Annotated in this window: 82 protein-coding genes and 9 pseudogenes; 48 read left to right on the forward strand and 43 right to left on the reverse strand. The window is 70.0% G+C overall.

Annotation, left to right across the window (positions count from 1 at the left end):
• Window positions 1-364: 364 nt before the first annotated feature.
• Window positions 365-2,050, reverse strand: coding sequence for a ribonuclease J (locus D1369_RS40365; RefSeq protein ID WP_118083051.1), 1,686 nt, complete (start codon window positions 2,048-2,050; stop codon window positions 365-367).
• A gap of 147 nt (window positions 2,051-2,197) precedes the next feature.
• Between D1369_RS40365 and D1369_RS40370 the strand changes: the two genes are divergently transcribed.
• The 4 genes from D1369_RS40370 to D1369_RS43260 all read left to right on the forward strand — a co-directional run bounded on the left by D1369_RS40370 (window position 2,198) and on the right by D1369_RS43260 (window position 4,654).
• The gene (locus D1369_RS40370) at window positions 2,198-2,695 is read left to right on the forward strand and encodes a GNAT family N-acetyltransferase (protein ID WP_007379469.1); all 498 of its coding nucleotides are present in this window, start codon (window positions 2,198-2,200) and stop codon (window positions 2,693-2,695) included.
• 371 nt (window positions 2,696-3,066) lie between these two features.
• Window positions 3,067-3,690, forward strand: coding sequence for a sigma-70 family RNA polymerase sigma factor (locus D1369_RS40375; RefSeq protein WP_007379468.1), 624 nt, complete (start codon window positions 3,067-3,069; stop codon window positions 3,688-3,690).
• Complete coding sequence (locus D1369_RS40380) at window positions 3,687-4,358, forward strand: hypothetical protein (protein WP_118083052.1); 672 nt, start codon at window positions 3,687-3,689, stop codon at window positions 4,356-4,358. The genes D1369_RS40375 and D1369_RS40380 overlap by 4 nt, the downstream gene beginning before the upstream one ends.
• A gap of 122 nt (window positions 4,359-4,480) precedes the next feature.
• Entirely contained in the window at window positions 4,481-4,654 is a 174-nt protein-coding gene (locus tag D1369_RS43260) for a hypothetical protein (RefSeq protein WP_007379466.1), read from the forward strand.
• Window positions 4,655-4,803: 149 nt separating this feature from the next.
• On the opposite strand, the gene D1369_RS40385 is transcribed toward D1369_RS43260, so the two are convergent.
• From D1369_RS40385 to D1369_RS40395, 3 genes are all read right to left on the reverse strand, one after another.
• Window positions 4,804-6,270, reverse strand: a complete 1,467-nt coding sequence (locus D1369_RS40385) for an APC family permease (protein WP_037898647.1) — start codon at window positions 6,268-6,270, stop codon at window positions 4,804-4,806.
• 79 nt (window positions 6,271-6,349) lie between these two features.
• Window positions 6,350-7,084, reverse strand: coding sequence for an FCD domain-containing protein (locus D1369_RS40390; protein WP_007379464.1), 735 nt, complete (start codon window positions 7,082-7,084; stop codon window positions 6,350-6,352).
• Window positions 7,085-7,088: 4 nt separating this feature from the next.
• Window positions 7,089-7,289 (reverse strand): hypothetical protein, encoded by a 201-nt coding sequence (locus D1369_RS40395; protein ID WP_037898644.1) that lies wholly within the window; start codon window positions 7,287-7,289, stop codon window positions 7,089-7,091.
• 502 nt (window positions 7,290-7,791) lie between these two features.
• Between D1369_RS40395 and D1369_RS40400 the strand changes: the two genes are divergently transcribed.
• On the forward strand, window positions 7,792-9,246 hold the full coding sequence (locus D1369_RS40400) for an amino acid permease (RefSeq protein ID WP_037902884.1): 1,455 nt from the start codon (window positions 7,792-7,794) through the stop codon (window positions 9,244-9,246).
• Window positions 9,247-9,313: 67 nt separating this feature from the next.
• Here the strand turns inward: D1369_RS40400 and D1369_RS40405 are convergent, their stop codons facing one another.
• The 5 genes from D1369_RS40405 to D1369_RS40425 all read right to left on the reverse strand — a co-directional run bounded on the left by D1369_RS40405 (window position 9,314) and on the right by D1369_RS40425 (window position 14,502).
• Entirely contained in the window at window positions 9,314-10,051 is a 738-nt protein-coding gene (locus D1369_RS40405) for an aminoglycoside phosphotransferase family protein (protein ID WP_007379461.1), read from the reverse strand.
• 140 nt (window positions 10,052-10,191) lie between these two features.
• The gene (locus D1369_RS40410) at window positions 10,192-11,091 is read right to left on the reverse strand and encodes an NAD-dependent protein deacetylase (RefSeq protein WP_007379460.1); all 900 of its coding nucleotides are present in this window, start codon (window positions 11,089-11,091) and stop codon (window positions 10,192-10,194) included.
• 116 nt (window positions 11,092-11,207) lie between these two features.
• Window positions 11,208-11,855 carry an HAD family hydrolase gene (locus D1369_RS40415; protein WP_007379459.1) on the reverse strand — a complete coding sequence of 216 codons (648 nt, stop codon included), beginning with the start codon at window positions 11,853-11,855 and terminating at the stop codon, window positions 11,208-11,210.
• A gap of 260 nt (window positions 11,856-12,115) precedes the next feature.
• Window positions 12,116-13,366, reverse strand: coding sequence for an MFS transporter (locus tag D1369_RS40420; RefSeq protein ID WP_007379458.1), 1,251 nt, complete (start codon window positions 13,364-13,366; stop codon window positions 12,116-12,118).
• A 161-nt stretch (window positions 13,367-13,527) separates the two neighbouring features.
• Window positions 13,528-14,502 carry a GlxA family transcriptional regulator gene (locus D1369_RS40425; RefSeq protein ID WP_007379457.1) on the reverse strand — a complete coding sequence of 325 codons (975 nt, stop codon included), beginning with the start codon at window positions 14,500-14,502 and terminating at the stop codon, window positions 13,528-13,530.
• Window positions 14,503-14,646: 144 nt separating this feature from the next.
• On the opposite strand from D1369_RS40425, the gene D1369_RS40430 reads away from it, so the two are divergent.
• Both D1369_RS40430 and D1369_RS40435 read left to right on the forward strand, forming a co-directional pair.
• Window positions 14,647-15,285, forward strand: a complete 639-nt coding sequence (locus D1369_RS40430; RefSeq protein ID WP_007379456.1) for an HD domain-containing protein — start codon at window positions 14,647-14,649, stop codon at window positions 15,283-15,285.
• A 48-nt stretch (window positions 15,286-15,333) separates the two neighbouring features.
• Window positions 15,334-16,254 (forward strand): NADP-dependent oxidoreductase, encoded by a 921-nt coding sequence (locus D1369_RS40435; protein ID WP_007379455.1) that lies wholly within the window; start codon window positions 15,334-15,336, stop codon window positions 16,252-16,254.
• A gap of 114 nt (window positions 16,255-16,368) precedes the next feature.
• On the opposite strand, the gene D1369_RS40440 is transcribed toward D1369_RS40435, so the two are convergent.
• Both D1369_RS40440 and D1369_RS40445 read right to left on the reverse strand, forming a co-directional pair.
• The gene (locus tag D1369_RS40440) at window positions 16,369-17,586 is read right to left on the reverse strand and encodes a metallophosphoesterase (RefSeq protein ID WP_007379454.1); all 1,218 of its coding nucleotides are present in this window, start codon (window positions 17,584-17,586) and stop codon (window positions 16,369-16,371) included.
• Between the two features lie 687 nt (window positions 17,587-18,273).
• Window positions 18,274-19,095 carry a MerR family transcriptional regulator gene (locus tag D1369_RS40445; protein WP_037898639.1) on the reverse strand — a complete coding sequence of 274 codons (822 nt, stop codon included), beginning with the start codon at window positions 19,093-19,095 and terminating at the stop codon, window positions 18,274-18,276.
• 1,324 nt (window positions 19,096-20,419) lie between these two features.
• Between D1369_RS40445 and D1369_RS40450 the strand changes: the two genes are divergently transcribed.
• From D1369_RS40450 to D1369_RS40510, 13 genes and pseudogenes are all read left to right on the forward strand, one after another.
• Window positions 20,420-21,835: an arabinofuranosidase catalytic domain-containing protein gene (locus D1369_RS40450; RefSeq protein WP_037898637.1), complete on the forward strand. Its 1,416-nt coding sequence runs from the start codon at window positions 20,420-20,422 to the stop codon at window positions 21,833-21,835.
• A 326-nt stretch (window positions 21,836-22,161) separates the two neighbouring features.
• Window positions 22,162-24,531: an RICIN domain-containing protein gene (locus D1369_RS40455; RefSeq protein WP_007379451.1), complete on the forward strand. Its 2,370-nt coding sequence runs from the start codon at window positions 22,162-22,164 to the stop codon at window positions 24,529-24,531.
• Between the two features lie 85 nt (window positions 24,532-24,616).
• A complete protein-coding gene (locus tag D1369_RS40460; RefSeq protein WP_007379450.1) occupies window positions 24,617-25,750 on the forward strand; it encodes an SGNH/GDSL hydrolase family protein in 1,134 nt (377 codons plus the stop codon).
• Window positions 25,751-25,796: 46 nt separating this feature from the next.
• Window positions 25,797-27,269 (forward strand): annotated as a pseudogene (locus D1369_RS40465) (endo-1,4-beta-xylanase); the annotation flags it as partial.
• Between the two features lie 360 nt (window positions 27,270-27,629).
• Entirely contained in the window at window positions 27,630-29,060 is a 1,431-nt protein-coding gene (locus tag D1369_RS40470) for an arabinofuranosidase catalytic domain-containing protein (RefSeq protein ID WP_007379448.1), read from the forward strand.
• 52 nt (window positions 29,061-29,112) lie between these two features.
• A complete protein-coding gene (locus D1369_RS40475; RefSeq protein WP_007379447.1) occupies window positions 29,113-30,714 on the forward strand; it encodes a ricin-type beta-trefoil lectin domain protein in 1,602 nt (533 codons plus the stop codon).
• Window positions 30,715-30,789: 75 nt separating this feature from the next.
• On the forward strand, window positions 30,790-32,274 hold the full coding sequence (locus D1369_RS40480) for an arabinofuranosidase catalytic domain-containing protein (protein ID WP_240436132.1): 1,485 nt from the start codon (window positions 30,790-30,792) through the stop codon (window positions 32,272-32,274).
• 29 nt (window positions 32,275-32,303) lie between these two features.
• Entirely contained in the window at window positions 32,304-34,136 is a 1,833-nt protein-coding gene (locus tag D1369_RS40485; protein WP_037898634.1) for an RICIN domain-containing protein, read from the forward strand.
• Between the two features lie 57 nt (window positions 34,137-34,193).
• Window positions 34,194-36,602: a ricin-type beta-trefoil lectin domain protein gene (locus tag D1369_RS40490; protein ID WP_037898631.1), complete on the forward strand. Its 2,409-nt coding sequence runs from the start codon at window positions 34,194-34,196 to the stop codon at window positions 36,600-36,602.
• Window positions 36,603-36,672: 70 nt separating this feature from the next.
• Window positions 36,673-38,655 (forward strand): alpha-L-fucosidase, encoded by a 1,983-nt coding sequence (locus D1369_RS40495; protein WP_007379443.1) that lies wholly within the window; start codon window positions 36,673-36,675, stop codon window positions 38,653-38,655.
• A gap of 45 nt (window positions 38,656-38,700) precedes the next feature.
• Window positions 38,701-39,996, forward strand: coding sequence for a ricin-type beta-trefoil lectin domain protein (locus tag D1369_RS40500; protein WP_007379442.1), 1,296 nt, complete (start codon window positions 38,701-38,703; stop codon window positions 39,994-39,996).
• A gap of 75 nt (window positions 39,997-40,071) precedes the next feature.
• Window positions 40,072-40,476, forward strand: coding sequence for a PaaI family thioesterase (locus D1369_RS40505; RefSeq protein ID WP_007379441.1), 405 nt, complete (start codon window positions 40,072-40,074; stop codon window positions 40,474-40,476).
• Window positions 40,477-40,500: 24 nt separating this feature from the next.
• Window positions 40,501-41,130: a TetR/AcrR family transcriptional regulator gene (locus tag D1369_RS40510; RefSeq protein WP_106433573.1), complete on the forward strand. Its 630-nt coding sequence runs from the start codon at window positions 40,501-40,503 to the stop codon at window positions 41,128-41,130.
• 39 nt (window positions 41,131-41,169) lie between these two features.
• Here the strand turns inward: D1369_RS40510 and D1369_RS40515 are convergent, their stop codons facing one another.
• The 4 genes from D1369_RS40515 to D1369_RS40530 all read right to left on the reverse strand — a co-directional run bounded on the left by D1369_RS40515 (window position 41,170) and on the right by D1369_RS40530 (window position 47,738).
• On the reverse strand, window positions 41,170-42,927 hold the full coding sequence (locus tag D1369_RS40515; RefSeq protein WP_037898628.1) for a cellulase family glycosylhydrolase: 1,758 nt from the start codon (window positions 42,925-42,927) through the stop codon (window positions 41,170-41,172).
• Window positions 42,928-43,026: 99 nt separating this feature from the next.
• Window positions 43,027-44,535, reverse strand: coding sequence for a glycoside hydrolase family 43 protein (locus D1369_RS40520; protein ID WP_007379438.1), 1,509 nt, complete (start codon window positions 44,533-44,535; stop codon window positions 43,027-43,029).
• An 18-nt stretch (window positions 44,536-44,553) separates the two neighbouring features.
• Window positions 44,554-46,689 carry an alpha-galactosidase gene (locus D1369_RS40525; protein WP_007379437.1) on the reverse strand — a complete coding sequence of 712 codons (2,136 nt, stop codon included), beginning with the start codon at window positions 46,687-46,689 and terminating at the stop codon, window positions 44,554-44,556.
• A 512-nt stretch (window positions 46,690-47,201) separates the two neighbouring features.
• Complete coding sequence (locus D1369_RS40530; RefSeq protein WP_007379436.1) at window positions 47,202-47,738, reverse strand: isochorismatase family cysteine hydrolase; 537 nt, start codon at window positions 47,736-47,738, stop codon at window positions 47,202-47,204.
• Window positions 47,739-48,159: 421 nt separating this feature from the next.
• Between D1369_RS40530 and D1369_RS40535 the strand changes: the two genes are divergently transcribed.
• From D1369_RS40535 to D1369_RS40550, 5 genes are all read left to right on the forward strand, one after another.
• Window positions 48,160-50,427, forward strand: a complete 2,268-nt coding sequence (locus D1369_RS40535; protein WP_007379435.1) for a M4 family metallopeptidase — start codon at window positions 48,160-48,162, stop codon at window positions 50,425-50,427.
• A 397-nt stretch (window positions 50,428-50,824) separates the two neighbouring features.
• Window positions 50,825-52,249 carry a non-reducing end alpha-L-arabinofuranosidase family hydrolase gene (locus D1369_RS40540; RefSeq protein WP_007379434.1) on the forward strand — a complete coding sequence of 475 codons (1,425 nt, stop codon included), beginning with the start codon at window positions 50,825-50,827 and terminating at the stop codon, window positions 52,247-52,249.
• Window positions 52,250-52,673: 424 nt separating this feature from the next.
• On the forward strand, window positions 52,674-53,549 hold the full coding sequence (locus D1369_RS44640; protein ID WP_272920807.1) for a DUF4232 domain-containing protein: 876 nt from the start codon (window positions 52,674-52,676) through the stop codon (window positions 53,547-53,549).
• Window positions 53,480-53,710 carry a DUF4232 domain-containing protein gene (locus D1369_RS44815; protein WP_346426753.1) on the forward strand — a complete coding sequence of 77 codons (231 nt, stop codon included), beginning with the start codon at window positions 53,480-53,482 and terminating at the stop codon, window positions 53,708-53,710. Before D1369_RS44640 ends, D1369_RS44815 begins: the two co-directional genes overlap by 70 nt.
• Window positions 53,707-54,282 carry a hypothetical protein gene (locus D1369_RS40550; protein ID WP_050789656.1) on the forward strand — a complete coding sequence of 192 codons (576 nt, stop codon included), beginning with the start codon at window positions 53,707-53,709 and terminating at the stop codon, window positions 54,280-54,282. Before D1369_RS44815 ends, D1369_RS40550 begins: the two co-directional genes overlap by 4 nt.
• 235 nt (window positions 54,283-54,517) lie before the next feature.
• Here D1369_RS40550 and D1369_RS40560 read toward each other — a convergent pair whose 3' ends face one another.
• Together D1369_RS40560 and D1369_RS44270 are read right to left on the reverse strand one after the other, a co-directional pair.
• Entirely contained in the window at window positions 54,518-55,033 is a 516-nt protein-coding gene (locus D1369_RS40560) for a DinB family protein (protein WP_007379431.1), read from the reverse strand.
• A gap of 149 nt (window positions 55,034-55,182) precedes the next feature.
• Window positions 55,183-55,317 (reverse strand): annotated as a pseudogene (locus D1369_RS44270) (MarR family transcriptional regulator); the annotation flags it as partial.
• 10 nt (window positions 55,318-55,327) lie between these two features.
• Between D1369_RS44270 and D1369_RS40570 the strand changes: the two are divergent.
• The 3 genes from D1369_RS40570 (at window position 55,328) to D1369_RS40580 (ending at window position 57,477) form a co-directional block, all read left to right on the forward strand.
• Complete coding sequence (locus D1369_RS40570) at window positions 55,328-55,660, forward strand: VOC family protein (RefSeq protein WP_007379430.1); 333 nt, start codon at window positions 55,328-55,330, stop codon at window positions 55,658-55,660.
• A gap of 154 nt (window positions 55,661-55,814) precedes the next feature.
• Window positions 55,815-56,561, forward strand: coding sequence for a phosphotransferase (locus tag D1369_RS40575; protein ID WP_007379429.1), 747 nt, complete (start codon window positions 55,815-55,817; stop codon window positions 56,559-56,561).
• Window positions 56,562-56,685: 124 nt separating this feature from the next.
• Window positions 56,686-57,477, forward strand: coding sequence for an alpha/beta hydrolase-fold protein (locus D1369_RS40580; protein ID WP_240436133.1), 792 nt, complete (start codon window positions 56,686-56,688; stop codon window positions 57,475-57,477).
• On the opposite strand, the gene D1369_RS44645 is transcribed toward D1369_RS40580, so the two are convergent.
• The gene (locus D1369_RS44645; protein ID WP_272920806.1) at window positions 57,458-57,586 is read right to left on the reverse strand and encodes a hypothetical protein; all 129 of its coding nucleotides are present in this window, start codon (window positions 57,584-57,586) and stop codon (window positions 57,458-57,460) included. The two genes, D1369_RS40580 and D1369_RS44645, sit on opposite strands and share 20 nt — an antisense overlap.
• Before the next feature lie 372 nt (window positions 57,587-57,958).
• Between D1369_RS44645 and D1369_RS40595 the strand changes: the two genes are divergently transcribed.
• The 4 genes and pseudogenes from D1369_RS40595 to D1369_RS40610 all read left to right on the forward strand — a co-directional run.
• Window positions 57,959-58,456 (forward strand): helix-turn-helix domain-containing protein, encoded by a 498-nt coding sequence (locus D1369_RS40595; protein WP_007379427.1) that lies wholly within the window; start codon window positions 57,959-57,961, stop codon window positions 58,454-58,456.
• 109 nt (window positions 58,457-58,565) lie between these two features.
• A complete protein-coding gene (locus D1369_RS40600) occupies window positions 58,566-59,090 on the forward strand; it encodes an SRPBCC family protein (protein WP_007379426.1) in 525 nt (174 codons plus the stop codon).
• Window positions 59,090-60,160, forward strand: coding sequence for an LLM class flavin-dependent oxidoreductase (locus D1369_RS40605; RefSeq protein WP_007379425.1), 1,071 nt, complete (start codon window positions 59,090-59,092; stop codon window positions 60,158-60,160). Before D1369_RS40600 ends, D1369_RS40605 begins: the two co-directional genes overlap by 1 nt.
• 41 nt (window positions 60,161-60,201) lie before the next feature.
• Window positions 60,202-60,513: pseudogene (locus tag D1369_RS40610) on the forward strand (pyruvate decarboxylase); the annotation flags it as partial.
• Window positions 60,514-60,679: 166 nt separating this feature from the next.
• Here D1369_RS40610 and D1369_RS40615 read toward each other — a convergent pair.
• From D1369_RS40615 to D1369_RS40640, 6 genes are all read right to left on the reverse strand, one after another.
• Complete coding sequence (locus tag D1369_RS40615) at window positions 60,680-61,123, reverse strand: SRPBCC domain-containing protein (protein ID WP_007379423.1); 444 nt, start codon at window positions 61,121-61,123, stop codon at window positions 60,680-60,682.
• A 14-nt stretch (window positions 61,124-61,137) separates the two neighbouring features.
• Complete coding sequence (locus D1369_RS40620; protein WP_007379422.1) at window positions 61,138-61,494, reverse strand: winged helix-turn-helix domain-containing protein; 357 nt, start codon at window positions 61,492-61,494, stop codon at window positions 61,138-61,140.
• Window positions 61,491-61,958: an SRPBCC family protein gene (locus D1369_RS40625; protein ID WP_007379421.1), complete on the reverse strand. Its 468-nt coding sequence runs from the start codon at window positions 61,956-61,958 to the stop codon at window positions 61,491-61,493. The genes D1369_RS40620 and D1369_RS40625 overlap by 4 nt, the downstream gene beginning before the upstream one ends.
• A 129-nt stretch (window positions 61,959-62,087) precedes the next feature.
• Entirely contained in the window at window positions 62,088-63,335 is a 1,248-nt protein-coding gene (locus D1369_RS40630) for an MFS transporter (RefSeq protein ID WP_007379420.1), read from the reverse strand.
• Window positions 63,336-63,557: 222 nt separating this feature from the next.
• Window positions 63,558-64,580, reverse strand: coding sequence for a LacI family DNA-binding transcriptional regulator (locus D1369_RS40635; protein WP_007379419.1), 1,023 nt, complete (start codon window positions 64,578-64,580; stop codon window positions 63,558-63,560).
• A gap of 257 nt (window positions 64,581-64,837) precedes the next feature.
• Complete coding sequence (locus D1369_RS40640) at window positions 64,838-65,146, reverse strand: hypothetical protein (RefSeq protein ID WP_007379418.1); 309 nt, start codon at window positions 65,144-65,146, stop codon at window positions 64,838-64,840.
• 312 nt (window positions 65,147-65,458) lie between these two features.
• On the opposite strand from D1369_RS40640, the gene D1369_RS40645 reads away from it, so the two are divergent.
• On the forward strand, window positions 65,459-65,836 hold the full coding sequence (locus tag D1369_RS40645; RefSeq protein WP_037898623.1) for an ACT domain-containing protein: 378 nt from the start codon (window positions 65,459-65,461) through the stop codon (window positions 65,834-65,836).
• A gap of 83 nt (window positions 65,837-65,919) precedes the next feature.
• Here the strand turns inward: D1369_RS40645 and D1369_RS40650 are convergent, their stop codons facing one another.
• From D1369_RS40650 to D1369_RS40685, 8 genes are all read right to left on the reverse strand, one after another.
• A complete protein-coding gene (locus D1369_RS40650; RefSeq protein ID WP_007379416.1) occupies window positions 65,920-68,535 on the reverse strand; it encodes an amino acid adenylation domain-containing protein in 2,616 nt (871 codons plus the stop codon).
• Between the two features lie 37 nt (window positions 68,536-68,572).
• Window positions 68,573-69,397 (reverse strand): SDR family oxidoreductase, encoded by an 825-nt coding sequence (locus tag D1369_RS40655; RefSeq protein ID WP_007379415.1) that lies wholly within the window; start codon window positions 69,395-69,397, stop codon window positions 68,573-68,575.
• 18 nt (window positions 69,398-69,415) lie between these two features.
• A complete protein-coding gene (locus tag D1369_RS40660; protein ID WP_007379414.1) occupies window positions 69,416-70,126 on the reverse strand; it encodes an alpha/beta fold hydrolase in 711 nt (236 codons plus the stop codon).
• 38 nt (window positions 70,127-70,164) lie between these two features.
• Window positions 70,165-70,377, reverse strand: coding sequence for an MbtH family protein (locus D1369_RS40665; protein WP_118083053.1), 213 nt, complete (start codon window positions 70,375-70,377; stop codon window positions 70,165-70,167).
• Between the two features lie 43 nt (window positions 70,378-70,420).
• The gene (locus D1369_RS40670) at window positions 70,421-74,452 is read right to left on the reverse strand and encodes a non-ribosomal peptide synthetase (RefSeq protein ID WP_118083054.1); all 4,032 of its coding nucleotides are present in this window, start codon (window positions 74,450-74,452) and stop codon (window positions 70,421-70,423) included.
• A gap of 58 nt (window positions 74,453-74,510) precedes the next feature.
• Window positions 74,511-80,774: a non-ribosomal peptide synthetase gene (locus D1369_RS40675; RefSeq protein ID WP_118083055.1), complete on the reverse strand. Its 6,264-nt coding sequence runs from the start codon at window positions 80,772-80,774 to the stop codon at window positions 74,511-74,513.
• Window positions 80,775-80,780: 6 nt separating this feature from the next.
• The gene (locus D1369_RS40680; RefSeq protein ID WP_118083056.1) at window positions 80,781-88,466 is read right to left on the reverse strand and encodes a non-ribosomal peptide synthetase; all 7,686 of its coding nucleotides are present in this window, start codon (window positions 88,464-88,466) and stop codon (window positions 80,781-80,783) included.
• A gap of 65 nt (window positions 88,467-88,531) precedes the next feature.
• A complete protein-coding gene (locus tag D1369_RS40685; RefSeq protein ID WP_007379405.1) occupies window positions 88,532-89,851 on the reverse strand; it encodes a cysteate synthase in 1,320 nt (439 codons plus the stop codon).
• A gap of 440 nt (window positions 89,852-90,291) precedes the next feature.
• On the opposite strand from D1369_RS40685, the gene D1369_RS40690 reads away from it, so the two are divergent.
• From D1369_RS40690 to D1369_RS44280, 3 genes and pseudogenes are all read left to right on the forward strand, one after another.
• Window positions 90,292-91,242 carry a thiamine pyrophosphate-dependent enzyme gene (locus D1369_RS40690; RefSeq protein WP_237557581.1) on the forward strand — a complete coding sequence of 317 codons (951 nt, stop codon included), beginning with the start codon at window positions 90,292-90,294 and terminating at the stop codon, window positions 91,240-91,242.
• Window positions 91,243-91,372: 130 nt separating this feature from the next.
• Window positions 91,373-92,320, forward strand: a pseudogene (locus D1369_RS44275) (alpha-ketoacid dehydrogenase subunit beta); the annotation flags it as partial.
• A 102-nt stretch (window positions 92,321-92,422) separates the two neighbouring features.
• Window positions 92,423-93,406: pseudogene (locus tag D1369_RS44280) on the forward strand (dihydrolipoamide acetyltransferase family protein); the annotation flags it as partial.
• 288 nt (window positions 93,407-93,694) lie between these two features.
• Here D1369_RS44280 and D1369_RS44650 read toward each other — a convergent pair.
• A complete protein-coding gene (locus D1369_RS44650) occupies window positions 93,695-93,817 on the reverse strand; it encodes a hypothetical protein (RefSeq protein WP_276147328.1) in 123 nt (40 codons plus the stop codon).
• An 82-nt stretch (window positions 93,818-93,899) separates the two neighbouring features.
• Here D1369_RS44650 and D1369_RS40700 point away from each other — a divergent pair, with 82 nt between their 5' ends.
• Entirely contained in the window at window positions 93,900-94,505 is a 606-nt protein-coding gene (locus D1369_RS40700; protein WP_007379402.1) for a DinB family protein, read from the forward strand.
• A gap of 83 nt (window positions 94,506-94,588) precedes the next feature.
• Here the strand turns inward: D1369_RS40700 and D1369_RS40705 are convergent, their stop codons facing one another.
• Window positions 94,589-95,521, reverse strand: a complete 933-nt coding sequence (locus D1369_RS40705) for a L,D-transpeptidase (RefSeq protein WP_240436134.1) — start codon at window positions 95,519-95,521, stop codon at window positions 94,589-94,591.
• A gap of 299 nt (window positions 95,522-95,820) precedes the next feature.
• Between D1369_RS40705 and D1369_RS40710 the strand changes: the two genes are divergently transcribed.
• The 4 genes and pseudogenes from D1369_RS40710 to D1369_RS44290 form a co-directional block, all read left to right on the forward strand.
• Window positions 95,821-96,426, forward strand: a complete 606-nt coding sequence (locus tag D1369_RS40710; protein ID WP_037898614.1) for a TIGR03086 family metal-binding protein — start codon at window positions 95,821-95,823, stop codon at window positions 96,424-96,426.
• Between the two features lie 110 nt (window positions 96,427-96,536).
• Window positions 96,537-96,678, forward strand: a pseudogene (locus tag D1369_RS44285) (transposase); the annotation flags it as partial.
• Window positions 96,679-97,067: 389 nt separating this feature from the next.
• Entirely contained in the window at window positions 97,068-97,196 is a 129-nt protein-coding gene (locus tag D1369_RS44655) for a hypothetical protein (protein WP_272920805.1), read from the forward strand.
• A gap of 68 nt (window positions 97,197-97,264) precedes the next feature.
• Window positions 97,265-97,447 (forward strand): annotated as a pseudogene (locus tag D1369_RS44290) (hypothetical protein); the annotation flags it as partial.
• An 81-nt stretch (window positions 97,448-97,528) separates the two neighbouring features.
• Here the strand turns inward: D1369_RS44290 and D1369_RS40725 are convergent.
• Window positions 97,529-98,122 (reverse strand): TetR/AcrR family transcriptional regulator, encoded by a 594-nt coding sequence (locus tag D1369_RS40725; RefSeq protein ID WP_037902865.1) that lies wholly within the window; start codon window positions 98,120-98,122, stop codon window positions 97,529-97,531.
• Between the two features lie 137 nt (window positions 98,123-98,259).
• Here D1369_RS40725 and D1369_RS40730 point away from each other — a divergent pair, with 137 nt between their 5' ends.
• Window positions 98,260-99,831 carry a carboxylesterase family protein gene (locus D1369_RS40730; protein WP_007379398.1) on the forward strand — a complete coding sequence of 524 codons (1,572 nt, stop codon included), beginning with the start codon at window positions 98,260-98,262 and terminating at the stop codon, window positions 99,829-99,831.
• A gap of 57 nt (window positions 99,832-99,888) precedes the next feature.
• Window positions 99,889-100,299: a hypothetical protein gene (locus D1369_RS40735; RefSeq protein ID WP_007379397.1), complete on the forward strand. Its 411-nt coding sequence runs from the start codon at window positions 99,889-99,891 to the stop codon at window positions 100,297-100,299.
• 411 nt (window positions 100,300-100,710) lie between these two features.
• Here the strand turns inward: D1369_RS40735 and D1369_RS40740 are convergent, their stop codons facing one another.
• Window positions 100,711-101,004 carry a hypothetical protein gene (locus D1369_RS40740; RefSeq protein ID WP_342364911.1) on the reverse strand — a complete coding sequence of 98 codons (294 nt, stop codon included), beginning with the start codon at window positions 101,002-101,004 and terminating at the stop codon, window positions 100,711-100,713.
• 566 nt (window positions 101,005-101,570) lie between these two features.
• Here D1369_RS40740 and D1369_RS40745 point away from each other — a divergent pair.
• The 3 genes from D1369_RS40745 to D1369_RS40755 all read left to right on the forward strand — a co-directional run bounded on the left by D1369_RS40745 (window position 101,571) and on the right by D1369_RS40755 (window position 104,141).
• The gene (locus tag D1369_RS40745) at window positions 101,571-101,849 is read left to right on the forward strand and encodes a hypothetical protein (RefSeq protein ID WP_007379395.1); all 279 of its coding nucleotides are present in this window, start codon (window positions 101,571-101,573) and stop codon (window positions 101,847-101,849) included.
• Window positions 101,842-102,894: a polyprenyl synthetase family protein gene (locus D1369_RS40750; protein WP_037902855.1), complete on the forward strand. Its 1,053-nt coding sequence runs from the start codon at window positions 101,842-101,844 to the stop codon at window positions 102,892-102,894. Before D1369_RS40745 ends, D1369_RS40750 begins: the two co-directional genes overlap by 8 nt.
• An 86-nt stretch (window positions 102,895-102,980) precedes the next feature.
• Window positions 102,981-104,141, forward strand: a complete 1,161-nt coding sequence (locus D1369_RS40755; RefSeq protein WP_007379393.1) for an oxygenase MpaB family protein — start codon at window positions 102,981-102,983, stop codon at window positions 104,139-104,141.
• A gap of 486 nt (window positions 104,142-104,627) precedes the next feature.
• Here D1369_RS40755 and D1369_RS40760 read toward each other — a convergent pair whose 3' ends face one another.
• The gene (locus D1369_RS40760) at window positions 104,628-107,990 is read right to left on the reverse strand and encodes a discoidin domain-containing protein (RefSeq protein WP_162951051.1); all 3,363 of its coding nucleotides are present in this window, start codon (window positions 107,988-107,990) and stop codon (window positions 104,628-104,630) included.
• Window positions 107,991-108,161: 171 nt separating this feature from the next.
• On the reverse strand, window positions 108,162-108,647 hold the full coding sequence (locus D1369_RS44820) for a class II aldolase/adducin family protein (protein WP_342364910.1): 486 nt from the start codon (window positions 108,645-108,647) through the stop codon (window positions 108,162-108,164).
• A gap of 185 nt (window positions 108,648-108,832) precedes the next feature.
• Here D1369_RS44820 and D1369_RS40770 point away from each other — a divergent pair.
• Window positions 108,833-109,473 (forward strand): annotated as a pseudogene (locus tag D1369_RS40770) (VanZ family protein).
• 162 nt (window positions 109,474-109,635) lie between these two features.
• On the opposite strand, the gene D1369_RS40775 reads toward D1369_RS40770, so the two are convergent.
• The 4 genes and pseudogenes from D1369_RS40775 to D1369_RS40790 form a co-directional block, all read right to left on the reverse strand.
• Window positions 109,636-110,094 (reverse strand): DUF4279 domain-containing protein, encoded by a 459-nt coding sequence (locus tag D1369_RS40775; RefSeq protein WP_007379390.1) that lies wholly within the window; start codon window positions 110,092-110,094, stop codon window positions 109,636-109,638.
• A gap of 56 nt (window positions 110,095-110,150) precedes the next feature.
• A pseudogene (locus D1369_RS40780) lies at window positions 110,151-110,443 on the reverse strand (transposase); the annotation flags it as partial.
• Window positions 110,444-110,856: 413 nt separating this feature from the next.
• Window positions 110,857-112,467: a sigma-70 family RNA polymerase sigma factor gene (locus tag D1369_RS40785; protein WP_118083059.1), complete on the reverse strand. Its 1,611-nt coding sequence runs from the start codon at window positions 112,465-112,467 to the stop codon at window positions 110,857-110,859.
• Window positions 112,468-112,749: 282 nt separating this feature from the next.
• The gene (locus tag D1369_RS40790; RefSeq protein ID WP_050789652.1) at window positions 112,750-113,160 is read right to left on the reverse strand and encodes a hypothetical protein; all 411 of its coding nucleotides are present in this window, start codon (window positions 113,158-113,160) and stop codon (window positions 112,750-112,752) included.
• A 235-nt stretch (window positions 113,161-113,395) separates the two neighbouring features.
• Here D1369_RS40790 and D1369_RS40795 point away from each other — a divergent pair, with 235 nt between their 5' ends.
• Window positions 113,396-113,722 carry a hypothetical protein gene (locus D1369_RS40795; protein WP_007379385.1) on the forward strand — a complete coding sequence of 109 codons (327 nt, stop codon included), beginning with the start codon at window positions 113,396-113,398 and terminating at the stop codon, window positions 113,720-113,722.
• Window positions 113,723-113,729: 7 nt separating this feature from the next.
• On the opposite strand, the gene D1369_RS40800 is transcribed toward D1369_RS40795, so the two are convergent.
• Window positions 113,730-115,031 (reverse strand): FAD-dependent monooxygenase, encoded by a 1,302-nt coding sequence (locus D1369_RS40800; RefSeq protein WP_237557580.1) that lies wholly within the window; start codon window positions 115,029-115,031, stop codon window positions 113,730-113,732.
• Between the last annotated feature and the right edge of the window lie 312 nt (window positions 115,032-115,343).

The raw sequence follows: 115,343 nt of genomic DNA on the forward strand, positions 1-115,343 counted from the left end.
CGCAGGGTCCTGCGGGGCGATGAGGTGACCTGGGGTGTCGACCTGGCCGACGGTGGAGCCGCGTTCGCTCACGCTCCTCCTCGACCATCGGTCAGCCCCGCGGCGAGGGCAGGACCGACGCCGAGGACGCCGCGGTCACGGCCGGCCAGGTCCAGGTCCAGGTCACACGGGACCGGCACCCCGTACGCGCCGGTGCCGGAAGACGTCGCCACTCGTCGTACGGGCCAGGACACCGACGGCGCGCGGGCCAGGACACCGACCGCATGCCGCGCGAGGTGGTGTCCTGGCCGCGCCGTTCCCTGACGCCTTCCGCCTACGTCGACGCGACCACGGACCGGTCCGGCTCGTGCTGCCGGGGTGTGACTCAGGCGTCGATGATGACGGGGATGATGAGAGGCCTGCGGCGGTGGGTGCGGAACGCCCAGTTCGCCACGGCCCGGGCGAGGAGTTGTTCGAGCTGGCGCGCGTCCCCGACGCCTTCCTCGGCCGCGGTGGCCAGGGTCTTCTCGATGACGGGGACGACCGGCTCGAAGGTGGCGTCGTCGTGGACGAAGCCGCGGGCCAGGAAGTCGGGCGCCTCGGCGAGCGCGCCGGTGTCCGCGTCGACGATCGCCACCACCGTGACCACGCCTTCCTCCGCGAGGGTGAGGCGGTCCTTGAGGGACGCCTCGGTCGCGCCGCCGACTTCCATGCCGTCCACGTAGACGTTGCCGGCGGGGACCTTGCCGGTGATGGACGCGCGGCCGTCGACGAGGTCGACGACGACTCCGTCCTCGGCGATGACGACGTGGTCGGGATCGACACCGGTACGGATGGCGAGGTCGGCGTTGGCGCGCAGGTGGCGCCATTCGCCGTGCACGGGCATGACGTTGCGCGGTTTGACGATGTTGTAGCAGTAGACGAGTTCGCCTGCGCTGGCGTGCCCGGAGACGTGCACCTTGGCATTGCCCTTGTGGACCACGTGGGCGCCCCACCGGGTGAGTCCGTTGATCACCCGGTAGATGGCGTTCTCGTTGCCGGGGATGAGGGAGCTGGCGAGCAGGACGGTGTCGCCCTTGCCGATGCGGATCTGGTGGTCGCGGTTGGCCATGCGGGACAGCGCGGCCATGGGTTCGCCCTGGGAGCCGGTGCACACGAGAGTGATCTTGTGGTCCGGGAGCTTCTCCAGCTCCTTCGTGTTCACGACCAGACCGGACGGGACCTTCAGATAGCCCAGGTCACGGGCGATGCCCATGTTGCGGACCATCGACCGGCCGACGAAGGCGACCTTGCGGCCGTGCTGGTGGGCGGCGTCCAGGACCTGCTGGATGCGGTGCACATGGCTGGCGAAGCTGGAGACGATGACCCGGCGTGGCGCCGTGCGCATCACCTGCTCGATCGCCGGGTTCAGCTCACGCTCCGAGGTGGTGAAGCCGGGAACCTCGGCGTTGGTGGAGTCGGTGAGGAACAGGTCCACGCCCTCTTCGCCGAGGCGGGCGAAGGCGCGCAGGTCGGTGATGCGGTCGTCGAGAGGGAACTGGTCCATCTTGAAGTCGCCGGTGTGCAGCACCATGCCGGCGCCGGTGCGGATCGCGACCGCGAGGCTGTCCGGGATGGAGTGGTTGACCGCAACGAACTCGAGGTCGAAGGGCCCGAAGCCGCGCCGGTCGCCCTCCCGCACCCGCACCGTGCGCGGCCGGATGCCGTGTTCCTTGAGCTTGGCCTCCAGGAACGCCAGCGTCAGCTTGGAGCCGACGACGGGAATGTCGGACCGTTCACGCAGCAGGTACGGCACTCCGCCGATGTGATCCTCGTGGCCGTGGGTCAGCACGACGGCCACGATGTCGTCCAGCCGGTCGCGGATCGAGGTGAAGTCCGGCAGGATCACGTCGACGCCCGGCTGGGTCTCCTCGGGGAACAACACGCCGCAGTCGACGACGAGCAGCTTGCCCGCGTGCTCGAAGACGGTCATGTTGCGGCCGATCTCACCCAGGCCGCCCAGGGCGATGACCCGCAGCCCCCCTTCGGGAAGAGGCGGAGCGGCTTTCAGTTCGGGGTGCGGATGACTCATAGCTTGACGGTACCCGGAGAGCGCAACGAGATGATCCATTGTCGCTGTGATCTGATCGCTGGTGACGGTCGGTAGTGCCAGGCGCCGAAGCGGTACCGCCCCGCCGAGGAACATCCTGACGGGACCTCGGTGCGACATACTCTCCGGATGAGTTCACGCGTTTCCCCGATCAGCCGGCCGGTCACGATACGCAGGGCCGTCGCGCGGGATGCCAAGCGGCTCACGCGGCTCGTGCGTGGCTCAGGCGCCTACCAGGGGAAATACGCGGCCGCGGTGGCGGGCTATCGGGTCGGTCCCGATTACATCGAAGCCCACAGCACCTTCGTAGCCGTCGGTGCCGTCGGTGCCGACGAGCATGCAGGCCGGGTCCTCGGGTTCTACTCGCTCGTCCTCGTTCCACCGGAGCTCGATCTGCTGTTCGTCGCCGACGAAGCACAAGGACATGGGATCGGACGGCTGCTCGTCGAGCACATGCAGTCCGAGGCCCGTGCCGCCGGGCTCGACCGTGTCAAGGTCGTGTCGCACCGGCCCGCCGAGGACTTCTACCACCGCGTCGGTGCTGTGCGGACCGGGACCGCGCTCGCGAACCCGCCCGCCGTGCCGTGGGACCGTCCCGAATTCGAGTTTCGCCTTCCTCCGGCGTGAACGGGTGTTCCGGTTCACGTGCTGAGCCGGTGCGGGCGCCGGGTTGATGCCGGCGTGCGAGGGGTGGCGGGTGGGGTGTGATGCAGAACACGGTGAGTGTGCGCATGTGTGTTCGGTGCGTACTTCGGGTGGGTTGGACCTGGTCAGAGCGCTACGGAGGGTGACTAGCGGCGCTTGTTGAAGGGTGTACAGGGCCTGCACGGGGGCGCGTGGGGAGGCTTTTTCAAACGGGCGTGAGTGTTCCGCCGGGCAAATCACTTAGCTAGGTCTCAGGCCCAACGGCCTTTCGGCGCGAGCGAGTTGGCGCCGGGTCCCTGCTTGCCTCGATGGAGAGGATCTTTGCTCATGTCCCCTGCCGACAGGAGCCGGTCGTGAGGTACGACGACGCCCAGGAGGGCGCCTCGCCGGCGGAGCACCGCGCCGGGCTCTCGCAGTCCATGTTCGTCGCCCTGGACCTGGAAGTGGACTTCGAGGCCTTCTACCTCGGTCACCACGAGGTCTTCCACGCGTATGCGGAAGTGCACTTCGGCAACCGCGAGACCGCGGAAGAGGTCATCCACGAGGTCTTCCTGGAGATTCACGCGGGCTGGTCGCAGCTGCTGAGCGCGGGCAACCTCGAACAGGGTGCGTGGGCGATCGTGCGGCGCATCGTCCACAACCGCCTCGATGCGGAGGGCCGGGGCCCGGCATTCGTCATCAACGGCCCCATCGCCCAGGCCCTCGACACGGCGCTCGTCACGGCCCGCGACAAGCTCCAGAAGATGGAGTCCGCGAGCGGTCTGTACGAGGCGATAGCGGACCTGCCCGACCGGCAGTTCGAGGTGATCGTGCTGCGCTACGTGCTCGGCTACCCGACCGCCAAGGTCGCCTGGTACATCGGCATAGACGACCGGACCGTCGGCCACCACCTGCGCCGTGCCAAGGAACGCCTGCGCCTCAAGCTCGGCCTGCCCGAGACCCCGAAGAAGTCCAAGCACAAGGGAGTGGGAGCGTGAGCACCACCATCAACGACCTCCTGGAGAGCGCCCGACTGCCGGTCGCCCCGCGCAGCGGCGCCGACGTCGCCGCGGGGCTGCGCCGGCTGGCCGCCGACGCCTCCCGCCGCACTCCCGCCACCGAGGTCACCCGCGCCGCCCAGGCCGGACAGCGCCTCGCCGTGGTGTGCCGGTGGGTCCTCAACGAGCCGGACGCAGCCGCTCACGTCGCGAAGATCGCCGAGGGCCCGGACCGCGGGCCGCTGACGGAAGAGGAGCTCGACGTCGACGGCGCCCTCGTCTACGCCTGCCTGCTGTCCCTGACCGGCCATCCCGAATCCGCACAGTTCTGGTGGCAGCTCGCCGCCGGGGCCGGCAGCCGCGCCGCCGCCTACTGCCTGCACCTGCACCACCTGTGCGTGGGCGAATCCAGGCGGGCGCGGCACTGGTTCCACCAGCTCACCCACTCCATGGCCGACACCGCTCCGCCGGACGCCGCCTTCCTCGACGGCCTGGAGATCTTCGCCCGGTACGTACGCGCCAACGGCTCCGGCGCCCACGCGCCCACCGGCCGCCTGGAGAGCGAGGTCGACCGGCTGGCCGCCCGCACTCCCCACTCCTCCGTCATCGTCGCCCGGCCCGACGGCCAACTCGTGGCCCGGCTCCAGGAGTTCAACCAAGGCCGCTGATCTTCTCCCGGTACGACGACCGGTACGACAACGAACAGGGGAGACCGTCACCAGCCACCGGTTCCACGGCCACGGCCGGGCGGGCTCCCCGTCAGGACGCCATCCAGAAAGGGACGTAAGCCATGGACCCCAGCCTCCCTCCACCTCGCACGGGCCGGGAACGGTTCCTCGCCGTCCGGGAGTGGATCGTGCGACGGCGGCGCATCGCCCTCGCTCAACTGCTGCGCGGCGCCTGTTACGGCGCCGGCACCGGAGCCGTGGGCCTGATCTTCGTGTGGGTCGAGCACCGCATGTGATCACACAGCAGCATGATCCGCACCAGGGCGGCCCGCGCCGGGTCGGTTGTCCGACTGACCCGGGTGCACCTGGCATCGGCCTGGCTGCATGGATCAGGGGCGTTCGTGGACCAGTACAGCCGGGTGCTCGCGCCGGATCCGGCCGGGATTCAGTCCGCGTCGGCGACGATGGAGCCGACGCGCTCGGCCAGGACCGGATCGCGGCGGACCAGGACGGTGGCGTAGCCGACGGCGACGAGCAAGGTGGCGATCGCCGCGTAGGGGAACCAGTTGTACGGCGCGGGCTGCCCGGGCTTGGCGAGGTAGTACAGCGGAACCAGGATGGCCACCGTGCCGAGCGCGGGCAGGAGGAGGTGCCGGACGACCCGGAACTCCTGGGGGCGGTACCTGCGGTAGTACAGCGGGAGCGCGATGTTGGAGGCGAGGTAGACCAGCAGGATCAGGATGGCGCCGAGCGTCGAGGACTCGGTGAAGAAGACCACCGGGTTCATCGGGCCGCCGTCCGAGCCCAGCAGGTGGCCCAGGCCCCAGCCGCCGATGATCAGCAGGGCGATGGCCGTGAAGGTGACGATCGCGTTGTTCGGGGTGCGGCGGACAGGGTGGACATAGCCGAAGAAGGCGGGCAGCAGACCCTCGCGTCCGGCGTTGAACACCAGGCGCGCCTGGGAGTTGATACCCGCGATCAGCACGCCGAGGGTGGAGGTCAGACCACCGAGGTAGGCGAGGAACGCCAGCACGCCGAGGGTGTCCTGGGCCACCTCGATGAAGGGGATCCGGGTGGCTCCGAGCTTGGCCACGTCGTAGCCGAAGCCGGTCACCGTGGCGTAGGCGAAGAGAATGTAACTCACCGTCATGATCGCGATGGAGGAGAACACGGCGCGGCCGACGTTGCGCCGCGGATTCTCCGTCTCCTCGGCGAGTGCCGCCGAGTTCTCCCATCCGATGAACAGGTACACCGCCAGCGGGAAGCCGGCTGCCAGACCGTTGAAACCGCCGCTGATGTGGCTGGGCAGGAAGGGGTCGACGGACAGCCCGCCGTGGTGTTCCACCAGCGCGGCGACCGAGACCACGAGCAGCACCAGCATCTCCGCGCCGAAGAAGTAGCCGGCCCACTTGGTGGAGACGACCACCCCGCGCAGCATCAGCACCACGGCCAACCCGGTGAGCAGTAGGGTCCAGATGATCCACGGCAGGTCGATGCCCGTGTAGTGCTGCAGGGTGATCTGCACGAACCCGCCGGAGATCGAGATGACACCGGCCATCGCGATGATGTAGCCCAGCGCCGCCAACAGCGCCGTCGTCACCGCGCTGACGGGTCCGAACGTCTTGCCGACGAAGGTGATGAAGCTGCCCGCCGAGGGGTGCGCGCGGGAGAACTCGGCGAGCGTGTTGCCGAGGAGCGCTACCGCGACACCCGCGGCCGCGATGGTCAGGGGCGAGGCGACGCCCGCGGTGGTGGCCAGGAAGGCGAACCCGAAGAAGAAGCTCATGGCCGGGCCGACGTTGGCCATCGTCGCGGCGGCGATGTCCGCCATGCCGAGGACGCCGCCGCGCAGCCGCTGCGGCGCGCCGACGGGGCCCGGGGGCGTCAGCGGATCTGCTCCGGGGTGGGGCATGGCGGCAACTCCTCGTGCAATGTGGCGGCGTGGTGGGTGCGCGGGCTGTCGAGGGCCGGGCGGGCACGGTCGGGGCGGGTCAGCGGTGCCGGGAACGCTGGTGTGCCTTCACCGCCTGTACGGCCGGTTCGGTCGCACCCCGCCCGAGCTCGGTGAGCAGTTCGGCGTGGCAGCGGTTCTGTTCCCGTACCGCCTCGGGCAGCGGTGCGGGGAGGAGCAGGCACAGCCGGCCGAGCAGATCGGCGGCGAACTCGCGGATTCCGGCGCCGCCGAGCGCCTCCGCGAGGGCCAGGTGGAAGCGGGTCTCCAGCTCCGCCATGTCTGCCGGGTCGTCGGTTCGGTCCAGGTCGTCGACGAGTGCGCGAAGTGGGTCCAGCCTCTCGGCCGGCACCTCTCCCGAACCGTGCGCCACGAGGCCGCATTCGAGCAGCAGGTGGAAGGCGTCCAGTGACGCTGCCTCCTCCGCGTCGTGCATCAGGGCGACGACGGTGTCCCAGCCCTGCGCGACGAAGGTTCCGCCCGCCCGGCCGCGTCGGCGGTCGAGCAGGCCGTCCTGGCACATGCCCTCCAGCGCGCGGCGCACGGTGATCTCCCCGATCCCCAGTTCCTCGGCGAGGACACCGGCGTCCGGGAGTCGGTCCCCCGGCCGCACGGACTGCAGGCGTACCCGCAGGGCGATCCGTGACCGGACGAGATCGGATCCGTTCTGGCCGCCCAGAGGCAGCGCGCGGGCGTGCCCCACGCCGATGACCGGGGTCGTGGGAGCTGAGCCCGGCTGGTTGTACGGCCCGAACTTGCCCGCTGCATTCACCACGACGTCACCCTAACGGCCTGCTGATCGCGGACGTGGCCCCGAACGTGACGTCGTACGGCGGGACCGTGGCCGGGAACGCGGGCTCGACATCACGCGGCTCGGCGTCCCGCGCCTGGCTTCCGCCGTGCGCCGCGTCCAGGGCGGGCTCGTACGCGGCGAGAAGGGCGGCAGGCGGTTCCCGCGACGACGTCTCGGGGTGGTGCATGGGAGCTCCGAGGGGAGGGGCACGTCGGGAGGAGGCTTTCGCGAGGGGAGGAGCGGATCGCGATGGAGGAAAAATTAGAGCAAGGTGAACAGTTAAACAAGACCTCGCCTCGCACGGCCCGTGGGTGGCGTGCGAGGGCGGGGTGGGCAGCCGTCCGGCACGGCTCTGAGCTGGGGATTCGCGCCTCCGCGGGCCGGTTGGTGAAGTCCCGTTGGCGCGGCGTGACGGAGGGCGTGCGAGGCGGGGGTTGGGAGGGGAAGCGCGGTGGACGGGCCACCGGACCCCTTGTTTTTTTAGATCGCCCTGAACTATTTTCCTGAGCGCCACCGGCGTGACCGGTCCCACAGGACCCGGCTCGCAGGCCGCGGTCCACCATGCCCGCTCCACGACCGTGATCGCCACCCGCTCGCTGCTCCAGAACCCCCGCTGCTCCGTCCTGCGCAATCCACGCGGCCACCCCGCAGGCATCGTCCCTCGTCCCCACCTGTCCTTGGATGTCGAGATGACCACACGTCCCCCTGTTTCCGCCCCCGATCCGGTCACCACCGTCAAGAACGACCCAGAAGGATCCGGCCTGCAGGCCGGCCTGAAGAACCGCCACCTGTCGATGATCGCGATCGGCGGTGTCATCGGCGCCGGGCTGTTCGTCGGCTCCGGATCCGGCATCGCCGCCGCCGGCCCCGGCATTCTGGTCTCCTACGCCCTCGTCGGCGTCCTCGTCGTCCTCGTCATGCGGATGCTCGGCGAGATGGCCGCGGCCAATCCGACGTCCGGCTCGTTCTCCGCCTACGCCGACCGCGCGCTGGGCCGCTGGGCCGGCTTCACCATCGGCTGGCTGTACTGGTTCTTCTGGGTCGTGGTGCTCGCCGTGGAAGCGACCGCCGGAGCCAAGATCCTGGCCGGATGGATCCCGGCCGTACCGCAGTGGGGCTGGGCCCTGATCGTCATGATCGTCCTGACCGCCACCAACCTGGTCTCGGTCAGCTCCTACGGCGAGTTCGAGTTCTGGTTCGCGGGTATCAAGGTCGTTGCCATCGCCGCGTTCATCGTGGTCGGCGCACTCGCCATCTTCGGTCTGCTGCCGGGCTCGGACCATCCTGCGTCCGGCTTCTCCAACCTGACCGCGCACGGTGGGTTCCTGCCGAACGGCCCCGGAGCGATTCTCACGGGCGTGCTGATGGTGGTCTTCTCCTTCATGGGCAGCGAGATCGTCACCCTGGCGGCCGGTGAGACCGCGAACCCGCGGGCCGCGGTCACCAAGGCCACCAACAGCGTGATCTGGCGGATCGCGGTGTTCTACCTGGGCTCGATCCTGATCGTGGTGTCGCTGCTGAGGTGGGACGACCCGGCAATCCTCAAGGACGGCTCGTACGTCGCCGCGCTGAGCTCCGTCGGTATCCCGCACGCCGCCCAGATCATGAACGCCATCGTGCTGACCTCCGTGCTGTCCTGCCTCAACTCCGGCCTGTACACCGCGTCCCGCATGGCCTTCTCGCTGGGCCGCCGCAGCGACGCTCCGGCCGCCTTCGGCAGGACGACACGCCGCGGAGTGCCGCAGTCGGCCATCCTGGCCTCGGTGGTCTTCGGCTTCGTCGCGGTCGCCTTCAACTACCTGTGGCCGGACACGGTCTTCCAGTTCCTGCTCAACTCGTCCGGCGCCATCGCTCTGTTCGTCTGGCTCGTGATCTGCTTCTCCCAGCTGCGGATGCGCAAGATCATCCAGCGGGAGTCGCCCGAGAAGCTGGTCGTCAGGATGTGGCTGTACCCCTACCTGACCTGGGCCACCATCGCCCTGATCACGTTCGTACTGGGCTACATGCTGACCGACACCGCCGAAGGCGGCGGCCGTGACCAGGTGGTCCTGTCCACCCTGGTGGCTCTGGCCGTGGTGGTCTTCGCCCTGGTCCGGGGACGGCTGGCCCGGAAGGTCCGGCAGGACGAGATCATCCCTTCGTAGCAACCCGGGCCGATCCACGGCCTTCTCCCGCCCGCCGGTGACGCGGCTCCCACCGCGTCACCGGCCTTCAGGATGTCCTGCCCGACATGCGGGTCGATGTCCGGGAAGGTGAAGTCAGTTCGAGGACCAGCCTCATGGCGTCATCGAGAAGAGACGTCTCGCTCTCGCTCATGGACGGGTCGGCCGCTCGCCTCTTCCCGGCTTCCGTGAGGTATCCGCAGCCGCTGTCCCCCGCAGCGACCGCGGGGGCGAGGTGCGTGAGCAATGAGGCCAGTACCTTGCGGGCCGGTGCCGCCAGGGCGGTGGTGTCGACGGCGACCTGCGCCAGGATCAGGGACGACATTCCCCAGTCCAGTCCGGGTGGCCCTTCCTCGGTGTTGCACCAGTCGATCACCATGGGGCCGCCCGATGTGAGCACCACGTTGTCCGGGTGCAGGTCGAGGTGGAGGATGCGGTGGGTGGGATCGGCGGAACCCCGTGCGGGAACGGAGTGCAAGCGGTGCAGCAGGCCGGCCAGCGCCGATCCCGCTTCCTCGGCCGTGATCGTGCCCAGCAGCAGTGCCTGCAGCATGGTCGGGCCGTGCAGCCGCTCCATCACCAGGTCGCTTCGAGGCGCCGTGCCCGGCGTGGCGCCCGCAGGGCCCCGAACCCGTGGCACGGGATATCCGCGCTCCGCGAGGTAGGCCAGCACGGCGGTTTCGGCGGTGGCGTCGCCGCCGTCCCGGTATCGGCGAAGGACCCAGTGGTCGTCGATGGCGAACACGTCCGCGGTGCGGCCGGAACCGAGTAATTCACCCGTCTGCATGCCCGGACCCTACTCGTCGGCGACGCCGTTATCTTCCCTCCTTGCGCTGCGGCTTGGCTCCGTTCGTGCGGGTGGGCGAGGTGGGCGCAGGCATCGCTGAAACGCTCGACCGCTGTAGGACGGCTGCCGAACCTCCCGGGTCAGGGGGACATCCGCCGGTCATCGGAAAGGTTCAATGCGTCTGCGACATGGGACAGCGCGGCTCCCAGGGCGAGGCTGACGCGGGTGTGGGCGAGTTGGTCGCCTCGGGTGGGGTCCCGGTTGATGATGAGGACCCTTTTGTCCGCCTGAGCCGCTTGGCGGACAAATCTGAGCCCAGACATCACCGTGAGCGAGGAGCCCAGAACCAGCAGCGATGTCGCCGTACGGACCAACTGGCGACAGTGCTCGATCCGCGCCGCGGGCACGGTCTCGCCGAAGAACACCACGTCGGGCTTGAGGATGCCGCCGCAGTCCGCGCACGGCAGGACGCGGAAGCCGGCGACCTGTTCGTCGGAGAGGTCGGCGTCACCGTCGGGGTTGATTCCCGCGGCCACCGGTTCGAAGGAAGCGTTGGCCTCTTCCAGTCGCACGGCGAGGTCACGGCGTGAGGTGATGGCGTCGCAGGCCAGACACCGCACTCTCGCCAGACTCCCGTGCAGTTCCACGACCCCCTCGGCGCCGGCGGCCTGGTGCAGACCGTCGACGTTCTGGGTGATCGCGCCCGAGAGCAGGCCGTGCCGGGCGAAAGTGGCGACGGCCCGGTGCCCGGCGTTGGGGCGGGCGCGGCCGAAGGTACGCCACCCGAGATGGCTGCGTGCCCAGTATCTTCGCCGTGCCTGCGGGCTGGCGGTGAAGTCCTGGTACGTCATCGGCGTGTGCCGACTCAGGCTTCCGCCCTCACCTCGGTAGGCGGGGATGCCCGACTCTGTGGAGATGCCCGCCCCGGTGAGGACCAGCACACCACCGGCGTTCAACGCGTCGACCACCGGCTGGAGGTCGGTGGTGCCCGGCGGCAGGTCCGGGGGAGGGGTCCAGTGCAGTGTGGGACGGGTCCGCATGCGTGCCAGGGTACGAAAACCGGGTCCGCCGCGTCCTTCGGTCTGATCGTCGGAGCCCGTCGCGCCCTGATCGGCGCGGAGGAGCGGGGCGGTACCGGGAGGCGGGGCCTCCAGGGCTATGCCGAGTCCTGGTCGAGGAGGTAGCCGATGGCCTCCACGACGTCACCGACCGTGTGGTGCGGTGTCACCAGTCCGGCGGGCCAGGGGCGGCCGGTGACCCAGATGGTGCGCAGCCCCGCATCGTGGCCGCCGACGATGTCGGTCTCGGGATTGTCGCCGGTCATCCAGTCCCCGCGAGTGAGCTGCGTTCCGCATCGGGCTGCGGCGAGTTCGAAGAGTCGCGGGTCGGGTTTGCGGATGTCGATGTCGCCGGACGCGGCGATCCCGTCGATCAGATCGGAGAGGCCGGTGGCATTGATCTTGGCCCGCTGAATGTCGCTGGCGCCGTTCGTGGCGACACCGATGCTCCAGCCGGCCTCCTTGAGACGCTCCAGGCTGTTGAGCACGGCAGGTCGGCAGTGCATGGAGGCCGCCATGCGGTCGATGTAGACCCGCCACAGGTGCTCGGCGCTCTCGCTGACGGGGAAGGCGGCGCGCAGCCGGTCGAAGTCACCGCGCTCGGCATGGTCGGCCAGCTCGGTCAGCAGCCACTGTTCGATCTCGGGACCGTAGCCGTGGTCATGGCTCAGCGAGGTGATGGCATCGGCGAAGGCACCGGTGCGGTCGACCAGGGTGCCGTCCAGATCGAAGATCGCGAGTCTCACGATGACGGACCTTACTTGCCGCGGCGAGTGACCGGTATGGGCCCGTCCTGCTCCGACCGGTGTGCGGTGAGTTGCCTGGGTTTGGCTATCACGGGAGCGCCGATTCATACGGCGGCAGGAGAGCGCGCTGCTCGTACTGCGGTCCGGTGCGCTGGTTGTGCCATGGCGAGGCATCGCGAGGCCATGCCCGCCACCACTGACCGCACGAGACATCGGCCCTTGCGCCGCCGAGGCCCGGGCAAGGCCTCGCCAGGCGCGCGTCAGACGTCCAGCGTCGCGGTGGCGCGGTCGCGGGTGTCGGCGGCGGGCGCGATCAGAACGGCGGAGGCGACGAACACCAGCACCGCGACCATTGCCGTACGCAGCCCGTAGTGCTCCCCCAGGAAGCCGAGGGCCGGCGGCCCGACGAGGAAGGCGACGTAGCCGATGATCGCGACCAGGGAGACGCGCGCGGTCTGGTCGGGGCCCGAATCGCCGGCCGCCGACAGGGCCACCGGGAAGCCGAGAGAGGCCCCGAGACCCCAGAAGAGAACGGAGGTCGCCGCGACGGCCACATTGTCGGAGAAGATCACGAGGACGAGCCCGAGGGCACCGGAGAGGGCGCTCGCTCGCAGAACGGTGGCGCGCCCGAAACGGACGAGGAAGAACGTCCCGCAGAAGCGCCCCAGTGTCATCGCGGCGGCGAACCCGACGTAGACGAGTGAACCGGCTGCGGCGTCCAGGCCGTGGCCGTCCACCATGAGCAGCGGCAGCCAGTCGTTGGCCGCTCCTTCAGCCAGGGCCATGGCCAGCACGATGGCACCGATGAGGAGCAGTTTCCGGTCCTTCCAGACCTGCGGTCCTGACTGCTTGGCCGAGCCGGAGGTCCCAAGCCGCGTGCTGAGGCCGACGCCCGTCGGCAGGGCACGTGAGGCGTGGATCAGCATCCCGGTGGCGGCGAGCGTGATCACCGCGAGGTGCCAGTGGACGGGGATCCCGGCGGCCGTGGCGGTCATCCCGGCGAGGCCTCCGACCACCGTGCCCAGGCTGAAACAGCCGTGCAGTGTGGGCAGAACCGGCGCCCCGGTGATGCGTTCGACGTCGGCGCCGTCCACGTTGACCGCTACCTCGCCCGACCCCATGCCCGCGCCGAAGAGGAAGAGCCCGGCTGTCACCAGGGGAGCGGACGAAGCGGCGCTGCCGGCGCCGATGACGATCGTGGCCGAGATGATCAGGGAGGTGCCGAGAACGATGACGGGCCGGGTGCCGAGGCGTTCCACGAAGCGGCCGGAACACAGGATGCCGATCATGGATCCCACGGAGAGGCCGAACAGGATCAGGCCCATCTCCGCGGTGGACACCTTCAGTTGGTCCCGCACGTCGGGGGTGCGCGTGACCCAGGAGGACATGGCGATACCCGGGAGGAAGAAGAACAGGTAGAGGGCTTGGCGGCGCCGACGCACGGCGGGGTCTGTCAAGAGGAGGCTCCGCGGGGCTCGGAAGAATGGGCGGGCGGGCGGCGGGCCCCGCATCCATCGGATACGTACAAATGTACATAATCGCCGGGCAGGAGGTGCCGGAGACTGCTCAGTGTGGATGACAGCGGTACGGCGCACCCGACTGCAGGGCCCCGGTACGGCCGGCACCGTGACGAAGCCGTACGCGTACCCGTTCCGGCGCTGCCGCGCGGACGCTATCCGTCCTGCTCGCGGCGGGCGGTGGCGAATCGGCGCTGGTAGGCGGCGGGGCTGATGGACAGCTCTCGTGCGAAGACGCGGCGCAGGCTCTCGTAGCTCGGGAAGCCGGCCATGGATGCCGCCTGCGTGGCGGTGTGCCGCTGGTCGAGGAGTGACTTGGCGATGTCGAAGCGGATCGACTCGACGTAGCGGGCGGGCGTGGTGCCGAGTTCTTCCCGGAACAGCCTGGTGAGGTGGCGCGTACTGACGTTGAGTCGTCCGGCGAGGGCGGCCAGGGAGTAGTCGCCGGCGGGGTCCGCCGTGACCAGGTCGACGACCCTGCGCAGGGCGGGCGACCGGGGCGGCGAGCCTTGCAGGGGTGCGGAGAACTGCGATTGGCCGCCCGCTCGCTGCAGGTAGACCACCAGGGAGCGGGCCACCTCCCGGCTGAGGTCGGGGCCGTGGTCGGCCTCGACGAGTGCCAGGGCAAGGTCGATGCCCGCGGTCACGCCCGCCGAGGTGTACATCGCGCCGTCGCGCACGTAGATGGCGTCGGGCTCGACGCGGGCCTTGGGGTGCCGGGTGGCGAGTTCGCCGGCGATCTTCCAGTGAGTGGTCGCTCGTCTGCCGTCCAGGAGGCCCGTCGCGCCCAGGACGAAGGCGCCGGAGCACACGGACGCGACGCGGCCGGCACGGGCTGCCAGGTCCCCGGTCGCTTCGGCCAGGTCGCGCGTGACCGGGGTCCTGGGATAGATGTCCCCGCCTGGCACCAGGAGCGTGTCGGGGTCCGTGTGCGTGGCGGCGCTGCCGTCGACGGCGATCCGCATGCCGATCGACGAGGTGACGTCGGCACCCGTCGTCGAGAGCAGGGCGATCCGGTAGGCGGCGCCGAGCAGGTTCGCCTCCCCGAACACCTCGGCCGGGCCGGCGACGTCCAGCAGCTTCACCCCGTCATAGACGAGGATCGCCACGCGGTGCGGGTCGGAGCTCACGGGCCCACCCTGGGATGACCGTATTCGAGTGGTTCATGGCCGGACCGAGGCGGCGCCGCGGGCCGCGTGGTCGGCACTGTGGACAACGGGAGCAACGCTCGCACGGTCCACTCGTCGTACATCACATCGGAAAGCGCGGACATCATGACCGACATCATCGCAGGGGTGGAAATACCCGGGACCTCGGCTGTCGCGGAGGCAACGGCATTTCTTCGGGAGAGGACGAACCCTCTGATCTTCCACCACTCCCGGCGGGTATTTCTCTTCGGTTCCCTCCACGCCCGTGCCAGGGACCTGCGGCCCGACCCCGAGTTGCTCTACATCTCGGCGATGTTCCATGACGTGGGCCTTTTGATTCCGTTCGGCGACACACAGCAGCGTTTCGAGCTGGACGGCGCAGACCATGCGCACCAGTTCCTCCTCGATCGCGGGTTCTCCCGAAGCGCCGCCGACGTGGTCTGGAGGGCGATTGCCCTGCACACGACACCGGGGATTCCCGGCCGGATGGACGCCGAGGTCGCCGCCACGAACTACGGCGTCCTGACCGACGCGATCGGCTGGGGCCTGGACGGACTGGAACGTGACCGGATGGACGAGATCGTCGCCGCTCACCCCCGTGATGATTTCAAAAGGGAATTCCTGCAGGCATTCGTCGACGGCCTCAAGGACCGCCCGGACACCACCTACGGCACCGTCAACGCGGACGTTCTGGAACACTTCGTTCCCGGTTTTCGCCGTACGTCCATGGTGGAGCGCATCCTCGATGCTCCCTGGCCGCAGTGACCGGACCGTCAGGACCACCTCTCACTCCACAACAAGAAAGGAATACTCGTGCGAGCCATCACTGTCCGGGACCGCGAGGCCGGAGTCACGGGGCTGACCCTCGAGGAGCTTCCCCACCCCCACGCCGCCGAGAACGACGTCATCCTGCGCGTGCACGCCGCGGGCTTCACCCGAGGCGAGCTCGACTGGCCCGCGACCTGGACCGACCGCGCCGGCCGTGACCGCACACCGAGCGTGCCCGGCCACGAGGTGTCGGGGGTGGTGACGGAACTCGGATACGGAACGACCGGCCTCACCGTCGGCCAGCGGGTCTTCGGACTGGCCGACTGGACGCGCGACGGCTCGCTCGCCGAGTACGTCGCCGTGGAAGCCCGCAACCTCGCCCCCCTCCCCGCCGACATCGACCACACGGTGGCCGCCGCACTGCCGATCTCCGGACTGACCGCCTGGCAGGGCTTGTTCGATCACGCCCGCCTCACCACCGGCCAGACCGTCCTGATCCACGGTGCCGCCGGCGGCGTCGGCTCGATCGCCGTCCAGCTCGCGCACGAAGCGGGCGCCCGAGTGATCGGTACGGGCCGCTTCGCCGACCGCGACACCGTCCTCGGTCTGGGCGCGCACACGTTCCTCGACCTGGAAGCCGACCGATGGGAGGACACCGCCCAGGTCGACGTCGTGTTCGACGTCATCGGCGGCGACGTCCTCGACCGTTCGGCCGCCCTCGTACGACCCGGCGGCACACTCGTCAGCATCGCTCACCAGCCCGCCGTGCGCCCGGCCGACGGCCGAACCGTCTTCTTCGTGGTGGAACCCGACCGCGCCCGCCTCGCCGACCTCGCCCGGCGCCTGCGGGACGGCCGGCTTCGGGTACGCGTCGGCGCGGTGCGGCCGCTGTCCGAGGCAGCCGCCGCCTTCGCCTCACGACAGCGTGTCCCCGGGCGGACGATCATTCGCGTGGCTGAGGGCTGAGGGCTGAGGGCTGAGGGCTGAGAAGCCCTGACAAAGGCGTTGGACGTGGCGTTCGGTGATCATGCAGACGGCGAGGCTGGGGGAAGGCTTCGTGGGAGGCGGGACCGATTCTCACTACCGAGATCGCTGGTGCGGGGAGCGGAGCACGAGCAGGGTGATCTCGCTGGGGGCGAAGACACGGAACGGCGGGCCCCAGAAGCCGGTGCCGCGGCTGGTGTAGAGGAGGGTGCGGGGGCCGTGGTGGCTGAGGCCGGCGAGGGCGGGCTGGTCGAGGCGGACCAGGTAGTGGAAGGGCCAGATCTGGCCGCCGTGAGTATGGCCGGAGAGCTGGAGGTCGATGCCGGCGGCTGCCGCCCGGTCGACGAACGTGGGCTGGTGTGCCAGGAGAAGGACGGGCAGGTCGGGGTCGGCGCCGTTCAAAGCTCCGGCGAGGTGGGCGCGGTGGCCTGCGAGGCCGGAGGACTCGGCGGTGACGTCGTCCACGCCGGCGACCACGAGGGTGTCGCCACCGCGCTCGAGCAGCAGATGGCGGTTGCGCAGCGGCTCCCAGCCCAGTTCGTCCATCAGGTCGACCCAGCCCTGGGCCTCGCTGTAGTACTCGTGGTTGCCGGTGACGTACACACGGGCCTTCGTGGCCCGTACGGTACCGAGTGGGGCGGCCTGGGCGCGGCGGCGATCGGCCGTTCCGTCCGCGATGTCGCCGGTGTGGCAGACCAGGTCGGCTTCCAGGGTGTTCACCGTCTCGCACACTCGTGCCGACCAGCGGGCGCGATCGAGCGGGCCGTAGTGGGTGTCGGTGATGAGGACGACGCGGAGGCCGTCCAACCCGGCACCCAGTCGCGGGAGTTGCACGTCCAGTCGGCGCACGCGCGGCACGCGGCGGGCCTCGACGTACCCCCAGACGAGCAGTACGGCGGCTACACCGAGGACGGCCCAACTGACGATACGGGCCCGGTCCTGACTCTCGCCGACGCCGGCCACGGTCAGGGCGAGCCGCAAGAAGACGCCGAGCAGAACGGACCAGGTGAACAGGACCCAGCTGGTGCCCAGCAGGGTGTCACCGATGATCGCCGCCCGGTCCTGCTGGCGCCGGCCGTGGCCGCGCATCATCGCGAGCGGCATACCGACGAGGCCGAGGGCGAACAGGGCGGTGCCTACCAGCGTGACGGGCAACGGCCAGTGCTGGCCGCCGTGCAGGAGTACCCAGCAGGGCACGACCCACAGGAGAACGGGGGCGATCAGGGGGAGGTAGCGCAGCAGGCGGTGCAGTCGACTCTGGCGCGGTGCTTGCGCTTCACCCTCGGCGGGCCTTGTGTTGCTGGTGTCGGTCACGCTTGTCCTCCCTGACCGGGCTGCCGTCTCGGGCACTGTAACCGGTCGTCCTCGGGTCGACCGGACTGGCGTTCACGGGGTCCCTTGGAGCGAAGGGTCCTGTGCGGGATGGCAGGACTGCACCGTAGACACGTTCCTCTTCCTTGGCTTGGCATGAGTCGTCACCAGGGCGCTGTCTGGGGGCGCGGTGTTCATGCTGGCCTCACATCAACGGGTTGACCTCGGATCCTGAGGCAAGCTGGACTGGACCTCGGCGATCATGGACGCGGCATCTGTCGCCCTGAACGCGGCGCGTTCATCACGCAGGGCAGTCCCACGCCTGTGGGCGAGCAGCGAATGGCGGCAGCAACGGGACCACCGGCTACCAGAATTCGCCGGGAACCGGCCGCTTCGACAGATGGGCACCACGATCTGCATTACACGGCGCGACCGTCACATGTGGAGCTTGGGCTTGGTCCTATGACGGGCCGAACCCAGTCGCGGCAAGAGGGGCAACAATCTTGTCCTCGGCGAAGACGTACGCCGGCGGCCGCGTGGGCGTCGTCCGCTCGAACTCCGCGCTGTCAAGGGGCCTCACCGTCCCCTTGCCTTGCGAGGAGAAGCTCTGAAGACTGAGGTCGGGCAGCGGGTGACCAGAACGGCATCCCGCTGCCCGACGTGATCAATGCTCAGACCGGGCGAGATCGATCAGGTCCGCGTCACCGGTGCCTGCAGCTCTGTCACCCAGTCGTCGCGGTTCTCGGGGCACTCCAGGTTGATCTCACGCGGATATCCGGTCGACTGGTAGCCGTTGGCGTCGATCCAGCGGGCCAGGGTCTGGGCCGTAGGGAGCACGGTGTCCATGGAGCCGCGGTGCACGATCGTCGCCGCCTGGTCGAGGGACGGCAGGTCGAGGACGCGGAAGGCGCCGTCCTGGAGAGGGGCAGCGACCTGGACGGCAGCGTGGACGCTGATCTTGCCACCCCCCTCAGGGGCGTCCTCGTAGTAGGCCACGCCGGGCCCCGTGGGGGTGACTCCCGCCGAGCCCAAGCGCTGGAACAGTTGGTCGTAGAGCGGCCCGATGACCGGGCCGATGTCCTCGGGCTCGAAACTCGCGGCGGTTGCGGTCAGCTCCGCCACCCTGACGGTGGAGACGCTCTTGATCACAACGTCGTTCGTGGGCATGTGGCCCTCACTCTCGATCGCTCGGAGCCTCGCCTCGACCTGGACCAGCCGTGCGCCTGCCGCGGCCACGGCGGTCTCCAGCTCAGCCCGCCGCAGCCGCAGCATGCCGCGCAGTTCCTCCGCGCTGACCTTCTCCTCCACGATGTCTCGGACCTGCTGGAGAGTGAATCCGAGGTCTTTGAGCGCGATGATCCGGTTGAGGCGGGCAAGCTGGGCGGCGGTGTAGTAGCGGTAGCCGCTGGCGGGGTCGACGTGGGCGGGACGCAGCAGGCCGGTCGCGTCGTAGTGACGCAGCATCCGGACTGAGACGCGGCCGTGTCGGGCGAAGTCTCCGATGGTGAACATGATGTCTCCAAGCTGACCGCCTGACACGGTGTGAGGGTCAAGAAGCTACTCGGGCCTGTGCAAGGGGAATCCGGCCGCGGGGAACATCGGTACAGCCGTTGACGCTGAGAACGATCATGGCCTGATCGGTGCTCTGACACACCTCGTTCGTCTGTCGAGCAACCCATGGGTGAACCAGGCCTGTTGGGCGGAAGTCGCCGAGCAGCGTCGCGGACGCGCGCCGTTGATACCGATCAGCGGGCGGGGAACGAGGCCAGGACCGGCACGACGAACCACCTGTCCGGGGACAATGACCGTCGGTATCAGGTCTGGTCGCCGCAACTGTCCCGGCCGCAACTGTCCCGGCCGCAACTGTCCCGGCCGCCACCGCGCGCAGCCAAGCGGGCACCCGGCGGGCTTCATCGATGAGCAGACAAGGACCAGTGAAAGCCCAGACGCCCTCCGGCGTTGAAGCGCCCTGCTGCCGCACGCCGCCCTGCCGCACCGAAACGGCGCCGAAGCCCAACACACGTACGCCCCAACGCTATGAGTACGCACGGAGCAGCGCGCAGGGCTGCCGGGTCCGCCACGCCCCCGCGTCACACGCCCCCGTGGAGGCCGGAATCGAATCGGTTCCGGGCAAGCGCTTCGACGGGATGCTACGGCCGGCGGAAGACGGGGTCAATGGTGTACCGCACAGCGAAGGCGGGGCCCACGCACGGGTGAAGGGTCAGCGCATCGGCCGATTCGGGCGCACTGACCCCCTGTCAGCCATCGTGAGACGGCCGCGTTCCTGCTCAGCGGTGCTGCAGGAGTGCCCCCGGGTGAGCGGAGCTCGGCCGTCGATCGGACCCCCGCAACTCGCCGCGCCGCTCCGCCGACGGCGCCCACCACCGCTCGTCCACCATCACGCCGGACCTGCCTGAGCGGGCTGGTAGAGGGGGAGCCAGGGAGACCGGCGATCGAACCGATTCCGCGCACGAGTCGGACGGAGGATGTCCGGACCCTTGACAGCCCTGCGGAATCGGGAGCACCGTCTCCCCCCGAAACCTCTCTGCAATCCCACTGCAAGAACGGCACCTTCAAGCGCTGCCGCATGTGTCAGTGCTCCCAGCACCAAACCCGACTGGATCCGCCGGCACGGTAGGGAGATCGGATGGGAACGACAGGTACCACAAGTACCGAACGCCATGTGCTGTTCGGGCGCGGTGGCGTCCAACGACTGCTCGCTGCGATACGGCGCCGCGGAAGGCCGGGAAATGGGCCGGACCAGGCATCTGTCCGTTCGTGGGAGCGCTCCCGCACCTCTCGGCCGAAAACATTCGCCCGGGCGGGGGCCGCGGCCGTGCTCGCCGTCGGTGCGTTGGCCGGTGCCACGGCCACGACCGGTACGGCCCGGGCCGCCACGTCCGGACCGTGTGATCTCTACGCGGCCGGAGGGACGCCCTGTGTGGCGGCCCACAGCACGACGCGCGCGCTGTACGCCTCGTACAACGGGCCGCTCTACCAGGTGCGGCGCGCCTCGGACAACACCACCCGCGACGTCGGCGTCCTGAGTGCGGGCGGGTACGCCGACGCCGCCGCGCAGGACTCGTTCTGCTCGGGGACGACCTGTCTGATCTCGATCATCTACGACCAGTCCGGTCGCGGGAACAACCTCACCCAGGCGCCCGGCGGCGGTGCCGCGGGTGGTCCCGACAACCTCGCGAACGCGACGGCCGCGCCCACCATGGTGGGCGGTCACAAGGCCTACGGCGTCTTCGTGGCACCCGGTACGGGATACCGCAACAACCACACCAACGGCATCGCGACCGGGGACAACCCCGAGGGCATGTACGCGATCTTCGACGGCACGCACTACAACGGCGGCTGCTGCTTCGACTACGGCAATGCCGAGACGGACAGCAACGACGACGGCAACGGCACCATGGAGGCCATCTACTTCGGCAACATCAAGGTCTGGGGCTACGGTTCGGGCAACGGCCCCTGGATCATGGCCGACCTGGAGAACGGCCTGTTCTCCGGGGTGAACCAGCACTACAACGCGAACGACCCGACCATCAACTACCGGTACACGACCGCCATCGTCAAAGGCGGCCCGAACCACTGGGCGATCCGCGGCGGCAACGCGCAGTCGGGCGGCCTGTCCACGTTCTACGACGGCGTGCGCCCCAACGTCGCGGGCTACAACCCGATGCGGAAGCAGGGCGCCATCATCCTGGGCATCGGCGGTGACAACAGCAAGGGCGCCCAAGGCACCTTCTACGAGGGCGTGATGACCTCCGGCTACCCGTCGGACGCCACCGAGAACGCGGTTCAGGCCAACATCACCGCGGCCGGATACAGCAATGCGACCGGCGGGACGGGCACCGGAGCGCTGCACGCGGCGGGCGCGGGCAAGTGCCTGGACGTGCCGAACTCGTCGACCACGGCCGGCACGCAGCTGCAGATCTGGGACTGCAGTGGTGGCGCCAACCAGAGCTGGACCCGCACCTCCTCCAACCAGTTGACCGTATACAGCGGCAGCAGCCAGATGTGCCTGGACGCCTACAACAACCAGACCACCGCCGGGACCAAGGTGGTGACCTGGCCGTGCAACGGCGGCGCCAACCAGCAGTGGCAGCTGAACTCCGACGGCACCGTCACCGGCATCCAGTCCGGACTCTGCCTCGACGTCACCGGCGCCTCCACGGCCAACGGCGCCCTGGCCGAACTGTGGACCTGCAACGGCGGTTCCAACCAGCGATGGAATCTCAGCTGAGCCTCGGTTGAGAAGAACGGCTCCAGCCCGTGGCCGGGTTCACCGCCGGCCACGGGCCGCACTCACCACCGGAGGCGGGCCCTCACCGGCCCGGCGCCCGGCGACACCTCCCGAGATCTTCCGACCGTCCGCTCGCATCGCCCGGCCCTCGCTCCGACCGGAGGGGGCAGGTCATGCAGGCGGCTCCGGTGGTCGAAAAGCCACTGGGCCCCCACACCAGGCGCCACCGCCCCCACTGGAGGATGACGATGTCCCGAGCCAGAGCGCTCCGCGGCCTCTGGGCCGCGCCCGTAGCTCTGTTCGCCTTACTCGCCGGGAGCCTGCCCATGGCCGGGGCCGCGTTCGCCGTACCGGCCGGGCGCCAGGCAGCGGCGGCCGATCTGTACGTGGCCCCGGACGCGGCTCCCGGCGGGAACGGCACCGCCGAGCAGCCGTTCGCGACGATCGACCAGGCGCGGCAGCCCGCGCACCGGCTCTCGGCGGATTCGGACGTCGTGGTCCACCTGGCCGGGGGCACCTACCGGCAGTCCAAGCCGCTGGCCTTCGGCTCCGGCGACGGCGGCCAGAACGGCCACACGATCACCTACCAGGCCATGCCCGGGCAGCAGCCGGTCGTGAGCGGCGCCCAGCAGATATCGGGTTGGCAGGTGCATGATCAGAGCAGCAACATCTGGTCGGTCCACGTCGGCAGCGGTGTGAACACACGTCAGCTGTACGTGAACGGCAAGCAGGCACCGCGCGCGTCGATCCAGGTGCCCCGCTCTGCCTTCACCTTCACCCAGACCGGTCTGACCGTCACCGACTCCTCCCTCGACTACCTGGCCGGCCTCTCGGACCAGAACCACATGGAAGTCGAGAGCATCAACTCCTTCACCGACCGCTACGCGCCCGTCCAGTCGATCAGCGGCAGAACGATCACCATGCAGCAGCCCGCGTGGAACAACAACTCCTGGGGCTACGACACCATCAACGCGCCGTTCGCCGGCGGGACCATGTACCTGGAGAACAACTACGCGTTCCTCAAGCAGGCCGGGCAGTGGTATCTCGACTCGTCCACCGGCGACCTGTACTACCGGGCCCAGCCGGGGCAGAACCCGAACAGTCTTGACGTCGAACTGCCCCGGCTGCAGAGCCTGTTGGGTATCAGCGGCAGCTACGGCTCACCCGCGACCGGTCTCGGATTCGCCGGCCTGCGGTTCACCGGGACCTCCTGGCTCGGCCCTAGCGGACCCGACGGGTACGCGGACCAGCAGAGCGGCGCGCACATCACCGGTGCCTACGCGATGCCGGCCAACTGGCTGAGCACCTGCAAGTCGGGCTGCACGCAGTTCGAGGCCACCCGGAACCACTGGGTGCAGATGCCCGCGGCGGTCCAGGTCTCCGCCGCGACCGGCATCACGTTCTCGGGCAACACGTTCTCCGAACTCGGGCAGGCCGGACTGGGCGTGGGCAACGACGGCGTCGCCACGGCCTCCGGCACCGGACTCGGCGCGAACGGTGTCACCATCACCGGCAACACCTTCACCGACCTCGCCGGCAGCGGCGTCCAGGTCGGCGGCATCCAGCCGGACGCGCACCACCCGGCCAACCCGCAGATGACCAACCAGAACATCACCATCAGCAACAACAAGGTCAGCGGGGTGGGCACCGACTACAAGGAGACCGCGGGAATCCTGTCCACCTACGTCACGAACGCGACGATCACCCACAACCAGTGCGACCACCTGCCCTACGACGGGATCGACATCGGATGGGGCTGGGGGATGAACGACCCGGGCGGCAGCCAGGACTACGTCAACCGGGGCACGTACAACTACCAGCCGATCTACAGCACTCCCACGACGCTGAAGAACAACACGGTCTCCCACAACCTGGTCTTCGACACCAAGAACGCGATGTTCGACGGCGGCAGCATCTACAGCCTGTCCGCGGCCCCCGGCTCGGTGATCTCCGACAACTACATGTACGACAACAACCGCACCACCGCGCTGTACCTCGACGAGGGCTCCCGGTACCTGAAGGTGTCCACCAACGTGGTGCAGGACGCGGGCAACTGGGCGCTCACCAACGCCAACGCCAACAACCACACCGACGACAGCACGTTCTCCGGCAACTGGTACAACGGCGGCAACACATACGTGGCGACCGGCCCTCCGCACAACAACGTCCTCACCGGCAACGTCCTGGTCAGCGGCACCAACTGGCCGCAGGGCGCCAGAGCGGTCATCCAGCAGGCGGGCGTCCAGTCCTCGGGTGGCGGCGGCTTCCCCACGGGCTACCACCAGTTGGTGATCAGCAGCAACAGCCTGTGCCTGGACGTGTACGGCAACTCCACCAGCGCGGGCGCCGCGATCGACCAGTGGACCTGCAACGGGCAGGGCAACCAGCAGTTCGAGTTCGTGCCCGTCTCGGGCGGCTACGGGCAACTGCGCGCGCAGAACTCCGGACAGGTCGTGGCGGTGGCGGGCGGCTCCACGACCGCCGGAACGCCGAACATCGTGCAGCAGGCCGCGAGCGGAGCGGCCGGCGCTCTGTGGCTGCCGGTACAGCAGTCCGACGGCTCGTATTCCTTCAAGAACCAGAACAGCGGTCTGTGCCTGGACGTCTACGGCGGCGGCAGCAACCTGGGCCAGCAACTGGACCAGTGGCAGTGCAAGAACGCACCCGGCACCAACCAGGACTTCACCCCCCGCTGACCTGCTCGCGCCTGCAAGGCGCCTGCACGGTCCGGCGGTTCGTTCACCCCCCCACCCACTGTCCCGCACCCAGTGAGGAACGCTGATGACGAAGTACTGGACACCTCTGGTCGCGGCGCTGGCGGCCACCCTTGCCATGGGCGCCGCGTGGCCTGCCGCGGCCGCCACCGCCGAGGCACCGCCCTCCACCACACGGGCCGCCGCGCCCACGCCGCTGCGGCTGATGCCGTTGGGCGACTCGATCACCTGGGGCGTCGGCAGCCCGTCCGGGAACAGCTACCGGAACTTCCTGGCGAACAAGCTGACGGCCGAGGGGCACACCCTGGACTTCGTCGGCTCGGGGCGCAACGGAACCATGTCCGACCCGGACAACGAAGGCCACTCCGGCTGGCGGATCGACCAGATCGCCGGCATCGCGGACTCCGTACTGGCCCGGTACCGCCCCAACGTGGTCACCCTGGAGATCGGCACCAACGACCTGAACGGCAACTACCAGATCCCGACCGCGGCCGACCGGCTCCACGCGCTCATCGACCAGATCACCAGGGCCGCCCCCGACGCGACCGTGCTCGTCGGCACCGTGATCATCTCCACCAGCGGCACCGAGGAGGCCAACCGGCCCGCCTTCAACGCCAAGTTGCCCGGGATCGTCCAGGCCGAACAGGCTGCCGGCAAGCATGTGCGTCTGGTCGACATGAGCGCCCTGACCGCCGCGGACCTGTCCGACGCCCTGCACCCCAACGACAGCGGCTTCGGGAAGATGGCGGACGCCTTCAACGCGGGGATCCAGGCCGCGGACGCGGCAGGCTGGATCAAGCCGCCGGATTCCGCGTCCGGGCAGGTGCGTTCCGGCATCGCGGGGAAGTGCCTGGGGGTCAACGGCGGCAACAGCGCCAACGGGACCGCCGCCGAGATCCGGTCCTGCGACGGCTCCGCCGCGCAGACGTGGTCCGCGCGCTCCGACGGCACCCTGCGGGCGCTCGGGAAATGCCTCGACGTCACCGGCCGGGGTACCGCGAACGGCACCAAGATCGAGATCTGGGACTGCAACGGCGGCACCAACCAGCAATGGCAGACGTACAACGGCGGCTACCGCAACCCGGTCTCCGGCCGTTGCCTCGACGACCCCAACGCGTCCACCACCGACGGTACGCAACTGGTCCTGTGGGACTGCAACGGCGGAGCCCACCAGCAGTGGACCGCTCTGCCCGTGTCCTGACTCGTGACCCCATTCTCACGCCCCCGCACAAGGAGGTTGATCCTTCATGTCCTGGCTCAACGACGAGCCGCTGCTCCGCAGGGCCCTGGTCTCGGCCACCGGCCTGTTGGCCGGCGCGGCACTGGCCCTGACCGGGCCGGCGAGCCTCACCGCGCACGCGGCTTCCAGCACGCTGGGCGCGGCCGCGGCCGACAGCGGCCGCTATTTCGGTACGGCCGTGGCCGCCGGAAAGCTCGGCAACTCGACGTACTCCACGATCCTCGACCGGGAATTCAACATGATCACCCCGGAGAACGAGATGAAGTGGGACACCACCGAACCGTCCCGCGGCAACTTCAACTTCGGTCCGGCCGACCAGATCGTCAGCCACGCCGGCGCGCACGGGCAGCGGATGCGCGGCCACACCCTGGTGTGGCACTCGCAGCTGCCCGGCTGGGTCAGCTCCATCGGTGACGCAGGCACCCTGCGCAGTGTGATGAACAACCACATCACCACCGAGATGAACCACTTCAAGGGCAGGATCTACGCCTGGGACGTGGTCAACGAGGCGTTCGCCGACGGCGGCAGCGGCCAGCACCGCAGCTCGGTCTTCCAGAACGTGCTCGGCAACGGCTTCATCGAGGAGGCGTTCCGCACCGCCCGGTCCGCCGACTCCTCGGCCAAGCTCTGCTACAACGACTACAACATCGAGAACTGGACCGACGCCAAGACCCAGGGCGTCTACAACATGGTCAGGGACTTCAAGGCGCGCGGTGTGCCCATCGACTGCGTCGGTCTCCAGAGCCACTTCGGCTCCGGCGGCCCGCCCGCGAGCTTCCAGACCACCCTGTCCAACTTCGCCGCCCTCGGCGTCGACGTCCAGATCACCGAACTCGACATCGCCCAGGCATCGGCGACCGCGTACGGCAACACGGTCCGGGCGTGCATGAGCGTCGCGCGCTGCACCGGCATCACGGTGTGGGGGATCAGGGACAGCGACTCGTGGCGGACGGGGGAGAACCCGCTGCTGTTCGACAACAACGGCAACAAGAAGCCGGCCTACGACGCGTCCCTCTCCGCGCTCGGCGGAGGTACGGGGAATCCGGGCGGAGGCATCGTCTCGGGTCAGGTGTACTCGCTGACCGATGTGGCCGCGGGCCGGGTGCTGGACGTGCCGTCCGGACAGACGGCGAACGGCACGCCCGTGCAGGTCTGGGACGCCAACGGCAGTGCTGCGAACCAGCAGTGGCGGGCGAGTCAGAACAGCGACGGCTCCTACACGCTGACGAACATCGCCAGCGGGCGGGTCCTGGACGAGCCCGGCGGCCAGACGGGCAACGGCACCCGCATGGCGATCTGGGACGCCAACGGCGGTGCGAACCAGCACTGGCGAGCCGACCGGAACGGCGATGGTTCCTACACCCTGATCAACGTCGCTTCGGGCCGGGCGCTGGAGATCCCCAGCGGGCAGACCGGCAACGGGGCCCCGGTCCAGATCTGGGACTCCAACGGAGGCGCCCACCAGCACTGGAACTTCAGGTGAGGTGACCCGGAACGAACACCCCGCGTCCGGCACGGCGGCCCTCGCCGGACGCGGGTTCCGGCATGCCCTCATAACGGCCTGACCAGGGGCAATACATGGGATGGATCAGAATCCGATTGGGAGTGCCGAGTGTATTGACTCGATCAGGGACCTGTGGAATCACTAGGACATGGGATGTCTGAGTGGTTCCTGTGGGTGCTCTCGATTGCCCTCGCCGCCATCCCGTTCGGCCAGGCACAGCACTCTCTGTCACCTTCCCCCACCTACGCGAGGAACAGAATGCGGCCTTCACTCCTTTCCCGTCGCAGCCCCACGGCTCGCAGACGACGCTTGCCGGCGTTCGCGGTCGCAGGCGTGATGGCGCTGCTGGCCATGATGTCGGCGACCTCGCAGACATGGTCCGCCCCGGCATTGGCGCCGGCGCCCTTGGTGAGCTCGGCGTCGGGGCGATGTCTGGACGTCAAGGGCAATGTCGACACCCCGGGAACGGCGCTGGACATCCAGGACTGTGACAACCAGGCGAACCAGGCGTTCGAGTTCACCTCGGCGGGCGAGCTGAGGACGATGAGCGGCACCCGATGCGTGGACGCCTACGACAACCGGACCGCGCCGGGAACCCCGGTGATCATCTGGTCGTGCAACGGGCAGTCGAACCAGGCGTGGCGACAGAACTCCGACGGGTCCGTCACCGGTGTCCAGTCCGGCCTGTGCCTGGACGTCAACGGGGCGGGCACGGCCAACGGCACCGCGGTCATCCTGTGGACCTGCAACGGTCAGAGCAACCAGAAGTGGACCACGTCGACACCTCCGCCCGCGCCCGGCGGGTCGGGCCCGTGCGATCTCTACTCCGCCGGCGGCACTCCGTGCGTGGCCGCGCACAGCACGGTGCGGGCGCTCTACGGGTCGTACAACGGCAGCCTGTACCAGGTCAGGCGCGCCTCGGACAACGCGACCAGGAACATTGGCGTACGGGCGGCCGGCGGCTTCGCCGACGCGGCGGCGCAGGACGCGTTCTGCGGGGGCACCTCCTGTGTGATCACGGTCGTCTACGACCAGTCCGGACGCGGCAACGACCTGTGGTACCAGGGATCGGCCCAGGTACCGGGATCGAGTCAGAGCAGTCCCGCCAAGGCGACCTCGGAGTCGCTGACCGCCGGGGGCACCAAGGCGTACTCGCTGTACATCAATCCCGGGAACAGCTACTGGCGGGACGGTCATCTGACGGGTGTTCCGACCGGTAGCGCGCCCGAGGGGGCGTACATGGTGACCAGCGGCACCCATGTCAACAGCGGCTGCTGCTTCGACTACGGCAACAGTGAGACGACGCGGAAGGCCGACGCGGCCGGGGCGATGGACGCGATCAACTTCGGCACCGAGTGCTGGTTCGGCGGCTGCTCGGGAAGCGGTCCCTGGGTCCAGGCCGACCTCGAATGGGGCCTGTACTCCGGGGGCAGCCAGTCCTGGAACACCAACCAGCGGGCCTTCCCCGTCAAGTTCGTCACCGCGATGCTGAAGAACAACGGGACATCGAGATTCGCCCTGAAGGGCGGCAACGCGCAGTCCGGCAGCCTGACCACCCTCTGGGACGGCGGACTTCCCGGCGGATACAGCCCGATGAAGAAGCAGGGCGCCATTGTTCTTGGCAGCGGCGGTGACTGCTGCAAGCCCGGTGGCGGCGCCAATTTGAGCGCCGGCACCTTCTACGAGGGCGCCATCGTCGCCGGCTACCCCTCCGACGCGACCGACAACGCGGTGCAGGCCAACATCACCGCGGCCGGATACCGCTGAATCCTCTGTCCCACGGCGTGTTCTGCCGCAACCCGGCTCAGGAGTTTATGACATGCACATGATCACGAGGGTGTTGGCGGTCGCCTTCTCCATCGCGCTGTTCTGCATGGGCGTGCCCCTCGTCTGTCTCGGCACGGCACAGCCCGCCGCCGCGCTGGGCAACGGACTGGCACTGACCCCGCAGATGGGCTTCAACGACTGGAACGCGTACGGCTGCAACGTCTCGGAGTCGCTGATCAAGTCCACCGCGCAGGCGATGCACACCAACGGCATGCAGGCGGCGGGCTACTCCTACGTCAACATCGACGACTGCTGGATGACCCACAACCGCGATTCCGGCGGCCGCCTGGTGCCGGACCCGGCCAAGTTCCCCGACGGAATCAAGGGCACCGCCGACTACGTGCACTCCCTGGGGCTGAAGCTGGGGATCTACGAGGACGCGGGCACCGCCACCTGCGCCGGGTATCCGGGCAGCCTGGGGCACGAGAGCACGGACGCCCAGTCGTTCGCGTCGTGGGGCGTGGACTACCTGAAGTACGACAACTGCAACAACAACGGGGTGTCCGCACAGAGCCGGTACACCGCGATGCGGGACGCGCTGGCGGCGACGGGCCGACCCATCCTGTACAGCCTGTGCAACTGGGGCCAGGACAACGTGTGGACCTGGGGCGCGGGAGTGGGCAACAGCTGGCGCACCACCGGGGACATCAGTGCCAACTTCGCCAGCATGCTGTCGATCTTCCACAGCAACGTGGGACTGGCCTCCTACGCGGGACCGGGCCACTGGAACGACCCGGACATGCTGGAGGTCGGCAACGGCTCGATGACGGCCACCGAGAGCCGCAGCGAGTTCAGCCTGTGGGCGGAGATGGCCGCGCCGCTGATCGCGGGCACCAACATCCCCTCCGCCAGTGCGGAGACCCTGTCCACGCTGACCAACTCCCGGGTGATCGCGGTCGACCAGGACCCTCTCGGCAAGCAGGGCACCATGGTCTCCTCCTCGGGCGGCCGGGACGTGCTGGCCAAGCCCCTGGCCAACGGGGACGTGTCGGTGGCCCTGTTCAACGAGACGGGCTCGACGGCGACCATCTCGACCACCGCGGCGGCGATCGGCAAGACCGGGGCGTCCGCCTACACCCTGACCGACCTGTGGTCGGGGGCGTCCTCCACCACCTCGGGCACGATCAGCGCTTCGGTGCCGGCGCACGGCACGGTGATGTACCGGGTCGCGGGCGGCACCAGCGGCGGCGGAACCAGCGGGACCGGCGCGGTGCACGCGGCGGGTGCGGCCAAGTGCCTGGACGTACCCAACGCGACCAGGACCGCCGGCACCCAGGTGCAGATCTGGAGCTGCAACGGCGGCGCCAACCAGACCTGGACGCACACCGCGTCCAACCAGTTCACCGTCTACTCCGGCGGCGACCAGATGTGCCTGGACGCCTACAACAACCAGACCACCCCGGGGACGAAGGTGGAGATCTGGTCGTGCAACGGCCAGAGCAACCAGCAGTGGACGCTCAACAGCAGCGGCACGATCACCGGTGTCCAGTCGGGCCTGTGCCTGGACATCGCCGGAGGGGCCACCGCCGACGGAAGTCTCGTCGAGCTGCGCACCTGCAACGGCGGCAGCAGCCAGCGGTGGACGTTGGGATGACTCCGCATTCGAAGCCCAGAGGAGGTCTCCATGCTCGTACCGGCCGGTGATCGCCGAATCAGGCGAGGGAAAGCCGTGCTCCTTGTCGCCCTGGCGATGGTGGTGGCCGTGTTCGGCGCCCCGGCGTTCGCCACCTCCCCGCGGGCCGACACGGCGGCCATGGCCCGTCCGGTGGCCGACCACGTGGCGGACGCGTCGCTCCCGTGCGACCTCTACGCCGCGGGCGGTACGCCGTGCGTGACGGCACACGCCACGACCAGGGCCCTCTTCGCCGCGTACAACGGGCCGCTCTACCAGATCCAGCGGGCCTCCGACCACAGTTACCGCGACATCGGAGTGCTCAGCGCCGGCGGGTACGCGGACGGCGCGTCGCAGGTGTCGTTCTGCGCGGGCACGTCCTGCACGATCACGAAGATCTACGACCAGACCACCAAGCACAACGACATGCCGATCTCCTGGGGCGGCTACTGGAAGGGGCCCGGGCCGGGCGGGTCCGACGTCGGCGCGGACGCCATGGCGCTGCCGGTGACCGCCGCCGGCCATCAGGTGTTCGGCGTCAAGGTCACCCCCGGCGTGGGCTACCGGCTCGACCACGCCGCCGGGGTGCCCACCGGGGCCCAGCCCGAAGGCATCTACATGGTGACCTCGTCGAACTACACGAGCCAGTGGTGCTGCTTCGACTACGGCAGCGGTGAGAACTCCCACACCGACACCGGCAACGCCACCATGAACGCCATCTACTGGGGCACCGCCTGCTGGTTCGGCGGCTGCACCGGCAGCGGGCCGTGGGTCGAGGCCGACCTGGAGAACGGCATGTTCCACACCAACACCGGCTCCAACAAGGACCCGAACAACACTGGTGTGCACTACCCGTTCGTCAGCGCATGGCTGAAGAACAACGGCACCAGCAACTTCACACTGAAATACGGCAACGGCGCGAGCGGCGGCCTGACCACCACTTACTCCGGCCCACTGCCGAACGGCTACTCACCGATGAAGGTCGACAGTTCGATCCTGCTCGGCACCGGAGGCGACAACAGCCCCAACGGCGTGGGCGAGTTCTTCGAGGGCGCGATCACGGCGGGCTATCCCTCCGACGCCACCGAGAACGCCGTCCAGGGCGCCATCACCGCGGCCGGCTACGGCACAGGAGGCGGCGGCGGTACGTCGACCGCGCTGCACGCGGTCGGTGCGGGCAAGTGCCTGGAGGTACCCGGCGCGTCCACGACGCCGGGTACGCAGACGCAGATCCGGGACTGCACCGGAGCGGCGAACCAGACCTGGTCCCGGACCGACTCCCGCCAGCTCACCGTGGACTCGGGCGGCAGCCGACTGTGCCTGGACGCTTCCAACCAGGGCACCAGCCCCGGCACCAAGGTCATCACCTGGACCTGCAACGGCCAGACCAACCAGCAGTGGAACGTCAACGCCAACGGCACCGTCACCAGCGCCCAGTCCGGCCTGTGCCTGGACGTGACCGGCGCCGCCACCGCCAACGGCACCCCCGTCGAACTGTGGACCTGCAACGGCGGGTCCAACCAGCAGTGGTCACTGAGCTGACCCCGTGACGCGTGACGCAGGAGGACCGAATGAGGACGAGAGCGAGACCCGGCCGTCTGGTGCTGGCCGTCGGCATCGTCTTGGCGTTCGTGCTGCAGTTGTCGGCGACTGCCGAGAGCCGGGCCGTCTCGAGCGTGGCCCTGAGCGTGAACCTGGCGTCGACGCGGGGCCCGTCGACCGGCGTCGGTGAGGGGTTCCTCTACGGTTTCACGCAGGACGGCAGCCAGCCGGCCGACCAGTTCATCAAACCGCTGGGGATCAACGCGTTCCGCGGCGGCGGCTGGTTCTCCGGCGGCTGGATCAGGGACAACTACCAGTACGGATCGGCCTCTCGGGCCGACATCGACTCGATCGTCGCGCAGGCGAAACGCCTCACCCAGCCGCCGTACCACGCGCAGTACCAGGTACTGGTCAGCGACATCTACGGCGCCAACGGCGGCCAACCGTCCAACACCAGGTACCCGTGCGACAACGGCGACTGCTCCAACTGGATCGGCTTCATCGACTCCACCGTGGGAGCACTGCAGGCGTCGGGGCTGAAGTTCGCCTACGACATCTGGAACGAGCCGGACATCTCCGCCTTCTGGACCCGAGGGGTGAACAGCGCCCAGTACTTCCAGATGTGGGACACCGCCTACCGGGAGATCAGGCGCATCGCCCCCTCGGCGCAGATCGTGGGACCGTCGCTCGCGTTCACCCCGCAGAGCAACCCGGGTGAGTGGCGGACCTGGCTGGCGCACGTGAAGGCGGCCGGCACGGTCCCGGACATGATCACCAACCACGACGAGGGTGACGTCGACGACCCGGTCACCGTCTCCCAGTCACTCAACAGTGCCCTGACCACGGCGGGTATCGGCCCGCTGCCGCTGTCCGCGAACGAGTACCAGCCCGCCGACCGGCAGACCGCCGGGGTGACGGCCTGGTACCTGGCGCGGTTCGCGCAGTCCGGGTACACCAACGCGATGCGCGGCAACTGGGTCTGCTGCGTCACCCCGAACCTGACGGGTGTGCTCACCCAGAGCGGCGGAACCTGGCAGCCGACCGGCAACTGGTGGGCGCTGCGCGACTACGCCGACATGACCGGCACCCTGGTCGACACCTCCGGCCAGGTCGGTTCGACCGCGATCTCGGCCTCCGAGGACGTCACCAACAAGCGCGCTGTGGCGATCATCGGCGACGCGAACGGCAACTCCGGTACTTCCTCCGTGACCTTCAACGGCCTGTCGTCCGTACCCTGGCTGACCAACGCGGGCAGCGTGCACGTCACCGTGCACCGCATCCCGGACCAGGCCCCGCTCGCCGCGCCCCAGACCGTCTACGACCAGAACCTGAGCGCCTCGGGCGGTTCGATCACCGTGCCCTTGACGTTCCAGGGGACGCACGACGCGTTCGCCGTCTACCTCACCCCGGCCACCTCCGGCGGCGAGGCCTTCCCGGCCGGCAACCACCAACTCGTCGTCGCCAACAACAACTTGTGCCTGGACGTGTACGGCGCCTCAAGCAGCGCGGGCGCCGCGATCGACCAGTGGACCTGCAACGGGCAGAGCAACCAGCAGTTCCAGTTCGTGCCGGCCTCGGGCGGCTACGGCGAACTGCGCGCCCAGAACTCCGGCCAGGACGTGGCGGTCGCGGGCAGCTCCACGACGGCAGGCACCCCGAACATCGTCCAACAGCCCCCCGGCGCAGCGGCCAACGGCCTCTGGCTGCCTGTCCGCCAGTCCGACGGCTCCTACGCCTTCCAGAACCGCAACAGCGGTCTGTGCCTGGACGTCTACGGCGCCGGCAGCACCGCGGGCCAGCAACTCGACCAGTGGCAGTGCAAGAACGCACCCGGCACCAACCAGGACTTCTTCGTCCGCTGAACCGTCCGCTGGTCCGCACCGGCCGTGGACACCCCCCACCTGCGAAAGGAACCCACCGTGTCAGCAATCGCACGGCTGTTACGGCGCCTGCGTGTCCCGACGGCCGTGGTCGCGGGCCTCGTCCTGGCCGCCGGCGGCGTCGTGGGCACAGCCGCCGCCCCGGCCCGGGCGGCCACCGCCATCACCCTCAACGGCGCGTCCGGCGGACGGACCTTCGACGGCGTCGGCGCGATCAGCGGCGGAGGCGGCAACAGCAGACTCCTGATCGACTACCCCGAGCCCCAACGCGGCCAGGTCCTCGACTACCTCTTCCGACCCGGCTACGGCGCCTCCCTGCAGATGCTCAAGGCCGAGGTCGGCGGGGACACCAACTCCACCTCGGGAGCCGAGCCCAGCCACCAGCACACCCGCTCCGACCTGAACTGCGACCGCGGCTACGAATGGTGGCTGATGGAGCAGGCCAAGGCCCGCAACCCGAACATCAAGCTGTACGGGCTCGCCTGGGGCGCCCCGGGCTGGATCGGCAACGGCAACTTCTGGTCCACCGACATGGTCAACTACCTCGTCTCGTGGCTGGGCTGCGCCAAGCAGCACGGACTGAGCATCGACTACCTCGGCGGCTGGAACGAACGAGGCTACAACGTCTCCTGGTACCAGCAGCTGCGGAGCGCCCTCAACAGCAACGGCTACGGCAGCGTCAAGATCATCGCGGCCGACTCGGACTGGTCCGTGGCGAACGACGTCAACTCCAACCCGTCGTTCGCCTCCGCGGTGAGCGCCATCGGCACGCACTATCCCTGCGGCTACCGGTCCTCCCAGTCCACCTGCACGGTGCCGGCGGCCGCCCTGAACTCCGGCAAGCCGCTGTGGGCGAGCGAGAACGGCTCGGACGACTACAACGGGGGAGCGCAGGCCATGGCCCGCGGCATCAACCGCGGATACATCGACGGACGCATGACCGCCTACCTCAACTGGCCCGTTGTCGCCGCGCTCACCCCCAACCTGCCGTACCCCACCATGGGCATGGCCCTGGCCTCGCAGCCGTGGTCCGGCTCCTACTCGATCGGCAAGAACACCTGGGTGATGGCGCACACCAGCCAGTTCACCAGCCCGGGATGGCACTACCTCGACGCCTCCAGCGGCTACATCGGCGGCAACCGCGCCAACGGAAGCTACGTCTCGCTCAAGTCCACGAACAACTCCGACTACTCCACGGTCATCGAGACCATGGACGCCGGCAGCGCGCAGACGCTGAACTTCAACGTCACCGGGGGACTGTCCACCGGAACAGTCCACGTCTGGTCCACCGATGTCGGGTCCGCCAACCCGGACGACCACTTCGTGCACACCGCGGACCTCACCCCGTCCGGCGGAGGCTTCAGCCTGACCGTCCAGCCCGGCCACCTGTACACCCTGACCACCACGACCGGACAGGGCAAAGGCACCGCCACCGGTCCCGCCCGCAGCGCGCTGAAGCTGCCGTACAGCGACTCCTTCGACGGCTACGCCACCGGCACCGAGGCGAAGTACCTCATGGACTGGCAGGGCGCCTTCGAGACGGGGGGCTGCGGGGGCGGCCGTAGCGGAAAGTGCGTGCGCCAGATGAGCCCGCAGAAGCCGATCACCTGGGACTCGCTGACGGATCCGCACGCCCTGCTCGGAGAAACGGGCTGGGGCAACTACACCGTCTCGTCGGACGTACTGCTCGAACAGTCCGGATACGTCGAACTGATCGGCCGTGCGGGCGCGCACGACTACGACCGCGGCGGCGGGCAGAACGCCTACCGCCTGCGGGTGAGCGACACCGGGGCCTGGTCGATCCTCAGCTCCAACACCAACGGCACCGTCACCACCCTGGCCCGCGGCACGACCGCCGCGCTCGGCACCAACCGGTGGCACACCCTGGGCCTCACCTTCAACGGCACCACGATCACCGCCGTCGTCGACGGCGCCACGGTCGGTACCGCGAGCGACAGCACCTGGGCGGCCGGGCAGATCGGCTACGGGACCAGCCAGGGTGAGACGGCACAGTTCGACAACCTGTCCATCACGCCCGGCAGCGGCGGGAACGACGGCGGCACGACCGGCGCGATCGTCGGGGTCGGATCCGGCCGGTGTGTGGACGTACCCAACCAGTCGCAGACGGCCGGCACGCAGGTGGCGCTGTGGGACTGCAACGGCGGCAGCAACCAGCAGTGGACGAACACCTCCGCCGGTGAGCTGCGGGTCTACGGCAGCGACTGCCTGGACGCCGCGGGGCAGGGCACCAGCCCCGGCACCAAGGTGGACATCTGGGACTGCAACGGCGGCGCCAACCAGAAGTGGACGCTCCACGCCGACGGCACGATCACCGGTGACCAGTCCGGCCTGTGCCTGGACGCCGCCGGCGCCGGAACGGCCAACGGCACCCTGCTGCAGCTGTGGACCTGCAACGGCAGCAGCAACCAGAAGTGGACGCGCGACTGATCCAGGTGCCCGGCCGACGACCAGCGACTGAAGGCACCACCTCCGTCAAACATCCCCGAGAGGCCCCAGAATGTCCTCCTCCTCCCTGCCGCTGAGCCGGCGCCGACTGCTGGCGGCGGCCGGCGCGGCGACGGCCTACGGCCTGCTGCGGTTCGCCCCCGAGGCCGCCGCGACCGACGGCCCCGCAAGCTACACCCCGAGCTGGTCCTCCGTGGACCAGCACCCCCCGGCCCCGGCCTGGTTCCAGGACGCCAAGTTCGGCATCTACTACCACTGGGGCGTCTTCAGCGTTCCCGCGTACGGCAACGAGTGGTACCCGCGCAACATGTACATCGGCGGCTCGGCCGAGAACAACCACCACAAGGCCACCTACGGCGACCCCTCGGCCTGGCCGTACAACAACTTCATCGACGGCGCCCGTGACAAGGCGGGCAACTTCGTGCAGTTCGCCCCCAAGCTGGTCTCCCAGGGCGGCAGGTGGGACCCGGACGCCTGGGCCCGGCTGTTCAAGGCCGCGGGCGCCCGGTTCGCGGGCCCGGTCGCGGAACACCACGACGGCTTCTCCACGTGGAACAGCCGCGCCAACCCGTGGAACTCGGTCCAGCACGGCCCCAAGCTGGACCTGGTGGGGCTGCACGCGCAGGCCATCCGCGGGCAGGGGCTGAAGTTCATGGCCTCGCTGCACCACGCCTACCACTTCAACGGCTTCTACGACCACGTGCCGAACCAGTCGGATCCGACGCTGCGCATCCTCTACGGCCAGCAGGGCTCGGCTGCGGAGAACAAGCTCTGGTACGACAAGCTGGTCGAGGTCATCGACGGCTACCAACCGGACCTGGTCTGGCAGGACTTCGACCTGAACCTCGTACAGGAGTCCTACCGGCTCCAGTTCCTCGCGCACTACTACAACCAGGCCGTCGCGTGGAACAAGGACGTGGTCGCGACCTACAAGGACGGCCTCAACAACAAGGGCGAGGTCTTCGACTTCGAGCGCGGCGGCCCGGCAGGTCTGCTCACCCCCTACTGGCTGACCGACGACAGCATCTCCTCCTCCAGTTGGTGCTACACGGTGGGCATCGGCTACTACTCGACGCAGGCCATGCTCCACTCGCTGATCGACCGGGTCAGCAAGGGCGGCAACATGCTGCTCAACATCGCGCCGATGGCCGACGGCACCATCCCCTCCGGGCAGCAGTCCATCCTGCTCGCCATGGGCGACTGGCTCGGCCGCTTCGGAGAGGCGGTCTACTCCACCCGCTCCTGGTCCAGTTACGGCGAGGGCCCCACCAAGATGGGCGGAGGCTCGTTCAGCGGACCGGTGGCCGGCAAACCGCAGGACATCCGCTTCACCCGCAGCCGGGACAACAAGGTCCTCTACGCCACCGCCCTGGGCTGGCAGGGCGGCACCATGACCATCACGACGCTGAACTCCAACCAGATCAACCTCAGCAGCCTGACCGGCGCCCAACTGCTCGACAACACCGCCGGCACCTACATCAACCTTCCCGCACCGACCCAGGACGCATCCGGCCTGCGCCTCACCATGCCCTCGTCCAACCCGCCGTTCAGCGCCCTGGCGTACACGGTCAAGCTCACCTTCTCCGGTGAGATCCCCGTCCTGGGCGCGCCGGGCGGCTCCACGACCTGGGTCAGGATCGCCAACGTGACCAGCGGACTGGTGCTCGACAGCGGGGGCAACGTCGCCTCCGGCTCCAACCTCAAGCAGTGGAACTACGACGGCAGCACCAACCTGCAGTGGCAGCTGATCGACCTCGGCAACGGCTACTACCGCATCATGAACCGCACCAACGGCATGGCCGCCGACAGCTGGGGCAACACCGCCAACGGCGCTCCTGCCCGCCAGGAGACGTGGAACGGCGGCAACAACCAGCAGTGGTCGCTCACCAGCCTCGGCGACAACCGCTACCAGATCGTCAACCGGGGCACGGGCACCGCCCTCGACGGCAGCGGCAGCACCACGGCCGGCTCCACCACCGTGCTGTGGACCCCGAACTCCAGCACCAACAACGCGTGGACCATCACCGCCGTCTGAAGACGACTACGGAAGAAGGTGCGTATGACACGCAAACCATTCTTAATGGCCCTCGTGGCCGCGCTACTTCTCGTCCTGACCACTGCGGGCACCTCGTTCAGCAGCGGCCTCAGGGCACCCGCCGCGGCGAGCGCCGGCTGCGGCAAGGCGCCGACGCTGACCAGCGGCAACCACACGATCCAGAGCGGCGGCCAGAACCGCAGTTACATCCTGCGGGTCCCGGCCGGCTACGACAGCAACCACCCCTACCGGCTGGTCTTCGGCTTCCACTGGCGGGGCGGCACCGCGAACGACGTCGACTCGGGCGGCACGGACGGCTACAACTGGTCCTACTACGGCCTCAGGCGCCTGGCGGACAACGCGAACAACAGCACGATCTTCGTCGCCCCCCAGGGCAACGGCAACGGCTGGGCCAACCCCGGAGGCCAGGACGTGGCCTTCGTCGACGCGATGGTCAACCAGATCGAATCGGGCCTGTGCGTCGACACCACCCAGCTGTTCTCCGCGGGCTTCAGCTACGGCGGCGCGATGTCGTACGCCCTCGCCTGCTCCCGGGCGACGGTCTTCCGCGCGGTCGCGGTCTACTCCGGCGCGAACCTCAGCGGGTGCAACGGCGGCAACCAGCCCATCGCCTACATGGGACTGCACGGCCTCAGGGACAACGTGCTGCCCATCCAGTCGGGACGAGACCTGCGTGACACCTTCGTCCGGACGAACGGCTGCACCCCGCAGAACCCGCCCGAGCCGGCCAACGGCAGCCTGACGCACATCATCACCACCTACTCAGGATGCAGGTCCGGATACCCGGTCGTCTGGGCCGCGTTCGACGGAGCGGGCCACGACCCCGGTCCCATCGACGGTTCCACCGGTGACGGCTGGCGCACCTGGACGTCGGCGGCGGTGTGGCAGTTCTTCACCCAGTTCGGCTCGAACCAGCCGCCGCCCCCGCAGTCCGGCAACCAGCAGATCATCGGCCAGCAGTCGGGGCGCTGCCTCGACATCAACAACTCGACCACGGCCAACGGTACGCAGGCACAGCTGTGGGACTGCAACGGCGGCTCCAACCAGCGGTGGACCTACTCCGCCGGAAAGCAGCTGGTGGTCTACGGCAACAAGTGCCTGGGCGTCGGCCAGGGGGCGGGCAACGGTACCCCGGCGGCGATCTGGGACTGCAGCGGACAGGCGGACCAGCAATGGAACGTCAACCCCGACGGCACGATCACGGCAGCGCAGTCGGGGCTCTGCCTGGACGCCAACGGCCAGGCGACCGCCAACGGGACGAAGGTCCAGCTGTGGAGTTGCTCGGGCGGCGCCAACCAGCACTGGCGCCTGCAGAACTGAACGATTGACGTAACGATTGACGTCCTGAGTTAGCGACGATAAGTTAACGCCGTTAACTCAGGACAGGAGTAGCTCGTGGTCGCACTTGAAGCCGAAGAGGTCTACGCGCTCGCGCCGTACGCCAAGACGCTCGGCGTCGAGTTCGAGGAGATGACGGCGGCCGGCGTCCAAGCCAGGCTGACGCACGATCTCTCCCTGTCCACGGTGGGCGGCGGCCTCCACGGAGGGGCGTTGATGGGGCTCGCCGATGTGTGCGCTGCCGTGTGCGCCGCCCTCAACGGGCCGGTCGGCGCCGCACCGGCCACCGTGGAGTCGAGCACGCATTTCCTTCGGCCCGCACGCACGAGCGTCGTTGCGACAGCCCGTCCCCTGCGGCTGGGGCACAACACCGTCATCGAGGTCGACGTGCGCGATGAGAAGGGCGAACTGTGCGCCCGGGTGACCCAAGTGGTCACCGCCGTCGTGCCGAAGGCACCCTGATACATGTCTGCGACCGGTTCCCGGGTGCGCGCCGCCAAGGGCCAGGGCGGGCTGCTCCGAAGCCAGCTGCTCGACATCGCCGATCAGCTGCTGGAGGACGGGGGCGCGGAGGCGCTGACGATTCGTGCCGTGGCAACAAGTGCGGGAGTCAGCCCGCCGGCCGTCTACCTCCACTTCGCCTCGAAGAGGGAACTCGTCCACGCGACGTGCCTGCGCGTGTGGAGCTCCCTGCTCAGCGAGTTGGAAGCAGTGTCCCGGGACATCCCGGATCCCGTGACGGCGCTGTACGAGATCTGCGTCGCGTACATCGGATTCGGACTTCGTCATCCTTCCCAGTACCGGCTCGTGATGACCGGTGAGGCCACCGAAGCCAGCCGCCGGAACGAAGACGAATGCTTCCGCTACTTCCGGGACAAGGTCGCAGCCTGCGCTGATGCCGGGGTTCCCGTGACGAGCGGGACCGAGACCGCCAGAGTGCTGTGTGCCGGCGTGCACGGGGCGGTTTCCCTGCTGATCCACCAAGAGCGTGACACATGGCCTCCGGACCGCGATCGCTACGTCGGACGGGCGGCGTCCTCTGCTGTCCACGGCGCGCTTCTCACCGCATCCCGCACGTCCGGACCCTCGCTGGTCGACGTGACGCAGTCGCGCTGACCTGTCCCGGGTGCCTGGACGGCACCCGGGGCGGTCGGGTCAGTCGACGGTACCGGTCACCGAGCCGGCGTTCTTGGTCACGCGGTAGGTCACGGTGGCGCCGCTCCAGAAGTGGAAGACGAGGGTGGCCTGCGTGTTGTCCCGGAGCGCGTTGAGGAAGTCGGAGGTGAGCAGGAGCCCGTTGCCGGAGTAGTCCGGGCTGAAGGACACGTTGAACTCCTGGTAGGGGCTCCAGTTGACGGGCCCGGCGTTGGAGCCGTCGGCGTAGGTGGCCTCCATGGTCGCGAGCTGGTCACCCCGGTACTGGGTGGGGATCGTGAGGCCGCTGGTGGAGCCGGTCGCGTCGGAGAGCACCGGCCTGTCGTACGTGGTCACGTAGATCTTCCAGGGCAGTCCGCCGGAGTACCGGGCCTCGACGGTCGCGTTGGTCCCGTAGGCGCGTTTGCCCGCGAGTCTGGTGAGGGCGGCGGCCGTGAGGGTGAGCTGGTTGCCGGAGACGGTGTAGTCCTTGCCTTGGGCGAGCCGGGTGCTGCCCTGCCAAAGACCCCGGAAGGTGCGGCCGTTGGGGTTGAGGGTGAGGGTCCTGGCGGTGATGGCGCTCGACTTCGCCAGGAAGATCCGGTCCGAGGAGGCGGTTCCCGAACGGGCCGTCCAGCTGGACCTGATCGCGGCGAACAGCGCCGGGTCGCTCCACTGCAGGGTCGTCCGGTTCAGGTAGGCCCAGGTTCCGGGATCCCACAGGGCCGTGGTGACGCGGGCGGTGCGGGCCTCGTAGCCGAACTGCTCGTAGAACTTCAGCGCCTCGCCCCGCTCGATCCGGGAGGGGTGGTTGGAGTCGGGGTAGCCCAGCAGGCCGTACTCACCGTTGTAGACGGGGATGCCCTTGGAGGTGAAGGTGGCGCGGATCCTGGCGAAGTGATCGGTCATGTCCTTCTGCGAGGTGGCGTCGAACTGCGTGCCGCCGGCGACGTTCACACTGAACGGGTAGTAGCCGTAGTAGTGCACGGTGACCACGAGGTTGCCGTCGTTGAACGACTTCATGTTCGCGGCCAGGGCGTCCAGGAAGGTCTGGCCGGAGTTCGTGTGCAGGGTGGGCAGGACGAGCAGCCGGGTCGCGTTGTTGCCGCCGGACTGGCGTACGACGCTGTGGAACGCGGTGTTGAGCTCGTCGTTGTACTGGATGCCCTGGGCGTCGGTGGTGTTGTTGAACTGCGGCTCGTTGTTGCTCTCGAGGAGCAGGGACCGCGGGGAGTCCTTGAACGTGGCGGCGATCTGGGTCCAGGTGGCCTTGAAGCGGGCCAGCACACCGTCGTGATCGGTGGGCATGGTGGCGATCCACTGCCACGAGTCGTGGTGGACGTTGAGCACGACGTACAGACCGTCGGCCAGCGCCCAGTCGACGACCTGCTTGACGCGGTTCATCCAGGCCGCGTCGATCGTGTAGGGAGCCGAGGCCGACTGGTGGTCGGTCCAGGTGACGGGGATGCGGACGCTGCGGAAACCCTGGCTCTTGATGGTGTCGAACAGGGCCTTCGTGGCCGCCGGGTTGCCCCAGGACGTCTCGTCGGGGATGGCGTCCAGGGTGTTGCCCATGTTCCAGCTGGGCTGCATCGCCGCCACCGTGTCCATCGGGCTCGCGGCGAGTGCGAGCCGTGTCGGGGGCGAGCCCTGGTGGGCGGGTGCGGCGAGGGCCGCGGTGCTGGTCACCCCGATCATGGTGACCAGCGCCAGCAGGAGGCCCAGCACGCGGCCGGGACCGCGGCTGCGGCGACCGGTGGGGTGGTGCGTTCCCTTCATCTCTGACCCTTCTGTGTCGGCCGAGCGGTGATTCCGCCCGTGGGGGAGGTGCGTGCAGGTGGTCGAGGGAGGGGCGCCCGAGGGCGGGATACTGCTCGGTCAGAGGCCGAAGGGTGCGTAGTCGAACCAGTCGAAGTGCACGGTGCCGGCGGAGGCGTACATGCCGATGACCCGGCCGGTGAAACCGCCGGCCACCTCGGTCGACAGGTAACGGCCGTCGAGGGAGCCCAGCTCGGCGAAGGTGCCGTCCGGCTCCTCGATGCCGAAGGTGAGCATGTCTGGCCCGGTGCGGGGGCCCCGGGGCGGCGCGGGGGAGACACGGACGCCGAGCACCACGGGGCCGGCAGGTACCGGCCGGGAGGCCAGGACGGTGCGCAGGGGCCCGACGCGGGCATGCACCCGCACCTCACCCTCGAACACCTCGATCTCGTAGTGGTGCTCCTCGTCCAGGCGGACGGCGAGCCCGCCGCGCCCCTGGCCCGCGTCGACCCGGGTGCGTGCCTCGCAGGCCAGGTGCTGCTGCCGACGGCCGACGAACACGGTGTCCGGCGCGTCCAGGGAGCCGCCGCGGGCACGCAGGGTCAGCCAGCCGGAGCGTTCCTTCTTCGTGCAGTGCTCGGGGGAGCGGTCACGCGGGGAGATCCACTGCGGGCGCAGTTCGCCGAGGTCGAAGTCGTCCCGCGCGGGCTCGGCCGGTCCGGGGACCAACGGCCAGGCAGGCGTGGGCAGTTCGAGCGGCACCTCGCCCACGACCGGCCAGTCGTCCACCCACTCCACCGGCACCAGGAAGGTCTCGCGGCCCAGCACGTGCCAGCCCGGTGTGCCGCCCCCCGGCCGCACGGCCAGCAGCATCATCCACCACGAGCCGTCGGGAGCCTGGACGAGATCGGCGTGACCGGTGTTCTGGACGGGCCGGTTGGTGCCCCGGTGGGTGAGGACCGGGTTGTGCGGGCAGGGCTCGAACGGTCCCGAGGGGGACGGCCCGCGGGCGATCGAGACGGCGTGGCCGCGCTCGGTGCCGCCCTCGGCGATGAGCAGGTACCAGTAGGCGCCGATGCGGTACAGATGCGGTGCCTCAGGGGCCATCGCGTCGGGGCCACCGGACCAGACCTTGTGCGGCTCTCCGAGCGTCCTGCCGGTGTACGGGTCCAGACGGACCTGGGAGACTCCGGCGACCGTGCACCAGGCGGTGCCGTCCTCGTCCCAGGCGAGGTCCGGGTCGATGCCGGGCACCCCGGGCAGATGTACTGGATCGGACCAGGGACCCGCGGGGTCGGTCGCCGTGAAGAGCATGTTGCCGTCACTGCTGACGTTGGTGACGATCAGCCAGAAGCGGCCGTCGTGATGACGCAGGGTGGGCGCGTAGATACCTCCGGAGGAGGGCGAGTCGAGCGGCAGCCGTAGCTGGTTCGGCCGGTCCAGGGCGTTGCCGATCTGGGTCCAGTGCACCAGGTCGCGGCTGTGGAAGACGGGGATGCCGGGGAAGTACTCGAAGCTGGAGCACACGGCGTAGTAGTCCTCGCCCACCCGGCAGACGCTGGGGTCGGGGTGGAAGCCGGGGATCACGGGATTGGACACGGTGGCTTCCGCCCCCTGGTCGTCTGACACTTCGTCAAAACCTTTCGCTCAGCGGGTTTCTGCCGTGTGATCGAGGCGGAGCAGCACCGCGGACGGCGCCGTGGGCAGCGTCAGCGTGAGGTCGGCGGTGTCGGGGTTCCAGTCGATATCGGCCCGGCTCACGGTGGGGTGGAGCACCTCGACGCGGTCCGCGCGGCCGCGCAGGCGGGGCAGGGGGAGTGCGGTGGTGGGTTCGGTGCCGGGGCGGCGCCAGACGGTGAGGTAGGTGGTGTCGGGGGTGTGCAGGGCCAGGGCGATCCAGGGGTCGTCCCAGGCCGGAAGGCCGAGCGGCCAGGACGGGACGGCGTGCGCGAGGTCGGCGCGGATGAGCTTGTACGTGGCGACGGCCTCGTGGACCAGGGCCCGGGCTTCGGGGCGCAGGTCCGGCAGCGGACCGGAGAGATGGATCCGGCCCAGGAGGGCGTTGGCCAGGGTGAAGGCTACCTCGTCGAGGGAGTCCTCCGGCTGCGGGTAGGCCCAGACGGCTCCTTGTTCGGGCGTGACAGCGGTGGGCGCGGACGCGGCGATGGGCGCGTACAGCTGGAGGTTCTGCTGGTCGCTGGTGGACTGGAGCTGGAGCCGGGACAGCAGGGCGTGGTCCCAGCGCATCCCGCCGGAGGAGCAGTTCTCCACGACCAGGTGCGGGTAACGGTCGAGGATGCCGTCGAGCCAGTCGAGGTGGGCGCGGTTGTGGCCGAGCAGACCCGCGCCGGGGGTCTCGCCCGGGTGGGCGCTGGTGCCGGAGCCGGGGTCGATGTTGTGGTCGAGTTTGAGATAGCCGACGCCCCACTCGCCGACCAGGCGGTCCACGACCCGGTCCAGGTGGGCTCGGCCGGCGGGGTGGCGCAGGTCCAGATGGTGGCGGCCGGTCTCCGTGACGCGGACGCCGTCGCGGCGGAAGAACGCCTCGTCGGGCAGGGACTTGGCCATGGGGCTGCGGACGCCGATCACCTCCGGCTCCAGCCACAGGCCGGGCACCATGCCGCGCTCGCGGATGCGGTCGAGGACCTCGTGGATTCCGCGCTCGCCGGGGAAGCGCGAGGCCGCCGGCTCCCAGGCGCCCACGCTGTCCCACCAGCCGCCCTTCTCGCCGTCGTACCAGCCGGCGTCGATGACGAAGTACTCCGCGCCCGCCTCGGCCGCCGCGTCGATCAGCGGAAGCAGTTTCTCCGTGGTGGGGTCGCCCATCAAGCAGTTCATGTAGTCGTTGAAGATGACGGGGAGCCGCTCTTGGTCGGTGTGTGGACGGCGGGCGGCGCGGCGGTAGCGAGTGAGCGCGGCGAACGCCTCGTCGGGGCCGCCGTCGTCGCTGAAGGCGAGGGCCACGGGCACGGTGGTGAACCGTGCGCCCGCCTCCAGGGGATGCCGCCAGCCGTGGTGGGTGTCGTTCGGGCCGTACAGGGCCAGGTACGCGAGCGTGTCCCGCTCACCGCACTCCCAGTGCCAGCCGCCGCCGTTGTGCTCGATCTGCCACACCCAGGCACGGCCGAGACGACGGTCCGTCAGGCCGCCCATGGGCAGCCGGCCGCAGCTGGACCACACGCCCCGACCGGTCTGGGTGAACTCGCCCTTGCCGTTGTCGAAGACGACACGATCGGCGAGGACCGGAGAGGTCACGCGCATCGGCCGACGCTGCCAGCGGCACTCGGCGACCCAGTCGTTCTCGGCCCACAGCAGGTCGGCGTCGTCGATGGCCTGCGGGCCGTCGGCGAGACAGCCCACGACGAGGGAGGAGACCGACTCCAGGTACAGGGTCGCCTCGCCGTCGTTGCGCAGGGCCACCTCGGAGCGCAGCACGGGCACGCCGTCCGGTGAGCGGTAGGTGACCTCGGCGACGAGACCGGTCTCGGGGTCGTGGAGTTCGACGCGGAGCACGTGCCAGTCACCGTCGTGGCCGACGTGGTGGGCGCGGTAGCGCAGCCGTCCGCCGAGCGACGTGTCGATCAGGCGCCCGCCCGACCAGGCGCGGCCGTGGCCCGCGGCCGTCACCTCCACCAGCGGCAGCGGCGGCCAGTTCCGGCGCTCGGGCCGCGTGCCGCCAGGCAGGCCGATCCGCGTGAGCCGGGGGGTGCCGTCCTCGTCGACGCCGATTTCCACCTCAAGGGCCTGATGGCCCCACCGGAGGGTCTGCGGTGCGCTGGTCATGGGTGCCTTTCCGGGGAGGTGGGGGAGTTCAGCCGACGCGCGGCACTGCGCGGCCACGCACGGGCGGAAACGACGGCCTCGACCCGTGCGGGCGGACGAGGGCTGTGCGGTGCCACTCACAGGTCATGGTGGCGGCCCTTCCCTTCACCGTGTCGAAGCGCTTCGCCTGGCCGGGAACGTTAATGGCACATTTCTCGGGCAACAAGGGGTTGATGCCGCTAAGAAACTTTCTTTTACCGGCGTCATTGACCGATTTCTGGCCCCGACGGGTGAGTCGAAGCGCTTCAACACCGCGCCAGAAGGGCGCCGGACGGTGACATCTGGGAGGCGACGGCGACACCAGAGGCGAACGGGCCTACAAGAATGCCCCGTCGGCGGGAGTGTCGAACGGCGTGCCATAGCTGGGAGTGCGGGTGCGCAACCGGAGCCGCAGGGTGAGCCGGATGCGGGTGGAGGCCGACAGACGGACCGTCAGAAACGGTCCCTCACAAGGGGCTCCAGTCGTCGTCCGCTCAGTCCCACAGCTCACTGCTGTCGCACACCCGGGCATCCATGTTGCGCTCCATCATGTGCAGTGCCGCGTCCGCGAGGTCGGAGTGAATGTGGGCGACGGCGTCGCGCGGCACGACGACCTCGAAGTGCCGGATGTGGGCGTCGAGAGCGGAGTAGAGCACACACTGCTCCGTCACCTGGCCGCACAGCACCAACCGCTCGATGTCCTGCTGGCGCAGCAGGTAGGACAGCGGGGTCTCGAAGAACACCGAGTGCCGCGCTTTGAGCACGAACAGCGACGAGCGGTCCGGTTTCACCGGTTCCACCAGGTCGGCGTGCGGCCCCGCGAGAGCCCGCTGGAGCAGCTCGCCGTGATGAGAGCGCCACTCACCGAAGTTGTCGTTGACGTAGATCACCGTGACGTCCCTCGACCGTGCTGTCTTCAGCAGGTCGGAGAGAACCGGAACCACCTCGCGGGCCGAGGGAAGCAGCAGGTCGGCGTCCTGGTGGTCGTACGTGTTGATCATGTCGATGACGATCAGCGCGGTCTTGCTCATGCTCCCTGAGTTCCCCGTGTGAAGGGTGTCAACAGGGACTGCGGCACCGTCCTGGCAGGAGCCACCGGAGCCCGAACTCCTCGGCCCTCGACACCCGGCTCGGCGGCGAGGTGGCCGCGGGGTGCTGGTGGTCGTACGACGGCCGAAAACCGGCGCCGCATGTGCCGATTTGCCGGGTGGGCATGGTCAATTCAAGCCGTTGTCTTGATGCTTGCATGACAACATTGGGCACGCAGTGCCACTCTTCTCCGGGAAATCACAGTTCCCTCACAGGTTCCACGCGCGAGACCCATCGCTTTTCCGTCACCCCCCACCTCCTTCCACCCGCATGCCGTGCAGCGCTCCGGGCCGGCGCACCCCGCCGATCCGCCTCGTCCACGGCCCCCACCACGGGCCGGCTCTCGTACCGAAGGAGAACCCGTTGTCCCTCACCCACCGCGCGCTCGTGCGACGCAGACGCGCAAGTGCCCTTGCCCTTACCGCTGTTGGCTCCCTGCTCGTCGTGGCCGCCCCCGGCCTGGCCGGTGCGGCCCCGGCGGACCAGGGGCATGCGAAGATCGCTGCCACCCCCCGGGCCGGCGCGGCCCAGACCTCCCTGACCCCCGCCCGCCGTACCGCCCTGCTCAAGAGCGCCCGGTCCGCGGCGGCCGATACGGCGCGGCGCATCGGTCTCGGCGCCAAGGAGAAGCTCGTCGTCAAGGACGTCATCGCCGATGCCGACGGCACCACGCACACCCGCTACGAGCGCACCTTCGCCGGCCTGCCCGTTCTGGGCGGCGACCTCGTCGTCCACGACAGCAGCGGCCGTACGACCGTCACCAAGGCGAACACGACACCGCTCTCGGTATCCACCCTCAGCCCGAAGATCACGGCTGCCGGGGCCACCGACAAGGCGCTCACGGCCTCGAAGAAGGATCACGTCAAGCGCGCTGAGGTGGAGAACTCCTCCCGGCAGGTGATCTGGGCCGGCACCGGCAAGCCCGTGCTGGCATGGGAGACCCTGGTGAAGGGCGTCCAGAGGGACGGCACGCCCAGCGAGCTCCAGGTCGTCACCGATGCCGCCACCGGCAAGGAACTCCTGGCCGCCGAGAAGGTGCACACCGGCGAGGGCACCGGCCAGTACGTCGGCACGGTCCCGCTCGGCACCACCCCCTCCGGATCGGCGTACCAACTCGTCGACCCCGACCGCGCCGGGCACAAGACGTACGACCTGGGTCAGGGCACGTCGGGCACCGGCACCCTGTTCACCGACGACAACGATGTCTGGGGCACCGGCCTGCCGTCCAACCGCCAGACCGCGGGCGTCGACGTGGCCTTCGGAGCCGCGGCCACCTGGGACTTCTACAAGGAGGCCTACGGCCGCAACGGCATCCGCAACGACGGCGTCGCCGCCTACAGCCGCGCCCACTACGGCAACAACTACGTCAACGCCTTCTGGCAGGACTCCTGCTTCTGCATGACCTACGGCGACGGCTCGGGCAACACCCACCCGCTCACCGCGCTCGACGTGGCCGCCCACGAGATGAGCCACGGCGTCACCGCCGCCACCGCGGGCCTGCTCTACTCGGGTGAGTCCGGCGGTCTGAACGAGGCGACCTCCGACATCTTCGCCGCCGCCGTCGAGTTCCACGAGAACCTCGCGGCCGACCCCGGCGACTACCTCGTCGGCGAGAAGATAGACATCAACGGCGACGGCACGCCACTGCGGTACATGGACAAGCCCTCCAAGGACGGTGACTCCAGGGACAGTTGGAGCTCCGATCTGGGCAGCATCGACGTCCACTACTCGTCCGGCCCCGCGAACCACTTCTTCTACCTGCTCTCCGAGGGCAGCGGCGCCAAGACCGTCAACGGCGTTTCCTACGACAGCCCGACCTCCGACGGCCGGTCCGTCACCGGCATCGGCATCGAGAACGCCGCCGCCATCTGGTACCGCGCGCTGACGACGTACATGACCTCGACGACCGACTACGCCGGCGCCCGCACCGCCACCCTGTCCGCGGCCGCCGACCTGTTCGGCGCCTACAGCCCGACCTACCTCGCCGTCGCCGACTCCTGGGCGGCGATCAACGTCGGCAGCCGCATCGCCCTCGGTGTGAACCTCGCCCCGGTCGCCGACCAGACCAGCGGCCTCAACCAGGCGGTCAGCCTCCAGCTGGACGCTTACACCACCAACACCGGCGCCACCCTGACCTACGAGGCCGCCGGCCTGCCCGACGGACTGGCCATCAGCCCGACCGGTCTGATCAGCGGCACTCCGACCACCCTCGGCACCGGCGACGTCACCGTCGAGGTGACCGACAGCACCGGGGCCAGTGCCACGGACACCTTCAGCTGGCAGATCGCCTACGTCTACGCCAACGCCACCCGCGTGGACATCCCCGACAACGGGGCGGCCGTGGAGTCCCCGGTGACCATCACCGGTCGTGACGGCAACGCCTCCGCGACCACCACGGTCTACGTCAACATCGTCCACACCTACCGCGGTGACCTGACCGTCGACCTCGTCGGCCCCAACGGCACCGTCTATTCCCTGCTCAACCGCAGCGGCGGCTCCGCCGACAACGTCGACCAGACCTTTACGGTCGACGCCTCCGCACAACCGCTCAACGGCACCTGGAAGCTGCGCGTGCAGGACCGGGCGTCCATCGACGTCGGGTACATCGCGCGCTGGCAGCTGGCCCCCTGACCTGACAGCACCGCCCGCCGCCCGGATCCCTCAGGGGTCCGGGCGGCTCTGTTCGAGGCCTGCGGAAAGGCCGTTGACCAAGATCGGCTGGCTGCTCGCCGTATCGAATGTTTCGGGATTCATGTCGAATCATGCGAGAAGTATTGACGCCGTTCTGCGGTTCCCTATCATCCAGATTGCTCGATGGTTCGACTGTTGTTCGGTATGACGAACGCAAGGGCCGCTCCACTCGCATGGCAGGGTCGCAAGGGGGTTCGCCGTGGATGCATATGTCATGCGCGTGTCAAGCCTGCTCGCTGTCGTGCCGCGGACCGCTACGCACCGCACCACCTCGACAGTCCGGCCGGCCTCCGCGCGGGGCAGCCGGAGCCGCTCACTCAAGGACAACGAGGTCCCCATGCGCAGACGTAGTTTCGACCGCGGACGTGTGTCCGTGGTGCTCGCCGCTGCGATCGCGGCCCTGGTCGCGTTGGCGGCGATGCTCGTCGCCAACCCGGCTCAGGCGGCCTCCAGCGGCGCCTTGCGCGGTGTCGCCGCCGGCCGGTGTCTCGATGTGCCGAACTCCAGCCAGACCGACGGCACGTTGCTGCAGATCTGGGACTGCTCGGGCGGGACCAACCAGCAGTGGACAGCGACGGACAGCAACCAGCTCACCGTGTTCGGCAACAAGTGCCTCGACGTTCCGGGCCACGCCACCACGGCCGGTACCCGCGTGCAGATCTGGACCTGCAGCGGGGGCGCGAACCAGCAGTGGCGAGTGAACTCCGACGGCACGATCGTCGGCGTGGAGTCCGGACTCTGCCTGGACGTCACGGGCTCCGGTACGGCCAACGGCACGGCGGTGGAGATCTGGACGTGCAACGGCGGCAGCAACCAGAAGTGGACCGGCCTGTCCGGGACGACCCCGCCGGGCGGTGGCAACTGCACTCTGCCGTCCTCGTACCGGTGGTCGTCGACGGGAGCGCTGGCGCAGCCGGCCAACGGGTGGGTCTCGCTGAAGGACTTCACCAACGTGACGTACAACGGCAAGCACCTGGTCTACGCGTCGAACGTGTCGGGATCGTCGTACGGCTCGATGGCGTTCGCTCCCTTCACGAACTGGTCCGACATGGCCTCGGCCCGCCAGACCGGCATGAGCCAGGCCACGGTGGCGCCCACGCTGTTCTACTTCGCGCCCAAGAACATCTGGGTGCTGGCGTACCAGTGGGGTCAGTGGCCCTTCATCTACCGCACGTCGAGCGACCCCACCAACCCCAACGGCTGGTCCGCACCGCAGCCCCTGTTCACCGGCAGCATCTCCGGCGCCGCCCCGATCGACCAGACCCTGATCGCGGACGACCAGAACATGTACCTGTTCTTCGCCGGTGACAACGGCAAGATCTACCGGGCGAGCATGCCGATCGGGAACTTCCCGAGCAGCTTCGGCTCGTCGTACACGACGGTCATGAGCGACACGGTGAAGAACCTGTTCGAGGCGCCGGAGGTCTACAAGGTCCAGGGCCAGAACCAGTACCTGATGATCGTCGAGGCTCGGGGTGCGAATGAGCAGCGCTTCTTCCGCTCGTTCACGGCCTCCAGCCTGAGCGGTTCGTGGACCCCGCAGGCCGCCACCGAGTCCAACCCCTTCGCGGGCAAGGCCAACAGCGGTGCCACCTGGACCAACGACATCAGCCACGGTGACCTGGTCCGCACCAACCCCGACCAGACCAAGACCATCGACCCCTGCAACCTGCAGTTCCTCTACCAGGGCAAGTCCCCGAGCGCGAGCGGTCCCTACGACCAACTGCCGTGGCGGCCGGGCGTCCTCACCCTGCAACGCTGACCGTCGACCGATATTCATCACGTCGAGGAACCCCAGCCGTGCGTCGGCTGGGGTTCCTCCGCACTGGTGGGGCTCTCCCGGCTTCTGTCACCGGGGCGGCCTCACGTGTCGGTGGGTGACCACGGATCATCAAGCACAGGTCTGACGCCTCTCGACGAAGACTCCTTGCCGCCTTCGCGGCCACCGCCGCCGCTCCGCTCACCGGTCTGGCCGCTGCTCCGGCCCGTGCCGTCCGCGGCCGCGGACGAACAAGGGCCGTCCAGCAAGCAGGTCGGCAACCTCGACAGCCCGCTTGCGGGCCCACCATGTCCGATCTCGGCGGTGCGGCCCTCCTCGACGTGAACCGATGATCTGTGACACCGCTGTGACCGGAGCTGTGGGTTCCACCACAGCCACCAGGCCGTCTCCCTGGTGGGGTGGGCGGATGTCGACCGCCTCCCGCATCACTCCCGCCGTCCTCGCCGCCGCCCTGCTGCTCGCCGCCTGCGGTTCTGAGAGCGCTTCGTCCGGCAGGAAAGGCGGGGAGGGCGGGGAAGGTGACGGCGGTCCGGTCCGGGCCGAGGCACTGTGCCCGTCGGACCTCGCCCGGTACGGCAGCCCGCCGGCCGTAGAGCCGTCCGCCGGTCCCTCCGGCACGCCGACCGCCCTGCCCCTGCCCTCCGTCGACGGCGTGGCCGAGGACGGCGTCAAGATCACCGCGCTGTACGCCTGGGGCCCGAAGAGCGGATGTGCGGGAGTCGACAACAGCGCGGACTTCGAGCTCACCAACCAGCAGACGGAGACCGCCACTTACACGCTGACCTTCGGGTTCCTCTCGGCCTCCGGAGGCGCGGTCGACAACGCGCAGCAGACCGTCGAGGCGATCGGGCCAGGACGGACCGTCAAGGGCACCGTCGTCGTGGGGGAGAGGGCCGGTCACGCCCCCGAGGTGACGGGAGTGAAGGTGATCAAGGTGCGGAGTGTCCCCGAAGCCGAGGTTTCGTCCACCTCGGGTGCATGCCCGGAGTCGGGCATGCACCTTTACGCCGATGAGGGCGACGCGGCAATGGGCTTGCGCGCCGTCGGCCTGCACCTGGTCAACTGCGGTGCCCGGCCCCTGCGGCTCAACGGCTACCCGAAACTCGCGATCCAGGATGAGGACCACCGCCCCGTGGACGGCGTACGGATTCTGCAGGGGACGATCAGATCAGTACCGGCCTGGGAGGGGACAGTGACCCCCGACCGGTCGTCCTGCGTCCGGGTGAGGCTGCGGTGGCCGGGCTGGCCTGGCGCAACACCACCCAGGCCGGCGAACCCGTGAACGCGCCGTACGTGCGCGTCTGGGCCAAGCCCGCAGCCGATCCCGTCATGGTCGTACCGGAACTCGACCTCGGGACGACCGGCAAGCTCGGCGTCGGTCCGTGGCGGAAGGACGAGACGCACAGGGACTCCACCGGCGGCATCGCAGCCGAGCGTCCGTGATCGCGCTCCTCGGAGCGATCGCGTGCGCGCTCGCCGTGTACCTGCTGGCGCAGCCGCGTATCGCGTCCGGGTTCAAGGTCCTTCTCCTGACCGCACCACCGGTGGCCGGAGTCGCCTGGCTCTTGGTCGAGGTGTACGAGAGGCGGTTCACCGCCGGGGTCGTCGTAGCGGTGTTCGTGGTCATACTGATCGCGCTGATCGGGCTCCTCGCCCACCCCCGCCTGCCGACCTGGTCGAAGATGATCGTGTTCGGCACGGTTCCGGTGGCGGCGCTGGCCTGGTTGCTGATCGTCACGGCGGACGACACGCTCAAGGACCCCGGCGAGGACCCGTGCTCCATGTACTACGGCGGGGTCGGCGGCTCGAAGGCGTTTCCCCCACAGGCGTACTGCCGCTACGAGGACGGCAGCACTCACGACCTCGCGACCGGCACCCAGTTCGTGTTCTGGGCCTGTTTCGCCATCAGTCTGGCGCTGCTGTCGATCGGTCTGTGGCAGGCCGTACGGCACCCGAAGACCCTCGTGCGGCAGCTCCGCTCCGACCTGAGCCCAGCCACTCGAGGAACCCCATGATCCACTTGGCGATCTTCAGCTTCAGCGGAGCCTCGGCGACAAGTACCAGACCACACCCATCGCCTGGTGAAACGCCCATGCCTTGCCGCGCCGAAGCCGGCTCGTCACGTCGGCACCCGTGCGTGGCAACTCCCGGAGACGGCCCCATACTTGGGGCAGTCGTGGCACGTCGAGCAACCTCGTGCTCCCGACACCTGTGCGCATCGGCCAGACGCAATGGGAAACTCCGACGGACTTAGTAATACCCCTTCGTGCCATCCAGCAGTTCCCGGACGATGTCCGCGTGCCCCGCGTGCCGTCCCGTCTCCTCAATGAGGTGGATCAGCATCCAGCGGAGGTTGGCGCTGCCGGAGCGGAAGCCGGGGTGGCGGCCGACGTCGTCCAGGGAGGCGGCGGCGACGATCGCGTTGCTGCGGGCGCACTGGGCGTCGTACTCCGCGACGAGTTCGGCGAGAGGGCGGCCTTCGCTGTGCCAGTCGGCATCCTCGCGTGACTCGTCGAATGACGGGTTCTGCTTCTCGTCGCCGCCGAGGAACAGCACCTCCAGCCACGTGTGCTCGGTCCAGCGCATGTGGGAGATGAGACCGGCCATCGTCATGGCCGGCGAGGTCGCAATGACCGAGCGGTGCGCGTCGTCGTCGTTCAGCCCCTCGCATTTCCATCGAAGGATCTGCCGCTGCAGGTCCAACCATCCGACGAGCGCGGTGCGTTCGTCCGCCTGAAGCGGCGGGCGTGCCAGTTCCGATGCCATGTGGACGCACGGTACCGGGGGTGGTGGCCGGGAGGCACCTGGGTTTACGGGGCGAGCCCCCGTGCGCAGGTCTGGCAGGCCGGCGAATGGTCACTACGCGCGCTCGTTGTCATCCCGCAGGGAATGGATCATCCTCCGCGGGACCCGGAACGGCCGCGAGGCGTGAGCCGCGTGGGAAGCGCCTTCCCGACGGGTGCCTTCGCGGGCCGAGTCACGTAGCCGTCTCGTCCCAGGGCCTGGAGCAGCACGTTCATCGTCTGCCGTGTCACGAACGCGCCCGCCGCAGCACTTCCAGTGCGCGACCTCGACGCTTCGCAGGCGTTCTACGAGCAGTACCTGGGCGTCGTCCGCCCATCGGCCGGACCTCCGCACGCCGTCGTCTTCGAGACGGAGCCGATCGCGTTCGCGCTCCGCGACGTCATTCCCGGCACCGACCTCGCAGCCGTCGCGCAGCCCGGCATCGGCGTCGCGATCTGGCTCCACGCCACCGACGTCCAGGCGATCCACGATGCGCTCGTCGCCGACGGTCACACCATCGTCTCCGCGCCGATCGACGGCCCCTTCGGTCGGACCTTCACCTTCGCCGACCCCGACGGCTACCAGGTCACGCTCCACGACCGCGCCTGATCGGCCGAGCATCACCGTACGACCATCAGTGGTCGCGACCCGGGCCCACGCGCGCAGTTGCGTCCCGACCACGCCGTGTTGCTCTGTCGAGCCGCGTCATCGCACGTGAAAAACCCGACGACGTCGGCCGCCCTCCCCGGGATACTGGGAGCCCATGGATGAGGTCGAAGTCGTCGTCGCCCATTCCGAGCGCGCGACACTGCGCGTCGGCGATGTGTTCGTGAAGGTGGACGCCGATCAGGCGCGCCTCGACGCCGAGGTGGAGGCGATGGCCCTCGCGCCGGTCCCCACCCCGGAGGTCCTGTGGCGCAAGCCGCACGTGCTCGCGATCGCGGCACTCCCAGGGGTGACGCTTGGAACCCTCGGCGGGCCGTCGACCGGGTCGCCGACGGCATGGGCCGCGGCGGGCGCCGCCATCCGGAAGTTGCACGAGGCGCCGCTTCCGCCACGCCCCGGCCAGGCCGGCCGGAACATCACCGCGCTGGCGGCGGAACTCGACGACGAGTGCGAGCGGCTCGTGACCACCGGCCTCCTGCCGGCGGACCTGGTCACCCGAAACCGCCAGATCGCCGAGGCCGCGTTCCGGCCGTGGACTCCGGCCTTCACTCACGGCGACCTGCAGATCGCGCACGTCTTCGTCGACGGCGACGAGGTCACGGGCATCATCGACTGGTCCGAGGCGGGCCAGGGTGATCCGTTGTACGATCTCGCCACCTTCACGCTCGGACACGAGGAGCACCTTGCCGATGTCATCGCCGGCTATGGCGCTGCCGTCGACCTCGCCGTGATCCAGGCGTGGTGGTCGTTGCGAAGCCTGCTGATCGTGCGCTGGCTGAGCGAGCACGGCTTCGACCCGTTCGCGCCGGGTTGCGAGGTCGACGTGCTGAGATCCCACATGTGAGTAGCCCTGGTGCGTGAAGTCCCTCTGATCGGCTGTCCAACATCGGCTTCAGCAGGAGGTAGTCGTGGCCCTGCGTCGGCACACGTATCAAGTACTGCCTACCAGGCGGATGCAGGGGACCGGTGTGCCCTGGCCGCATGACGTGCGCGTCGCGCTCCCTCCGTCGTACGAGCACGGTGACCGCAGTTACCCCGTCCTGTGGGTGACAGACGCGTCCCTCAGCTTCCCGCTCACCGTCGGCCTGATGAACTGGCTCCACACCGTGCAGGAGGTCGCTGAGCTCATCGTGATCGGCGTCGGCGCTCCCGACGAGAGTGATCCCGCCGAGTTCGGTGCGCGTCGCACGCACGACTTCTATGCGATGCCGAGATGGGTCAATGCCGGGCTCGGTGGCACGCACATGGAGGCACTGTCCAGCGAAAGACCGACGGGCGGCGGCGGCGCCGATGCCATGCTGTCGTTCCTGGTCGACGAGGTGCGCCAGCGGCTGGCGAGCGAGTTCCGGTTCGACGACGACCACGGTCTCGTCGGGTTCTCCGGCGGCGGACACTTCGTCGGCTTCGCTCTGCTCTCCCGGCCGGCGGCCTTCGGCCGCTATCTGGCCAGTAGCCCTGCCCTCAGCGGATGTGAGGATCTGCTGTTCACGCTGGAGGCCGACTATGCCGCGACCCACGACGACCTGGTGGCGAAGGTCTTCCTCGGCGCGGGCGAGGCGGAGCTGACCGATCCCTTCGTTGTCGCGGCCGACATCGTCGGGTCGATGACCCGCATGGCGCAGCTGCTGCGGCTGCGTGACTACCCGTCCCTCGAACTCACCGCCCGCCTGTACCCCAGGCAGACCCACGGGTCGGCGTTGTCGTACGCGTTGAACGAGGGCCTGCGCACGCTGTACCCCTTCACGGACTCTTGGGCTTGAGAGTGCTGCCGGGGCGGAGTGTGCCGTTCTCGTCGAGGTCGTTCAGTACGCCGGACAGCCCGACGTGCAGCATCTTCCGCCGGACGTGGCCCAGGATCTGGCTCATCATCCATGAGGCGGTGACCGCCGACGTCCGCCGCGCTGCCCACCTCCTCGACGCCGGCCTCGCCTCGTTCGAAGGCGCCGCTCCGACCGGCTGACGTGCAGCCCAGGCGCCCGCTGTTGTCGGCCCGGAGGTCCGAGGAGACGGTGGACGCCACCGAGCCGATGACGGCAGTTCGGCTGCATCTGCTGGACACGGCGGGACCGCGCGTCCATGGGACGCTCTGGCCCCCGACACCGGCGGATCCGAATCCGAAGTCGAGGCGGCAGCCCGTGCTCGCGCTGCGGCGGCCGCGACCGTCGGCCCACTCCAGGCCTGTCCAGTTCTGTCCTCGCCGCCTGCTGGGTTTCTTTGTGAGACCGACCGTATGCTGCCGCCATGAGGCGCACATCCTTCGCACACTGGCCCTGCTCGATCGCCCGCACCATGGACCTGCTCGGCGACTGGTGGACGCCGCTGGTGCTGCGGGAGGCCTTCTACGGGATCAAGCGGTTCGACGGATTCCAGGAGTCGCTCGGCATCGCACGCAACACGCTCACCGACCGCTTGCGGCGGCTTGTCGACGAAGGGCTGCTGGAGAAGCGGCCGTACCAGACCGAGCCGGTGCGCCACGACTACGTCCTCACCGAGAAGGGGCGCGACTTCTACGGCGTGCTGCTGGCGATGAACCGGTGGGGGGACCGGTGGCTCGCCGGTGAGGCGGGTCCGCCCGTCACCAGTTACCACGACGTCTGCGGCCAGGAGAGTCACGCCGAGGTGGTGTGCGCCGCCTGCGGCGAGCCGATGACCGCCGAGAACACCCATCCGAGGATGGGGCCTGGCTATCCGCCGCGCCTGGCCGAGCGACCGGACGTGAAGGAGCGGTTCGCCGGCTGACCGAGAGGCCCGGCCGACGCGCCGCACACGCTTGACAAGTGAGTCTATCTACACAACTTTGGTGGTCAGACCTGGGTCTGGGTCTGTCTGCTGATGGAGGAGGCTGGGCGTGGAGTGGACGGGCGCGCGCTATGCGGACAAGCCGACGGTGGAGGTGCCGATCTGGATCGCTGCCCCGCCCGAACGGGTGTGGGCGCTCGTGTCCGACATCGAGTTGATGCCTCGCCTGAGCTCCGAGTTGCAGTCGGTGGAGTGGCTGGACGGAGGCAAGGTGCCCGTGCTGGGGGCCCGCTTCGTGGGCCGGAGCAAGCATGAGGCCTTCGGTGAGTGGGCCACCATCTCCCACATCGTCGAGTACGAGCCCCTGAGGGTGTTCGCGTGGGCGGTGGAGGATCCGCAGTTCCCGTCAGCGATCTGGCGGTTCACGCTGGAGCCGCGGGACGGTGGCACGCTGCTGCGGCAGTGGATGCAGATGGGGCCGGGCCGTTCGGGCCTCTCCGTCGCCATCGACCGTATGCCGGAGAAGGAGCAGAAGATCGTCTTCGTGCGCATGCGCGAGTTCGAGAGCAACATCGGCACCACGCTTGAGGCGATCAAGAAGCTGGCGGAAGAGCCCGGAAAGGCGCGTGTGTGATGCGTACGTCCACCACCATCGAGGCTTCCGCGAACTGGCCGGAGACGGTCGACTTCGTCGTGGAGGCGGAGAAACTCGGCATGGACATCTGCTGGGTCGCGGAGGCCTGGGGAGCGGAGGCGCCGTCGCCGCTGGGTTACCTCGCCGCCAAAACCGAGCGCATGCTGCTCGGTTCCGCGATCATTCAGCTCGCCACCCGGACGCCGATGGCCATCGCCCGGGCCGCGATCACGCTGTCCAACCTCTCCGGGGGTCGCTTCCTTCTGGGGCTGGGCCCGTCCGGACCGCAGGTGATCGAAGGTCTGCACGGGGTGCCGTTCGCCCGGCCGCTGTCCCGGATGCGCGAGACGGTTGAGATCGTGCGTCAGGCCGCGTCGGGTGAGAAAGTCGCCTACTCCGGGCGGGAGTTCCAGATCCCGCTGCCCGGCGGGGAAGGCAAGCCCATGCGTCTGGCGATGCGCGCGGAGCACGAGATGCCGATCCACCTGGCGACGCTCTCGCCTAAGATGCTGCACCTGACAGGGGAGATCGCGGACGGCTGGCTGGGTACCAGCTTCGTGCCCGAGGGGGCCAAGGAGGCGTACTTCGACCACCTGGACGCGGGGCTCGTCGCTTCGGGACGTTCGCGTGCCGACTTCGACATCTGCCAGGGGGCGGAGGTGGCGTTCGCCGAGGACGAGGACGCGCTGCGGGCGATGGTGGCAGGTCGCAAGAAGGAGCTGGCGTTCAGCCTCGGCGGTATGGGCTCCGCGACGACGAACTTCTACAACAACGCCTACAGCCGCCAGGGTTGGGCCGAGGTCGCGGCCGAGGTCCGGGAACGCTGGCAGGCCGGGGACCGGGAGGGCGCGGCTGGTCTGGTCACCGACGACATGGTGCTGGCCACCACGCTGATCGGCACCGAGAACATGGTGCGGGAACGGCTGCGCGTATGGCGCGACGCCGGCGTCGACATCGTCCGCTTCTACCCCGCCGGCGAGACGCTGGACGCACGGCTCACCACCCTCGGCCGGGCCATCGACCTGGTCCGCGAGATCGAGATCGAGAGCGAAGGTGAGGCAGCACGCTGACAGCCCTTTGAACGGCGCTGAGTCGATCGTAAGTTCTGTGGCCCGACGTCGCCTACGCCGATTTCGCCCGTTCGGTGGGCTTGGGCGGGATGCGGATCGAGAAGCCGCAGGACGTGCAGGGCGCCTGGGAGACGGCGCTGGCAGCCGACCGGCCCTTCGTCCTGGACTTCCGCACCGACCCGGCGGTGCCGACCATCCCGCCGCACGCGTCCTTGGACCAGATCGAGGCGGCCGCGCTGTCCGTGCTCAAGGGCGACAGCGATCGCGCCGCCATGGTCCGGCAGGGCTTCAAGGCCAAGGTCCACGAAATGCTGCCCGGCCACCGCAACCGTGAGGACCGGCCCGGCACCTGAGAGGGCCGTTGACACGCCATGCGCAGGAAGGCGAACGGCACGCTGAGCTGGGACAGCACGGCCCCGGTGCCCTCGACCGTGCGGTGCGGTCCGGTCCGGTCACTGGGATCGCGGGTGGCCGGGGCTCGCGCAGTCACGGTCGAGGGCACCGTCGGCGAGTACGGCGTCAGTGCCAGTCGCTGATCTTCACGTCGCGCGGGTCGGGGGCCCCTTCCCCGCTCTCGAGGAGTTGCTTGAGACTCAGCAGGAAGGTGGCCCACTTGGTGCTGCAGTGGTGCATGAACTCGACCGGCTCACGCCAGCCCTCGTGCTTGAACAACACGATCGTGTAGTCACCGTCCTGACGGAGGTCCCACTGCACGCTGGTGCCGATCCATTCCTGCGGTCCGTCCACGACGTCCCAGCGGACGAGCCGGCCCGGATCGAGCTCGGTGACCTTCATGTCGAACCCGCCAGGCCCGAACCGGAACTCGATCACGTCGTCCAGGCCGGTGCTCCCGGACGTCTTCTCGGTCCACCAGCCGGACAAGCCGTCCAGGGTGGTCAGCGCCTCGTACACCTGCTGCGGCGAGGAGTGTTCGACGCCGATGCGGTGAAGGATGTCTGGCATCTTCCTGTTCCTCTCTACTGTGTCTTGTCGGTCTCGCTGCCCGTGTCCCTGCCGCGCTGGATGGTCTCGGCGATGCGCTTGATGCGCTGGAGACGGGAGTCCCAGGCAGCGCCGACGTCGGCGAGCTGGGCGACGGCGCGGGCGAGCTGAGCCTGGTCGACACGGAACTGCTTCTCACGGCCGGCGGTGGTGGCGTGCACCAGGCCGACTCGGTCGAGGACGAGGAGGTGTTTGGCCACCGCCTGACGGGTCACCGGCAGTTGCTCGCTCAGGCTGGTCGCCGTCCCACTGCCTTCGCTCAGCAACAGGTCCAGCATCCGGCGCCGGGTCGGGTCGCCGACCGCCGACCAGAGCTCGTCGTCCACCCTCACGCTCGACCACCAGCTCCGACCTTCGCGGCGTAAGCCGGCAGCCGCGGCAGGTAGAAGTCCCAGCCGGAGGCGTGCTCGGCGTACCTGGCGGCAACCTTCGCCTCGTCCCAGCCGCGCTCGCGGAAGCCGCTCTCGGTCATCCGCAGGAGCGTCCCTGTCCCGGCGGGCGTGAGCTCGAAGACGACGAGGTTCGAGTTGCCGCGGGCGGCCGACTCTCCCTCCTCGTGGGTCCAGCGGAAGGAGAAGAGCCGCGGTGGCACGGCGTCGACGACCGTGAACTGCACCCAGGTGCCGCCCTGCGAGCAGTCCCCGAAGCCGATCCGGCCCGTTCCTCCGGGCACGGCCGGGAACTCCGCCTCGTCCGGCCACCACTCGCGCAGGTGCTCGGGATTGCTCACCACGTCGAACACGACCTCGGGTGAGGCGTCGATGTGGATCTCCCGCTCGATTGTTCCGAATTCCATGCCCGCCACCTTCTGCAACGTTTGGTTGCACATCAAGTTAGTCGATGCACAGGAAACGTGCAACCGTTAGTTGCGCGATGATGGGGTCCGACTCGGTGACTGATCGGTGAGACGGCCGGCCGTCCACGATCACGCCGCTTCCTTGAGGGGTACGTCCTCGGGGACGGGGGGCTGACGCCGCGGCATGAGCAGCGTCGTTCCGGCGGCCAGTGCGACGGTGACGCAGCACAGGTTCATCATCGTCACGACCCCCAGCGCCTCACTCAGCAGTGAGCCGGCCAGCATGCCCGACAAGGAGGCCGCCGCCTGGAGGAATCCGTTGGTGGCGCTGACCCTGCCCAGTACGGCGTCAGGGGTGTGACGGGCGACGAACGTCCCGCTCGTGATCGTGAAACAGACCATCGGCGCCCCGATGGTGAGGAACAGTACGAAGCTCCACCCGAGCACGGGGGTGTTGAACGTCGCCGCGAAGGCCACGGCGAGCGCTGCGAGGGAGCCCGCCAGTACAGTCCGGTCGGCGAGCCTCCGGGTGAGTGCGCGGCTCAGCGGCACTCCGAGCAAGAGCCCCGCACCGAAGGCCCCGAAGAGCAGGCCGAGAATCTGGGGCGAGGCGTGCAGGACCAGGTTCATGTACGGAATGAGGCCGACGTTCACGGCGGACGTGGCGAGCGCGAAGAGCGCACCGGCTGCCGCCAGCGCCGCCAGCCACGGGTTGCGGCGTATCTGTACGACTCCGTCGCGGATCTCGGGGACCAGCCTGCCCAGCTGCCCGCGCCCCGCCCCGGTGCTTCGCTTCGGGGCCGTCGGCGGCCGGTAGCGGACCATCGAGAGGCACAGTGCCGAACACGCGTAGCTGATCGTGTCGATGGCGACGACCGCCGCGAAGCCCAGGCCGCCGTACACGGCCCCGCCCAACGGGCCGCCGACGAGCCGGATGGAGCCGACGATCAGGGCGCTCAGGGAGTTCGCCGAGTGGAGGTCGCCCTCACGGCCGACCACTTGCGGGAGCAGGGCGGCGGAGGCCGGGTTGAACAGCTGGCTCAGGGACGATTCCAGGACCAACGCGACGTAGATCAGCCACACCTCGTTCGGACTGTCCACCCACAGCATCAGCGAGACCGCCATCATGCGAACCAGATCCGCGGCGATCATGACGTGCCGCCGGTCCCAGCGGTCGACGAGAGCCCCGGCCGGCGGACCGAGGACCAGCGCCGGGACCGTCCCCGCGGCCAGGGAAAAACCCGACGCCATGGCGGAGCCCGTCAGCTCCAGGACGTAGTACGGGACGGCCAGGAGCAGGAACCAGTCGCCAAGGCTGGACAGCAGTTGACCGGACGCGAGAAACCGGTAGTCCCGGATCCGCAGCACACTGAACACGAGTGTTCCTTCGGGAGGGAGGCCGGCCCGGGTCCGGCGCCCTGGGGGCGCATCAGGTACGCCGTCCTGTGATCGCTTCGCCGGAAGCGCTCCGAACGTAACGTACAGGATGTACAGAACGTTAGATACATGGCATGGCTGTAGGAGTCGAGTGGAGCAGCCTGGTAGATGACGTCGGCCGTGAAGCCTGAGGGCTTTTTCCGGCGGTTGGGCGAGCGGACCTCAGGTGGACTCGCGGATCACCAGCTCCGTGCGGAGGATGACATGACGCCAGGCCACGGCGCCCTCCTCCATCTCCTCCAGGAGCAGTCGGATCATCGCCCGTCCGACCTCCTCGATCGGCTGGCGCACCGTGGTCAGCTGTGGTTCGGTCCGCCGGGCCAGCGGAAAGTCGTCGAAACCGATCACGGCGACATCCTCGGGCACCCGGCGTCCGGCCGCCCGCAGAGCCTCCAGAGCCCCCGCGGCCGTGGTGTCCGACGCCGCGAGGACGCCGTCGATGTCCGGATGCCGTTCGAGGAGTTCGGTCATGGCGCGGCGCCCGCTCTCCGCCGTGAAGTCACTTTCGGCGACACGGGTCCGCTCGACCTTCATGCCCGCCAGCGCCAGAGCCTCTTCGTAGCCGCGCAGCCGGCACTGGGCGGCGTGCAGGTCGAGCGGCCCGGTGATGGTGGCAATGACCCTGCGGCCCCGCTGGACGAGGTGGGAGACGGCGCTGCGTGCTCCACCGACGTTGTCCATGTCGACGTAACTGACGTATTCGTCGCCCGAGCGGCGTCCCAGCAGCACGGTCGGCAGCCGGGCCTCGGCGAGCATGTCCGGCAGCGGATCGCCGGCGTGCACGGACATCAGCAGGACGCCGTCGACTCGGCCGCCGCGGGCGTACTCCAGGAAGCGCTGCCGCTCGGCGTCGGAGCGGACCAGGGTCAGCAGCAGTTGCATTCCGGTGTCGGTCAGGGCGTCCCCGAGCGAGGTGACGATCTCGGAGAAGAAGGGCTCGGCGAACTGGCGCCAGTCCGGCTCCGTCATGACCAGGGCGACGGCGTCGGCCCCGCGTCCCGCCAGGGAACGGGCCGCGAGATTGGGCACGTAGCCGAGTTCGTCGATGGCCCGCTGTACGGCCCGACGTGTCGACTCCTTCACGCCTGTGGCGTTGTTGATGACGCGGGAGACCGTGCCTCGTCCCACCCGCGCGTGGGCGGCCACTTCCTCCAGCGTCGGTGTCCCCGGGCGTCGCCTGCCCATGCCACCTCCCCCAAGAGATCACCGATCTTACCGGCCGGAGGGGATCGCGCACACGACTTCACCAGGGGGTGTGGTGACCGCAGGGAGAGTTGGCTCATCCCGTGGGCACGCTCTTGTCATGGTCCTCGCCGTGCTGGTAGCCCCAGCCTCCTGTCCGAGCCCGTGAGACGCGGAGCGGCGTCAGTGGGCCGGGCAAGCGTGTGGCGCCACCCATCCGTGGAACGGGACGGGCAGCGCCACACGTCGAAACCGGAAACTTATCCGGGGAACGGCTTGCTCGCGTCGTCGTCAGCCTTGATGCACGCGTCGAGCTTCTTCTGGAGGGCGGCCGCGTCGTTGAGCGCCTTCTTCGCCGCCGCGGTCTCACCCAGCTGCTTCAGCTTCGCCGCCTTGGTCTTGAGGTTGGCGATCTGCTGGCGCAGCTGGCTCGTGTTGCAGGTGACGGACGCCTTGACCGATACCTCGCCCCGGTCGGCCGACGTGGCGGCGTGAGCGGGCATCGACGTGATGAAAAAGCCTCCGACGACGGCCGCGGAGACGGCCAGCACGGAAAAGCGCTTGGTCATGAGTTAATTCCCCCAGATTGGGCTTGCGTTGGTCGAAGTGGATCTTACAACGCCTTGTGACTCGCCAGTAACCGGTCCGGGGACTGGCCGCCGAGCGGCCCTGTCGGTCCCCCTGAGCAGCCGGGTATACGGGCGATTGAGAGGGCAGACTGGTTCGATCGTGCCGATTCCCGTCGATGTGGCCCGTTGACGCCGGCTTTCGGGATGGCCGTCACGCGACAGGAGGACTGGAGAATGGCTCATGATGGCGACATCCAGGGCACTCGCTCGGGTTCTGGTCCCACATCACCGGGCGAGCCGGGCCTGCGGCACATGACCTCGACACCGGCGGCTCGACCTCAGAACCTGCGCGTGCTCGAGGGCCGCTTCGTTCTCGGGCGGGTGTCCGACATCAGCGCGGTCGCCGCCGACACCGACCTGCTCGCGCTCGTGCTCGGTCCGGACGGAGGCGCGGCGATGCTCCGCGACGACACGGCCGAGAACGGATGGGCTGCGCTGTGGAACGGTGATGACGCGCACGACCCGGAGGCGACGGGGATGCTCAGCGCCATCGTCGCGCCGCTCGCCGCCGGCGAACTCCCGGTCTGGACCGCGGCGAGCTACGACGGCGACCTCGTGCTCGTCCCGGCCGACCGCCTTGAGGAAGCCGTCGGCATGCTTCGCCGGGCCGGCCACCAGGTGGCCATGTGACTGGGTAGGGACAGGACAAGCGGTGCAGCCTGCGCGCAGTGGGCCGGCATGCCGAGAACAACTCCTTTGCCGCTCCTCCCCGATCAAGGCGATGCTTCACGGAGACCTGCAACGGTCCCTCGGACGGTGGGGTTCCGGTACAGCTCGCGCAGGCGGACGGACGGAAGGTCGTGAGCGCGCAGGGCGGCAGCGATACGGACGGCGTACAAGGAGTTGCCGCCGAGCTCGAAGAAGTCGTCGTCGGGGCCGACGGGCACTCCCAGTACCTCGGTCCAGATCTTCGTCAGTGTCTCGGTGAGGTCGTCGTCGACGTGGGCGGTCGGGGCGATGTCCCTGACCGGCTGGTGGAGAACGGTGGGTGCGGGGAGCTTCGTCCGGTCGAGCTTGCCATTGGTCGTCAGGGGGAGTGACTCGAGTGTGGTCACGGTCGCGGGGAGCATGTGCTCGGGCAGGATGTCGGCGGCCCGTCGGCGCACCGCGCCGGGGTCGCCATGGCCGTCGGCAAGGATCACGTAGGCGTCGATCCGGGTGGTGGCGGCGTCGGTCGGATCGTCCTGGCGCACCACGACGGCCGCCGCCCGTACGTCGGAATCCTCCAGCAGGACGGAGCGGATCTCGTCGAGTTCGATGCGGAAGCCGCGGACCTTGACCTGGTTGTCGATCCGTCCAAGGTGTTCGAGGCTGCCGTCGGGCCGGAGTCGGCCCAGGTCACCGCTGCGGTACATCGTGCCGCTGGTGACGGGGTCCGCCACGAACCGTTGCGCGGTCAGGTCCGTCCGGCCGAGGTAGCCGCGCGCGACCCCCGCACCACCGACGCAGATCTCGCCCGCGATGCCGGGCGGCAGTAGCCGGCCGACCGGGTCGGTGACGTAGAGGTGCCAGCCGGGGAGGGCACGGCCGACGGAGCGGGTGGCGGCGAGGGCCAGTTTCCGGGTGAGGGTCTGCTCGGTCACGTGGACCGTGGTTTCGGTGATTCCGAACATGTTCACCATCCGGCAGACCGACTCCGGATGCCGGTCGAACCAGGAAAGCAGCATGCGCGCGTCGAGCGGTTCGCCGCCGAACACGACGAGACGGACCCCGATCGGCGTGTGGTCGACATCCAGCAACTGCGCGAAGGCGGAGGGGGTTTGGCTGAGCACGGTGACCCGTTCCGCGACGAGCAGGTCGCGGAATCGGTCGGGTTCGCGGGAGACGAAGTACGGCACCACGACCAGTCGACCGCCGGTGAGCAGGCAGCCCCAGATCTCCCAGACCGAGAAGTCGAAGGCGCTGGAGTGGAACCAGGTCCATACGTCGTCGTCACCGAAGCCGTACTCCGCGCGGGTCGCGTCGATCAGGGCGATCACGTTGCGGTGGGGTACCTCGACGCCCTTGGGGCGGCCGGTGGAGCCGGACGTGTAGATGACGTAGGCCGGGTCGTCGGGGTCGGCGGTCGGCAGCGTCGACTCGGCGGGTGTGTGAAGGAGTTCGTCCGGTGTGACGGGCATGCAGCCCGCTGCCTCGGCCAGCCGGGTGACCATCACGCGCAGCCCCGCGTCCTGTGCGGCATGGGCGATCCGGTCCGCCGGGTAGGCGGGATCGACCGGCACGTAGGTCGCGCCGGCCTTCAACACGGCGAGCAGGGTGACGACGAGTTCGGCCGAGCGGTCCAGACATACGCCCACCCGGTCGCCTGCGGCCACTCCACGTGCCCGCAGGCCGTGCGCCAACCGGTCGGACCGTTCGTCGAGTTCGCGGTACGTCAAGCCGACGCCGGAATCGGTCACGGCGACGTGGTCGGGTGTCGCCGACGCGATCCGCGCGAACGCCTCGGGCACGCTCGCAGGCCCGCTGGAAAGGCTGCCGGGTGAGCGGCCGAGGGCCACCACGCGGGCGGTCTCCCGTTCGTCCAGCAGTTCGACGTCCTCGATCGGAGCGTTCGGGTGGTGCAGGACCTGCCGGTGTACGTGCACCAGGTGTCGTACGAACTGTGCGGCGATCTCGGTGGAGACGTGACTGCCCAGGTGGTCGCAGCGCAGCCGCAGCCCGCTGGAGTCCCGGTGGATCGAAACGGTGAGCGGGAACGCCGGCTCCAGACAGGGCACGTACTCGGTCTCCGCCTCGATCCCGGCAGGGTGGTCCGAGTCGTCGAAGAGGAGACCCGCGAGGACTGCGCCCGCGGCCGGGACGGGCTTCGACTCGCCGGGTGTGGCGGCCGCTTCGACGGTGAGGCTGCCCCGGTCGGTGCCGATGACCGGCGGGGTGTCCGGGTCGTAGCGGCGAAGGGTGACGGCGAGGGCGACGATCCAGCTCGCCTCGTCGCCGACGTGCTCCAGCGGGACGATGTGGGCGGTACCGGGGCCGTCGCCACCCAGCCCCCAGACGGGCGGCGGCGCCTGAGGGAGGACCCGGGGGGTCGAGGCAGTCTCCCGCGGTTCCACAGGCTCCCCAACTGCCAGCCGGTTGAGGGCCGTTCGGTCGAGGTGCCCGCGAGGGGCGACGACGATCAGGTCGGACAGGCCGTCGGCGTAGCGCAACAGCACCGTGCGCGGTCTGTCGGCGGGGCGGGCGAGTTCGACGGCGCGTCGGCGGGCGGCGAGGGGGTCCGTCGCGGGCGCGGGGACGTCCTCGACCCACTGTCCCGGCCGGGCGGTCATGCCCGGGAACCGGAGGCGCAGGGCATGGCAGTGGGCCGCGGGCAGGAGCGGTCCTGACATCGGGGGTTCCTTGTCGTTCGGGGGACGGGGCAGGCGTTCAGCGGGCGCTGAATCCGCCGTCCACGGTCAGGACCGATCCGGTGATCTGCCGGGATTCGTCGGAGGCGAGGAAGACGACCGCCGCGGCGACGTCGTCCGGTTCGATCAACGCGTTCATGGGCTGGGCCTCGACGAAGGTCTTCTCGTGCTCGACCACCGGCACCTCCAGTGCCCGAGCGATCTCGGCGAGCATCCGTCCCTCGGCCTGCGGGTCGTCGCGCACCGAACCCGGGCAGACCGCGTTCACCCGCACCTTCGTGGGGGCGTAGTCGAGTGCGGCGGCCTTGGTCAGGCCGATGACCGCGTGTTTGGCGGCGACGTATCCGGCGAAGTGCCGGTAGCCCACGAGTCCCGCCGTGGAGGCGACGTTGACGATGCTTCCGGCGCGCCGGGCGCTCATGGCCTTGCCGACCTCGCGGATCACCCGCCAGGCACCCGAGAGGTCGACGTCGATCATCAGGGACCACTCGGCCTCGTCGATCTCGTGGACGGGTCTGCCGGAGGGCGCGGCGATGCCCGCGTTGTTCACGGCCACGTCGATCCTCCCGAACCGGTCCTGCGCCCTGGTCACGGCCTCGCGTACGGCCACCAGGTCACGGATGTCCGCCGGGGCGGTCAGCACGGCGGCACCCGCCGCCCGGCACAGCGCGGCCGTGTGCTCCAACTGGCCGGGTGTGCCCAGGGGATAGGGCACGCCGGGCAGGTCGGCGCAGATGTCCAGCAGCATGAGGTCGGCGCCCTCGGCGGCGCAGGCGAGGGCGATCGCCCGGCCGAGTCCTCGGGCGGCGCCGGTGATGAGGACCGACTTGCCGTGCAGTCGCATCGGGAACTCCTTACAGGGTCAGACCAGCTTCGAGACGATCAGGCGGACCAGCTCGGGTGCGGCTTCGGTGAGATACATGTGACCGCCGGGAACCTCGACGTGGTCGAAGTCGCGGCCTGACACCTTGCTCCAGGACGCGGCCGCCTCGAAGCCGACCAGGCCGTCCTCCTCGCCTCGGACGACCGTGACGGGCACGTCCAGGGGGAGCCGGGTGCTGCGTACGTAAGCCTCGTGCATCTCGACGTCCGCGCGCAGGGTGGGCAGGAGCAGCTCGCGCATCTCCGGGTCTTCGAGTGCGGGGTGGCTGTAGCCCGCGAAGTCGGCGACCCGGGCGAGGAAGTCCTCGTCGGACAGTCCGGTGGCTCGCCGGGCACGGCTGTGGTCGGGTTCCGGCGCCCCGCTGACGAACAGGTGGGCGACTTCCCTACCGGGCTCGGCGGCGAGCCGGTGGGCGAGTTCGTAGGCGAGCACGGCGCCGAGGCTGTGCCCGAAGAGGGCCACCCTGCCATCTTCCCCACCGAGCCTGTCCCGCAGCTGGGCCAGCAGCCCGTCGACGGCACGGTGTGCGTCCCGGTACGGCTCCTCGTCGATCAGCCGTTCCCGGCCCGGCAGTTGCAGCGCCACGATCTCCAGGGCATCCCCGGCCAGGGCGGCCCAGGGGCGATAGAACGAGGCGCCCGCACCGGCGTACGGAAGGCACACCAGCTTGGTCGTGTCGCGCGTGATCATGGTGCGGGGATCTCCTTGTGCGTGAGGGGGGCGGGCAGTCACTCGCCCATGGCTTCGATCAGGCTCTTGGGGCGCATGTCGGTCCAGTGCGCGTTGACGTGGTCCAGGCAGGACGGGCGGCTCGCGGGGCCGTGGACGACGGTCCAGCCGGCCGGGACCTCGGCGAAGGCCGGCCACAGGGAGTGCTGGCCCTCGTCGTTCACCAGGACCAGGTGCTCGATGCTGTCGTCGTCGAAGGGGTTGGTGGTCATGAGAACTTCCTCCATGGGTCGAGCGATCGGGTACCGGGCCGGATCACCTCGCGAGGTGGCTGTCCAGCACCGGGCCCATCCGGTCCAGCGACGCCGGACCGGTCATCTCCCCGTGCGCGCACGGGATGTCGTGGTTGGCGATGCGGCCTCGGACGTACGGCTGCCAGGCGCGGTACCGGCCGGGGACCGCGTCCGGATCCTGGGCGGCGGTGAAGAACAGCAGGTCGCCGCGGTAGGTCGTGGGGGCGAACTCGCCCAGCAGACGGCGGTTGTTCGCCGTTACGCCGACCAGCGCCGCCAGTTCGGCGTCGCTCAGGCTGCCTGGCATGTCGGGCACGCCACGGATCAGCTCCGCGAACCGGGCGTCCGTCAGCGGCCCGGCCTCGGGTGGGGGCACCTGGCGCCCGAGGATGGCCAGGAGGCTGCGCAGCAGCGCCGGGCGGTCGGACGGGGCGGGGCCCTGCCGGATCCAGCTGCCGGGAAAGGCGTCGAGCAGCGCGAGGAGAGCGACGTCCTCACCGGCCGCTTGGAGGCCGACGGCCACCTCGTGCGCGACGAGTCCGCCCATGGAGTAGCCCAGCAGGTGGTACGGGCCGTGCGGCTGGGTCTCGCGGATGAGAGCGGTGTGCTCGGCGACCGCCTCGGCCAGGGTGGCGGCCGGCTCCCGGCCCGGGATCAGCCCCCGGGACTGAAGGCCGTACAGCGGGCGGCCGGGGGCGAGGTGGCGGGCAAGACCGGCGAAACCCCAGGACAGTCCGGAGGCCGGCGGGAGGCAGAACAGGGGCTCGCGGTGCCCCCGGGTCCGGAGCGGTAGCAGCGGGCCCAACGGAGCCGAGTCTTCGGTGCTCCCGTCCGGTCGGCGGGCCAGCGCTGCCACCGTCGGTGTGTCGAAGAGGGCGCGCAACGGCACGTCCCACTCGAGTACGGCGCGGATGCGAGAGGTCAGGCGGGGCGCCAGCAGGGAGTGGCCGCCGAGGTCGAAGAAGCCGTCGTGGACGCCGACCCGGGCCGGGTCGAGGCCGAGGACCTCCGCGAAGACGCCGCGGAGCGTCTCCTCGCGCGGAGTGCGCGGGGCGCAACGGGCGGTCCGCGCCCTGTCGGGGGCGGGCAGCGCCCTGCGGTCCAGCTTGCCGCTGGCGGTGTGAGGGAGCGCGTCGAGCGTGACGAACGCCGACGGGATCATGTGGGCTGGCAGGGCGCGCGCCAGGTGCTCGCGGAGGTCGTCGGCGGGTAGGGCGACGGCCCTGGTCCCGGTGGGTTCGGCGGCTCCGGCGGCCGTCCCGGTCCTGGGTGCGCCGGGCCCAGCCGACATTTCCGCTTGCGGCTCGGCGGCCTGTCCTGCCGTTTCGGCCGGGACGATGTAGGCGACCAGCTGTTTCTCGCCGCGGTCGTCCTGTCGTACCGTCGCCGCGGACTTGGCGACTGCCGGGTGCGTGGCCAGTACGGCCTCGATCTCGCCCAGTTCGACACGGAAGCCGCGGAGCTTGACCTGCTGGTCGGCCCGGCCGAGGAAACGCAGCATGCCGTCGGGCCCACGCACCGCCAGGTCACCCGTGCGGTACAGGCGTTCCCCCGGCCCGCCGAACGGGTCGGCGACAAAGCGCTCGGCCGTCAGACCGGGTCGGCCGAGGTAGCCGCGGGCTGGGCCGCCGCCCGCCACGTACACCTCGCCGACCGCTCCGTCGGGCACGTGCCGCAGCCCGTGGTCGAGGAGGTGGACGTGGTTGCGGGCGAGCGGCCGCCCGATGGGCGGACCGGCGTTGTCGCGCGGATCACCGCCGAAGGGGTCGACGTCGGACTGCCAGGCGGTGGCATAGACGGTCGCCTCGGTGGGGCCGTAGAAGTTGACGAGCCGTGCCTCGGGAAAGGCGGCCTCGATGTCGGCGCGCAGCCGTGCGGGGATCGGTTCGCCGCCGAGAGCCACGGTGTGCGGTGCGACGGCGGGCGGTTCGGCCAGTACGGCGGCCATGACCGTGGGGACGCCGCTGATCAGCCCGGCGTCCCGATGAGCGCCGTCGGTGAGCGCGAGGAGGCTCTCGACGATCTCGACGCGGCCCCCGCACAGCAGCGGCGAGAAGATCTCGAACACCGAGACGTCGAAGTTGAGCGAGGTCGAGAACAGCACCTTGGCCAGCCGCCCGGAACCGAACGCGGCATGCGTCCACTCGACGAACTCGACGGCGTTGCGGTGCGTGGCCAGGACACCCTTGGGGCGGCCGGTCGAGCCGGAGGTGTAGGTGATGTAGGCGAGGTTGTCGGGTGTCGGCGGGTTCGCACCGTGGCCGTCGGTCAACACCTTTGCGGAATCGCCGATGTGATGGTCCGTCAGCTCGCCGTCGACGATGAGCATTGGTGTCCCCTCGGGCACCGTCCCGGCCGTCTCGGCGTCGGCGAGGACGACGACCGGGCGGGCGTCGGCGACGATGTACGCCAGCCTGTCGGCCGGGTAGACGGGGTCGAGCGGGAGATATGCGGCGCCGGACTTGAGGACGGCGAGGACGGCGACGACCAGCTCCGCCGTACGGGGCAGCGCGATGCCGACGACCTGCTCCACGCCCGCACCGAGCGCGGTGAGCCGGTGGGCCAACCGCGTGGCCCGGGCGTCCAGTTCGGCGTAGGTGAGACGGCTGCCGCGGTCGAGCACGGCGTCGGCCCGCGGGGTGGCGGCGACCTGGGCGGCCCAGAGTTCGGGGAGCGTGCGCAGTGCGGGAGGCGGCAACGGGCTGCGGCGGGGCCGTTCCTCGGGAGCCAGGAGTTCCAGCCGACCTTGCGGGAGTTCCGGGTCGGCGGCCATGGCTTCCAGGATCCGCACCAGGCGGGCGAGTGTGGCGTCGGCCCAGTCCGCGGTGAACAGCCCGGTGCGGTAGGCGAGCCGGAACCGGGGGCGGGGGCCGGGAAGGGCCACCAGGGTCACGGGATAGTGGGTGGAGTCGCGACCACTCGAACCGACGAGCCGGATCCCGCCGTCCCCGCCGGTGCGCGCGCCACCGCCACCCGCCGCCGCCGGATCCACCGGGTAGTTCTCGAAGACCACGAGGGTGTCGAAGAGTTCCGGGACACCGACGGCCCGTTGGATGTCGGCCAGCCCGAGGTGATGGTGGTCCAGGAGGTGGACGTAGCCGTCCTGGACCTCGTGGAGCAGGCGGCCGACGGGGTCGGCGGGGCGCAGCCGGATCCGGGTCGGGACGGTGTTGATGAACAGGCCGACCATGGACTCGACGCCGGGGAGTTCGGCCGGGCGGCCGGAGACAGTGGTACCGAAGACGACGTCGTCGCGTCCGGTCAGCCGGCCCAGGAGGATCGCCCAGGCGGACTGGACGAAGGTGTTCAGTGTGACGCCGAGGCTCCTGGCGCGTGCGGTGAGCGCGGCTCCGGACTCCGCCGACAGCTCGGTCCGGGCCTGTGCCGGCTCGCCCGCGCCCGGGTCCGCCCCCGGCGCCAGCCGGGTCGGCTCCGTCACCCCGGCGAGCGCGTCCCGCCAGGCGGCCTCGGCGGCACTGCGGTCCTGGCGGTCCAGCCAGTGAAGGAAGGTGCGGTACGGCGGCACGGGCGCGAGGCCGGCCGGGGCGTCCCCGGCGGCGTACAGCGTGAGCAGTTCCCGCAGGAGCACCGAGACCGACCAGCCGTCGAGCAGGATGTGGTGGTGGGTGACGAGCAGCCGGTGGTGCCGCTCCGAGGTGCGGACCAGGGTGCAGCGCAAAAGGGGCGGAGTGGCCGGGTCGAAACCGCGCTCCCGGTCCCGGTCCAGCAGCTCTGTCCAGGCCTTCTCGGCGTCGATGCCCGGCTCGGTCAGATCGACCTCCGCCCACGGCAGGGTCGCCCGGCGCGGGACGACCTGCACGGGCTGGCCGCCACGGCGCCGCCGGAAGGCCGCCCGCAGGTTCGGGTGGCGCTCCAGCAGGGTTTGGGCGGCGGCGCGCAAACGGCCGGAGTCCACCGGGCCTTCGAGCTCGAAAACCAGCTGTACGACGTACGCGTCGGCGGCGTCCCGTTCGTGCTCGTACAGGGCGTGGAAGAGCAGACCCTCCTGGAGTGGGGTGAGGGGGAGTACGTCGGCCGGCGCGGGCTGTGTCATGTCGTCATCTCGTCTCGCTGTCTCGTCCAACTCGTCCCTCGGTCAACTCGTCCCTCGGTCAGGAGTCCAGGCCCGCCGTGAGCTCGTCCAGTTCGTCCCGGCCGATGCCGGCCACCGACAGGCCCGCGACCGACTGGCCGACCGCGTCGCCGCTGCGGGAGACGAGCGCGGTGAGGGCGGCGAACCAGGACTCGGCCAGCGCCCGCACCTCCGGCTCGGCCAGAACACCGTCGGGCCAGGACCAGTGGGCCAGCAGCTGGGGTTCGGCGCCGGTGTCGCGGACGACCGCGCCGACTTCGAGGACGTGCGCGGCGGCGAGATCCGGATCGGCACCGGTGCCGAGCGCCGCCGACTCGGGGGCGAAGGCCCACGGCACGGTGCCGCTGGGGTCGGGGGCGGTGAACCGGCCGAGGTAGTTGAAGCCGATCGCCGGAGCGGGCACCTTGGCCAGCTCGGGTGCCGTGTCCGGGTCGAGGTGGCGCAGAAGGCCGTAGCCCACGCCGTGGTCCGGCAGTTCCCGCAGGTGCTCGGCGACCCGGCCGACGGCGAGGTCGGCCGCGGGCCCGGCGGCCAGCGCGTCGGCCACGTCCACGCCGGTCAGGTCGAGGTGCACGGGGTACAGCGAGGTGAACCAGCCCACGGTCCGGGACAATTCCAGTCCGGGCGCCAGTTCCTCCCGGCCGTGGCCCTCGACGTCGAGCACGACGTGCGGGGAGCCGTACCGGTCGGCGACGCCCAGGGCGAGGCCGGTGAGCAGGACGTCCTGGACACTGGCACGCAAGACGGACGGGACCGTGGTGAGCAGCGGGCCCGTGACGTCGGCCGGCAGGGTCAGCCGCAGCGAGCGCGTCGTGGCGGTGGTGTCCCGGTCGGGATCCAGCGGGCGCGAGCCCAGCGGGAGGTGCGGGGCGGCGGCGATCCGCTGCCACAGCTCGACCTCGGCGACCCGCGACGGCACCCGCGCCTCCTCCTGGAGCACCGTGGCCCAGCGGCGGAACGAGGTGCCGACGGCGGGTAGTTCGGGATGCCGCCCGGCCGTGAGCGCCTCCCATACGGCCCGAAGGTCGGGTACGAGGATGCGCCAGGACACCCCGTCCACGGCCAGGTGGTGGACGACCAGCAGCAGCCGTCCGGCCCGGTCCGCTCCGGCGTCGAACCACACGGCGCGCACCATCGCACCGACCGCCGGATCGAGCAGCCCGACGACCCGGTCGAACTCCTCGGCGACGGCCGGGTGAAGGTCGGCCATGCCGGAGACGTCCCGCCGGTCTAGCAGGTCGGCCGCGCGAACCGTGCCGACCGGGCGGACGTGCAGGACCGGCGCGCTCCCTGCCTCCGGGCCGGTGGTGAGCTGTGAGCGCAGCATGGCGTGGTGGTCGAGCAGGGTTCCAAGGGCGTCGGCCAGCCGGTCCGGTCCGGCCTGGGCGGGCACTGTCAGCAGAACGGACTGGCTGAACCGGTCGATCGGTCCGCCGCGTTCGAGCAGCCATCGCATGACGGGGGTGAGTGGGACCGGCCCCACCGCGTCGTCCGCGGCACCTGGTGCGGTGATGGGCCTCTGGGGTGCGGCGATGGACCCCCGGGCCACCGCCGCCAGCTCTCGCACCGTCTGGTACTTGAACACGTCCCGGGCGCTGATCACGACTCCGGCCTCGGCGGCCCGGCTCACCAGCCGGATCGAGGAGATGCTGTCACCACCGAGAGCGAAGAAGTCCTCGTCGAGGGGGACGTGCGACAGGTTGAGCAGTTCACCGAAGAGCGCGGCGAGGACGCGCTCGGCCGGGGACGCCGGTTCCTGCGCCGCGGGCGCGGGCAGTGCCTCGGGCTCCGCGCGGTGCGGTTCCCGCAAGGGCCGTCGTTCGTCGTCACCCCCGAGGTCCACGTCCTCGATCCGCACCCCGGGATCCGCGGCGACGGCGCTCAGGAAGCGCACCAGCCCTCGCGCCAGCCGCTCGGCCGTGGCCGCGTCGAAGAGGTCGGTGCTGTACTCGGCGATGCCGTCGATGCCCGCCGGGCCGCCGTCGGCGTGGCGGCGCTCGCTCAGGTAGAAGGACAGGTCGAAGCGGGCGGCCCCGGTCTCGACCGTCTCGACGCTCACCTCCAGCCCGGGCAGGGCCAGTTCCGGCTGCGCGTTGTGTCCGGTGAACGCCAGCACGACTTGGAAGAGCGGATGCCGGGCGAGGGTGCGCTTGGGTGTGAGGGCGTCCACCAACACGTCGAACGGCACGTCCTGATGGGCGTATGCGGCGAGGTCGAACTCCCGTACGCGGCCCAGCAGTTCGCGGAAGGTGGGGTTGCCCGAGGTGTCCGTTCGCAGGGTGAGGCTGTTGACGAAGAAGCCGACCAGGTCGTCCAGCCTGCTGTCGGCGCGCCCGGCGACCGGCGTGCCGAGGACGATGTCGGTGCCCGAGCCGAACCGGGTCAGCAGTGCGGCGAATCCCGCCTGGAGGACCATGAAGAGGGTGACCCTGGAATCGGCGGCGAGGCCGGCGAGCCGCGCGTGCAGTTCGGCGTCGATCGTGAGGGCGGCCCGGTCGCCGTCGCCGCTGGGCTCGGCGGGCCTGGATCGGTCGGCCGGCAGGGGCAGTTCGTCCGGCGCGCCCGCCAGCGTCTCCCGCCAGAAGGCGATGTGTCGGCTCATCCGGCTGCCGGGCTCACCCGCCGAACCCAGCAGTTCGCGCTGCCATTGCGCGAAGTCGGCGTACTGGATGGCCAGTTGGGACCGCTGTGGGGTGTCGCCCCCGGCCCGCGCAGCGTACGCGGCCGCCAGATCGCGCATCAGGGGTGCCATGGACCAGCCGTCTACGGCGATGTGGTGGGCGAGCAGCAGTAGGACGTGGGTGTCGGCGTCGAGCGAGTACAGGGTGGCCCGCAGTGGAGTTTCGGTCGACAGGTCGAAGCGGGACCGCGCGGCGGCGGTGAGCAGCGCGGGGAGTTCGGCCTCGGTGGTCTGCACGACAGCAAGGTCCGGGCGGCCTGCCTCCGGGGTGAGGATCCGCTGGTACGGGGTGCCCTGGAAGTCGGGGTGGAGGGTGCGCAGTGGTTCGTGGCGTGCGACGAGGTCAACGAGGGCCGCGCGCAGCGCGTCCGGGTCGAGCGAGCCGGTCAGACGCAGGGCCCAGGGGACGGTATAGGTGGTGCCGCCGCCCTCGAGGCGGCTCATGAACCACATGCGCTGCTGGGCGTACGACAGCGGGATGGGCGCGTGTCCGCGTTCGTACGGCGCGAGTTCGGGGCCCCGTACGCCGTCGACCTCACGCAGCCGCTCGGCCAGTCCGGCGGGCGTCGGCGTGTCGAAGACCGACCGGACGGGCAGCGCGGTGCCGAGCGCGGCCCGGATCCGGTCGGCGAGGCGCATGGCGAGCAGGGAGTCGCCGCCGAGGTCGAAGAAGGCGTCGTCGGCTCCCACCCGGTGGGCCGGCACACCGAGCACGTCGGCGAACAGGCCGCACAGGATCTCCTCCTGCGGGGTGCGCGGGGCACGGCCCCCGCTCTGCGCCGACGGGGTCGGCAGGGCGGTGGGGTCGAGCTTGCCGTTGGCGGTCAGCGGCAACTGGTCCAGCCGTACGACGGCGGAGGGGACCATGTGCTCGGGGAGCGTGCGTGCCGCGTGGCGGCGCAGCGTGTCGGCGTCCACGGCCGCTGCGACGACGTAGGCGACGAGCCGTTCGTCCCGGACGAGGACGACCGCCCGTGACACGTCAGGGTGGCCGGCGAGCGCAGCCTCGACCTCGCCGGGTTCGATGCGGAAGCCTCGGATCTTGACCTGGTCGTCGGCGCGGCCCGCGTACTCCAGCTCCCCGTCCGCCGACCGGCGCGCCAGGTCGCCCGTGCGGTACATGCGGGTACCGGGCGCGCCGAACGGATCGGCCACGAACCGCCCTGCCGTCAGCCCGGGCCGCCCCAGGTATCCGCGCGCCAGACCCGCCCCGGCGACGTACAACTCGCCGGTCGTGCCCGGCGGCACGAGTCGCAGGCCCGCGTCCAGGACGTACGCGCGCAGGTCGGGAATGGCGTGTCCGATCCGGCCCCTGCCCTCGCGCGCCGGCTCCTTTGCGAGTGGCAGGCCGGTGACGTGGACGGTCGTCTCGGTGATGCCGTACATGTTCACCAGGACGGGTGCGTCCTGTGGGTGCCGCGTGTACCACTCGGCGACCCGCGTCATGTCCAGGGCCTCACCGCCGAAGACCACGTACCGCAGGGCGAGCCGGTTCCCGGTGTCGGGCAGGGCGGCGTCCGCGCGCAGGAGTTCGCCGAATGCCGAGGGCGTCTGGTTGAGCACCGTGACCCGTTCGCGGACGAGCAGCCGAAGGAACTCCTCCGGGTCACGGCTCACCGCGAACGGCACGATCACGAGCGTGCCGCCGTGCAGCAGGGCTCCCCACAGTTCCCAGACCGAAAAGTCGAAGGCGTAGGAGTGGAAGAGGGTCCACACGTCGTCGGGCCCGAAGTCGAACCAGTGACGCGTGGACGTGAAGAGCCGTACGACGTTGCGGTGCGGTACGGCTACGCCCTTGGGGCGGCCGGTGGAGCCGGAGGTGTAGATCACGTACGCCGTGTTGGCCGGGTCCGGGGGCGGCAGCCGCAGTGGGGCCGACGGATGGTGCAGCGACTCGGCGACCGTGACCACGGGGATCGCGCACCCGGTCGGCGCCGTCGCGTCCGCCGCGACGAGCAGCACCGGGTCGGCGTCGGCCAGCATGAAGGCCAGCCGATCCGCCGGGTACTCGGGGTCCATGGGCACATAGGCGGCACCGGTCTTGAGCACCGCGAGGACGGCCACCACCAGGTCCGGTGTGCGGGGCAGCGCCAGTGCGACCAGGCGCTCGGGGCCCGCACCGCGGTCGGCGAGCAGGTGGGCCAGACGGTTCGACCGCTCGTCGAGTTCCGCGTAGGTGAGGCGGGTGCCCTCGTGCACCACGGCCGTGGCATCAGGCGTACGGGCCGCCTGCCGGGCGAACAGCTCGGGGAGCGTGCCCTCCGGCGGCGCGGCCGCGGTGCTCGGCTGGGCCAGCAGCTGCTCCCGCTCGCCCGGCAGCAGCGCCTCGATCTCACCGACCCGCCGTGAAGGGTCGGCGGACAGCGCCGCCAGGACCGTGGCGAAACGATCCAGCAGGGTGCGGGCGCCGGTCTCGTCGTACAGGTCGGGCCGGTAGGACAGGCGCAGGGCCAGCCGGCGGCCGGGCAGTACGGCGAGGGTCAGCGGGTAGTGGGTGGCGTCGCGGCCGGCGAGCAGGGTGACCTGTGACGTGTGCGTGGCGGCGGGGTGGTTCTCGAAGGCCAGCAGGGTGTCGAAGAGGTCGCCTGCGCCGGTCGCGCGCCGGATGTCGGCGAGACCGAGGTACTGGTGCGGGAGCAGGGCCGCATGCCGGTCCTGCAGGCGGGTGAGGAACCGGGCGACGGTGTCGGCGTCGTCCCAGCGGACGTGGAGGGGAACGGTGTTGATGCAGAAGCCGACCAGCGAGGTCACGTTCGCCAGCTCGGGCGGGCGGATCGTGACGGTCTGGCCGAACACCGCGTCGCCGCGGCCGGTCAGCCGGCCCAGCAGCACGCCCCAGGAGCCCTGGACAAGGGTGTTGAGGGTGACCCCGACCGCCCGCGCGGTCGCTTCGGCGCGAGCGGTCAGTTCCTCGGGCAGCTCCACGATCAGCTCGTGCGGAAGGACCGGCGCGGTCGGCGCCCCGGGGGCCAGCAGGGTGGGTGCGCTCAGGCCGGACAGGGCGTCCCGCCAGGCCGCTTCCGCGGCGGCACGGTCCTGCCGGCCCAACCAGGCCAGGTAGTCGCGGTACGACGGCGGGGGCGGGAGCGCTGCCGGGTGCTCGCCCGAGTGGAGGGCGCCGAACTCACGGAAGAGCAGGTGCTTGGACCAGCCGTCCAGCAGGATGTGGTGGTTGGTGATCACCAGCCGGTAGCGGTCCGGTGCCCACCGCACGAGCAGGTGGCGCAGGAGCGGCGGCCTGGCCAGGTCGAAGCGGCGGACGCGCTCCTCGTCGAGCAGCCGCTGCCAGGCAGCCTCCCGCCCGTTCTCGTCGTACGCGGACAAGTCCGCCTCGGCCCAAGGGAGTTCGACGTCTGAGGGCACGATCTGGATCGGCGCGCCGCCGTCCCGGCGGCGGAAGCAGGCACGCAGGTTGGGATGCCGGTCGAGCAGCGCCTGTCCGGCGGCCCGTACGGCCGCGGGATCGACCGCGCCCGTCAGCTCCAGCACCTGCTGGGCGGCGTAGACGTCGGGTGCCTGGTCGTCGTCGTACTGGGCGTGGAAGAGCAGCCCCTCCTGCAACGGCGACAGGGGCAGGACATCGGAGATTCCGGACCGGGTCACCGTGGGTTACCTCCACTCGCTTCCGAACTCGGCTTCGAGTTCGTCGATCTCTGCTTGGGACAGCGACACCAGCGGCAGGTCGGACGGGGTGTGTCCGCCCGCCGGGGTGGCGTGGGAAAGGTCGGTCAGCGCGTCGAACCACCGCCCGGCCAGGGCGTTCACCTCGTCCTCGGACCAGATGCCGGGCACCCAGGACCAGGTGGCGCGCAGCCCGCTCTCGTCGGCCGCGACGGTGATCTCCAGGCCGTGGGCGACGGGCAGGGCGGGGTCGTGAGCGGCGCCGAGGGCCAGCGCGCCGGGCAGTTCCTCGGGGGCGACCGACCAGCCGCCGGACCGCTCGCCGGCGGTGCGGCCCAGGTAGTTGAAGCCGATCCCCGGTGTCGGGAGGGCGGCGAGGACCGGACCGGTCTCCGGGTTCAGGTGGCGGAGCAGTCCGTGGCCGATGCCGTGGTCGGGGACGGCACGCAGCTGCTCCTTCACGCTGCGCAGGATCTGTGCGGGATCCTCCAGGTCGAGCCCGGTGAGGTCGAGGCGGGCCGGGACGACGCTGGTGAACCAGCCCACCGTGCGGGAGAGGTCCACCCCCTCGGCCAGGTCCTCCCGCCCGTGCCGCTCGATGTCCACCAGCAGCGCAGGGTGCTCCCGCGTGCGGGCGAAGGCGAGGGCGAGGGCGGCGAGCAGGACGTCTTCGGGGCCGGCGTGGTAGGCGGCGGGCACCGTGGTCAGCAGGTCGGCGGTGGGCGCGGGCGCCAGGCCGCGGGTGAGGTGGCGCAGGGCGCCGACGACATCCCGTGCGGGGTCGGGGCGCCGAATGCCCGGCGTCGGATCGGGCGCCTCCAATATCCGGCGCCAGATGTCCAGTTCGGACTCGCGCGCCTCCGCCTGACGCTTGAGCAGCCGCGCCCAGTGCCTGAACGGCGTTCCGGGCGGCGGTAGTTCGTCTCCCCGCCAGGCCACAGCCAGGTCGGCCCGGAGGATACCCCAGGACACGGCGTCCACGGCCAGGTGATGGATCGTCAGCAGCAGGCGACCCGGGCGGTCGGGCCCGGCGTCGTACCAGACCGCGCGCACCAATTCACCCTGCTCCGGACGCAGTCGGGGGACGGACGGTTCGAGGGCGCCCTCGAAGTCGCCGTCCGGCACGCCGACCCGCTCCAGCGGGACCGGTGGGCCCTGGGCCGGCGGGATGTGCGCCGTCCAGTCACCCTCCGTCGCCACCCGAAGCCGCAGCACGTCGTGGTGGTCCAGCACCGCCTTCAACGCGGCGGCCAGCCCCTTCTCGTCGGCCCCCGCCGGGGTGACCAGGAGCAGCGACTGGCTGAACGACCCGACGGGGCCGCCGCGTTCGCGCAACCGGTGCATGGCCGGGGTCAGTGGCAGGTCACCGACCCGCGACTCCCGCGCGGGCCCCGGTGAGAGGGCCGGGCGGGTCGCGGCCAGCGCGGCGAGGCCGGCGATCGTGCGGTGCTCGAACACATCCCGCGGGGTCAGCCGCAGCCCGGCCGCGAGGGCCCGGCTGACGAGGTGGATGGAGGCGATGCTGTCCCCGCCGAGGTCGAAGAAGGAGTCTTCCGCGCCCATGCCGTGCGGGTCACGCCCCAGCACCTCGGCGAACAGGTCGCGCAGGACCCCCTCGGACGCGGTGCGCGGGGACCGGCTCCCGATCCGCACCTCGGGGGCCGGCAGGGCGGCGCGGTCCAGTTTGCCGTTGGGCGTCATCGGCAGGGCGTCCAGCACCACGAACGCCTCCGGGACCATGTGGTCGGGCAACTGCCGGACCGCGTACGCCCGTACGTCCGTGACGTCGACCTCGGCCTTCCCCACCAGGTATCCGACCAGCCGCCGTGTTCCGGCCGGATCCTCGCGCACCACCACCGCGGCCTGCTCGACCGCGCCGTGGGCACAGAGCACGCCCTCGACCTCGCCGGGCTCGATCCGAAGGCCCCGGATCTTCAGCTGGCTGTCGGCCCGGCCACGCAGCATCAGGGAGCCGTCGGCGCGGCGCACGGCCAGGTCACCGGTGCGGTACATGCGGGTGCCCGGCGGGCCGTACGGGTCGGCGACGAACCGCTCGGCGGTCAGGCCGGGCCGGTTCCGGTACCCCCGGGCCACCAGGTCGCCGGCCACGTACAACTCGCCCTCGACACCGACCGGGACGGGGTTGAGCCAGTCGTCCAGGACGTGCGCGCGGGTGTTCCACATGGGGCGCCCGATGGGCACCGGTCCCGACGGCAGGTCGTCTCCGGGGTCGATGCGGTGGTCGGTGCAGCCGACGGTGACCTCGGTGGGGCCGTAGTGGTTGATCAGCCGGACGCCGGGGTGGCCCCGCCGCCAGGCGCGCAGGGCCTCGCCCACCAGCGCCTCGCCGCCCAGCATGAACTCCTCGGTGGGCGAGATGTCGTACGGCAGAGCGGGCAGCAGCGCCAGATGGCTGGGCGTGGCCTTGAGGAACGTGCAGCCCTCGGGCAGCGGCTCGGAGCCCGCCTCGTGCACGGCCGCGATGTGCACCCGGCCACCGGCCGCGAGCGCGCCGTGCAGCGTCGTGACCGTGGCGTCGAAGGTCATGGTCGCGTGCAGCAGCGAGGCACCGCGCAGGCTCGGGTACGCCTCGACACAACGGGTCACGTACGTCGTGAGGTTGCGGTGTTCGACGACGACGCCCTTGGGGCGGCCGGTGGTGCCCGAGGTGTAGATCAGGTAGGCCGGGTCTGCGGGTCGGGCCTTCGCCAACTCGCCCTCGAAGGCGGGGGCTTGCGCCTCTGGGCTGATGACGGGGCAGACGACGTCCAGCGGCTCCCGGGCGATGACACACACCGGGCCGGCGTCGGAGAGTACAGACGCGGTGCGCTCGGCGGGATGCTCCGGGTCGAGCGGCAGGTAGGCCGCGCCCGCCTTGAGCACGGCCAGCACGGCCACCGCGATGTCGACGGATCGGGGCAGCGCGAAGGCGACGACGGCGCCCGGCCCGGCGCCGTACGAGGCCAGTGCCCGAGCCAATCGATCGGCCCGCACATCGAGTTGCCGGTACGTCAGGTCGGTCTGCGGGTCCGACACCGCCACCGCGTCCGGCCGCTCGGCCGCACATGCCTCGAACAGCCGGGGGAAGGTCGTCTCCGGCACGTCCCGCGCGGTGTCGTTGTACTCGACGAGCAGGCGTCGCCGTTCGTCCGCGCCCAGGATGTCCAGCGTCCCCACGGGCCGGTCGGGATCCTCGATGGCGGCCCGCAGCAGCCGCTCGAGCCGGGCGGCGATTTCCTCGGCCGTAGAGCGGTCGAAGAGGTCGGCACTGTACTGGAGGATGCCCTCGATGCCTCCTGGGGAGCCGTCGCGGGTGAGGTGCTCGCCGAGATTGAAGGTGAGGTCGATCTTGGTGGCGCCTGTCTCCACGGGGACCGCCTCGGCGGTGAGACCCGGCAGTTCGACGAGAGGTTCGGCGCTGTCGGGGCGGAAGGCGAGCATCACCTGGAACAAGGGGTGCCGGGCCGTCGAGCGAGGCGGGTTGAGGGTCTCGACCAGTTGCTCGAACGGCAGGTCCTGGTGGGCGTAGGCCGCGAGATCGGTCTCCCGGACCCGGCCGAGGAGTTCCCGGAAGGTGGGGGCGCCGGAGGTGTCGGTGCGCAGGACGAGGGTGTTGAGGAAACACCCGATCAGGTCATCCAGTACCTCGTCGGCGCGGCCCGCGACGGGCGTGCCCACAGGAATGTCGGTGCCCGCGCCGAGGCGGGTCAGCAGGGCGGCGAGCGCTGCCTGGACGATCATGAACGGTGTGGTACCGGTTTCCGCGGCGAGTGCGCGCAGCCGCCCGTGCAGCACCGGATCCAGTCGTAGCGGGACGTCGCCGCCCCGGTGGGTGGCGCGGGCCGGGCGGGGACGGTCGACAGGGAGCGCGAGCTCGTCGGGCAGCCCTGCCAAGGTCTGCTGCCAGTAGGTGAGTTGAGGGCCCAGCGGGATCTCGTCGAGCAGGTGCTGCCGTTGCCAGACGGCGAAGTCGGCGTACTGCACCGGCAGCGGTGCCCAGTCGGGTTTCCGGCCTTCGCACCGGGCCCGGTAAGCGGTCGACAGATCGCTGACCAGGGGGTCCAGGGAGCGGCCGTCGGCGGCTATGTGGTGCAGGACCAGCAGCAGGACGTGGTCCTCGGGGCCGAGGGCGAGAAGGTGGGCGCGGATCGGGATGTCGTGGGCCAGCCGGAACTCCTGGCCCGTCAACTCGGCAAGCCGCTGGAGCAGTTCGTGCGCCTCGGCTCGTTCACTGGGGAGCTGGGGCCTGGCCGTACCCGGGTCCAGCAGCCGCTGACGCGGGGTGCCGTCGACGTCCGGGTAGACGGTGCGCAGGATCTCGTGCCGGGTGACCAGGTCGGCCAGTGCCCCGCTCAGGGCGTCCGGATCGAGGCCCGCGCCCCTCAGCCGTACGGCCAGCGGGACGTGGTAGGCCGCGCCTGCCCCCTCCAGCCGGTCGAGGAACCACAAGCGCCGCTGCGCGGACGACAGCGGAGCCCGGTCAGGGACGGCCCCCGGCACCGGCCGGGAGACCGGCCGTACGACCGCAGCCGGGTCGACCGTGTCGGCCAGCGCCGCCGGCGTGGGCGCCCTGAAGACGTGGCGCAGGGTCAGCTCCGCGCCCAAAGTGTCGCGGATGCGGCTGATCAGGCGCAGGGCGAGCAGCGAGTGGCCGCCGAGGGCGAAGAAGCTGTCGTCGGGACCGACGGCCGGCAGCCCCAGGACGTCGGAGAAGAGACCGCACAAGGTCTCCTCGAGCGGGGTGCGCGGGGCACGGCTGCCGCCGCTCTGTACGAAGGGGGCGGGCAGCGCGGCGTGGTCCAGCTTGCCGTTGGCGGTCAGCGGCAGCCGGTCCAGTCGTACGACGGCGGCGGGGACCATGTAGTCGGGCAGGCGCTCCGCCAGGTGGATCCGCAGGGCGTCCGGGTCCGTGTTCGGGGCCTGGTGGGGGCGCGAGGCGTCCGGGTCCGTGCCGCCGGCCGGAACCGCGTAGGCGATCAGGCGGTCCTCCCGGACCAGCACAACGGCCTGGGCGACCGCCGGGTGCGCGGCCAGGACCGCCTCGACCTCGCCGGGCTCGATGCGGAAGCCACGCAGCTTGACCTGGCTGTCGGCCCGCCCGTGGAACTCCAGCTCGCCGTCTTCGGTCAGCCGGACGCGATCACCGGTGCGGTACATGCGGGCGCCGGGCGGGCCGTACGGGTCGGCGGTGAAACGCTCGGCGGTGGCGTCAGGACGGCCGAGATAGCCGCGGGCCACCCCGGGCCCGGCGATGTACAGCTCACCGACCGTACCGCGCGGAACCGGTCGCAGGCCTCCCCCGAGGACGTAGCAGCGCATGCCGTCCAAGGGGCGCCCGATGGGCAGTGCGTCGGGCACAGCGGTCGCGTCGGTACAGGGACGGCAGGTGGCGAACGTGGTCGTCTCGGTCGGGCCGTAGCCGTTGGTGACGGTCAGCCCGGGGCACGCGGCCAGCACCCTGCGCACCGAGGCCGCGGGGACGGCCTCACCGCCGGCCCACACCTGACGCAGCCCGGTGAAACAGCCCGGGTCCTGCTCGGCGGCGAGCCGGAACAGCCCGGCGGTCAGCCACAGCGCCGTCAGCCCGTGCCGCGCCGTCAACCGGGCCACCGCGGCGGCGTCCACGTCCTCGTCCGGGCCTGCGACCACGGCGGTGCCCCCGCCCAGCAGCGGGACCCACATCTCGTACGTCGACGCGTCGAACGCCATCGGCGAGTGGACGAGGACCCGGGCCTGCCCGCCGCCGCCGAACGCCGAGTCGGCCGCCAGCGCGGTGATGTCCCGGTGGGTGACGGCGACGCCCTTGGGCGTACCGGTGGAGCCGGACGTGAAACTGACGTAGGCCAGCTGGTCCGGGTGCACGCGCACACCGGGGGCGGTGTCCGGCTCGCCGGTGAGGGACGGGTCGGTGGCGGAGACGACGCGCAGGCCGTCGTACGCCTCACCGTCGCCGTCGGTCAAAAGCACCGCCGCGCCGGTCTGTGCGAGGATCCGCCGGGTGCGCGCCCCCGGGGCGCGCGGGTCGAGGCCGACGTACGCGCCGCCCGCCTTGAGGACGGCCAGCAGGGCCGTGACGAGGTCGTCGGAGCGGCGCATCAGGACCGCGACCCGGTCCTCCGGCCGGACGCCGAGCCGCAGCAGCCGATGCGCGAGCCTGTTGGCGCGTGCGTCCAGCTGTCGGTACGTGGTCGTGCGGTCGCCGTGGATGACGGCCACGCCGTCGGGATCGGCGGCCACGCGGGCTGCGAACAGCGCGGGAACCCCGCCGCCGCGTACGACGACGGGGGCGGGACTGTCGAGCCGCGACTCCTCTCCGGGCAGGGACGCCTCGACCCGGCCCACCACCGTGCCGGACTCCACGGCCGCCGCCGCGAACCGTTCCAGGAAGCGGACGAAACGGCGGTGGTGCGCGGTGAGTTCGGCAGCGGAGTAGTGCTCGGGGCTCGCGTCGAGGTCGACGCGGATGCCGTTGCCGTCCCCGCGGTCGTAGACATTGACCGCCAGGTCCTCGACCGGGCCCGTGGACAGGTTGTGGCGGGTCGTCGGGTTCCCGGCGAAGCGCAACTCCGGTCCGAAGGCCATGATGTTGACGACCGGGCCGAAGAAACGGCGCCCGTCCTGCGGCCAGTCGAGTGCCCGGCGCAGGTCCTCGCCCCGGAAGCGCTGATGCGCGAGCAGGTCGCGGCTGGCGCGGGCGGCCTGCCGCACGAGGTCGCCGGCGGCGGTGTCCGGGCGTACGGACAGCCGCAGCGGAAGCACGTTGGACGCCATGCCCGGGGTGGCGAGTTCGACCTCGCTCTCCCGGCCGGTGACCGCGAGGCCCAGCACGATGTCCCTGGCTCCGGTGAGTCCGTGCAGATAGGCGGCGGTGGCCGCGAGGACCACCCGGGACCAGCGGGTTCCGGCGCGTTCGGCGGCGGCGTGCACCAAGTCGCCCGCCGGAGCGGGGAGATGACCCGTGCGGCGCAGGAAGCGGTCGGCGACGTGCGGAGGACGGGCGGCCAGGCCCACGGGGTCGGGGCGGTCGGCGAGCGCGCGGGTCCAGTACTCCCGGTCCCGCGCGTGCCGCCCGTCCGCACGGTACGCCTCGTCCGCGGCGGCCAGCGGGGCGAGGGGCGCGGTCGGCGGGAGGAATCGCCCTTGATCGAGGGAAACCGGAAGCTCGGGAGAGTCCGGTGCGCCCTCGGCGAGTGCGGTGTAGGCGTCGGCCACTCTGCGGGCGATCAGGGAGCAGCTGAAGCCGTCGACGGCGATGTGGTGGTACGCCTGGTACCAGATCCAGTGGTCGTCGGCGATCCGCAGGAGCGCGTAGCGGAACAGGGGACCCCGCTCCAGATCGAAGGGGGTGGCGAAGTCGTCGGCCATCCACTGTCCGGCGGTCCCGGTGTCCGACGTGTCGACCACAGGCATCCACCACGCGGGTTCGGCCGTCGACCACACGGGTTCGGCGTCGACGAGTAGCCGCACGCCGTCGTCGGCGGCCGCGAAGCGGGACCGCAGCGTCTCCGTGGCGTCCACCACCCGTCGTACGGCTGTGCGCAGCAGGTCTGGCTCGACGGGGCCGTGGATCTCCGTGTACTCGCCGACGTTGTAGGCGGCGGCCTCGTCGAGTCGCTGGCCGAACCACATCGAACGCTGGGCGGCGGACGGTTCGAGATGTGGGAGTGCGGTCATTCGGCGGGCTCCGGTGGGGGTGGTGGCCGAGGTCGGCCGGCTGATCGGACCGAGGTGCTGGGGGGTCAACGGGCCGCTTCCATGCCGGCGGGGGCGGACGACAGGCGCAGGCCCACCTGCTCGGCGACCCTGCGGGGGCCGTCCCCTTCGCCGGGCCACGGCACGCGCAGCCAGGGTTCGGCGGCGACGAGCGGGATCTCGCGGGCCTGCCGGGCCCGGCCGCCGCCGGTGATGTTGAGCAGGACCAGCTCGTCGCGGTCGACGCGTCCTGCGCGAACCGCGTCGGCAAGGGCGGCCAGTGCCACGCCGGCGCCGGGTTCGATGTCGATGCCTTCGGTCTCCTCGAACAGCGCCATCGCGGCGAGGGTGGCACCGTTGTCGACGCACAGGACGTCGCCGCCGCTCTCGACGAGAGTCTCGCGAACCCCACCGCGGACGGTGAACGGCGGCCGGCGGTTGGTCAGTTCGCGGGCCAGGGGCACGCGCTCACGGTCGGCCGGCGCTGGTCCGCCGCGGTGCCAGGCCTCGAACAGTGGGGCGAACGGGGCGTTCTGACACATCAACAGGCGCGGCAACGGTTCGCCGGCCGAGCGGATCCGGCGCGCCGCCTCATAGGCCCCGATGGCCCCGGTACCGCTGCCGACCGCCTGGACGTACGTCTGCGGGAGGCGTCCGAGCGTTTCCGCCGCGGCGAGCATCACGGTGCCGAGGCCGTCGCGGCGACCGACGTTGCGGGCGCCGCCCTCCGCCTGGTGTCCGGGGAGCCGCGCCAGCAGGTCGGCGCAGGCGATGGCGTCGCTGTACGTGGCGCCGCCGTCGAGGACGACGATGCGTACGCACGGGGCCAGCGGTCCGGGGAAACGCATGCCGTCCAGGGCCGGTGCGGGCACGACGATCAGACAGGGCACCTGATGGCGGGTCGCGGCCCAGGCGAAGGCGGCGGCGGTGTTGCCCGCCGAGGGAATCACCAGGACGGGCGGGTCGGCGGGTAGCCGACCGAGCACCGTGTACGCCTCCAGGTCCTTGAACGTGCAGGTCGGCAGCAGCGCTCCGCGTTCGGGCCAGTGACCGTTGAAGGCGACCCACAGCCGGTTGAGTCCGATGCGGTTGCCGAGGCGGTCGGCGTGGTGCACGACCGGGCCGGGCACATCGGGGAAGGCCCTGGCCACAGGCAGCAGTCGGGCGTGCCGGAACAGCCCGGTCGCGGTGCGGAGGGCCTGGGCCAGGGGCCGGGGGCTGTCGTACTCGGTCCGCAGGAACGCCGGCTCGTGTGGCCCGGGGCAGTCCAGGATGAGGCCGTCGTCCTCGTGGCGGGCTCCGCAGGAGGAACAGACGATCGAATAGTGACGGTTTCCCGCGCGTACTTGGGGGTGTACTCGGGACATTCCATTGCCTTCCGCAGGGCCTTGCTTCGCAGGCCAATTGCATCCGGGAATTCCTGAATAAGGGGTGGGTCGAAGGTTACGTCTGCCTCAACTGTCGGTTGACATTCCGCCCGAGCGGTGGATTGGTCCATACCAGTGGAGTGTTCAGTTCCGCTTCATCTCGCCTTCCCCCGCGTGGAGATGACGGCATGTTAGTCATGGTCGCGCACCTCGGAGCGCATGCTCCATGACGAGAGGACGGCGGGGAATTGAGCGAGAATCCTGCGCATGAAGCGATAGTGGAGCGGGCAGAAAAAGCGTTTAGCCCTTCTCCGTCGTCATGGCTTCCATCCCGGCTTCCGGTCCGTCTCCTTCAAGACAGAGCAAAGCCTGGGCAATCAATCCGGGACGACGAATACCGACTTCCCAAACCCGAACTGCTGCTCACCGCGTACCGGAAAATGGTCGTCGGCCGTCGCTTCGACGCCCAGGCCACCACGCTCGCCCGCCAGGGCCGACTGGCGGTGCATCCGTCCAGCCTCGGCCAGGAGGCGTGCCAGATCGGCGCGGTGCTCGCCCTGCGCCCGTCCGACTGGCTGTTCCCCACCTACCGCGACTGCACAGCGCTGGTGAGCCGGGGCATCGACCCCGTCGAGGCGTTGACCTTGCTGCGTGGCGACGGCCACTGCGGTTACGACCCCATAAGTCATCACACCGCTCCGCAGTGCACCCCGCTGGCCACCCATGCCGCGCACGCCACCGGTCTTGCCCACGGCGAGCGCCTCAAGGGCACGGACACGGTCGCCCTCGCACTCGTCGGCGACGGCGCCACCAGCGAAGGGGACTTCCACGAAGCCCTCGGCCTCGCGGGCGTCCTGCGGGCACCGGTGGTCTTCCTCGTGCAGAACAACCGCTACGCCATCTCCGTCCCGTTCGCCGCCCAGAGCGCGGCACCGAGCCTGGCGTACAAGGGCGTCGGCTACGGCGTCCGCTCGGAACAGGTGGACGGCAACGACGCGGCGGCCGTGCTCGCGGTCCTGACCAAGGCGGTGGAGGACGCCCGCGCGGGCGGTGGCCCCTGGCTGGTCGAGGCCCACACCTACCGCGTGGCCCCGCACACCAGCGCCGACGATCCGTCCCGCTACCGGCCGGCCGAGGAGGCCGAGCAGTGGCGCGAGCGCGATCCGATCGACCGGCTGGAGTCCTGGCTGCGCGAGCACGGTCTGCTCACCGAGGACGACATCGCGGCCGTCGCCGCCGCGGCCGAGGCGTACGCGGCCGAGGTGCGCACCCGGTTCACCGAGGACCCGGACCTGGATCCGCTCGGCCTGTTCGATCACGTGTTCAGCGCCCCTACACCCCAACTGACCGAGCAACGCGCGCAACTGCGGGCCGAGTTGGGGGAGCACTGAGATGACCGAGGCGACGGACGTTATGGCGGCGACGGACGCGATGGACGCGATGGAGGCGGCTGGGATGGCCAAGGCGACGGGGACATGGGGCGCGGCGGGGACAACCGGGACGCCGGCCACCGCGATCACCATGGCCAAGGCGCTGAACGCCGCGCTGAGGGACGCGCTCCAGGCAGACGAACGGGTCCTCGTCTTCGGCGAGGACGTCGGCCGCCTCGGCGGAGTCTTCCGGATCACCGACGGCCTCACGGACACCTTCGGTGAACGCCGCTGCTTCGATACCCCGGTCGCCGAGGCGGGCATAGTCGGCCTTGCGGTCGGCCTGACGATGGCCGGGTTCCGCCCGGTGGTGGAGATGCAGTTCGACGCCTTCGCCTACCCGGCGTTCGAACAGATCGCCTCCCACGTGGCCAAGCTCCGCAACCGCACCCGCGGCGCCCTCGCCCTGCCGATGGTGATCCGTGTCCCGTACGGCGGCGGCATCGGCGGAGTCGAGCACCACAGCGACTCCAGCGAGGCGTACTACGCGCACACCGCCGGCCTCAAAGTCGTGACTCCCGCCACGGTGGCCGACGCGTACTCGCTCCTGCGGGAGGCGATCGACGACCCGGACCCCGTCGTGTTCCTCGAACCCAAACGGCACTACTGGTCCAAGGAGGAGGTCGAACTACCTCTGCGCACGGAGCCGTTCGGCACGGCGGCGGTACGCCGTCCGGGAACCGACGCCACGCTCGTCACCTACGGCCCTTCCGTCGCCGTAGCCCTGAAGGCGGCACGGGAAGCGGCGGCCGAAGGCCTGGATGTGGAGGTGCTCGACCTGCGCACCCTCGTCCCCTTCGACGATCACACGCTCACCGCGTCGGTAAGGCGCACCGGCCGATGCCTGGTGCTGCACGAGGCACAGGGGTTCGCCGGCGTGGGCGCCGAGATCGCGGCACGGGTGCAGGAACGCTGCTTCGAGGCACTACGCGCGCCGGTGCTGCGTGTCACGGGCCTGGACATCCCGTATCCGCCTCCGCTGTTGGAGAGCGCCCACCTGCCGGACATGGGCAGAGTGCTGGCCGGCCTGCGCCGACTGGTGCCCAGCGGCGGACCGGTGACTCGGCGTCCGATCCCCGTCCCCGCTCCCGACGGCCGGTCGGAGACCGCGCACGGAACCGTCCGGATCTTCCGACTGCCCGACCTGGGCGAGGGGTTGACGGAGGCGGAGGTGCTGGAGTGGAAGGTCGCCGTGGGTGATCACCTGACCCACGACCAGACCGTCGCCGAGGTCGAGACGGCCAAGTCCGTTCTTGACCTGCCGAGCCCGTTCGCCGGAACCGTGACCGCCCTGCACTGCCGCGCAGGGGAGAGCGTGGAGGTCGGGGCCCCGCTGATGTCGGTGACGGAGCGGGGCCCGGAGGCCGGATCGGGCGCGGTGCTCACCGGGTACGGGACGGGCAGGGCCCGGGGCGGTCTCGTACACACCCCGAAGCCGTCTGAGGCTCCCCGCACCGATGACGGGGAAACCGACGAGCGTCCCGTGACCCGCGTCCCCCTCGACGCCGCCGCCGGGAAGTTCCTCACCACCCAACGCGATGTTCCCGCCGTCACCATCTGGGCCGACGCCGATGCCACCGGCCTGCTCGCGGCCCGGGAGGCCCAGGGCGTGGGGCTGCTCCCGTTGCTGGCCAAGGCCTGCCTCGTCGGCCTTGCGGCCTTCCCCGAGCTGAACGCCCGGGTGGACAGCGGGAGTTCGGAGATCGTCCGGCTTCCGCGCGTGCACCTCGGCTTCGCTGCCCAGACCGATCACGGCCTGGCCGTCCCCGTGGTACGGGACGCCGACGGGATGCCGTTCGACGAACTGGCCGCCGAACTGCGTCGCCTCACCGCACTGGCCCGGACCGGCACGCTTCCCGCCGAACACCGCACCGGCGGCACCTTCACCCTCAACAACTACGGTCCGCTGGACGTCGACGGAGCCACCCCGCTCCTCAACCACCCCCAGACGGCCATGCTCGGCGTCGGTCGCCTCCTCGACCGCCCCTGGGCCGTCGAGGGCCGCGTGGAGGTACGCAAGATCCTTCATCTGTCCCTGACGTTCGACCACCGGGTCTGCGACGGCGGCACCGCTGCCGGATTCCTCCGCCACGTCGTCGACGGCATCACGCGCCTGAACACTTGATGACTGGCCGTAGGAGGCCCTGTTCTCGTGGAGCCACGGCGAGCGGACATGGAGGCAGGGTGATGCTCGGGGCTGGCCCGTGCGCGAGGGCCACCGCTACAGCGAGTGGTGGTAGCGGCGGCGCTCCGCCATGTGTCTGATGGCTCGGCCGGCACCCCCGGACCGCGCCAGGTCCCCAGCCGAGAACCGGCTTGCCATGGGGCGTCTGGACGCCGGTCTGCGCGAGAAGACGTTTTAAAGGATGTTCTACGAGCTCGCAGCCAGGGCGGATGAGGTGTTGGTGGACGCTTACTGGTACTGGTCACAGCCGGTCGTGAGCGCGACGGCAACTGCTCGCGGCACGGCGGAGCGCGGGTCGTCGCCGGAGTCGAGTTCGACCACTACCTGCACACCGCGTGAGGGGGACGCCATGGCCAGGCCTCGGCTCTGTCGTCGTCGCGGACCATGTACGGGATCTTGAGGTCACGAACAGCCCGTGGCAGGCTCATGCCGCATGATCGACGTATTCGCGAAAGACAACCTGCACGGGAGACTGCGGCGGGACCGCGAGGCGCTGCTCTGGAAACTCGACGGCTTGTCCGAATACGACGCCCGCCGACCTTTGACAGCGACCGGGACCAACCTCCTCGGCCTGGTCAAACACGTGGCCAACGTCGAGGCCAGGTACTTCGGAGAGGTCTTCGACCGCCCTTCACCGGAACCGCTGCCCCGGTGGCAGGACCACTCCAGCGGCAGCGATCTGTGGGCGACCGAGGGCGAGACCCGCGATCAGATCATCGGGTTCTACCGGCGCACGTGGGAACACTCGGACGAGACGATCAACGAGCTTCCGCTCGACGCCCCCGGCCACGTGCCGTGGTGGCCGGAGCCTAGTCCCAACACGAACCTGTTCGCCGTCATGGTCCATGTCCTCGGCGAGATCAACCGGCATGCCGGGCACGCGGACATCCTGCGCGAGGGCCTCGACGGCCGGACCGGGATGCGCCCGGAACACGAGAAGCGGATCGACGAGGAAGGCCGTGCGGCCTACCGCGCGAAGATCGAGCAGGCCGCCAGGTCGGCCGCATCCACCAGGGTGGTTGGCCGACCAGAGCGGTGAAGCGTCCAGTGCTCTGGGCGCACAGGGGGTCGTCGGCCGCGTCCACGACCGCGTACCGCTCGCGCAGCGGGCACTGGCGCGCGTCAAAGGGTGGCGGTCGTCCCCTCGCCGGAGGCGCTGCCCGCGAGCCACTGGTCCCATCCCAGGTTGAAGTCGGCGTAGCCGTTGTCCGCCGGGGCCTTGCCGCGGGGTGATCCGGTGATGGTGATGGGGTCGCCCTGCTTCACCTGACCGTAGAACCACTTGGCGTCAGACAAGGACAGGTGGACGCAGCCGTGCGAGCCGCGGGCGCTGCCGCTGCCCGGGTTCGGGTCGCCGGTCGAGTAGTGGACGTAGGTGCCGGACTGGGTGAGGTGGATGTCCCAGGGCAGTGTCAGGTCGTAGTAGTTGGGACTGCCCTTTTCGCAGCTGATGCCGACGCTGCAGGAGGTCATGTGGACCTTCTCCTGCTTGTCGATGACGGCCATCGTGCCGTCCCAGGTCGGATACTGGGCGCTGCCCGCGTTGATCGACAGGGTGCGCACCGGCGCGCCGTTCCGGGTCACCTTCATGGTGTGACCGGTCACCGAGACGTCCGCGCGCACGTCGTCACCGATCTTGAAGGTGTGCGTGTAGTTGTGTACGCCGTAACGTCCGTTGCCGTTGCTCACGCCCGTCATGTCGGCGTCGATCTTCACCGTCGTACCGGAGGGCCAATACGTCTTCGGGCGCCAGTCGGCGCGCTTGTCGCCCATCCAGTGCCAGGCGCCGACCACCGCCTGTGAGGCGCTCACCTTCATGTGCTTTTCCACTGTGGCCCGCGCCTTGGCCGCCACAGGGTTCGTGAAGATCACCGAGATCGGCATGGCCACGCCGACCGTGGTTCCCGTCTGCGGGGTGATCGTCTCCAGCAGCATCGGCGGGCCTGCGGGTGCCGTCGGTGACGGAGAGGCGCTCGCGCTCGGCTTTGCCGACGCCTTGGCGTCGTCCCCGCTCGCCTTGTCGCTGCCGCCCCCGCCGCAGGCGCTCGCGCCCATCAGCGTCACACCCGTGACGAATGCGATCCATATGCTGCTTTTGCGCCGTCCCACGAACTGCCCCGGTCTGCTCGCTCTTCGGCCCTGACGGGCCCATCTCCCTGTCAGACAGAGCGGGCGTGGGCCGCAGTTGCACGCGTCGCGTAAAACGTGTCCCAAGGTTCGGTGCCACTGGTAGTGCGGGCAGCCGTACCGCGGCACAGGGCACAGGGCACAGGTTCTCTCGTCGTCGCAGACCGAGAGTGGACGCATGACGCAACATTCATGACAGTGAGGGGACCACGAAAGGGGGCTCTCCGATGAGCGATGACATGATCGTCAGCGGTTGGGACGTTCTGGACGCTTCCCACGCAGCACTACGCACGGCGGTGGGCGCCGTCCCCGCCGCCGGCTGGCACCTGCCTACGCCCTGCGAGAGCTGGAGCGTCGCCCAGGTCTTCCAGCACGCTGTCGGCGACCAGATCGGCTTCGCAGCTGCCCTTACCGGCGAAGCCGGTCCCGACTTCAACCCGTTCGACCCGTCGGGCGAGATGGAGGGGGTGGACCCGGGGGCGTTCCTGGAAGATGCCCTGGCGCGTTCGGCGAAGGCGTGGGCGGGGGTCGACCGGGACGCCGTCGAGGTGCCCACCCCGGTGCCGCCGCACACGATGTCCCCGTGGTCCGGCTCGGCAGCGTGCGGACTGGACGCAGCGGTCCACGCCTGGGACATCGCCCTGGCGACGGGCCGGCAGTCGCCGCTCACGCCCGAGTTGGCCCGCCCTCTCCTCAAGGTCGCCAGGGAGATCGTCGAGCCGCTGCGCCCATACGGCGCGTACGCCGCCGCCCTGGCACCGGAGCAGGGCGACGACGATGTGGCACTCCTTCTGCGTTACCTCGGCCGCGACCCTCGCTGGAGCGCCTCGTAGAGGTCCTACAGAAGCTGTCGATCGTGTGGCTGTCGGTCTGATTGCTCGTTGGTCCGGTTGCCCGTTGGTCCGGTCGTGGGGAAGGGAGAGCCGCGGTCGTTGATCGTCTCGACGAACTGTGGGCTCATGTCGGGCAGTTACTGCCCGAGCCCGGCCCCGAAACGGTTCGAGGGCCGGTCTCGGACACCTCACCGGCAGGCGTTGTGCGGGATCCTGTTCGTGCTCCACACCGGTATCCGGTGGGAGTACCTTGGCGCCGGAGCGACGTCAGGGCGACATCTTGCTTGACAGGCCCTTGGCCGCAGGCGCCCTGCCCCGCTGCTCGCTCTCTGGGTTCGACCTGGGTCGACCAGAGGGCGCTGGGGCTCACGCCCACGGATTCATCCGTGAAGCGGCGGGCACGTTGAACTCCATGACGACTGGGGGAGTCGAGCTACTACCGTTCCGCTGCAGCGGTGCCCACCTCGACACGCCGGCGTACAAGATGGGCGGCCCGCTAGGGACTGCTCTCGCGCGTCGGGATCGGCCGACCGATTGTCCGTGGCTACGGACGGCAACGAGGGCATGGGCGCAAGCGGAAGCTCTGGCCAGTGCTCCGGCTCTGCGAATACACCTTCTGACACACCACAGAGAGACTGCGTATGCATGCGCTCATCAGCCTTGCCAATGACCGTCCCGACGGCCCCTCGTGGTCTCCTTACCTGGCTATCGGCATGTTTGTCGCCGCCGGGATCTTCGTCGGCATCATGTATGCCAAACGTCGACGCTGAATCAGGAGAGCCGACACGAACGTCGTCGAGTCGCTCGTAGGCACGAGCCGCGCGCGCTCTCTCCGGTGGTAGTCGAGCGGGCAATTTCCTGGCTGCACGGCTTCCGCCGCCTCCGCATTCGATGAGACCGACGCGGCGACATCCACGAAGCCTTCCTCGGCATCGCCACCTGCGTCATCACCCACCGCCAGGTCCAGAGGCTTTGTCAGGAACTCTCAGCGGGGCTTCTCTGTGGAGCCTCAGGGCTGTGAACCTGTGATGGCTGTCCGGCTGCCGCTCCCGTGCGGCGCGCAGGATGGTCATGGTCCTCCCGGATGCCCCACTGTCGGCCGTCACTGGAACAGATGGTCAAGGTAGTAGTCGATGGCGGCGGTGGCCTGTTCGGGGGTGCGCAGGCCCAGGACGACGGGTGGACCCTGCGAGTCGGCGAGGCCGAAGAGCAGTTCCGCTTCCATGTCGGGGTCGCGGTCCGGCGCGATGTCGCCGGCTTCCTGGGCCGTGCGGACGAGGTCGGCGAGGAGCTGGTAGAGGCGGGGCAGCCCGTCGACGTAGAGGGCCCGCAGTTTGGGGTTGGCAAGCATGCGGATGAGGTAGGCGACGCCGACGAGCCACTCACGACGGCGCCGGTCGTCCCTGGGGATCGTCTCCAGCAGCACCCAGCGCAGCGCCTCGCGGGGGGTGGGCTCGCCCTCGGGCCATGCCTGCTCGTTCCACCGCTGCTGGACCAGCCAGTCCTGGTACTCGATCGCATAGGCGAGCAGTTCGTCCTTGTTGGCGAAGTAGTGCTGGATGCGTCCGGCTGAGACGCCCGCCTGTGCCGCCACGGCCCGCACGGAGATCGCTTCCAGTCCATGGTCGGCGACGATGTCCAGCAGCGCCTCGGCGATCTGGTCCCGGCGGGCCTTGTGGTCTACCTGTCGCGGCACGTCGACGGGCACCTGCCTTTCTCGTGGTTGCCTTCCTGGGCGGATCAGCCTAATCTCGCTTTTACGATACGAACGTATTGCAACGATACGCCGCTTGCACCCTGACCCTGCAGCGGCAAGAGGGAGAGGGCTGAACCATGCCGAAGCGACGCTCCACTGTCGGCGCCGCCCTGGGCGCGGCCCTCCTCGTCGCGGTGATGGGCACAGCGGATGCGGTGCAGACCTCGCCGGCGACGGCCGGGCAGCACCCGCACGGGCAGCTTGGCCACGCTCAGCACTCCGAGGCGCGGTCGGACACCGCCCGTACGCGCCAGGGCCTCTTAGAGGGGGTGACCGCCGACGGCGTCACTTCTTATCAGGGCATCCCCTACGCGGCTCCTCCGGTCGGCCCGCTGCGCTGGCGACCCCCGGCCGCGCCGCCCACCTGGACCGGCACGCGGAGGGCTGCCGAGCCCGGACCGGCCTGCGCGCAGCCCGAGGTGGCGGACTCCTCGGAGGACTGCCTGTATCTCAACGTCACCACGCCCGCTGGCGCGGACCGCGCGGCCCCGCGGCCGGTCGTGGTCTGGTTGCACGGCGGGGCCTTCAGCTCGGGCTCCGGGGATCAGTACGACGCCACCCGGATGGTCCGGCAGGGCGACGTCATGGTCGTGACCGTCAACTCGCGCCTGGGCGCCCTGGGCTTCTTCGCCCATCCGGACCTCCCTGACTCCGGGGCCTTCGGCCTGCAGGACCAGCAGGCGGCGCTGCGCTGGGTACGGGACAACGCTGCCGCGTTCGGCGGTGATCCCGGCAAGGTCACGCTCATGGGCGAGTCCTCCGGAGGTGCGAGCGTGTGCGCCCAGCTCACCTCGCCCAAGGCCGCCGGACTCTTCCACCGCGCGGTCGTCCAAAGCGGCTCCTGCCTGCAGAACTGGCCCAAGAACACGCTCGCGCCAGGCGATCCCGCCGCCACCTATTTCGCTTCGCAGGGCGAGCTGGCCGCCAAGGGCCGCGGCGCTCTGGGCTGCCGCAGCCTGAAGTGCCTGCGCGCCAAGCCCACCAAGGACGTGCTGTCCCTCAACGGGCGCTTCCATCAGCCCGCCTACGGGACGAGTGTCCTGCCACAGTCACCGGCCCGCGCGCTCGCCGCGGGCAACTTCCACCGTGTGCCCGTCCTGCAGGGCAACACCCGTGACGAACACCGGCTGTTTGCCGCCCTGTTCACGCTGGACGGGCCGATGTCGGCAGCGGACTACCGCCGCCTGCTCACCGAGACCTACGGCCGAAGGCAAGCGGCCCGCATCGCCCGCGCGTACCCGCCCGGTGCCACGCCCGCACTGGCGTGGGCCGAGGTCGGCACCGACCGCAGCTGGGTGTGCCCCACTCTGGCCGCCGACCGGCTGCTGGCCAGGCATGTTCCGGTCTACAGCTACGAGTTCGCCGATCGTCACCCACCCGCCCCCGACCTCCACCCCGACTTCCCGCTGGGCGCCTATCACAGCGCGGAACTGCCCTACCTGTTCGGCATGGGCGACCTCCGTCTCGACGACGGGCAGTCCGCCCTCTCCCGACGCGTGACCGCCGCGTGGACGAAGTTCGCCAGAACGGGCACGCCCGGCGACGACTGGCCGCCGTTCCCGCACACCCAGCAGCTGGCTCGGAACACGTTCTCCGGCGTGGACGCGGCGGCCGAACACCGCTGCGCCTTCTGGTCGCGCACCTCCTGACGCCCGTGATCCGCAGCCCCCGGTGGACCGTACGAACGAACCCCTCGGAGGAACCCCATGAACGACATCGGCACACCGCTCGCCGAGGCCGACTACATCGGCGCCACCGCCCACGAGCTGAGCGAGAAGCGAGCAGCGGCGAAGATCGCCGCCGGCGTCAACCAAAGGACCCTCTTCCAGCGCTGCGGGCGGATCATCCTGCGCCCCGACCTGCTCGTCCTCACCGGCTGGTCCGACAACGGCGATCTCACCCTCACCCGCGCGGACATCACCGCGGCGGAAACCCGCTTCACCCACCTCTACGGCCGCTTCCTCGGCGGCCTGCTGAACGCCGGCCAACCCCTCATCCTCAACACCACCAATGCGTCGGCGGACGAGGTGTACCTGCTCATCAACCACCGCGGCTTCCTGGAGACCACGGACGACCGGGCCTGGGAGAAGCGCATCGAACGGTGGCGCCGCGGCTGAAGCGTCGGGAATCGAACACCTGCCGACACTCACACCCGTGATCACCGCCAGCAGGTGGGCAGCGGGTCGGCAACGCGTGTCGGTGTCCGGCACTGCGCCACCCGGACACCCTCCGCGGTGGACGGGACCCACCACCGGCCTGCGGGCCCGAGCGGCGGGAGACGCCTGCTCCACTGTCTCGAAGTCGTTGCCAGGTACAGGATCGGGGCATGGTAGACCGCCTGAGCTGCGACGATGCCTGGACCCTCCTTGGTGATCAGCGAGTCACGGTTGAGGCCGACCCAGGCCCTTTCCTCGCGAGTACGAACTGGCCCGGCTACGCGGCCTTTTCGGTTCGGGCGTCTCTTCCCCAGCCATGCCGGTGATACTGGCCTACCAGCGCATTCATGCGGCCATACAGATCACGCTAGATCAGCTAAGCCCCCCGGAAGGCTCACCAGATCCGGACCGGTGCCGATCGAGCTCCTCCATCACCCGGCTCCGGAGGAGCTCGTACTCCTCACGGAGGCGACGCCACTCAGTGACGGGCGGGCGGGGGACGACGGTGCCGCCGGTGACGATCTCCTCCGGCCTGAACTGTCCCCGGGTGAGGTCGATCTCGACCCCGATGCCTATGCGGTTCCACCAGTGGTAGTCCCTGAACTCCCCGTTGACACGGACCTCGCCGCGGATCAACTCGCCGCCGAGCAAGTCGTTGAGGACCATGGCAGTGACCCCGCACTGGCCCCGAGCGGGGTTTCCCGTGCTCCACTGCGGCAGGTCCTCCGGTGGGCACGTGTCGGCGCCCCAGCTGTTGCGAACGGCACGTTCGATGTCAGGGGGAATTACGCGACCACACCCCCCATGGCGAACGACGTGGACACCCTCGCGACAGCACTCTAGGCGACGACCGACGACACGCTGACAGAGCATCTCGACCTGGTGCCGTGGCGCCCGCCGTTCGGGGGCCCTGACCTGCGCGCGTGGCATCCGCGACCACGGAGCACACGATCCAGTTCGTCGCCCTGCACCGCTGGGCAGAGAAACCTGCGCGGACGGCGGCCCGCGCGGCGACATCTGTGATGCAAACCCGCCTGCCCGCCTGGCGCTCGCTTGCTTGGCGTGAGCGGCCGTCAGGAAGCCCGGTGCGCGGCTCACCAGCAGATCTCGTGCGGGTGTGCGATGTGATCACTCGATCGTGAGTTCTGCCCTTCCTGTCCCCGGTGCGGCCCGATGCTGGGTCGGACGGCGTGCGACCTGCGCCGCTCGGACGTGGACGGAAGGGGGCGGGCGTGGTGCAGGGAGCAGGTGGCCGCGAGGGTCTGGACGAGCAGGCGGTGCTGCTGGTGGCCGGAGTGGCCGATCTGGTGGTGAGCACGCTGGGGTCGGCTCTGGGGACGGTGCGGGGGCTGCTGCGCCGATCGGACGTCGCGGATCTGGCCGCGGACGCCGAGCAGGACCTGATGGCGCGCGGCCGTATCGCGCTGGATCGGTACGCCACCGTACCCCCGGCCCACCTGGAGATTCTCGCCCGGCATGCCCTGTCCCGGCGGGCCGCCGGTGATGTCTGACCGGTGGGAGCCGACCGCGTTCAAAAGTCGCGTCGACGACGTGCTGCGCGCTGTTGTCGCGCGGGAAGCGGACGAATTGGCGGCGATCGACCCCGCCCTGGAGCCGGTGGCCGGGCAACTGGAGGCGGCGGTCGCGGACGGCAAACGGCTGCGGGCGGCGTTCTGCTACTGGGGCTGGCGTGCGGCAGGGCAGCCGGACAGTGACGCGCTGGTGCGGGCGGCGGCCTCCATGGAACTGGTGCATGCCGCTGCGGTCGTGCACGACGATCTCATCGACGACAGCCCGTTGCGGCATGGCCGGCCCACGGCGCATGTCGCGCTGCGTGGGGCGGTTCATGGTCGCCCGCGTGCCGTTTCCGCAGCCAGGTCGCTGGCGATGCTGGTCGGGGACCTGCTGATGTCGCTGGCCGGGCAGATGTTCGCCACGAGCGGTCTGCCGGCGGCGTATCTGGCCCGGGCCCGGCCTTTGTGGTCGGTGCTGGCCCGGGAACTGATCGCGGGGGAGTGCCTGGAGATCCTGCGCACCGGCACCGTTCCGGACACCGCGACCTCGCTGAAGGTGATTCGGTACAAGACGGCCAAGTACACGGTCGAACAGCCCCTGCTGATCGGCGGCACGCTGGCCGGGGCCGGCGAGCGGCTGCGCGAGGGCTACTCCGCCTACGGGCTGCCGCTGGGCGAGGCGTTCCAACTGAGGGACGACCTGCTCGGCCTGTTCGGCGATCCGGAACACACCGGCAAAGCCAACGCCGACGACGTGTCAGGTCATCGACCCACCGCCCTGCTGTCGGAGACCTGGCGGCTTGCCGGTGAGGGCGAACGGCAGCAGTTGCGCGTCCTGCTCGGCCGACGCGACCTGGACACCGACGGTCTGGACACGGTCCGGGAGCTGATGCGCCGGCTGAAGACACCCGACCGTATCGAAAGCATGATCACCGCGCGGGTCGAATCGGCTCTTGGTGCTCTGCACGAACTCGACCTGCCCGCGCACGCTGTCGCGGCCCTGACCGCGCTGGCGCACTCCGCGGCGATCCGCCGGTCCTGACCTCTCGCACTGGGGCGGGCAGTCCGCGCTCCCCGGCTGCCACCGTCCCGCCTCGTAAAGATCCCGCCTATCCAAGGAGTTCCGCCATGACCTGCACCGAGGCCTCGATGGACGCCCTGCGGCAGGCCGGTGACGACCTCGCCGACGCCGTCGTCGCCGAGCTGTTCGAGCGCGGGGAAGTGGCCAAGTTCAACGCCTTGATGCGCTACGTCTCCACGGTCGGCGCCCCCCTGCCGGACGGACTTCCCGATGTCGCACAGGAGTACCTCCAGGCCACCAGCGTGCCACCGGCCTGGGTGGACTGGGGCGAGATGGAGAAGGCCCGCCTGTTCTTCATCGACAACAACGTGCACATCTCCACCGCGCTGTCCTTCGCCTCCATGCCCGCCTGCTACGTCGTCCCGCACGTCGCGAAGCTGCTGTCGGCCACCCACGGGCTGAGCTACCCGTCCAAGCGGATGGCGGAGACCGGCCAGTTCACCGTCTACCTCATGCAACCCGACGCCTTCGAGGCGGGAAGCCGGTTCGTCCCCGCCGCGCAGAAAGTGCGCCTGCTGCACGCCTCCATCCGCCACCACCTCAAACGGGAGAACCGCTGGGACACCGCAGCGATGGGGACGCCGATCTGTCAGGAGGACATGATCGGCGGGCAGATGTTCTTCTCCCTCCTGGTCCTGGACAGTCTGCACCGCCTCGGCATCCACATGAGCGTCGAGGGAGCCGAAGCGTACTTCTACGCCTGGCGCGTGGTCGGCGCGATCCTCGGCATCGACCAGGACGCCGCCCCCAAGACCCTGGAAGAGGCCCGGCAGTTCCTCGACCTGTACATGGTGCGACACATGGGGCCCTCCGAAGATGGCGCCCACCTGACCCGGCAACTCATCGGCCTCTACGAGGAGGTCGTGCCCGGCACCCTCTTCGACCCCATCGTGTCCGCCCTGATCCGCTACCTGATCGGCGACACCTGCGCCGACTGGTTGCAGGTCCCCCGTACCCCATGGGACACCGTCGTCAAGACCGTGCCCCACCTGCTCGGCGTGCTGGAGACCATCGAGGACCGCTCTCCCCTCGGAGCCTGGGCGCTGGACCGCATCGGCCACCTCACCACCATCTTCGAGCTGTCCTCCCTCACCCGCGGACGCGTGATGCATTACGCCATCCCCGAACAACTGAAGAAGGACTTCGGTGTCAGCGGCACCCTGCGACGCGCCCACCGTTGGACACCGCCCGCCACCGCTATCTCCTAGGCATCTGGCTGTTCCAGGGGTCCGGGCCGAACCGTGACGGGAGCGCTGTCGTCGACGGCTGAGGTGCGCGTCGACTGCTCAGCGGGTCCAACCCGCTATCTGGTCGGGCAACCTGTTGACTGGGTGGCGGCGGGCGTGGGGCTGGGCTCCCGAAGAGCCGCATAACGGGGTCTGTTGCGGACCACCCGCGACTCCGGACAGCACTGGTCACCGGCCGCGGTCTCACGCAAGGGGGCCACCGGGAGGATTGGCGGGCAGGTTACGCATGCCGCCGCCACGTTGCATCGCGGCCACCGGATCGCCGTCGATAGCGGCCCGCGCATGCTCGTGGGCCCTGGCCGAGTTGACCCGCCCTCAGGTGACGCCGTGCGCCCACACGGGGAGTCCGCTGAGGGAGATGGCCGCCGTCCTCTCGGTGTCGGCTGAACGCCGGGGCGGTGAGGTCGTGGTGAGTGACCGCACCGCCCGCGCGTCTGGAGATGGGCGCTATTTGATGCGGATCTCGGCGAGTTGGAGGCGGTACCTGGTGCTCTCGTCCGACGCGGGCTTGCCGAGCTTCGTGGCCGTGAGCCGCAGATAGCGGCCGGTGGTGGATGTGAGGGGGTAGGTCTGAGCGGCTCCGTTGGGATTGGGTTCGGCGGTGATGGTACGGCTGGTGGTGTAGGTGCTGGATCCCTCAGGACGCGTCTGGATCGTGAAGTCCACGGGGAAGCCGGCTGTGCCGCCGCCGGCCGCGCCGATGTCCGTGCGGGGACAGAGAGTGACGGAGCCGATGGGCCGGTTGGCGCCGAGGTCGATCTCCACCCAGACGGGGCTGGCGCTGACGTCGGCGGAGGAGAAGTCGACGCTGGTGTAGCCCTTGGAGCCGGCCACGCTGGTGGTGGTGCCGTCCAGGAGCCGGGTCTTGCCCCAGTCGCCGTTCTCCAGCGTGTAGTTGCTGCTGACGGCGGTCGTGGCGGTGGGGACGGTGAGTTCGGCGAGCTGGAGGCGGTACTTGGTGGTCTCGTCGACGGGCGGGGTACCGAGTTTCGTGGCCTGGAGACGCACGTATCGGGCGCGGGTGGTCTTGAAGCCGTACGTCTGCACCAGCCCCGCGGGGTTGGGCTCGACCGTGACCGTGCGGACGGTGGTGTACCCGGTGGAGCCGTCGGCCCGCACCTGGAGGGCGAAGTCGACGGGGAAGCCCGCGGTGCCGCCACCGACCGCGGCCGTGTCCGTGCGGGGGAAGAGGCGCACGGCGTCGAGGTCGGTGTCGGCGCCGAGGTCGATCTCCACCCAGACGGGGTTGGCGCTGACGTCGGCGGAGGGGAAGTCGAGGCTGGTGTAGCCCTTGGCACCGGCCACGCTGGTGAGCTTGCCGTCGGTGAGCCGGTCCTTGCCCCAGTCGCCGTTCTCCAGGCTGCTGTTGCTGGTGACGGGGCGGCCAAGGGCGAGGTTGTCGAGACGGCCGGCGCCGCTGACCGCGAACGTCCAGCTGCCCGGTTGCACGGTGAAATAGACGTAAGAGGAGTCCTTGCTCGCGTAAGCGAGGCCGGAGACGGCCCCGGTTGCGCCGCCGCCCGTGAAGACGGTGGTGCCGTTGGCCTTGATGACCGGTGAGGAGCCGCCATAGGTCGGCACGCCCACGCGCGCCGTCGTTCCGCTCGGGGAGGTGAGGGTCAGCGTCGCCTGGGAGCCGTCACGGGTGATGCCCACGCGGATGTCGCCCTTGACGGTCGGTGTCACCGTGTTGATCCGCGTGAACGTACCGGTTTGCGGGACGACGTCGTACGTGGTCCAGCCGGGCTTGGTGGGGCGCACGCCGGCTGCGTACGCGGACATGGCGTACAAGGGGCCGCCGTTCCAGGCGTGATTGTCGGTTCCACCCGACTTGTCCCATATCTCCCAAAGGGTGTAGCAGGCGGGGTCGGCCACCTGGGCGGCGTAGCGGTTACGCATGCGCTCCTCGGCGACGCCGGCCGCTCCCATCAGGTAGAGCGCTTCCAGGACGTAGAACTCCATGTAGGGGCTGGCGTTGAGGTGGGTGCGCAGCACCTCGGTGATCGCCCGGTAGCGGGCGGTGGGCGCGAGGCCGGCGACGACGGCGAGGCCGTTGGCGCGGTCATCGGTGTCTCCGTTGTAGCCGGGGGAGCGGTACTCGTTCCGGGAGGCGTCCCACAGGACGCGGTCGAAGTTGGCCTTGATGCTGTCGCGCTTGGCCTGCCAGGAAGCCACGTCGCCGCTGTTGCCGCTGAGACCGGCGAGGGTGATGGCCGTGTCCAGGGCCAGGTAGTACCAGCAGTTGTCCAGGACGCGGGCGTCGATGTTGCTGCCCCAGTCCTCCCAGTCCCAGTCCCCGGCGCGGTGGCTGACCAGCCCGGCGGAGTCCAGGCTCCACAGGTTGAGGTACGCCTTCACCGCCGGGTAGGTGCCGGAGACGGCGGCGGAGTTGCCGGTGTAGAGGTGGTACGTACCGAAGGCCCACACCGAGGCGAGCATCTGGACGGGCAGTTCGGCGGTCCAGATGGTGGACGGGACCGGCGAGTAGAGCACCCCGCCGGGCTTCTGCCAGGCGGTCAGCTGGGCGATGGCCTTGGCGCCGAGGGCGTGGGAGCGGGTGTCGAAGGTGTAGAAACCCTCCTTGAGCTGGTTGACCACATCGCCCCACCACTGGGCGCGCTCGCGGGTGGGGCAGTCCATGTAGTTGTCGCGCATGTTGACGTACATCGTGCGCGCCGCCTTGCCCCACAGGGTGTCGAAGAAGGCCTCACTGCTGCTGAACGATCCGGCGAAGTCGGTGTCGTAGCCGGACTCCCGGTACTTCAGCTCCAGAATGGTGACGCCGGCGGGGATCGTGTACTTCACCGCCGTGCCGCTCATCCAGGCCAGCGCCTCGAACTCCTGGACCCCACCCGTACAGACATAGGTGGCACGCATGTTGTTCTCCGCCCCGGGTGTGAGGCCGGTCAGGCCGTCGCCGTCGGCGTAGTGGTCGGTCTGCATGCCGATCACCGCGCCGGTTGGAGCGTCCACCTTCAGATAGGGCGTGACCTGGAGGTTCGAGGGCAGGGTGGCGGTGATGGCGGTGGCGCCCTGGCCCGTGGACGGCAGCGCGGAGGCGTTGGCGTAGGACTTCAGGCCTGAGTACCGGAACTGCGGGACCGGCCGCTGGACGAGATCGTTCCAGGGTGCGGTGCCGGCGGCTCCGAAGTCGGTGGGGGCGCTCCACGAGCTGTCGTCGAACCCGGCCGACTCCCAGGCGGTCATGGCGGTGGCGTTGCGGGCGTCGAAGTAGATGTTCGACTCGGGCAGGCGGAAGTTGACCTGGGTGCCGCTGGTGTTGTTGGAGTAGCCCGGGTGGACGGTGTGCTTCCAGTTGGTGTCGCTGACGACCCGGGTGGTGGTGGAACCGGTGGTGATGTCGGACTGGAACAGCAGACCGCCCTTGCCGCTGCTGCTGTGCGAGAAGCCCTCCTTGCCGAAGTACCACACCAGCAACGCCACCGTGTTGCGGCCGCTCGTCAGATACGGGGCGAGGTCGAGCTCGTCGTAGTAGGTGCCGGTGCGGTTGGGGCCGCGCTTGAGCTGCCCGTCGAAGACGACGAGCGTGCCGTTGACCCACAGCCAGTATTTGGAGTCCGCCGCGATCTGCGTCACGGCCTTCGACGGTGCGGAGCCCAGGGTGAACGATCTGCGGAACGCCACCCACTGGTTCGTAGAGCTGGACGGAGCCCAGATCCACTTCGCGGTCCAGGAGACGGCGGCGGCTGCCGCGGGAGCGAGCCGCGGCAGAAGCACCGAGCCGAGGGTGGGCGTGAGCGCCACGGCTATGGCCGAGCGCAGAACGGACCGGCGCGTTGGAGAGGGCATGCGGGCTCCTGCTGTTGATGTGCGGTGATGGCGGGGAGGAGAGGCGCCCCGCGAGTTGGGGAGGGAAGGAACGCGTGGGACGGCGGAATGTTGAATCGTTTCATCCGCGTGTTTGTAGCGAGAATTTTTCGTCCCTGCGGAAGAGCATGTCAAGGTCCGTGCAGCCGAAATTCAGCTGGGAGAGAGCCCTGCCGCATCAGCGAGGATGCGTGGTCCATGCAGCTGGTCAGCTGGGGCGTGGCAACGGTAGGGGCTGCGGAGGGCTGTCGCTGCGGTCAGTGCCAGGTGCACCGAACGGGCGGTGTGGCTGCGGTCAATGACGGGGGAGGCGACGGCAGGGAGCAGCCCTCGACGCCCCGGTGAGGACGAGGTGCGAGCGGCGTGGCCGTTCGTCAGGTGTGTCGTCGGCCGAGGCGTATCCGAGGGTCGCCGCCTGTGTTTCGTGAACTGATCCATGCCCCCGTCGCCCGGGCTCGAGCGGGACGTCCGCGCCGTTGTCAGGGGGCGATGCGCTCGCCGAACGCGCAGGAACGCCTGTGCACAGGTCTCGTCGACGGTCAGCAGGCCGTGGTGGCGCAGGATCATCGCCGGGTGGTCGCCGAGGTCGGCGACCGAGCCGCGGCTGTTCGGCGAGGTTGAGGGCGACAGGTTCGACACGCTGATGTCCTCGCGGAGCAGGCCGTAGGAGTTGATCAGGGAGTGGTGCTCCGGCCCGGGAGTCGTACTGTCCTGCCGCAGCGACGGGTGACTGTTCTCACCGAACCTTGAGAGGCGATGAGTTCAGGGATGTCGTTCGATGATCTTGTTCGTTACGGCGTCGAACGCCGATCAATACGCCGCCGATATGTGCCGCCGGTGAGACTGCCGATGACAACCGGATGGAAGCAGAGGTGGCGGGGTGCGACTCGAAGGGTGGCACGGCTGGGTCGGTACGTTCACCGGGGTGGTTCTCCTCACCGTGGGCACGTTGCCGTTGGCAGCGCTGGCGGCATGGGCCCTGGCAGGCCGGCGGCGGCGCACCGGTGCCAGGGCGGCGGGGGCGTGGCGCACCTCGATCGCCGAGGTCGGCATCGTCTACGGGACAGTGCCGCCGGTCTGGTTGATCCTGCTGCCGGGCGACGAGGACGGGGCGGTCGTGAACCTGGTGCCGCTGCGGGACCTGCTCACGATGGACGCGGGCCAGATCGTCGGCAACCTGCTGGTGTTCGCGGCGCTGGGGTTCCTCGGTCCGCTGCGGTTCGCGGAACTGGCATCGGTACGGCGGGTTCTGGCGCTCGGGGCGGGCTGCTCGGTCCTGGTCGAGACAGCGCAGTACGCCCTGCGACTGGACCGGGTGTCGTCCGTGGACGACGTACTGCTGAACACCGTCGGCGCGGGTCTGGCCGCACTGGCGTCACGCCGCTGGTGGCGCGCCGACAGGGGTCCGCTTCGCGCGGGAGGAACGGGCCGGAAACGTGGGGAGGTGCATGGGAGATCCGCATGATGGTATGTCGGGGGCCGTTGGCAAGACGGTCTCCGGGAAAGAGACCCTCGGTGAGTAGCGGACATCGAATTGAGGGTTGACACCGACGGAGAAGACTTCCTAATGCTGTTGTCAAGCCGTGGGAGTGCAACTCATGTGCCAGGTGCGCACGAGGTCATGTGCTCACCTGGCGTCCTCGGCTCCGGCCATGTCGTACTCGTCGATGTCCAGTTCGGCTCCAGTGGCGCTGAGGAAGTCCAGGACCTTTCGGTCCAGGTGCCAACCCAAGAGGCTGGGGGCATCCGCTGCGTCCGGGTGGGCTTGGTCTGTGTCGTTGAAGTAGCGCACGATCTGGAGCACTGCTCCGCCGCCGGTGCGGGCCAACTGCCCGGTGAGGTCGCAGATGCGGTCCGTGTGGGGCTGCAGCCTGTCGAGAATGCGGGTGATCTGCTCGTCGACGCGCAGACCCGGCTCCCGGCAGACAACCATCCACGAGTGGTTCACCGGAACCGCCGTCGGCTCGTGGAACCGGCTGCCGCGAACAGTCACCTCGTCAGGCATCATGCCCAATTGGAAGGTCATGTCGTCTGCCGAGACGTGCTGGCTGAACAGCGCGAAGTAGGCGTACTGACGAAGTGGCATCCCTGGAGGATAACCGCGCGGGAAATGGGCCGACCGTGATTATGCGCGCCCAGCAGTCAGGCCGCCTCGCTGACCGGAGGCGTGACCTCGTAGCACCGTCGGTCACGGATCAGTGCCCAGATGACGTTGACGCGTCGGCGGGCCAGGGCGAGCACGGCCTGGATGTGCTTCTTGCCTTCGGCGCGTTTGCGATCGTAGAACTTCCGCGAGTTCGGGTCATAGCGGACGCTGACCAGTGCGGAGGTGTAGAAGACCAGGTCACCGGCCGGTGGAGGCTGCCGCTGACCTTGCCCGAGTCGCGCGGTGCGGGTGCGACGTCGGCGAAGGCTGCCAAAGCGTCCGGAGTCGAACTCGTTGGACGCTGCCGACGGCAATATGGCGACCAGGTCGGCGACCACAGTCGTTCGGGTACGGCCGAGACCGACCTGATCGCACCGACGGTCGGCCCGGTCGTCTCGTGCACCTCGTCTTCCGCCGCCATGCTGCACACGCTCACGAAGTCGGGGTAGTCCGAAGGCCGAGAACGAGGAAGGACTCGAGCTGCCGGACATCCATGCGGCGCTTCTCACTCGCCGCGTGGCTGCCGGGCGTGCGCAGGTCAGCGGTGCAGAAGGCATCCGGCGGCGCGGCGCGGTTCCGTCGTGGACGCTGTGCCGTGTGACCGGTTCTCTCATCATCCACTTTGCTCGACACTCCGAGGCACCACGTTCATGCTCGTGCCGATCACCGCCCGTTCACGACGTTCTGCGAAGACGTTCCGTGTCAGGTCCAGGGCGCCACAAGGACGAAGGAGCGGCTGGCCCGGTAGGCGGCCGTGTTCTCGGAAGGGTCGAGCCACAACTGGAGGTTGTCCCGGTGGCGGAGGTAGCGGCCGGGGTAGTTGTACGACTCGAGGGAGACCGAACCGGCCGTGGAACCGGGGCGGGGGCAGAAAGTGGTGTCCTTCCGGAAGATGGCGGATCGGTCGTCGGTGTCCAGCCGGATGCGGAAGGCGTAGTGGCGCAGGTACCTGCCCGTGGCGTCCCTGAGTGAGTAGCAGTGGGGGTCGGCCAGGCCGGGAACGAAGGTGAAGGTGGCCGCCTGACGGGTGACCGCGGAGCTGGTGGTGCCGACGGGGCCCAGGATGCCGAGTCGGCCGGATTGGCTCACGTAGTCCTCGGGATTGTCGACCGACCGTAGGGCATGTCGCCCCGAGAACCGCACCGCGACCGGCGTCGCCGGGGCCTCTGTCGGCGTCGTTGCGGGTGCCGGTGTCCGTGAGGCGGACGCTCTCGGGGCCGGCGGCACGGACGAGGCCGCGGGCGACAGCGGGGCCGCGACGGCGGGCCGCGCGGCCGGCTCGTGAGACCCCACGGCCGGCTCGTGAGACCCCGCTGCGGTGTACCAGGCCACTCCGGCAGCCGCGAGCGTGACGGCTCCTGCGGCTGCCGCCGCCGCGGGCTTGACGGCCAGCCTGCCGATCGTCCGCGCCGCGCGGCTTGCACCACTCGCCGTACGCGTGCCAGTGCCAGTGCCAGTGCCAGTGCCCATGCCCGTGCCGACGGTCGCCCCGGCCGAGTCCGCCCTCAGCGCTCTGGCCAGTACCAGTCCGGCCAGGCCGACCGGCGCCGGCACCAGCGCGAGGCCGGCCAGCAGTCCCTCCGCCGGTATCAGATCGGACGAGTTCATCAGGCACTGCGGACAGGCGCGAACATGGCGTGCCAGGCGCTTGCGCCACAGCGCGGACGGTCGCCCGTCCCATGAGGTGAGTACGGTCGCCAGGTCCGGGCAGCGCGGCGAGGCCGTCACGGCTCGTACGACGGTACGCGCCGTCTCCAGCCGTTCCTTGACCCGCTGGATCCGGACCGCGGCATGCTGGGGGGTGAGGCCGCAGGCCACCGAGAGCTCGCCGCGGGTCAGTTCACCGGCGCTCTCCATCCACCACAGCGCGAGTACCTCGCGTTCCTCGTCCTCCAGCCAGCGGGTCGCCTCCACCGCCTCACGCCGCTGGCCCGACAGCGCAAGCCGAAGAATCGCCAGGTCGGAGAAGTCGGCCTGAGGGCCCGGTTCCTGGGCGTTCTCCTCCAGGGATTCCACGGTGAGCCCCGTGCGCCTGCTGCGCCACCGGTCACGGATCTGCCGCACGGTGATGGCGACGAGCCAGGACCGGAACCGATCCGGTTGCTCCAGGCCGGGCAACCCGTCCAGGACCCGCATCATCGTCTCCTGGACCACGTCGTCGACATCGCTGTGCCCGTCCAGCGCCCGCCCGACGATGTTGTAGACCAACGGCAGACAGTCCCGTATCAGCTGTTCCGAAGCCTGCCGGTCCCCGGCTCTCGCCGCCATGACGACGGTGACGTCCGGCCGTTCCTGCGTGTTCTGCGAGCGCACCCCGTCCCACCTGTTCCGTCGCCTTGCCGATGTCCCGAGGGCGACAGTCTGTCAGGAGCGAATACGGAGGATCTGCCTGGGCCGCTTCTCAGGTGCCGCCCCACGACCTTCGTCCCCGGCGTCCGGGAGAAGTCCGGGCACTTGCCCGTACGGTGCGTCGGGTTGGAGGGCCGCCGTTCTCGCGAGCGGTGTGCACACTGTCCCGTTGCGTCGGCGGTGGCAGGCGCGGTGTCGTTGGTCTTCTGAAGCGCCACAAGCTATGCGCGCGGGTGCTCGGGAGCGTCATGGGCGGGCAGACGCCCGGCGGACGAGCGCGGTGCGATCGGGGGCGAGGAGGAAGGGCAGCAAGGCTCCCAGGGCGGCGGCGAAGGCCCGCACGCGAAGGTCAGCCAGCCGGGCGCTGTCGGCGCTGCCGGGCAGATGATTGACGGCTCCGAAACCGCACTCGGCGTACAGCTGAGCGATGCCTGCGTAAACCTTGAGGCCGGAGTCGTCCAGGACGCGGACGTCCGCGACCACTTCGGCTTCCTTCTTCCAGAAGTAGTAGTAGATGGTGATGCGCAGGCCTTGACCGGCGTATTCGAAGCCACCGTCGATGTCGTGGGGCCCGGCGAATCCCGCCTCCCGCAGGAACCCGAAAGCCTCCCGGCCGAGTCGGCGGACCGCTTCCTCCGGCGTCTCCCTTTTGCCCATCCAGTCATCGTCGGGCGGACCGGCCCCCCGCCGCCACACCCAGGAGAGGTGTGGGACGAGCAAGCCGGTGCAGTCCCGGCCGCATGCTGGTGAGCCCGCACGATCGTGGAGTCCACCGACACAGCCCAGTTGAGGTCCTTGTCGCCCCCGGCCCCGGCACGGTCCAGCGGCCGATTCTCACCGTGGCGCCAGTCGCTCGGTCGGCATCGTCGGGCGACTCGAGGGTGTCGGCCACGTGGGTCAGCAGTGCGGCGAGATGCGGCCAGGCGGCTTCGGGCGCGTGGCCGTGGCCCGTGTAGCGGATCAGGCAGCCCTGGTGCCGCCCCGCCCGCAGGTCGGCGAACAGGCCGCCGCCCGCCGCGTCGTGGGCGATGGGAATGCAGACGGGCAGCCACAGGAGAAGGGCTTCGCCGGGGTGGAGCGTGCCTGCCGGCTGGCGGGTGCAACGTTCCTGGAACGCCTCGAACTGCGGCTGGAGTTCCGGAGGGCAGGTGCGGCGGGCGGTGTCCAGGAAGAGCGCCCGGTGCTGGAGGGTGTCCCCAAGGGGAGGAAGACACGGTAAGGGTCACCTACGGCTTGGCTGACGAGGTGCTCGGGGATGCGGCCGGGGCTGCGGAGTCCGGCGCCCCCGCGTAGTCGGGCAGCTCGACGCCGTTGATCGCGCGCCCGACCAGCTCGGTGAACCATTCGCCGGCGGAATCGGGGAGCGGCTCGGCGTCCGGCCCGGGGACCTCGCGACTGCGGGCGTTCAATCGGCCGATCTCCTGGTTGGCCTCGACGAACGGGCGCATCCGCGCCTCGTAACGGGCGAACCCGGTGGCGGGGTCCCAGTCCGCGGAGGCCAGCTCCCCGGCCAGTACGTAGGCGCCGACCAGTGCAAGCCCGGTGCCCTGCCCGGACATCGGTGACGAGCTGAACGCCGCGTCCCCGAGCAGCCCCACTCGCCCGCTCGACCAGCGGTCCATCACCACTTGAGCCACCTGGTCGAGGTAGAAGTCCGGGGTGTCGTCCAGGTGCGCGAGGACGTCCGGGGCCAGCCAGCCCAGGCCCGCCATCCGCTCACGCAGCAGGCGCTTTTGGGCCGCGACGTCACGGTAGTCGACGTCGAAGTCGGCCGAGGCGCAGTAGAACATGGCCATCGCCCGAGTGGCGTCCTGGATGGGCCGCAGGAGGGCTGAGCGACCGGACTCCTGGTCCTGGTACTCGAGCAGCCAGCGGTCCAGCCCGAACTCGTTGGGCACACTGTAGAAGGCCAGCACGTGCCCAAGGTGGCGCAGGAACCGCTCATGCGGCCCGAAGACCATCGCCCGCAGCTCCGAGTGCAGCCCGTCGGCCCCGACCACCAGGTCGAAGCGCCGCCGGTCGCCGCCCGCGAAGACCACGTCGACCCCGTCCGCGTCCTGGGCGAGTTCGGCGATTCGGTCGCCGAAGATGTACTCGACGCCGTCGCGGGTGTCGTCGTAGAGCACCTGGGACAGGTCCCCGCGCAGGATCTCGATGTCCGCGATGAACCCGTCGCCACCGTCGTCGTCGGCGCGGAAGGTCTCCAGCACCTGCCCGGCTGCGTCCACGGTGTGCGCGCCGGCGGTGTCGGTGCATGCCGCGCGGACCGTCGCGTCCAGCCCCATGCGTTCGATGACCTCCTTGGCGACCCCGCGTGCGTCCACCGCCTGCCCGCCGGGACGCAGCTCGGGAGCCCGCTCCACCACGGTCACCTCGGCCCCCCGCCGGCGCAGCCAATGGGCCAGGGCGGGTCCCGCGACGCTCGCCCCCGCCACCAACACCCTGGGACCGCTCACTCGCGTCGCCTGCTCGCCCGTTGGGATCGTGCGCTCCTGCTCGGAGTCGTTGACGCCCATCACTGCCTCCATGTGCTTCCTCCTGCGCCGGATCGTTACCGGCGCAGGACCACCGCTGTCGGTGGAACCAGGGTGTGGACTGCGGATCCGCCCAAAACTCGTCGGTACGGCCGACATCGCGTCCACGCTCCTGCCAAAGATCCTGAACTCGGCATGCGCGCGTCGATGAACGACGGATCCTCACGGCCAGGCGAACCAGCCGGGGCCGTACCCCGTCACACCGCGGCATCACCACGTGAGTGTCCTACTCCTGACGGTGCCGTGCGCAGCCGTCACCCGGTGTGGCTCTGCCGGCGTGCCGACGAGCGTGTGACCGGGTGCAGG

Source organism: Streptomyces sp. CC0208 (assembly GCF_003443735.1).
GTDB lineage: Bacteria > Actinomycetota > Actinomycetes > Streptomycetales > Streptomycetaceae > Streptomyces > Streptomyces sviceus.

Bases quoted from the DNA above. Each gene is read 5' to 3' on its own strand.
- D1369_RS40775 (WP_007379390.1), bottom strand. From the start codon at position 110,094: ATGCCACTTCGTCAGTACGCCTACTTCGCGCTGTTCAGCCAGCACGTC.
- D1369_RS40760 (WP_162951051.1), bottom strand. From the start codon at position 107,990: ATGCCCTCTCCAACGCGCCGGTCCGTTCTGCGCTCGGCCATAGCCGTG.
- D1369_RS40750 (WP_037902855.1), top strand. From the start codon at position 101,842: ATGTCTGACCGGTGGGAGCCGACCGCGTTCAAAAGTCGCGTCGACGAC.
- D1369_RS40530 (WP_007379436.1), bottom strand. From the start codon at position 47,738: ATGAGCAAGACCGCGCTGATCGTCATCGACATGATCAACACGTACGAC.
- D1369_RS40800 (WP_237557580.1), bottom strand. From the start codon at position 115,031: ATGGAGGCAGTGATGGGCGTCAACGACTCCGAGCAGGAGCGCACGATC.
- D1369_RS40575 (WP_007379429.1), top strand. From the start codon at position 55,815: ATGGATGAGGTCGAAGTCGTCGTCGCCCATTCCGAGCGCGCGACACTG.
- D1369_RS40500 (WP_007379442.1), top strand. From the start codon at position 38,701: ATGGCCCTCGTGGCCGCGCTACTTCTCGTCCTGACCACTGCGGGCACC.
- D1369_RS40650 (WP_007379416.1), bottom strand. From the start codon at position 68,535: ATGTCAGGACCGCTCCTGCCCGCGGCCCACTGCCATGCCCTGCGCCTC.
- D1369_RS40595 (WP_007379427.1), top strand. From the start codon at position 57,959: ATGAGGCGCACATCCTTCGCACACTGGCCCTGCTCGATCGCCCGCACC.
- D1369_RS40605 (WP_007379425.1), top strand. From the start codon at position 59,090: ATGCGTACGTCCACCACCATCGAGGCTTCCGCGAACTGGCCGGAGACG.
- D1369_RS40690 (WP_237557581.1), top strand. From the start codon at position 90,292: ATGGTCGTCGGCCGTCGCTTCGACGCCCAGGCCACCACGCTCGCCCGC.
- D1369_RS40790 (WP_050789652.1), bottom strand. From the start codon at position 113,160: ATGGGCAAAAGGGAGACGCCGGAGGAAGCGGTCCGCCGACTCGGCCGG.
- D1369_RS40475 (WP_007379447.1), top strand. From the start codon at position 29,113: ATGCACATGATCACGAGGGTGTTGGCGGTCGCCTTCTCCATCGCGCTG.
- D1369_RS40670 (WP_118083054.1), bottom strand. From the start codon at position 74,452: ATGACACAGCCCGCGCCGGCCGACGTACTCCCCCTCACCCCACTCCAG.
- D1369_RS40385 (WP_037898647.1), bottom strand. From the start codon at position 6,270: ATGCCCCACCCCGGAGCAGATCCGCTGACGCCCCCGGGCCCCGTCGGC.
- D1369_RS40655 (WP_007379415.1), bottom strand. From the start codon at position 69,397: ATGCGACTGCACGGCAAGTCGGTCCTCATCACCGGCGCCGCCCGAGGA.
- D1369_RS40645 (WP_037898623.1), top strand. From the start codon at position 65,459: ATGACCTCGACACCGGCGGCTCGACCTCAGAACCTGCGCGTGCTCGAG.
- D1369_RS40515 (WP_037898628.1), bottom strand. From the start codon at position 42,927: ATGAAGGGAACGCACCACCCCACCGGTCGCCGCAGCCGCGGTCCCGGC.
- D1369_RS40525 (WP_007379437.1), bottom strand. From the start codon at position 46,689: ATGACCAGCGCACCGCAGACCCTCCGGTGGGGCCATCAGGCCCTTGAG.
- D1369_RS40615 (WP_007379423.1), bottom strand. From the start codon at position 61,123: ATGCCAGACATCCTTCACCGCATCGGCGTCGAACACTCCTCGCCGCAG.
- D1369_RS40445 (WP_037898639.1), bottom strand. From the start codon at position 19,095: ATGTTCACCATCGGAGACTTCGCCCGACACGGCCGCGTCTCAGTCCGG.
- D1369_RS40470 (WP_007379448.1), top strand. From the start codon at position 27,630: ATGGCGCTGCTGGCCATGATGTCGGCGACCTCGCAGACATGGTCCGCC.
- D1369_RS40635 (WP_007379419.1), bottom strand. From the start codon at position 64,580: ATGGGCAGGCGACGCCCGGGGACACCGACGCTGGAGGAAGTGGCCGCC.
- D1369_RS40685 (WP_007379405.1), bottom strand. From the start codon at position 89,851: ATGTCCCGAGTACACCCCCAAGTACGCGCGGGAAACCGTCACTATTCG.
- D1369_RS40730 (WP_007379398.1), top strand. From the start codon at position 98,260: ATGCCGAAGCGACGCTCCACTGTCGGCGCCGCCCTGGGCGCGGCCCTC.
- D1369_RS40400 (WP_037902884.1), top strand. From the start codon at position 7,792: ATGACCACACGTCCCCCTGTTTCCGCCCCCGATCCGGTCACCACCGTC.
- D1369_RS40710 (WP_037898614.1), top strand. From the start codon at position 95,821: ATGAGCGATGACATGATCGTCAGCGGTTGGGACGTTCTGGACGCTTCC.
- D1369_RS40395 (WP_037898644.1), bottom strand. From the start codon at position 7,289: ATGCACCACCCCGAGACGTCGTCGCGGGAACCGCCTGCCGCCCTTCTC.
- D1369_RS44645 (WP_272920806.1), bottom strand. From the start codon at position 57,586: ATGATGAGCCAGATCCTGGGCCACGTCCGGCGGAAGATGCTGCACGTC.
- D1369_RS44640 (WP_272920807.1), top strand. From the start codon at position 52,674: ATGTCGACCGCCTCCCGCATCACTCCCGCCGTCCTCGCCGCCGCCCTG.
- D1369_RS40405 (WP_007379461.1), bottom strand. From the start codon at position 10,051: ATGCAGACGGGTGAATTACTCGGTTCCGGCCGCACCGCGGACGTGTTC.
- D1369_RS40410 (WP_007379460.1), bottom strand. From the start codon at position 11,091: ATGCGGACCCGTCCCACACTGCACTGGACCCCTCCCCCGGACCTGCCG.
- D1369_RS40700 (WP_007379402.1), top strand. From the start codon at position 93,900: ATGATCGACGTATTCGCGAAAGACAACCTGCACGGGAGACTGCGGCGG.
- D1369_RS44655 (WP_272920805.1), top strand. From the start codon at position 97,068: ATGCATGCGCTCATCAGCCTTGCCAATGACCGTCCCGACGGCCCCTCG.
- D1369_RS40455 (WP_007379451.1), top strand. From the start codon at position 22,162: ATGGCCGGGGCCGCGTTCGCCGTACCGGCCGGGCGCCAGGCAGCGGCG.
- D1369_RS40625 (WP_007379421.1), bottom strand. From the start codon at position 61,958: ATGGAATTCGGAACAATCGAGCGGGAGATCCACATCGACGCCTCACCC.
- D1369_RS40660 (WP_007379414.1), bottom strand. From the start codon at position 70,126: ATGATCACGCGCGACACGACCAAGCTGGTGTGCCTTCCGTACGCCGGT.
- D1369_RS40365 (WP_118083051.1), bottom strand. From the start codon at position 2,050: ATGAGTCATCCGCACCCCGAACTGAAAGCCGCTCCGCCTCTTCCCGAA.
- D1369_RS40560 (WP_007379431.1), bottom strand. From the start codon at position 55,033: ATGGCATCGGAACTGGCACGCCCGCCGCTTCAGGCGGACGAACGCACC.
- D1369_RS40755 (WP_007379393.1), top strand. From the start codon at position 102,981: ATGACCTGCACCGAGGCCTCGATGGACGCCCTGCGGCAGGCCGGTGAC.
- D1369_RS40540 (WP_007379434.1), top strand. From the start codon at position 50,825: ATGCGCAGACGTAGTTTCGACCGCGGACGTGTGTCCGTGGTGCTCGCC.
- D1369_RS40735 (WP_007379397.1), top strand. From the start codon at position 99,889: ATGAACGACATCGGCACACCGCTCGCCGAGGCCGACTACATCGGCGCC.
- D1369_RS40705 (WP_240436134.1), bottom strand. From the start codon at position 95,521: ATGGGCGCGAGCGCCTGCGGCGGGGGCGGCAGCGACAAGGCGAGCGGG.
- D1369_RS40665 (WP_118083053.1), bottom strand. From the start codon at position 70,377: ATGACCACCAACCCCTTCGACGACGACAGCATCGAGCACCTGGTCCTG.
- D1369_RS40485 (WP_037898634.1), top strand. From the start codon at position 32,304: ATGAGGACGAGAGCGAGACCCGGCCGTCTGGTGCTGGCCGTCGGCATC.
- D1369_RS40495 (WP_007379443.1), top strand. From the start codon at position 36,673: ATGTCCTCCTCCTCCCTGCCGCTGAGCCGGCGCCGACTGCTGGCGGCG.
- D1369_RS40740 (WP_342364911.1), bottom strand. From the start codon at position 101,004: ATGGTCCTCAACGACTTGCTCGGCGGCGAGTTGATCCGCGGCGAGGTC.
- D1369_RS40370 (WP_007379469.1), top strand. From the start codon at position 2,198: ATGAGTTCACGCGTTTCCCCGATCAGCCGGCCGGTCACGATACGCAGG.
- D1369_RS44650 (WP_276147328.1), bottom strand. From the start codon at position 93,817: ATGGCGTCCCCCTCACGCGGTGTGCAGGTAGTGGTCGAACTCGACTCC.
- D1369_RS43260 (WP_007379466.1), top strand. From the start codon at position 4,481: ATGGACCCCAGCCTCCCTCCACCTCGCACGGGCCGGGAACGGTTCCTC.
- D1369_RS40420 (WP_007379458.1), bottom strand. From the start codon at position 13,366: ATGCGGGGCCCGCCGCCCGCCCGCCCATTCTTCCGAGCCCCGCGGAGC.
- D1369_RS40430 (WP_007379456.1), top strand. From the start codon at position 14,647: ATGACCGACATCATCGCAGGGGTGGAAATACCCGGGACCTCGGCTGTC.
- D1369_RS40460 (WP_007379450.1), top strand. From the start codon at position 24,617: ATGACGAAGTACTGGACACCTCTGGTCGCGGCGCTGGCGGCCACCCTT.
- D1369_RS40640 (WP_007379418.1), bottom strand. From the start codon at position 65,146: ATGACCAAGCGCTTTTCCGTGCTGGCCGTCTCCGCGGCCGTCGTCGGA.
- D1369_RS40680 (WP_118083056.1), bottom strand. From the start codon at position 88,466: ATGACCGCACTCCCACATCTCGAACCGTCCGCCGCCCAGCGTTCGATG.